Annotated in this window: 109 protein-coding genes, 1 tRNA gene and 1 riboswitch (1 of these 111 cut by a window edge); of the genes, 54 read left to right on the forward strand and 56 right to left on the reverse strand. The window is 60.2% G+C overall.

Annotation, left to right across the window (positions count from 1 at the left end):
• From SBC1_RS00520 to SBC1_RS00550, 7 genes are all read left to right on the forward strand, one after another.
• Positions 1 to 970: the 3' portion of a xanthine dehydrogenase family protein molybdopterin-binding subunit gene (locus SBC1_RS00520; RefSeq protein WP_165986896.1), read on the forward strand. 1,454 nt of this gene lie to the left of the window's left edge; 970 of the gene's 2,424 nt are visible here — the last part of the coding sequence; its start codon lies off the left edge, out of view; its stop codon occupies positions 968 to 970.
• Positions 971 to 1,233: 263 nt separating this feature from the next.
• Positions 1,234 to 2,559, forward strand: a complete 1,326-nt coding sequence (locus SBC1_RS00525) for an IS110 family transposase (RefSeq protein ID WP_165092324.1) — start codon at positions 1,234 to 1,236, stop codon at positions 2,557 to 2,559.
• 41 nt (positions 2,560 to 2,600) lie between these two features.
• Positions 2,601 to 3,401 (forward strand): xanthine dehydrogenase family protein subunit M, encoded by an 801-nt coding sequence (locus tag SBC1_RS00530; RefSeq protein WP_165986898.1) that lies wholly within the window; start codon positions 2,601 to 2,603, stop codon positions 3,399 to 3,401.
• 101 nt (positions 3,402 to 3,502) lie between these two features.
• On the forward strand, positions 3,503 to 4,390 hold the full coding sequence (locus SBC1_RS00535; protein ID WP_165986900.1) for a MoxR family ATPase: 888 nt from the start codon (positions 3,503 to 3,505) through the stop codon (positions 4,388 to 4,390).
• Between the two features lie 6 nt (positions 4,391 to 4,396).
• Positions 4,397 to 5,608: a VWA domain-containing protein gene (locus SBC1_RS00540; protein ID WP_165085488.1), complete on the forward strand. Its 1,212-nt coding sequence runs from the start codon at positions 4,397 to 4,399 to the stop codon at positions 5,606 to 5,608.
• Complete coding sequence (locus SBC1_RS00545) at positions 5,599 to 6,126, forward strand: CoxG family protein (protein ID WP_165085490.1); 528 nt, start codon at positions 5,599 to 5,601, stop codon at positions 6,124 to 6,126. The genes SBC1_RS00540 and SBC1_RS00545 overlap by 10 nt, the downstream gene beginning before the upstream one ends.
• The gene (locus SBC1_RS00550) at positions 6,099 to 7,118 is read left to right on the forward strand and encodes an XdhC family protein (protein ID WP_165085492.1); all 1,020 of its coding nucleotides are present in this window, start codon (positions 6,099 to 6,101) and stop codon (positions 7,116 to 7,118) included. The genes SBC1_RS00545 and SBC1_RS00550 overlap by 28 nt, the downstream gene beginning before the upstream one ends.
• 57 nt (positions 7,119 to 7,175) lie before the next feature.
• On the opposite strand, the gene SBC1_RS00555 is transcribed toward SBC1_RS00550, so the two are convergent.
• A complete protein-coding gene (locus tag SBC1_RS00555) occupies positions 7,176 to 7,925 on the reverse strand; it encodes a hypothetical protein (protein WP_165085495.1) in 750 nt (249 codons plus the stop codon).
• 818 nt (positions 7,926 to 8,743) lie between these two features.
• Between SBC1_RS00555 and SBC1_RS00560 the strand changes: the two genes are divergently transcribed.
• Positions 8,744 to 9,793: a PepSY domain-containing protein gene (locus tag SBC1_RS00560; protein WP_241201982.1), complete on the forward strand. Its 1,050-nt coding sequence runs from the start codon at positions 8,744 to 8,746 to the stop codon at positions 9,791 to 9,793.
• A 97-nt stretch (positions 9,794 to 9,890) separates the two neighbouring features.
• Here SBC1_RS00560 and SBC1_RS00565 read toward each other — a convergent pair whose 3' ends face one another.
• The 3 genes from SBC1_RS00565 to SBC1_RS00575 form a co-directional block, all read right to left on the reverse strand.
• Positions 9,891 to 10,616 (reverse strand): PepSY-associated TM helix domain-containing protein, encoded by a 726-nt coding sequence (locus SBC1_RS00565; protein ID WP_370469574.1) that lies wholly within the window; start codon positions 10,614 to 10,616, stop codon positions 9,891 to 9,893.
• 230 nt (positions 10,617 to 10,846) lie between these two features.
• Positions 10,847 to 11,911 (reverse strand): serine/threonine protein kinase, encoded by a 1,065-nt coding sequence (locus SBC1_RS00570; RefSeq protein ID WP_165085514.1) that lies wholly within the window; start codon positions 11,909 to 11,911, stop codon positions 10,847 to 10,849.
• 84 nt (positions 11,912 to 11,995) lie between these two features.
• Positions 11,996 to 12,208: a hypothetical protein gene (locus SBC1_RS00575; RefSeq protein WP_165085515.1), complete on the reverse strand. Its 213-nt coding sequence runs from the start codon at positions 12,206 to 12,208 to the stop codon at positions 11,996 to 11,998.
• A 305-nt stretch (positions 12,209 to 12,513) separates the two neighbouring features.
• Between SBC1_RS00575 and SBC1_RS00580 the strand changes: the two genes are divergently transcribed.
• The 4 genes from SBC1_RS00580 to SBC1_RS00595 all read left to right on the forward strand — a co-directional run bounded on the left by SBC1_RS00580 (position 12,514) and on the right by SBC1_RS00595 (position 16,452).
• Entirely contained in the window at positions 12,514 to 13,797 is a 1,284-nt protein-coding gene (locus SBC1_RS00580; protein WP_207958419.1) for an MFS transporter, read from the forward strand.
• A gap of 244 nt (positions 13,798 to 14,041) precedes the next feature.
• Positions 14,042 to 14,227 (forward strand): hypothetical protein, encoded by a 186-nt coding sequence (locus SBC1_RS00585; RefSeq protein WP_165085518.1) that lies wholly within the window; start codon positions 14,042 to 14,044, stop codon positions 14,225 to 14,227.
• Between the two features lie 305 nt (positions 14,228 to 14,532).
• Entirely contained in the window at positions 14,533 to 15,315 is a 783-nt protein-coding gene (locus SBC1_RS00590) for a DUF1295 domain-containing protein (RefSeq protein ID WP_165986904.1), read from the forward strand.
• Positions 15,316 to 15,366: 51 nt separating this feature from the next.
• The gene (locus tag SBC1_RS00595; protein WP_165986906.1) at positions 15,367 to 16,452 is read left to right on the forward strand and encodes a cyclopropane-fatty-acyl-phospholipid synthase family protein; all 1,086 of its coding nucleotides are present in this window, start codon (positions 15,367 to 15,369) and stop codon (positions 16,450 to 16,452) included.
• Between the two features lie 29 nt (positions 16,453 to 16,481).
• Here the strand turns inward: SBC1_RS00595 and SBC1_RS00600 are convergent, their stop codons facing one another.
• Together SBC1_RS00600 and SBC1_RS00605 are read right to left on the reverse strand one after the other, a co-directional pair.
• Entirely contained in the window at positions 16,482 to 17,954 is a 1,473-nt protein-coding gene (locus SBC1_RS00600) for an amidase (RefSeq protein WP_165986908.1), read from the reverse strand.
• A gap of 78 nt (positions 17,955 to 18,032) precedes the next feature.
• Positions 18,033 to 18,728, reverse strand: a complete 696-nt coding sequence (locus SBC1_RS00605; protein WP_165986910.1) for a dienelactone hydrolase family protein — start codon at positions 18,726 to 18,728, stop codon at positions 18,033 to 18,035.
• A gap of 699 nt (positions 18,729 to 19,427) precedes the next feature.
• On the opposite strand from SBC1_RS00605, the gene SBC1_RS00610 reads away from it, so the two are divergent.
• The gene (locus SBC1_RS00610; protein ID WP_165085531.1) at positions 19,428 to 20,573 is read left to right on the forward strand and encodes a branched-chain amino acid ABC transporter substrate-binding protein; all 1,146 of its coding nucleotides are present in this window, start codon (positions 19,428 to 19,430) and stop codon (positions 20,571 to 20,573) included.
• Between the two features lie 199 nt (positions 20,574 to 20,772).
• On the opposite strand, the gene SBC1_RS00615 is transcribed toward SBC1_RS00610, so the two are convergent.
• Complete coding sequence (locus tag SBC1_RS00615; RefSeq protein WP_371826744.1) at positions 20,773 to 21,999, reverse strand: MFS transporter; 1,227 nt, start codon at positions 21,997 to 21,999, stop codon at positions 20,773 to 20,775.
• 182 nt (positions 22,000 to 22,181) lie between these two features.
• On the opposite strand from SBC1_RS00615, the gene SBC1_RS00620 reads away from it, so the two are divergent.
• From SBC1_RS00620 to SBC1_RS00630, 3 genes are all read left to right on the forward strand, one after another.
• Entirely contained in the window at positions 22,182 to 22,847 is a 666-nt protein-coding gene (locus SBC1_RS00620; RefSeq protein WP_165085534.1) for a HugZ family protein, read from the forward strand.
• Between the two features lie 373 nt (positions 22,848 to 23,220).
• Positions 23,221 to 23,526: an H-NS family nucleoid-associated regulatory protein gene (locus SBC1_RS00625; RefSeq protein ID WP_165986912.1), complete on the forward strand. Its 306-nt coding sequence runs from the start codon at positions 23,221 to 23,223 to the stop codon at positions 23,524 to 23,526.
• Between the two features lie 249 nt (positions 23,527 to 23,775).
• Complete coding sequence (locus SBC1_RS00630; protein WP_165085537.1) at positions 23,776 to 24,969, forward strand: cation diffusion facilitator family transporter; 1,194 nt, start codon at positions 23,776 to 23,778, stop codon at positions 24,967 to 24,969.
• A gap of 31 nt (positions 24,970 to 25,000) precedes the next feature.
• Here the strand turns inward: SBC1_RS00630 and SBC1_RS00635 are convergent, their stop codons facing one another.
• The 3 genes from SBC1_RS00635 to SBC1_RS00645 all read right to left on the reverse strand — a co-directional run bounded on the left by SBC1_RS00635 (position 25,001) and on the right by SBC1_RS00645 (position 26,851).
• The gene (locus SBC1_RS00635) at positions 25,001 to 25,459 is read right to left on the reverse strand and encodes an Lrp/AsnC family transcriptional regulator (protein ID WP_031357026.1); all 459 of its coding nucleotides are present in this window, start codon (positions 25,457 to 25,459) and stop codon (positions 25,001 to 25,003) included.
• Positions 25,460 to 25,553: 94 nt separating this feature from the next.
• Positions 25,554 to 26,210 carry an exonuclease gene (locus SBC1_RS00640; protein ID WP_165085539.1) on the reverse strand — a complete coding sequence of 219 codons (657 nt, stop codon included), beginning with the start codon at positions 26,208 to 26,210 and terminating at the stop codon, positions 25,554 to 25,556.
• Positions 26,207 to 26,851: an MBL fold metallo-hydrolase gene (locus SBC1_RS00645; protein ID WP_165986913.1), complete on the reverse strand. Its 645-nt coding sequence runs from the start codon at positions 26,849 to 26,851 to the stop codon at positions 26,207 to 26,209. The genes SBC1_RS00640 and SBC1_RS00645 overlap by 4 nt, the downstream gene beginning before the upstream one ends.
• A 678-nt stretch (positions 26,852 to 27,529) precedes the next feature.
• On the opposite strand from SBC1_RS00645, the gene SBC1_RS00650 reads away from it, so the two are divergent.
• Entirely contained in the window at positions 27,530 to 28,168 is a 639-nt protein-coding gene (locus SBC1_RS00650; protein WP_165085545.1) for a septal ring lytic transglycosylase RlpA family protein, read from the forward strand.
• A 99-nt stretch (positions 28,169 to 28,267) separates the two neighbouring features.
• Here the strand turns inward: SBC1_RS00650 and rsmI are convergent, their stop codons facing one another.
• Complete coding sequence (rsmI, locus tag SBC1_RS00655; protein ID WP_165085547.1) at positions 28,268 to 29,170, reverse strand: 16S rRNA (cytidine(1402)-2'-O)-methyltransferase; 903 nt, start codon at positions 29,168 to 29,170, stop codon at positions 28,268 to 28,270.
• Here rsmI and SBC1_RS00660 point away from each other — a divergent pair.
• From SBC1_RS00660 to SBC1_RS00680, 5 genes are all read left to right on the forward strand, one after another.
• Positions 29,169 to 29,597: a YraN family protein gene (locus SBC1_RS00660; RefSeq protein WP_370469576.1), complete on the forward strand. Its 429-nt coding sequence runs from the start codon at positions 29,169 to 29,171 to the stop codon at positions 29,595 to 29,597. The two genes, rsmI and SBC1_RS00660, sit on opposite strands and share 2 nt — an antisense overlap.
• Before the next feature lie 287 nt (positions 29,598 to 29,884).
• Entirely contained in the window at positions 29,885 to 30,472 is a 588-nt protein-coding gene (locus SBC1_RS00665; RefSeq protein ID WP_165085553.1) for an SIS domain-containing protein, read from the forward strand.
• 20 nt (positions 30,473 to 30,492) lie between these two features.
• Positions 30,493 to 31,293, forward strand: coding sequence for a BON domain-containing protein (locus SBC1_RS00670; RefSeq protein ID WP_165085556.1), 801 nt, complete (start codon positions 30,493 to 30,495; stop codon positions 31,291 to 31,293).
• A gap of 14 nt (positions 31,294 to 31,307) precedes the next feature.
• Positions 31,308 to 31,649, forward strand: a complete 342-nt coding sequence (locus SBC1_RS00675) for a c-type cytochrome (RefSeq protein WP_241201984.1) — start codon at positions 31,308 to 31,310, stop codon at positions 31,647 to 31,649.
• A gap of 67 nt (positions 31,650 to 31,716) precedes the next feature.
• Positions 31,717 to 31,792 (forward strand) — tRNA-Ala (locus tag SBC1_RS00680).
• A gap of 523 nt (positions 31,793 to 32,315) precedes the next feature.
• On the opposite strand, the gene SBC1_RS00685 is transcribed toward SBC1_RS00680, so the two are convergent.
• Positions 32,316 to 33,995, reverse strand: coding sequence for a Na+/H+ antiporter (locus SBC1_RS00685; RefSeq protein ID WP_165986915.1), 1,680 nt, complete (start codon positions 33,993 to 33,995; stop codon positions 32,316 to 32,318).
• A gap of 459 nt (positions 33,996 to 34,454) precedes the next feature.
• Between SBC1_RS00685 and SBC1_RS00690 the strand changes: the two genes are divergently transcribed.
• On the forward strand, positions 34,455 to 35,774 hold the full coding sequence (locus SBC1_RS00690) for an EAL domain-containing protein (RefSeq protein WP_165085580.1): 1,320 nt from the start codon (positions 34,455 to 34,457) through the stop codon (positions 35,772 to 35,774).
• 114 nt (positions 35,775 to 35,888) lie between these two features.
• On the opposite strand, the gene SBC1_RS00695 is transcribed toward SBC1_RS00690, so the two are convergent.
• Positions 35,889 to 39,458, reverse strand: coding sequence for an indolepyruvate ferredoxin oxidoreductase family protein (locus SBC1_RS00695; protein WP_165986917.1), 3,570 nt, complete (start codon positions 39,456 to 39,458; stop codon positions 35,889 to 35,891).
• 245 nt (positions 39,459 to 39,703) lie between these two features.
• Between SBC1_RS00695 and SBC1_RS00700 the strand changes: the two genes are divergently transcribed.
• Positions 39,704 to 40,354 carry a glutathione S-transferase family protein gene (locus tag SBC1_RS00700; RefSeq protein ID WP_165085585.1) on the forward strand — a complete coding sequence of 217 codons (651 nt, stop codon included), beginning with the start codon at positions 39,704 to 39,706 and terminating at the stop codon, positions 40,352 to 40,354.
• Between the two features lie 12 nt (positions 40,355 to 40,366).
• Here the strand turns inward: SBC1_RS00700 and SBC1_RS00705 are convergent, their stop codons facing one another.
• The 9 genes from SBC1_RS00705 to SBC1_RS00745 form a co-directional block, all read right to left on the reverse strand.
• The gene (locus SBC1_RS00705; RefSeq protein WP_165085588.1) at positions 40,367 to 40,612 is read right to left on the reverse strand and encodes a hypothetical protein; all 246 of its coding nucleotides are present in this window, start codon (positions 40,610 to 40,612) and stop codon (positions 40,367 to 40,369) included.
• A gap of 68 nt (positions 40,613 to 40,680) precedes the next feature.
• The gene (locus tag SBC1_RS00710) at positions 40,681 to 40,911 is read right to left on the reverse strand and encodes a hypothetical protein (protein ID WP_165085590.1); all 231 of its coding nucleotides are present in this window, start codon (positions 40,909 to 40,911) and stop codon (positions 40,681 to 40,683) included.
• Positions 40,912 to 41,026: 115 nt separating this feature from the next.
• Entirely contained in the window at positions 41,027 to 41,938 is a 912-nt protein-coding gene (locus SBC1_RS00715; RefSeq protein ID WP_165986919.1) for a carbohydrate kinase, read from the reverse strand.
• 12 nt (positions 41,939 to 41,950) lie between these two features.
• Entirely contained in the window at positions 41,951 to 43,231 is a 1,281-nt protein-coding gene (locus tag SBC1_RS00720) for an AGE family epimerase/isomerase (RefSeq protein ID WP_165986921.1), read from the reverse strand.
• A 2-nt stretch (positions 43,232 to 43,233) separates the two neighbouring features.
• Positions 43,234 to 44,253 carry a LacI family DNA-binding transcriptional regulator gene (locus tag SBC1_RS00725; RefSeq protein ID WP_165085597.1) on the reverse strand — a complete coding sequence of 340 codons (1,020 nt, stop codon included), beginning with the start codon at positions 44,251 to 44,253 and terminating at the stop codon, positions 43,234 to 43,236.
• Positions 44,254 to 44,506: 253 nt separating this feature from the next.
• On the reverse strand, positions 44,507 to 45,142 hold the full coding sequence (locus SBC1_RS00730) for a class I SAM-dependent methyltransferase (RefSeq protein WP_165986922.1): 636 nt from the start codon (positions 45,140 to 45,142) through the stop codon (positions 44,507 to 44,509).
• A complete protein-coding gene (locus tag SBC1_RS00735) occupies positions 45,139 to 45,915 on the reverse strand; it encodes a PIG-L deacetylase family protein (protein WP_165986924.1) in 777 nt (258 codons plus the stop codon). The genes SBC1_RS00730 and SBC1_RS00735 overlap by 4 nt, the downstream gene beginning before the upstream one ends.
• A complete protein-coding gene (locus tag SBC1_RS00740; protein WP_243830256.1) occupies positions 45,903 to 46,946 on the reverse strand; it encodes an acyl-CoA dehydrogenase in 1,044 nt (347 codons plus the stop codon). Before SBC1_RS00740 ends, SBC1_RS00735 begins: the two co-directional genes overlap by 13 nt.
• A gap of 353 nt (positions 46,947 to 47,299) precedes the next feature.
• Positions 47,300 to 48,316 (reverse strand): bile acid:sodium symporter family protein, encoded by a 1,017-nt coding sequence (locus SBC1_RS00745; RefSeq protein ID WP_165986926.1) that lies wholly within the window; start codon positions 48,314 to 48,316, stop codon positions 47,300 to 47,302.
• 514 nt (positions 48,317 to 48,830) lie between these two features.
• On the opposite strand from SBC1_RS00745, the gene SBC1_RS00750 reads away from it, so the two are divergent.
• The gene (locus SBC1_RS00750) at positions 48,831 to 49,265 is read left to right on the forward strand and encodes a hypothetical protein (protein ID WP_165986812.1); all 435 of its coding nucleotides are present in this window, start codon (positions 48,831 to 48,833) and stop codon (positions 49,263 to 49,265) included.
• A 767-nt stretch (positions 49,266 to 50,032) separates the two neighbouring features.
• Positions 50,033 to 51,055, forward strand: a complete 1,023-nt coding sequence (locus SBC1_RS00755; RefSeq protein ID WP_241202061.1) for a porin — start codon at positions 50,033 to 50,035, stop codon at positions 51,053 to 51,055.
• Positions 51,056 to 51,202: 147 nt separating this feature from the next.
• Here the strand turns inward: SBC1_RS00755 and SBC1_RS00760 are convergent, their stop codons facing one another.
• On the reverse strand, positions 51,203 to 52,168 hold the full coding sequence (locus tag SBC1_RS00760; protein ID WP_165085609.1) for a nitronate monooxygenase family protein: 966 nt from the start codon (positions 52,166 to 52,168) through the stop codon (positions 51,203 to 51,205).
• A gap of 304 nt (positions 52,169 to 52,472) precedes the next feature.
• On the opposite strand from SBC1_RS00760, the gene SBC1_RS00765 reads away from it, so the two are divergent.
• Complete coding sequence (locus tag SBC1_RS00765) at positions 52,473 to 53,366, forward strand: alpha/beta fold hydrolase (RefSeq protein WP_165988753.1); 894 nt, start codon at positions 52,473 to 52,475, stop codon at positions 53,364 to 53,366.
• A 207-nt stretch (positions 53,367 to 53,573) separates the two neighbouring features.
• Here SBC1_RS00765 and SBC1_RS00770 read toward each other — a convergent pair whose 3' ends face one another.
• From SBC1_RS00770 to SBC1_RS00790, 5 genes are all read right to left on the reverse strand, one after another.
• On the reverse strand, positions 53,574 to 54,482 hold the full coding sequence (locus tag SBC1_RS00770) for an MBL fold metallo-hydrolase (RefSeq protein ID WP_165986929.1): 909 nt from the start codon (positions 54,480 to 54,482) through the stop codon (positions 53,574 to 53,576).
• Positions 54,479 to 55,036, reverse strand: a complete 558-nt coding sequence (locus SBC1_RS00775; protein ID WP_241202062.1) for a DUF1289 domain-containing protein — start codon at positions 55,034 to 55,036, stop codon at positions 54,479 to 54,481. Before SBC1_RS00775 ends, SBC1_RS00770 begins: the two co-directional genes overlap by 4 nt.
• A 41-nt stretch (positions 55,037 to 55,077) precedes the next feature.
• Positions 55,078 to 55,578, reverse strand: a complete 501-nt coding sequence (locus SBC1_RS00780; protein WP_165986931.1) for a YbaK/EbsC family protein — start codon at positions 55,576 to 55,578, stop codon at positions 55,078 to 55,080.
• A 31-nt stretch (positions 55,579 to 55,609) separates the two neighbouring features.
• The gene (locus SBC1_RS00785) at positions 55,610 to 56,533 is read right to left on the reverse strand and encodes a hydroxymethylglutaryl-CoA lyase (protein ID WP_165085623.1); all 924 of its coding nucleotides are present in this window, start codon (positions 56,531 to 56,533) and stop codon (positions 55,610 to 55,612) included.
• 68 nt (positions 56,534 to 56,601) lie between these two features.
• A complete protein-coding gene (locus SBC1_RS00790) occupies positions 56,602 to 57,543 on the reverse strand; it encodes a glyoxylate/hydroxypyruvate reductase A (RefSeq protein WP_165085625.1) in 942 nt (313 codons plus the stop codon).
• Positions 57,544 to 57,806: 263 nt separating this feature from the next.
• Here SBC1_RS00790 and SBC1_RS00795 point away from each other — a divergent pair, with 263 nt between their 5' ends.
• From SBC1_RS00795 to SBC1_RS00810, 4 genes are all read left to right on the forward strand, one after another.
• Complete coding sequence (locus SBC1_RS00795) at positions 57,807 to 58,427, forward strand: alpha/beta hydrolase (RefSeq protein WP_165986933.1); 621 nt, start codon at positions 57,807 to 57,809, stop codon at positions 58,425 to 58,427.
• Between the two features lie 84 nt (positions 58,428 to 58,511).
• Positions 58,512 to 59,519, forward strand: a complete 1,008-nt coding sequence (locus tag SBC1_RS00800) for a sulfate ABC transporter substrate-binding protein (protein WP_165986935.1) — start codon at positions 58,512 to 58,514, stop codon at positions 59,517 to 59,519.
• An 80-nt stretch (positions 59,520 to 59,599) separates the two neighbouring features.
• A complete protein-coding gene (locus SBC1_RS00805; protein WP_165085634.1) occupies positions 59,600 to 59,812 on the forward strand; it encodes an antitoxin MazE family protein in 213 nt (70 codons plus the stop codon).
• The gene (locus tag SBC1_RS00810; RefSeq protein WP_165986937.1) at positions 59,809 to 60,132 is read left to right on the forward strand and encodes a type II toxin-antitoxin system PemK/MazF family toxin; all 324 of its coding nucleotides are present in this window, start codon (positions 59,809 to 59,811) and stop codon (positions 60,130 to 60,132) included. The genes SBC1_RS00805 and SBC1_RS00810 overlap by 4 nt, the downstream gene beginning before the upstream one ends.
• Before the next feature lie 78 nt (positions 60,133 to 60,210).
• Here SBC1_RS00810 and bioB read toward each other — a convergent pair whose 3' ends face one another.
• From bioB to SBC1_RS00835, 5 genes are all read right to left on the reverse strand, one after another.
• On the reverse strand, positions 60,211 to 61,272 hold the full coding sequence (gene bioB, locus SBC1_RS00815; protein ID WP_165085639.1) for a biotin synthase BioB: 1,062 nt from the start codon (positions 61,270 to 61,272) through the stop codon (positions 60,211 to 60,213).
• A gap of 35 nt (positions 61,273 to 61,307) precedes the next feature.
• Entirely contained in the window at positions 61,308 to 62,033 is a 726-nt protein-coding gene (gene bioD / locus SBC1_RS00820) for a dethiobiotin synthase (protein ID WP_165085641.1), read from the reverse strand.
• Positions 62,030 to 63,250, reverse strand: a complete 1,221-nt coding sequence (bioF, locus tag SBC1_RS00825) for an 8-amino-7-oxononanoate synthase (RefSeq protein WP_165986938.1) — start codon at positions 63,248 to 63,250, stop codon at positions 62,030 to 62,032. Before bioF ends, bioD begins: the two co-directional genes overlap by 4 nt.
• Positions 63,247 to 64,608, reverse strand: a complete 1,362-nt coding sequence (bioA, locus tag SBC1_RS00830; RefSeq protein WP_243830257.1) for an adenosylmethionine--8-amino-7-oxononanoate transaminase — start codon at positions 64,606 to 64,608, stop codon at positions 63,247 to 63,249. Before bioA ends, bioF begins: the two co-directional genes overlap by 4 nt.
• A 66-nt stretch (positions 64,609 to 64,674) precedes the next feature.
• Positions 64,675 to 65,460 carry an enoyl-CoA hydratase/isomerase family protein gene (locus tag SBC1_RS00835; RefSeq protein ID WP_165988754.1) on the reverse strand — a complete coding sequence of 262 codons (786 nt, stop codon included), beginning with the start codon at positions 65,458 to 65,460 and terminating at the stop codon, positions 64,675 to 64,677.
• Between the two features lie 688 nt (positions 65,461 to 66,148).
• Between SBC1_RS00835 and SBC1_RS00840 the strand changes: the two genes are divergently transcribed.
• Complete coding sequence (locus SBC1_RS00840) at positions 66,149 to 66,970, forward strand: hypothetical protein (protein ID WP_165986942.1); 822 nt, start codon at positions 66,149 to 66,151, stop codon at positions 66,968 to 66,970.
• On the forward strand, positions 66,970 to 67,632 hold the full coding sequence (locus tag SBC1_RS00845) for a hypothetical protein (protein WP_165986944.1): 663 nt from the start codon (positions 66,970 to 66,972) through the stop codon (positions 67,630 to 67,632). Before SBC1_RS00840 ends, SBC1_RS00845 begins: the two co-directional genes overlap by 1 nt.
• Before the next feature lie 553 nt (positions 67,633 to 68,185).
• On the opposite strand, the gene SBC1_RS00850 is transcribed toward SBC1_RS00845, so the two are convergent.
• The 8 genes from SBC1_RS00850 to SBC1_RS00885 form a co-directional block, all read right to left on the reverse strand.
• A complete protein-coding gene (locus tag SBC1_RS00850) occupies positions 68,186 to 69,436 on the reverse strand; it encodes a dienelactone hydrolase family protein (RefSeq protein ID WP_165085653.1) in 1,251 nt (416 codons plus the stop codon).
• A 364-nt stretch (positions 69,437 to 69,800) separates the two neighbouring features.
• Positions 69,801 to 70,229, reverse strand: coding sequence for a YchJ family metal-binding protein (locus tag SBC1_RS00855; RefSeq protein ID WP_206366036.1), 429 nt, complete (start codon positions 70,227 to 70,229; stop codon positions 69,801 to 69,803).
• A 5-nt stretch (positions 70,230 to 70,234) separates the two neighbouring features.
• Positions 70,235 to 70,843 (reverse strand): glutathione S-transferase family protein, encoded by a 609-nt coding sequence (locus SBC1_RS00860; protein WP_165085658.1) that lies wholly within the window; start codon positions 70,841 to 70,843, stop codon positions 70,235 to 70,237.
• Between the two features lie 60 nt (positions 70,844 to 70,903).
• Positions 70,904 to 71,581, reverse strand: a complete 678-nt coding sequence (locus SBC1_RS00865; RefSeq protein WP_165085661.1) for an SDR family oxidoreductase — start codon at positions 71,579 to 71,581, stop codon at positions 70,904 to 70,906.
• Positions 71,582 to 71,602: 21 nt separating this feature from the next.
• A complete protein-coding gene (locus tag SBC1_RS00870; RefSeq protein WP_165986946.1) occupies positions 71,603 to 72,796 on the reverse strand; it encodes an acetyl-CoA C-acetyltransferase in 1,194 nt (397 codons plus the stop codon).
• The gene (can, locus tag SBC1_RS00875) at positions 72,789 to 73,574 is read right to left on the reverse strand and encodes a carbonate dehydratase (protein WP_165085665.1); all 786 of its coding nucleotides are present in this window, start codon (positions 73,572 to 73,574) and stop codon (positions 72,789 to 72,791) included. The genes SBC1_RS00870 and can overlap by 8 nt, the downstream gene beginning before the upstream one ends.
• Positions 73,575 to 73,595: 21 nt before the next feature.
• The gene (aceK, locus tag SBC1_RS00880) at positions 73,596 to 75,395 is read right to left on the reverse strand and encodes a bifunctional isocitrate dehydrogenase kinase/phosphatase (protein ID WP_165986948.1); all 1,800 of its coding nucleotides are present in this window, start codon (positions 75,393 to 75,395) and stop codon (positions 73,596 to 73,598) included.
• A gap of 168 nt (positions 75,396 to 75,563) precedes the next feature.
• Positions 75,564 to 76,013 (reverse strand): MerR family DNA-binding transcriptional regulator, encoded by a 450-nt coding sequence (locus SBC1_RS00885; protein WP_165085670.1) that lies wholly within the window; start codon positions 76,011 to 76,013, stop codon positions 75,564 to 75,566.
• A gap of 111 nt (positions 76,014 to 76,124) precedes the next feature.
• Here SBC1_RS00885 and SBC1_RS00890 point away from each other — a divergent pair, with 111 nt between their 5' ends.
• Positions 76,125 to 77,195 (forward strand): MBL fold metallo-hydrolase, encoded by a 1,071-nt coding sequence (locus SBC1_RS00890; RefSeq protein ID WP_165986950.1) that lies wholly within the window; start codon positions 76,125 to 76,127, stop codon positions 77,193 to 77,195.
• Positions 77,196 to 77,280: 85 nt separating this feature from the next.
• On the opposite strand, the gene SBC1_RS00895 is transcribed toward SBC1_RS00890, so the two are convergent.
• Positions 77,281 to 78,867, reverse strand: coding sequence for an ABC transporter substrate-binding protein (locus tag SBC1_RS00895; RefSeq protein WP_165986952.1), 1,587 nt, complete (start codon positions 78,865 to 78,867; stop codon positions 77,281 to 77,283).
• Between the two features lie 244 nt (positions 78,868 to 79,111).
• Positions 79,112 to 79,286: riboswitch (yybP-ykoY riboswitch) on the forward strand.
• 139 nt (positions 79,287 to 79,425) lie between these two features.
• On the opposite strand from SBC1_RS00895, the gene SBC1_RS00900 reads away from it, so the two are divergent.
• Entirely contained in the window at positions 79,426 to 80,436 is a 1,011-nt protein-coding gene (locus tag SBC1_RS00900; RefSeq protein WP_165085709.1) for a sodium:calcium antiporter, read from the forward strand.
• Between the two features lie 143 nt (positions 80,437 to 80,579).
• On the opposite strand, the gene fliT is transcribed toward SBC1_RS00900, so the two are convergent.
• The 3 genes from fliT to SBC1_RS00915 form a co-directional block, all read right to left on the reverse strand.
• Positions 80,580 to 80,879: a flagellar protein FliT gene (gene fliT / locus SBC1_RS00905; RefSeq protein ID WP_165085712.1), complete on the reverse strand. Its 300-nt coding sequence runs from the start codon at positions 80,877 to 80,879 to the stop codon at positions 80,580 to 80,582.
• A gap of 20 nt (positions 80,880 to 80,899) precedes the next feature.
• The gene (gene fliD, locus SBC1_RS00910) at positions 80,900 to 82,465 is read right to left on the reverse strand and encodes a flagellar filament capping protein FliD (protein ID WP_165085714.1); all 1,566 of its coding nucleotides are present in this window, start codon (positions 82,463 to 82,465) and stop codon (positions 80,900 to 80,902) included.
• 139 nt (positions 82,466 to 82,604) lie between these two features.
• A complete protein-coding gene (locus SBC1_RS00915; RefSeq protein ID WP_165085717.1) occupies positions 82,605 to 84,119 on the reverse strand; it encodes a flagellin in 1,515 nt (504 codons plus the stop codon).
• Positions 84,120 to 84,369: 250 nt separating this feature from the next.
• On the opposite strand from SBC1_RS00915, the gene SBC1_RS00920 reads away from it, so the two are divergent.
• Positions 84,370 to 85,317 (forward strand): aldo/keto reductase, encoded by a 948-nt coding sequence (locus SBC1_RS00920; protein WP_165085719.1) that lies wholly within the window; start codon positions 84,370 to 84,372, stop codon positions 85,315 to 85,317.
• Between the two features lie 352 nt (positions 85,318 to 85,669).
• On the forward strand, positions 85,670 to 85,882 hold the full coding sequence (gene rpsU / locus SBC1_RS00925) for a 30S ribosomal protein S21 (protein ID WP_031357080.1): 213 nt from the start codon (positions 85,670 to 85,672) through the stop codon (positions 85,880 to 85,882).
• Between the two features lie 287 nt (positions 85,883 to 86,169).
• Here the strand turns inward: rpsU and SBC1_RS00930 are convergent, their stop codons facing one another.
• From SBC1_RS00930 to SBC1_RS00940, 3 genes are all read right to left on the reverse strand, one after another.
• A complete protein-coding gene (locus SBC1_RS00930) occupies positions 86,170 to 86,529 on the reverse strand; it encodes a hypothetical protein (RefSeq protein ID WP_165085721.1) in 360 nt (119 codons plus the stop codon).
• Between the two features lie 158 nt (positions 86,530 to 86,687).
• Complete coding sequence (locus SBC1_RS00935; RefSeq protein WP_165085723.1) at positions 86,688 to 87,113, reverse strand: hypothetical protein; 426 nt, start codon at positions 87,111 to 87,113, stop codon at positions 86,688 to 86,690.
• Between the two features lie 479 nt (positions 87,114 to 87,592).
• On the reverse strand, positions 87,593 to 88,234 hold the full coding sequence (locus SBC1_RS00940; protein WP_165085725.1) for a DNA-3-methyladenine glycosylase I: 642 nt from the start codon (positions 88,232 to 88,234) through the stop codon (positions 87,593 to 87,595).
• 314 nt (positions 88,235 to 88,548) lie between these two features.
• Here SBC1_RS00940 and SBC1_RS00945 point away from each other — a divergent pair, with 314 nt between their 5' ends.
• Both SBC1_RS00945 and SBC1_RS00950 read left to right on the forward strand, forming a co-directional pair.
• A complete protein-coding gene (locus SBC1_RS00945) occupies positions 88,549 to 89,451 on the forward strand; it encodes a BadF/BadG/BcrA/BcrD ATPase family protein (RefSeq protein WP_165085728.1) in 903 nt (300 codons plus the stop codon).
• 39 nt (positions 89,452 to 89,490) lie between these two features.
• Positions 89,491 to 90,327, forward strand: coding sequence for a Cof-type HAD-IIB family hydrolase (locus tag SBC1_RS00950; RefSeq protein ID WP_165085730.1), 837 nt, complete (start codon positions 89,491 to 89,493; stop codon positions 90,325 to 90,327).
• A 172-nt stretch (positions 90,328 to 90,499) separates the two neighbouring features.
• Here the strand turns inward: SBC1_RS00950 and SBC1_RS00955 are convergent, their stop codons facing one another.
• Complete coding sequence (locus SBC1_RS00955) at positions 90,500 to 90,784, reverse strand: PXPV repeat protein (RefSeq protein WP_165085733.1); 285 nt, start codon at positions 90,782 to 90,784, stop codon at positions 90,500 to 90,502.
• Between the two features lie 346 nt (positions 90,785 to 91,130).
• Positions 91,131 to 91,850: an aquaporin Z gene (gene aqpZ / locus SBC1_RS00960; protein ID WP_165085736.1), complete on the reverse strand. Its 720-nt coding sequence runs from the start codon at positions 91,848 to 91,850 to the stop codon at positions 91,131 to 91,133.
• Between the two features lie 294 nt (positions 91,851 to 92,144).
• On the opposite strand from aqpZ, the gene SBC1_RS00965 reads away from it, so the two are divergent.
• The gene (locus SBC1_RS00965; RefSeq protein ID WP_165085738.1) at positions 92,145 to 92,450 is read left to right on the forward strand and encodes an H-NS family nucleoid-associated regulatory protein; all 306 of its coding nucleotides are present in this window, start codon (positions 92,145 to 92,147) and stop codon (positions 92,448 to 92,450) included.
• A 258-nt stretch (positions 92,451 to 92,708) separates the two neighbouring features.
• On the opposite strand, the gene SBC1_RS00970 is transcribed toward SBC1_RS00965, so the two are convergent.
• Positions 92,709 to 93,779 (reverse strand): glycosyltransferase family 4 protein, encoded by a 1,071-nt coding sequence (locus SBC1_RS00970; protein WP_165085740.1) that lies wholly within the window; start codon positions 93,777 to 93,779, stop codon positions 92,709 to 92,711.
• A 785-nt stretch (positions 93,780 to 94,564) separates the two neighbouring features.
• On the opposite strand from SBC1_RS00970, the gene motA reads away from it, so the two are divergent.
• The 13 genes from motA to SBC1_RS01035 all read left to right on the forward strand — a co-directional run bounded on the left by motA (position 94,565) and on the right by SBC1_RS01035 (position 107,940).
• On the forward strand, positions 94,565 to 95,425 hold the full coding sequence (gene motA, locus SBC1_RS00975; protein WP_165986954.1) for a flagellar motor stator protein MotA: 861 nt from the start codon (positions 94,565 to 94,567) through the stop codon (positions 95,423 to 95,425).
• Between the two features lie 33 nt (positions 95,426 to 95,458).
• Entirely contained in the window at positions 95,459 to 96,448 is a 990-nt protein-coding gene (motB, locus tag SBC1_RS00980; RefSeq protein ID WP_165986956.1) for a flagellar motor protein MotB, read from the forward strand.
• Positions 96,449 to 96,514: 66 nt separating this feature from the next.
• Complete coding sequence (locus tag SBC1_RS00985) at positions 96,515 to 96,895, forward strand: response regulator (RefSeq protein WP_165085748.1); 381 nt, start codon at positions 96,515 to 96,517, stop codon at positions 96,893 to 96,895.
• 99 nt (positions 96,896 to 96,994) lie between these two features.
• Complete coding sequence (gene cheA / locus SBC1_RS00990) at positions 96,995 to 99,259, forward strand: chemotaxis protein CheA (RefSeq protein ID WP_165085751.1); 2,265 nt, start codon at positions 96,995 to 96,997, stop codon at positions 99,257 to 99,259.
• Positions 99,260 to 99,307: 48 nt separating this feature from the next.
• Positions 99,308 to 99,841 carry a chemotaxis protein CheW gene (cheW, locus tag SBC1_RS00995; protein WP_241201988.1) on the forward strand — a complete coding sequence of 178 codons (534 nt, stop codon included), beginning with the start codon at positions 99,308 to 99,310 and terminating at the stop codon, positions 99,839 to 99,841.
• Positions 99,842 to 99,885: 44 nt separating this feature from the next.
• A complete protein-coding gene (locus SBC1_RS01000; protein WP_165085756.1) occupies positions 99,886 to 101,691 on the forward strand; it encodes a methyl-accepting chemotaxis protein in 1,806 nt (601 codons plus the stop codon).
• 167 nt (positions 101,692 to 101,858) lie between these two features.
• Positions 101,859 to 102,806: a CheR family methyltransferase gene (locus tag SBC1_RS01005; protein ID WP_165986958.1), complete on the forward strand. Its 948-nt coding sequence runs from the start codon at positions 101,859 to 101,861 to the stop codon at positions 102,804 to 102,806.
• Positions 102,803 to 103,522 (forward strand): chemoreceptor glutamine deamidase CheD, encoded by a 720-nt coding sequence (gene cheD, locus SBC1_RS01010; RefSeq protein WP_165085763.1) that lies wholly within the window; start codon positions 102,803 to 102,805, stop codon positions 103,520 to 103,522. Before SBC1_RS01005 ends, cheD begins: the two co-directional genes overlap by 4 nt.
• Complete coding sequence (locus tag SBC1_RS01015) at positions 103,519 to 104,634, forward strand: chemotaxis response regulator protein-glutamate methylesterase (protein WP_165085765.1); 1,116 nt, start codon at positions 103,519 to 103,521, stop codon at positions 104,632 to 104,634. The genes cheD and SBC1_RS01015 overlap by 4 nt, the downstream gene beginning before the upstream one ends.
• Before the next feature lie 80 nt (positions 104,635 to 104,714).
• The gene (gene cheY, locus SBC1_RS01020; protein ID WP_089164575.1) at positions 104,715 to 105,110 is read left to right on the forward strand and encodes a chemotaxis response regulator CheY; all 396 of its coding nucleotides are present in this window, start codon (positions 104,715 to 104,717) and stop codon (positions 105,108 to 105,110) included.
• 11 nt (positions 105,111 to 105,121) lie between these two features.
• Complete coding sequence (gene cheZ / locus SBC1_RS01025; protein WP_165093006.1) at positions 105,122 to 105,820, forward strand: protein phosphatase CheZ; 699 nt, start codon at positions 105,122 to 105,124, stop codon at positions 105,818 to 105,820.
• Positions 105,821 to 106,098: 278 nt separating this feature from the next.
• Positions 106,099 to 106,626 (forward strand): DUF2844 domain-containing protein, encoded by a 528-nt coding sequence (locus SBC1_RS01030; protein ID WP_165085768.1) that lies wholly within the window; start codon positions 106,099 to 106,101, stop codon positions 106,624 to 106,626.
• Positions 106,627 to 106,644: 18 nt separating this feature from the next.
• Entirely contained in the window at positions 106,645 to 107,940 is a 1,296-nt protein-coding gene (locus tag SBC1_RS01035; protein WP_165085770.1) for a DUF3443 domain-containing protein, read from the forward strand.
• A 137-nt stretch (positions 107,941 to 108,077) separates the two neighbouring features.
• On the opposite strand, the gene SBC1_RS01040 is transcribed toward SBC1_RS01035, so the two are convergent.
• From SBC1_RS01040 to argS, 4 genes are all read right to left on the reverse strand, one after another.
• Positions 108,078 to 108,875 carry an SDR family oxidoreductase gene (locus SBC1_RS01040; protein ID WP_165988755.1) on the reverse strand — a complete coding sequence of 266 codons (798 nt, stop codon included), beginning with the start codon at positions 108,873 to 108,875 and terminating at the stop codon, positions 108,078 to 108,080.
• A 16-nt stretch (positions 108,876 to 108,891) separates the two neighbouring features.
• Positions 108,892 to 109,545 (reverse strand): thiol:disulfide interchange protein DsbA/DsbL, encoded by a 654-nt coding sequence (locus tag SBC1_RS01045; RefSeq protein ID WP_165085773.1) that lies wholly within the window; start codon positions 109,543 to 109,545, stop codon positions 108,892 to 108,894.
• Positions 109,546 to 109,779: 234 nt separating this feature from the next.
• Positions 109,780 to 110,562, reverse strand: a complete 783-nt coding sequence (locus SBC1_RS01050; RefSeq protein ID WP_165085775.1) for an SPOR domain-containing protein — start codon at positions 110,560 to 110,562, stop codon at positions 109,780 to 109,782.
• A gap of 186 nt (positions 110,563 to 110,748) precedes the next feature.
• Entirely contained in the window at positions 110,749 to 112,533 is a 1,785-nt protein-coding gene (gene argS, locus SBC1_RS01055) for an arginine--tRNA ligase (protein ID WP_165986959.1), read from the reverse strand.
• 465 nt (positions 112,534 to 112,998) lie between these two features.
• On the opposite strand from argS, the gene SBC1_RS01060 reads away from it, so the two are divergent.
• Positions 112,999 to 113,325 (forward strand): DUF1840 domain-containing protein, encoded by a 327-nt coding sequence (locus SBC1_RS01060; protein WP_165085780.1) that lies wholly within the window; start codon positions 112,999 to 113,001, stop codon positions 113,323 to 113,325.
• Between the two features lie 149 nt (positions 113,326 to 113,474).
• Here SBC1_RS01060 and SBC1_RS01065 read toward each other — a convergent pair whose 3' ends face one another.
• The gene (locus SBC1_RS01065; protein WP_165085783.1) at positions 113,475 to 113,693 is read right to left on the reverse strand and encodes a hypothetical protein; all 219 of its coding nucleotides are present in this window, start codon (positions 113,691 to 113,693) and stop codon (positions 113,475 to 113,477) included.
• Positions 113,694 to 113,766: the final 73 nt, after the last annotated feature.

Raw genomic sequence — 113,766 nt, forward strand, 5'->3', positions numbered from 1 at the left:
GCGGGCGGGCTTGTTCGAAGCCGGCGAAATTCGCGTTCATCCCACGGGTTCGGTCACCGTATTCACCGGCGCGCATAGCCACGGGCAAGGGCACGAAACCACCTTCGCCCAAGTGGTGGCGGACCGGCTGGGGGTATCGATGGACAACATCGAGATCGTCCACGGCGATACCGGCAGGATTCCGTTCGGCATGGGCACGTATGGCTCTCGGTCCATCGCCGTTGGAGGTTCGGCGATCATGAAAGCGCTCGACAAGATCGAGGACAAGGCGAAGAAGATCGCGGCGCATTTGCTGGAGGCATCGGCGGAAGATATTGAATTCAAGGACGGCATTTTCCGCGTGGCAGGGACCGACCGGACGAAGGCGTTCGCGGAGGTATCGCTGGCGGCTTACGTGCCGCACAACTTCCCGCTCGACAAACTCGAACCCGGTCTCAACGAAAACGCGTTCTACGATCCGAGCAACTTCACGTATCCATCGGGCGCGTACTTGTGCGAAGTGGAAGTTGATCAGGACACCGGCGAAACGCGCATCCAGAAGTTCACGGCCGTGGATGATTTCGGCAACATCATCAATCCGATGATCGTCGAAGGTCAGGTTCATGGCGGGATTGGGCAGGGTATTGGTCAGGCGATGCTAGAACGCGCCGTGTATGACAACGAGAGCGGCCAGTTGATGTCCGGCTCGTTCATGGACTACGCCATGCCGCACGCCTCCGACCTGCCGAACTTCGATGTGGAAACTGCGAAGGGGACGCCCTGCGTGCATAACCCGCTTGGGGTGAAGGGCTGCGGCGAAGCGGGTGCGATCGGCTCGCCGCCGGCGGTGATCAACGCGATCATTGACGCGCTTTCGCCGCTTGGCGTGACCGATCTGCAGATGCCTGCCACGCCGCACCGCGTATGGGCTGCGATGCATGCAGCCGCCGACGCATCGGCCGCTCGTGGCGCTTCGACTCCCGCTGCTTAAGAGCATTTCAAGCCCGTGCCGGGCTCGGCGTTGGCGGAGAAACGGAGATGAGGTATACCGGTGAACGGCAGCGCTGCGATGACCGGCAGACCAATGGTGCGCGCTCGCGGCATGCACGCCGTGGAGTGAGCCCGCTTAAGAGCATGGTCCGGGATTCGTCGGCGACAGTGGTGAGCGGCGCAAGCCGCATCCCGTTCAAGAGATCGAGTCAATTTCGACGATTCCCATGGCGCTGCCGTTCACTCACGATTCTGGAGCAGGCGATGGCGATGCGCAAGCGAGAAGAAGACGAGGTGTTCCCGAACGCAGCGGGGATCGATGTGGGCGGCTCGAGCCACTGGGTAGCGGTGCCCCGACAGGCAGATGACGAGCCGGTGCGTGAATTCGGGGCGATGACCGATGACCTGAACGCGATGGCCGACTGGCTGCTCTCGTGCGGGGTCGACACCGTGGCACTAGAGTCGACCGGGGTCTACTGGATCCCGGTCTACGAGGTGCTAGAGCGGCGCGGACTGGTGGTGTGGCTGGTCGACGCGCGGCAGATGAAGTACGTACCGGGACGCAAGAGTGACGTGCAGGACTGCCAATGGCTGCAGAAGCTCATGAGCCTGGGGTTGCTGCGCGCGGCCTGGCGCCCGGGCGATGAGGTCTGCGTGGTGCGCGCGGTGGTCCGTCAGCGCGAGGTGCTGCTCACCGAACAGGCCGACTGGGTGCAGCGCATGCAGAAGGCGCTGGTGCAGATGAACCTGCAACTGACCGAGGTGCTCACCGACGTGATGGGCATGACCGGGCAGGCGATCGTGCGGGCGATTGTGGCCGGCGAGCGTGACCCCAAAGTGCTGGCCCGGCATCGCAACGGCCGCGTCAAGGCCAGCGAGCGCGACATCGAGCGGGCGCTGACAGGCAACTGGCGCGAGGAGCACCTGTTCGTGCTCGGGCAGGCCCTGGCGATGGTCGACAGCCTGGCCCAGCGGGTGCTCGAGTGCGACGCGAAGATCGAGGCGTTACTGGCGCCACTGGGCTGCCACGAGGTCGAACTCAGCGGGCCGGGCAAGCGGCGCGGCAAGAACACCCCGCAGTTTGATGCACGCACGGCCCTGGCGCGCTGGGCGGGCGTGGACCTGACGCGCATCAACGGCCTGGCGGTCACCACGGTAATGACGATACTCTCGGAGATCGGCCCGGACCTGAGTCGCTTTGCCAACGTCAAGCACTTCTGTTCGTGGCTGGGACTGTGTCCTGGCACCAAGGTCAGCGGCGGCAAGGTGCTTAGTGCGCGCACCCGGCGTTCCACCAACCGGGTGCGCCAGGCGCTCAAGCTGGCCGCGATGAGCCTGTCGCGCAACGACTCGGCGCTGGGCGCGTTTTATCGGCGGTTGTGCTCACGTATGGACAAGCCGCGTGCGAATACCGCCGTCGCCCATAAGCTCGCCCGCATGGTGTACTTCATGCTCACGCGGGGCGAAGCCTTCGTCGACCAGGGCCAGCAGCATTACGAAGAACAGCAGCGTCAACGCAGCATCGATGCCCTCAGGCGCCGCGCGACTGCTCTCGGCTTCCAGATTACCCCAGCCGCGCAAACCCCTTGAAACATGGGGTTATCCTAATTGTTTCTCAAGAGGACTTCGACATGTACTCATTCGATTACCAACGGCCGGACAAGTCCGACGCAGCGGTGGCGTTCCTCAAGCAACACGATGACGCCAAATATCTCGGGGGCGGGCAGAGCTTGCTGCCGACCATGCGCTTGCGGCTCGCGCAGCCTTCAGCGCTGGTGGATGTGACGCGTATCGGCGCGATGAAGGACATTACTGTGACGGGTGACAAGGTGACTATTGGCGGTGCGGTATGTCATGCGCAGGTTGCTGCAAACCCGGAGGTGCAGCGCGCGCTGCCGGGGTTGGCTGACCTTGCCGGTCATATTGGCGACCGGCAGGTTCGCGAGCGCGGGACGATCGGCGGATCGCTTGCCAATGACGATCCGGCGGCGTGTTATCCGGCGGCCGTGCTGGCGTTGAACGCGACTATCGTGACGGATAGACGGCGTATCACCGCCGATGACTATTTCCTTGGCATGTACGAGACGGCTTTGGAGCCCGATGAGCTGATTACGTCGGTTGAATTTCCGATTGCCGAGCGGGCCGGGTACGAGAAGTTTCGCAATCCCGCGTCGCACTTTGCTCTGGTTGGGGTGTTCGTTGCGAAGCATGCTGGCGGTGTGCGAGTAGCCATCACGGGCGCGGCAGCGTGCGTGTTTCGGGCGTCGGCACTGGAGGATGCGTTATCGAAGGATTTCTCGGTTGCGGCGGCGCGCGGCACATCGATTTCCGCCGATACCCTCAACGAGGATATGCACGCGAGCGCGGAGTATCGGGCGCATTTGATTCCGATTCTTGCGGGGAGAGCGGTCGACAGGGCCAATGCGTTTTAGCTTTTCGTCCGCCCCCGGTTTTTTGCTCGCGCCGATGAACGGGCTGGGGTTCTCCCGGCGCGAGCGAAACAAACACTGACCCATCCAGACCCAGGAACCTCATGGACCCGGCATCCATCGACGAAACCCTCGCCGCCCTGAGCGGGCAGCAATACTTCGCCAGCCGCGAACTCGCAACGGGGCTTTTCCTCGCGTTGAAAATGCAGCGCCCGCTTTTCCTCGAAGGCGAACCGGGCGTTGGCAAGACCGAGCTGGCAAAAGCGGCCGCTGGCATGCTCGGCACGCAAATGCTGCGGCTGCAATGCTACGAAGGTCTCGACACCGCCAGCGCGCTCTACGAATGGGACTACCCGCGCCAGATCATGGCGCTGCGGCTTGCCGAGGCGGCAGGCGAACAGCCATCGAACGATTCGCTCTATAAAAGCGAATTCCTGCTCAAGCGCCCGTTGCTGCAAGCGCTCATGCCCGATCCCTCGAATCCGGCCGCTCAACGTGTTCTGCTCATCGATGAAATCGATCGTGCCGATGAACCGTTCGAAGCTTTCCTGCTCGAGTTGCTGTCGGATTTCCAGGTATCGATACCCGAATATGGAACCGTGCGCGCGGAGCGGCCGCCGCTGGTCGTGATGACATCGAATCGCACGCGCGAGGTCCACGACGCGCTCAAGCGACGCTGTTTATATCAATGGATCGGCTATCCGGCTCGCGATGTGGAACTCCAGATTGTCGCGGCGCGTGCGCCCGAAGCCAGTGTGGATTTGCAGGCGCGAGCGGTAGCGTTTGTACATCGGCTGAGAACGCTCGATTTGTTCAAGGCGCCGGGCGTGGCGGAGACCATCGACTGGTGCCGGGCGCTGGCGGCGCTATCTGTCAGTGAACTCGATCCGCAATCGGTGCAGGACACGCTCGGCGTGCTGCTGAAGTACCAGGACGATCTGGCGCGCGTGGACGCCGCCGAGATCGCGCAGTGCCTCGCCGCGCCGGCCTGAACGAACATGGAAAAGATTGAAACCCCAACGCTTGCTCACAACGTTGTGCATTTCGTGCGATTGCTGCGCGGCGCGGGGTTGGCGATGTCACCAGCGCACAGCGTCGATGCGCTCGAAGCGTTGCGCTGGATCGATATAACCCGTCGCGACGATGTCCGCGCCGCGCTCGCCGCGTTGCTTGTTCATGCGCCCGACGAGCGCGAGCTCTTCCATCAGGCATTCGATCTTTTCTGGCGCGATCCCGATTGGGAAGGGAAATTGCGCGCGCTGTTGTTACCGAAGGTGACGAGCGGCGCGCCGCCGCCCAAGCGCAACAACCGTCTCGCCGATGCCCTCGCCGCACGCGCCGCTGCATTGAAGCCGGAGAACAAACAATCGGACAACGTTGAACATGTCCACGCGCGTTTTACGTTCAGCGCGCAGGAACGGCTGAGCCATCGCGATTTCGACACCCTTACGTCCGATGAATGGCGTGCGCTTCGACATCAAATTCGTTCGCATAGAATGCCGCTTGCCACGGAGCCGACCCGGCGCTTAAAAACGGCATCGCACGGCACGCATGCGGATTTGCGCGCCAGCGCCCGAAGCGCTGTGCGCTCGGGCGGCGACTGGACCACGTGGAAATACAAGAAAGTCATCGAGCGCCGGCCGCCGCTTGTCCTGCTGCTCGACATTTCCGGGTCGATGAGCGCATATTCCCGGGCTGTGCTTTACTTCTGCCATGCCTTGTTGCAATCGCGCGAACGCCTGCAGGTTTTCCTGTTCGGCACGCGCCTGACCAACGCCACGCGGGCGTTACGCGAACGCGATCCCGACGTCGCAATTGCCGCGATCTCCGACCAGGTGGTCGACTGGTCGGGCGGCACGCGGATCGGCGCGGCGCTGGCCGAATTCAACCGGCGCTGGGCGCGGCGTGTGCTCAGCGGCCGTGCGACGGTCTTGTTCGTCACCGACGGGCTCGATCACGAAGCAATCGATGTCCTCGAAACCGAGATGCAGCGTCTGCGGCGTTTCGCGCATCGGCTGGTGTGGCTCAATCCGTTGCTTCGATACACCGATTTCACCCCGCGCGCGCGGGGCGTGCGGGCGATCCTGCCGCATGTCGATGCGATGCTTGCGGCTCACAACCTCGACAGCCTGAACGCTGTCGGCCGGGAGCTGGCGGCGGTGACGCGTCGTGCGGACCGGAAATCAGCCGGAGACACGTCATGGAACTGACCGAAACGCATAATCTGCCGGTGCCGCAGGACATCGCATGGCAGGCGCTAAACGACACCGAGATACTGCGCGCGTGCATTCCGGGTTGCGAAAGCATAGAAGCCGATGGCGAAAACGCGTATGCGGTGGCCATGACGGCGTCGGTGGGGCCCGTGAAAGCGAAATTCAAAGGACGCATGAATTTGGTGGACATCGACGCGCCGCACACGTACACCATCGTGTTTGAAGGGCAAGGCGGGACGGCCGGTTTCGGCAAGGGGCAGGCGAAGGTCAATCTGGAACCGGGCGACAATGCGGATTCGACCACGTTGTCTTACACGGCGAATGCCCAAGTGGGCGGCAAGCTCGCGCAGATCGGCTCGCGGCTGGTGGATGGCGCGGCCAGAAAGATTGCCGGGGAATTTTTCAAGCGCTTCAGTGCGCAGTTGACGCAGGGCGATGAACCCGGCTCGGCGGGCGATGAAGGTGAAGAGAAGAAGGGGAAAAGATCATGGACAGCGTGGATCTCGAAGTCCTGAGAAACAGCGCGCGATGGCTCGAACGTGGGCATCGCGTGTTGCTGGTGACAGTAGTTAAGACGTGGGGTTCGTCGCCCCGGCCAGAAGGCGCGATGCTCGCCGTGCGCGATGACGGCGCGGTGATGGGATCGGTATCGGGCGGGTGTATTGAAGACGACTTGATCGAGCGCGTCAGACAGCGCGGCATTGAGCAGACGAAGCCTGAGAGCGTCAAATACGGAATCTCGGCGGAAGAAGCGCATCGGTTCGGACTGCCTTGCGGCGGGACCATTCAACTGGTGCTTGAACCGTTGTCGATGGCGAGCGGCATTGCTGAACTGTGCGATGCCGTTCTCGCCGGACGGCTGGTGACGCGCACGCTCGATATGGCCAATGGCGCGGTCAAGTTGGAGCCAGCGCAAGCAACAGATGGCGTTACGTTCGATGAAACCACGCTCTCGACTATTCACGGCCCGCGGTATCGGATGCTTGTAATTGGCGCCGGGCAGTTGTCGCGGTATTTATGCAGTATCGCGGTCGGGCTGGATTATCACGTGACGGTTTGCGATCCGCGCGAGGAGTACACGGACGAGTGGGATGTGCCGGGCACGAAGATTGTGCGGACCATGCCCGACGATACCGTGATGGACATGAAACTTGATGAGCGTTGCGCGGTGATTGCGCTGACGCACGATCCGAAGCTTGATGATCTGGCGTTGATGGAAGCGTTGAAGACGCCGGCGTTTTATGTTGGCGCGTTGGGATCGCGGAAGAACAACGCGGCGCGCAGGGAACGACTGAAGGAGTTCGATCTCTCCGATGCCGAGTTGTCGCGCCTGCATGGGCCGGTGGGGATTTATATCGGCAGCCGGACGCCGCCGGAGATTGCTGTGTCCATTCTCGCTGAAGTGACGGCGGCGAAAAACGGTGTTTCGCTGCCTACTATTCTGCAGGTTGAAGGCGCGAAGGCAGCGCGTGAGCTTGAAGGAACGGGGGAAGTTTGCGGAATTTAGTTTGATGTGAATGCCGCCGCGCTTTAAAGCATAGGCGCGGCGTACGTCATCTTCAGGTCACTTTTCCTTGCGTCGCATGGCCTGCAAATATTGCCCCGATACCTCCGACGCTCCGTAATGAACCACGGTCTGATCGATCAATCCCCAAATCGTTAGTCCCGCTTGACGCGCACGTGTGCAAAACGATACGTCTTCGCCCTGATAGAGACCGTCCTCTTCGATCGTTTCGAAGAACCCGTAGAACTTTCCGTTGGTGAGCATCGACTCGTATTGTTTCGGCGGCGCGTAGCATTCCGAAAAAGGTTTCGTCGCCTCGAACGCTTCTCGCTGCGCCAGAAAAACGCCGGTGCCAATATGCCGCGCTTGGACGAAACCATCAACGAATCTGACATCGCCGTTTGCATCGGGGATGGGCGCGATCGTGTATTCGGAGTGCTTTTCCAGCCATTCGCGCAGGGTCAAGCCGGTATCGGCGGCGGATATTGGACCGTTTAAATCAATACGTCTAAATGGATACGCCACGCCCGCTACGGCTTTGTTCGCGGCCAGAAGCTTAATGACGGCTTCGGCGGGGAACTTCATGTCGGTATCGAGGAAAAGCAAGTGTGTGAATTCAGGGCGGCTCAGGAAATAATTGGCGAAGAAGTTGCGCGCCCGAATGATGTGGGACGACGCTACATGCAACGTTTCGTAGCTTGATCCGGATTTCGTTAATGCGCGTGTCAGATCGAGCAGCGAGAAGGCAAAATTGATGTGCACTTCCTCGCTATAAGTGGGCAGGCAGATTAGTACGTGATGGTTGGACATGGGCAATTGTAAAAATTAGTTATGCGAAAGATACGGGCAGCGATTGAAGCCTTGATGGTACATGCTGTGTGGACTGAGATCGTTTCGTTTTGTTTGCTTTTGAAGATCGCAAAGAGGTTCAATGCGCGGCGGTGAAGAGAGGGGCGCTATGCTGCTCGTGACGCAGATCGCGTTGATCCCCGTTTCAATCCACGCGGCCGTGAAGGACGCGACCTCATCCCATCTAACTCTCAGTTTCTACCTCGAAAATTCGCTCCTTTCCGCAAACCTGCATCGGCGATCTTGAAAGAATGATCGGCAACGTACCTCTTCGCCGAAGACATTTAAAAAACACGACAAAAATCAAACTATCCCGACTTCCGCGAACCGCCCCGGAAAATCGCGGCCACTTCCGGTTCGCGCGCATCGCATCCATCGTCCACAGCAGAACCGTCCCGTAAACCGCCGCCCCACGAATCAGCCCGACAACACCATCCCGAACAGGCGCTCCCGATTAGCCGACGTGATGTTAACCGACGCCATCCCAACCGCTCACACGCGAAAAGTAAAGATTAAGCAAATAGAAAGCTAACCGACGCCATGCGTATACAATAATGATTCTCATTTATGACGCGAACTCGCCGCACCCGGACCGATCGGCGCTACCCACCCCGACATCCCTTCCGATCAATTCGCAAACGCCCCCACTCATCCACGCTGCCACGCCGCCCCTCGCGCCCCAACAAAAAATCACCGCATTCCGCTCCATGCTCTCTTCGCGTTCTCTCCGCATCTGGTCCTTTGTTCATCGCTGGACGAGCATCGTTTGCACGGCTTTCATGCTGTTGCTCTGCCTGACCGGTTTGCCGCTCGTGTTCGGCCATGAGCTCGATGTGCTCCTGGGCGATGCTATCGAAGCTCCCGAACTTCCCGCGCATCAATCCAACGCTCGCGCGAGTTACGACGCAATCCTGAATTCAGCGCTGGCGAAAAATCCGGGGCATGTCCCGCAATACATGATTTGGGAACCCGATGAGTCGATGCTCCCCATCGTCGTCACCGCGCCACGCCCCGATACCCCACCCGACGATACCCAAAGCACGACCATCGATGCCCGCACGGCTCGGGCGCTAGGCGCTCCGCCGGGCAAAGGATCACTGAAATTCATCCTGCTGAAACTGCATGTCGATATGTTCGCCGGCTTGCCCGGTAAGCTGTTTCTCGGCGCGATGGGCGTGAGTTTCGTTGTCGCGATCGTGTCGGGCGTGGTCGTCTATCTGCCGTTCTGGAAGAAGGTCGGCCTTGGTCGCGTGCGGATTAAAAAGTCGCGTCGAATCGCGTGGCTCGATGGTCATAACGCGCTCGGCATGTTGACGCTGGTCTGGGCGTTATTGGTGGGCGCAACGGGCTCGATCAACACGCTCGCCGATCTTCTCCTCGATGCCTGGCGCAACGATCAACTCGCGCAAATGCTCGCGCCATATCAAGGCAAGCCGCCCGTGAAGGCCACGGCGTCCGTCGATGAAGCCATCAAGATTGCTCGCGACAAAACGCCTTCGATGATTCCATCGTTCGTCGCATTTCCCGGCACGCGCTTCAGCAGTCCGCACCACTACACAGTATTTATGCGCGGCGACGGCATTCTGACGACGCGCATGCTGCGTCCGGTTCTCATCGATGCAGAAACGGGCAAGCTCACCGATTCGCGCGAATTGCCGTGGTATCTGACGCTGCTGCTCGGCTCCCAACCGCTCCATTTCGGCGATTTTGGCGGCATGCCGCTGAAGATTTTTTGGGCAGCGTTCGACGTATTGACTATCGTCGTGTTGGGCAGCGGGCTTTATATCTGGCTTTCGCGCGGAAATAAAAACAAGCGCAAACCGGCTTGACCTGACTACGCCACGACAATGCGAAGATCAAAAAGCAAAACCCCGCGTTTCGCGGGGTTCCAAGTTCAAACAGCAGTCCAAGTGAGGACCTGAATCCTCACATCAAGCCCATACAAACCATCGCGACAATCGACGCCATCACAATGACCGCGCCTACGGTCTTGCGTTTATTCAACTCGGTCCACAGCAATACGCCCGTCAACGACAGCAAAATAATGCTGCCCGCCAGGGTATCGATGAGCAGCACCCAGCCCATGCTTAACCCCACGCCTTTGTGCAGATTGGTCATGGTCGCGAGAAAGCTGTTCTCGCTCTTCTTCACCGATACAAACCCGTTCCCCACCCAATATTCCGCCGATACCGACCCGCCCGGCGATGCCACCGCGACCGTCCACAATTCCGGCTGCATTGTCTTCTGATCGCCCCAGCCCACCGGATGCGCCGCTTCACGTTTCGGCCGGCCGATATTGCCGTCGAGCTTGAGTTCCTGCTTGAGCCACTTCCCGAGTTCCATCGGTGACTTGAGGCCGTGCGCGGGCACGGCCATTTGCATCTGGGAAACCTGAGGTTCTCCGCTCGATATCTTCAGCGGACCCGCGCGATGATTCAGCAGAAAACCCGTCGTCCCGAACAGCAACCCCAGCACGGCGCCCCATAAACCCACCCAGCCATGCACCTTTCGAAGCCATTTGATGAACGTTGCGCGACGCGAGCGTTGTTTTCGCGTGAATTGTTCGGCGTCGTCGATAAGGCGACCGCCGCGCGGCGCGTACGGCATCGTGGTCACGTTGGACGCGGGTTCAAAAGTTTCAGGCGCGTTCACGCGTCTCTCCAGAAGGGCGTAGCAAATAAGGGGATGTTGCAGATGGATTTCCCACGCGATACGGCCAACAAGCGGCCCAAAGCGTATCGGCGGAATCAAGCTTTAAATGAGAATTGTTATCATTACACAGTCGTGGGAATTCTTCAATAGTTCCTCGGGGAGCCGGCGCAGGAGGGGGCGCGCCAGCCGAGGCTGAAGAAAAACCCGGCGCTAACAGGAGCGAAGACCCGTCAAACCGGCCAGAGCGGCCCTTCTTCCATCGCGCCCACCTGCTCGCGCAACTCGAGAATCCGGTCTTCCCAATAGCGCTGCGTGTTGAACCACGGAAACGCGGCGGGAAACGCGGGATCGTTCCAGCGACGCGCCAGCCAAGCCGCGTAGTGAATCAATCGCAGCGTGCGCAGCGCTTCGACCAGATGCAGCTCGCGCGGCTCGAAATCGCAGAAATCTTCGTACCCGGCCAGCAGATCACCCAGCGCACGCGACGCCTCCGGGCGGTCACCCGGAAGCAACAACCACAAATCCTGGATAGCGGGCGCCATGCGGCTATCGTCGAAATCGACGAAATGCGGACCCGCATCCGTCCACAACACGTTGCTCGGATGACAATCCCCGTGCAGCCGGATGCTTTTGACGTCGCCGGCGCGCTCGTAGCATCGCTCGACACCTTCCAGCGCCATCTTCACCACGGTTTCATACGCTTCCAGCACGTCCTTCGGCACAAATCCGTGCGTCAGCAAAAACTCGCGCGGTTCGTAGCCAAAGGTCTGGATATCGAGCGCGGGCCGTTCCACGTACGGCTTGATCTGCCCGACCGCGTGAATCCGGCCGATAAAACGCCCAAGCCATTCCAGCGTGTCCGGCCGGTCGATATCCGGCGCGCGCCCGCCGCGCCGTTCGAAGATGGAGAAGCGGAAACCGTCAAAGGTATGCAGCGACGCGCCATTCAGCACACGTGCCGGCACCGCCGGGATTTCACGTTCGTAAAGCGTCGAAACAAAAGCGTGCTCTTCGAGAATGGCGTCGTCGGACCAGCGCAACGGCCGGTAGAACTTCGCGACCATCGGCGGGCCGTCTTCCATGCCAACCTGGTACACACGATTTTCGTAGCTGTTAAGCGCGAGCATGCCGCCGTCGGTGCGTTCGCCCAGCGGCATCAGGACGCTGTCGAGCGCGTCGAGCACACGCTCGGGCGTGAGATCGGCGAAAGGCGGGGGCGGGAGATTAGCGTCGTCGCCGGAGAAAGACAGGCTGTCTGCGGACGCGCGCGATGCATCGGAATGGTTCGAGTTCATCCCTGCATTGTGACGCGCATCGCGGGGGGAAGCATCAGCGATGCGCGGTTACATCGAAACAGAGTTCTGAAACGCGCTAATTCCTCAATGCATGAGCACGTTGGTCGGGCGAACGAGCTCGCCGGTATCGATCAGATCTGCGAGGAAGAACGGTTCGGTGTTTAGCAGCTCCGACGTGCCGGGTTCATCGGCGTACCAGGCAACCATGGCCATGTCGCCGAGAATCCGCATGACGATCCCGCGTGCGCCTTGTGGCACGGCGATATGGACGGAGCGAACGATTGAACCAATTTGCATGATGACTCCCCGAGGTGTGCCGGCAAAACAGTGCGCGTGCCGGTCGGTACTGGATGAAGCACAGGAGCGTGAGGCCCTGTGCGCGAAACTGAAGTGCCGCGCGTAAATTCCTCGAATGCCTGCAAATTGCAGTCGTATTCCGATGATTTCGGCTGAAACGATGTTCTACTTTAGCGCATCAATTCTCGCCGGGCGAAAACTGCATCGCATTGAAACAACGTCTTCGCGTTCTAACCGCCTTTTGCAAGTTGATTGAAAGCGCTCGGTGCAACGTCCGGCAAAACCCTGACGATCACGGTATCGTTATGACCTTCGCCACCGGAGATATCTTTGTGACTTCATCGCCGGCGCCGTCCCGGTCAGCTTCGTCCTCCTCGCTTCCCCCCGATCCCTCGCCGTACCTCGAACGCGGATCGCGTGCTTACTGGCATGCGGCTGTTGCCTTGCTGTTTGCAGGCTACGCCACGTTCTCGCTGCTGTACTGTGTGCAGCCGCTCCTTCCCGAGTTCACCAAGACGTTCGGCGTGAGTCCGGCGGAAAGCGCGCTTTCGGTATCGGTGACAACAGCGTCACTTGCGGTCGCGATTTTTATCGCCGGCTTTGTTTCAGAGGGCTGGAGCCGGCACCGGTTGATGACGCTGTCGCTGACGGCTTCGGCGCTGCTGACGATCATCGTGGCGTTTCTGCCGAGCTGGCACGCGCTGTTGTTCGTACGCGCGCTCGAAGGGCTGGCGCTCGGCGGCGTGCCGGCGGTCGCCATGGCCTATCTCGCCGAGGAAGTGCATCCCGACGGCCTCGGCCTCGCGATGGGACTCTACGTCGGCGGCACGGCAATCGGGGGAATGGCCGGGCGCGTGATTAGCGGGATTCTCGCGGACTTTTTCTCGTGGCGCGTGGCTATCGGCGGGATCGGGGTGCTTGGGCTGCTCGCCACGCTGGCGTTTCGTGCGCTCCTGCCGCTGTCGCGACGGTTCGTGCCACGCGCCGGCATGGGATTTAGCCATCATCGAATGGCCCTGGCCGGGCATCTGAAAAACCGGGGCCTCCCGTTCCTGTTCCTGATGGGTTTCGTGCTCATGGGCAGCTTCGTGACGCTTTATAACTACGTGGGGTATCGGTTGATCGCGGCGCCGTTCAATCTCAGTCAGACGGAGATTGGCGGGATTTTCGTGGTGTATCTGACGGGCGTGGTGGCATCGCCCTGGTCCGGAAAAATGGCCGATATATTCGGCCGCGGCCGCGTCCTGATCGCTGCGCTCCTGCTGATGATCTTTGGCGTGGCGTTGACGTTGTCAAGTTTGCTGGCCGTGGTGATTGCCGGTATCGCGTGCATGACGTTCGGTTTTTTCGCCGGGCATTCGGTCGCAAGCGGCTGGATTGGCGTGTTGGCCAACGGGCCGAAAGGCCAGGCCGCGGCGCTGTATTTGCTGGCCTATTACATCGGCTCCAGCGTGCTTGGTTCATGGGGTGGGCATTTCTGGACCATCGCCGGCTGGCCGGGCGTGAGCGGCTTCGTATTCGTGCTGCTGTTCATTGGCTTGGGCGGCGCGGAATATTTGCGTCGGAGAGAACGGCGCGTAAACGCTTGATCGCTTAGATGCGCGCGCGAACGTAATGAAAGTTAGTTGTAAATACTGATGAATGAGGGTTTTTCCGTATCCGCTTAAAACATCCGACCGGAAACCTCGGCTCCATATGGGGTTTCGGTAATCGTTCGCGTACGTTTGCGGAAAGCGGCACAAATAAAGCTTAAACAACGGCCTATACTCAGATCGACAGTGCGACGTCTCACGCAGCCAGGTGGACGCTGAGCACGAAAGATGGGAGACGAGTATGAACACCTACTTCACGATCGCCGACTTCATCCTGATCATCCCGATGGCGCTTGCAGGCATTCTCTTTCTCGGCGCTGTACCGTGCGCCACGCAATTCCGGAAAAACACGCTACGCGTATTTGGCGCGTTGCTCGGCGTGCTGCTTGCATTCTTGCTGGTGGAAGGATTGCCGGCGCTGGTTTAGAAGTCCGATGGGCTGATTGGCGCGGCGAGTCGAGAGGGCTTCGGCTTCCACGCTTGGCTGTCGGGAACAGGCGCTAAAAAACGCGCAGTTCCTGCGTTCTCGCTCATCTTCGGGAATGTCCTATGCACGCATTCCTCACGTTCGTATTGAACGTCGACACCTGATTCGCTTCCAATCTCGCTTTGCCACGTTGCGCCGGCGCATCCGCCGGAGGACAACGCGCGTAATTAGTCCGTAGATGCAATCGCTCTCCTGTCGATGCCACCGATATCAAACGCATAAAAGATCGACACATCGAGGACTTAATGCCGCCGCTTACCGTTGCCGTTATCGCCTTTATTGCGCTCATCGTTGTTTTTACGGCGGTTTGGGCGTGGCAGGTTAAATCGAAGAATGCCGGGATGGTTGATCCTGTCTGGGCGATGTCGCTCGGCGTGGTCGCCGTGCTGGTCGCGGTACTCGCCAATGGCGATCTGCACACGCGGGTCGTTGTTGGCGTTGGCGGGTTCGTCTGGGGCGTTCGGCTTGGTCTGCATTTGTGGAAGCGCAATGCCGGTCACGCAGAAGATCCCCGGTATCACAAGTTCCGCGAGCAATGGGGCGCCGACGCGAACAAGAAAATGTTCTGGTTCTTCCAGATGCAAGTCGTGATTTCGATGCTGCTGTCGCTCGCGTTTTTCGTACCGGCTTATCGGGCAACACCGCCGGGCGCCGCCTGGGTCGCGCTGGCGGCTGTGATCTGGATGATTTCCATTGCGGGCGAAGCGCTCGCCGACCACCAGTTGCGCGCGTTCAAAGCGGACCCGTCGAATCACGGCAATGTATGCCGCGCGGGCTTGTGGCGTTATTCACGGCACCCGAACTACTTCTTCGAGTGCGTGCATTGGGTCGCGTACATCCCGCTTGCGATCGGCGTTGGCGCGTGGATTTTCGCCATGCTGTTGCCACCCGTGCTGATGGCGTGGCTGTTGCTGAAAGTCTCGGGCGTACCCATGGTTGAAGCGGAATCGGCTAAAAAGCGCGCGGGATACGCCGATTACATGCGTACAACCAATGCATTGATTCCATGGCCGCCGCGTCATCCTTAAATAATAATAGCGAGGGGTTTCCACATGAGCGATCTGCAATCGCGAGCAGTTATGTCACAACCACAAGAAAAAGAATTGCCGACGGAGAGCTGGCTGATCGACTGGTGCGAGCGCGGCCGGCTGCCGGACTCGCTCGTGCGCCTCGGGATGCGCCGCCTGATGAAACAGCGTCTGCGCGATGAAGGTATCGACGACGGCGAAACGCGTTCGAAGCGTTTTAATCGCCTGGTCGATGAGCTGCGCGCAAGCCCGATCGCGATCGAAACGCAAGCCGCGAACACGCAGCACTACGAGGTGCCGGCCGCGTTTTTCCATGGCCATTTGGGCGAGCACCTGAAGTACTCGTGCTGTTTGTATCGGACGGGAACGGAAACGCTCGATCAGGCTGAGCGCGCGATGCTTGAGGAATACGCCGTTCGCGCGCAACTCACCGATGGCCAGCGCATCCTTGATCTCGGTTGCGGCTGGGGTTCGCTCTCGTTGTGGCTGGCGGAAACTTATCCGCGCTCGCAGATCGTGGCTTTATCGAATTCGCGGGGGCAGCGCGAGTTTATCGAGAGCGAGGCGGCCGAGCGTGGCATCACGAATCTGGGCGTGGTGACCGGGAATATTGTCGATCATCAATTCGATCCGGCATTGCTCGGCGATGGATTCGACCGCGTGTTGTCGATCGAGATGTTCGAGCATATGAAGAACTATCGATTGTTGCTGAACAAGATTTCGGGCTGGATGCGTGAGGACGGCAAGCTTTTTGTGCATGTGTTCGCGCATCGCACGCTGGCGTATCACTTCGAGGTGAAAGACGGCAGCGACTGGATGTCGAAGTACTTTTTCACGGGCGGCACCATGCCCTCGGAGGCGCTGCTGCTTCATTTCCAGGACGATCTGACCGTTGACCGTCAATGGTGGGTGAGCGGCGCGCATTATGAAAAGACGGCGAATCACTGGCTGGCGAACCTGGACGCGGCGCGCGGCGAGTTGATGCCGCTGATGGTCCAGACGTATGGCGCGGCTGACGCCCCCGTCTGGTTTCAGCGCTGGCGCATGTTCTATATGGCAGTGGCCGAGTTGTTCGGGTACGCCGGCGGCAACGAATGGGGCGTCGCGCATTACCGTTTTTCCAAGCGCTCAGGCTAGGTTTTCGTCGCTTGGGTTGGGCAAGCTCCTCACCTCGCTGCGATCAACGCCGGGCGGCGAGTGAACCACGCCCTGGCGGCCTCTAGTTGCGCCGCCAGCCGGAACAACGTGGCATCGTCGTTCATCCGCCCCGCGAACTGCACGCCGATCGGCATGCCGCGGGCATTCCAGTAGAGCGGCACGGACATTGCCGGCTGACCGGTAAAGTTGAAAAGCTCCGTGCAACCGGCCCAGTCAAACGCCTTCTTCGCCGATACCGACAGCATTCGTTGCAACAACGGTTCAACAGGAAACGCCGAGAGCACGTGCATCTGGAAACGCTCGAATTGGCTGGGTTGCTTGGCGCCGATCTTGAACGGCGCGGCAGCAAGCGTGGGTGTCAACAAGACGTCATACCGTGTCATCAACGTGGCCATCTTCGCCTTGAACTGACGCTGAGTTTCCAGCGCCGCTGGCAGGTCGCGCTCGCCAATCTTCTGACCGACACGCGCCATGGCCCACGATGCAATTTCGAAATCAGCGCGCTTCGGCTTCTGGCCGCTGATGCGGTCGGCGTGCAGCACAATCTCTTCGGCCAGCACCGACCACATCACCAGGAACGCATGGGCGAGGACATTGAAGTCGAGCCCGAAAGACGCCGGTTCCACACGATGCCCCAGTGATTCAGCGAGCCTGGCGGCATCGTTGAGAGCAGCTTTTACATCCGCCGATAACGACTCCGCAAGCTGCGGCTCTTCCATATAACCGATGCGCAACGGCCCGCAAGGCTCGCCGACGGCACGGAAGAAAGCGCCCGGTTGCCCGGACGACGTGAGATCGAGTAGCAGGGCGCTGTCGCGGACACTGCGCGACACGGCGTGATCCACGGCCAGATCGCCGGGTGCGGGTAGTGGCTGTGGCTGGACATCGTTGGATGGCTTGTAGCCGAACAGTCCGCAACACGAAGCCGGAATGCGGATCGAGCCGCCGCCGTCTGCCGCATGCGCGAGCGGGACAACACCGCCCGCGACCGCCGCCGCAGCGCCACCACTGGAACCGCCCGGTGTGTAGTCGAGTCCCCACGGGTTGCGTGCCGGGCCGAACAACTCGGGTTCGGTGTACGGCATCTGGCCGATTTCAGGCGTGTTGGTCTTGCCGAAAATGTTGAGCCCGGCCTGCTTTGAGCGCGCAACGATCAGCGAATCTTCAGTGGGCGTGAAATGCTGGAAATGGCGGCAGCCCATGGACATCCGCAAACCTGCGACCGGCGCGCCCAGATCCTTGATGAGATAGGGAACCCCCGCGAGCGGACCTTCGCCCAGAGTGCTTGATCCATCGCGTCCGCCACGGCTCGCGCGGTTGCGAGCCGCCTGATAGTCCTTCAGGACAATGGCGTTGAGCGCTGGATTGACGGCTTCGGCGCGCGCGATTGCCGCATCGATCAGTTCCCGCGCGCTGACCTGGCCGCTGCGCACGAGCTTAGCCAGGCCGATTGCGTCGTAGTCGAGATACTCGGACTGCAAGGTTCTCCCTCCTTTGATGCGGTTGTGTCCCGTCTTCTCAGGCGGCCAACCGTGCAGTCCACAGAGCAGTGCGCCTAGTTACGAATGCTCGCCGAGGAACGTCAGCGTGCGGCCGTGCGCCAGTGCCGATGCCGCTTGATTGTACGATGCGCGGTCCGTGCAATTGAAGCCGTGATCGGCGCCCGGGTACACGTGGACCTGAGCGTCCTTGCCCGCGAAACGCTGCTTGACCGAGTCGACCGCGTCGGACGGAATGTGGGCATCGAGCGCGCCGTAGTGGAATTGCATCGGTACCGTGATTTTGTCGGCCTGGTCGAGCTCGTTCTGGATGCCGCCGCCGTAGTAGGCCACGGCGATGTCAAACGCACCTTGCGCGGCGGACAAATACGCCAGCCGGCCGCCGAGGCAATAACCGACAGCCGCGACCTTGCCCGTGACTTCCGGCAGTGCGCGCAGCGCGGCGGCGGCGGCGGTGACGTCGGCGACGGCATTTGCCACGTCGAGCTTGCCGTAGATTTCCATTGCCTTCTCGCGGTCTGCGCCGTCATAGCCGAGTTCCACGCGCGGCTGGACGCGCCAGAAGATGTCCGGTGCGAGCGCGACATAACCATCGGCTGCGTACTGGTCGGCCACGGCACGGATATGCGAGTTCACGCCGAATATTTCCTGGATGATGACAACGCCCGGGCCTTTGCCACTTTTGGGCAACGCGAGATAACCCTGGAAGGTGTCGCCGTTTGCAGGAATGTCGATCCAACGGGATGTCACGGTCATGATTGAAGCTCCTGGCTGATGCCTGAATGAGTGGGGCGAAATGATAGGGGACGATAGGGGCGAACCGCAGCCAAACAGTGTGCCACCATTCGATGCGCCTTGCTGGCAACGGCGCTGGCTGTAAAGCGCTTGTAGGCAATGCATGCGGCGGCGCGTTTTCAGACGTGTTTTTGCAACGTTTCGCGGTCGTCCTGGGGCACGGCATCAGGCTTGAAAGCGGCGACTAGTTAATAGTGCTAACCCGAGTGCTAACCCGAGTGCTTATCTAAGTCGCTAACCCAGTTCTTAACTCGCGCAATTGACTTGAAACAAGCGGGCCGCATAATTAACGGCATGGCCGGGTAAAACTAAAGCACCGCCTCTAGAATGCGGCGAACTGCCGCCGGGTTAGCAGTGCCAATCCGCTGAAGAACCGCATGAACAGGACGTTTGCGCACTGCACCAGCACACTTTCAATAGCTTCTCAACACATCTCTTATTAGTAGTCACACCAGTATCCTAAAAAACTTCCCCAAATTAATTTGACAACCCTACACTTGCGCGCAGTACGGATGCTGGTTGTCATAAACGGCCTGCGGAAGTACAAGCCAAGTGCATGACGATGCATCCGGCGTGGTCGTCCACGGGGCTGAGCAAAACGTGACGAAGACGGAGCACAGGGCGACACCGTTGTTTTTGGGACCGAAACTGGAGACTTACATGAACACCAAGCTTCACAAACTGTTGCCTATCAGCGCTGCAGCGCTAATGTTCGCCTCGATGGCAACAACCGCTACGGCCGATGAGGTTGTCAAGATCGGTCACGTTGCACCGTTGACCGGCGGTATTGCCCACCTGGGCAAGGACAACGAAAACGGCGCACGCCTCGCAATTGAAGAAATCAATGCCAAGGGTCTGACGATCGGCGGCCAGAAGATCACCCTTCAACTCGACGCGCAAGATGACGCAGCTGACCCGCGTACGGCTACGCAAGTGGCGCAGAAGCTGGTCGACGATAAGGTCGTCGCAGTGGTTGGCCACCTGAACTCGGGCACCTCGATCCCGGCTTCGAAGATCTACAGCGATGCAGGCATCGTGCAGATTTCGCCGTCGGCAACGAACCCGGTGTACACGCAGCAAGGCTTCAAGACGACGTATCGCGTTGTGGCAACCGATGCACAACAAGGTCCGGCACTGGCTAATTACGCTTCCAAGGACTTGAAGCTGAAGAGCGTCGCGATTGTCGACGACTCGACCGCTTATGGCCAAGGTCTCGCGAACGAATTCGAAAAGACTGCCAAGTCGCTCGGCATGAACGTGATGTCGCATGATGCGACCAACGACAAGGCTGTCGACTTCCGCGCAATTTTGACGAAGATCAAGGGCGAAAACCCTGACGCGATCATGTACGGCGGCATGGACGCTACCGGCGGCCCGTTCGCCAAGCAAGCCAAGCAACTTGGCCTGCGCGCACGCGTTCTGGCCGGCGACGGTGTTTGTACCGACCAGCTGTCGCAACTCGCTGGCGATGCAACCGACAATATCGTCTGCTCGGAAGCCGGTATGGCGCTCGAGAAGATGCCGGGCGGCGCGGCGTTCGAAGCCAAGTTCCAGAAGCGTTTCGGCCAGCCGATCCAGATCTACGCTCCGTTCACGTATGACGCGGTGTACATCATTGTCGATGCCATGAAGCGCGCCAACTCCACCGATCCGGCGAAGATTCTGGCAGCTATGCCGAATACGGATTACAAGGGTGTGATCGGCGAAACGACCTTCGACTCGAAGGGCGACCTGAAGCACGGCGTGATCTCACTGTACGACTACAAGGCAGGCAAGAAGACGCTGCTGGACGTGGTCAAGATGTAATTGCCGTGGGTGGTCAGGGTCGTGATGTTTCGGCCAGGACCGCCTTCGATGATTCTCATTCTTAAAAAACGCGCTGATTTCGGTCAGCGCGTTTTTTTTATGCCGTGGTTTGGGGGGCAGGGACTAACGAATGCTTGTTGGATGGTTGGCGCTTGTGGCCGGTTAGCCTGTTGCAATCCGGAGCCCCGGCGCTGTCCCTTCACAGCTTCAATTGCTTCATGATTCTCGGTCCCACGAGCGCGATCAGCGCTGCGCAAGCCGCGACCACCGATAGTCCTATTGGCAACGTGCTCAATTGGGCCACACCGCCTATCAGCACCGGCCCGAACAGCAAACCGAAGTAAGCGAGGCCCGCGACCTGCGCGAGCCCTTCCGCCGGGCTCACGCCCTCCACACGCGCCGCTGCGGCGAACAGCACCGGCATCATGTTCGCGAGCCCGAGTCCCATGAGCGTGAAACCCGTGAGCGTAACCACCGCGTTCGGAAGTAACAGCGCCGCCAGCATGCCAATAAACGCCAGCGCCGCGCTCGCGAAGACGAGTTGCGGCGCGCCGAAACGGGCGCGCACCGCGTCGCCACCGAAACGTCCGGCCGCCATGCCGCCGGTGAAGGCCGCGTAGGCCGTGCTGGACAACGCGGGCGTGGCGAGCACAACGTCACGCATGTAGACCGTCGCCCAGTCGTACATGGCCCCTTCGGCGATCAACGCGATCAACGCAAGGCTGCCGAGGGCCCACAACGCCCTGGAGCGCCAGCGATTCGACGACGACCGTCCGCCATGTGCATGGTCCGCGTGAGGGACGTGGGGCAGCACGGCAGGCATCGACACCAGCAGCACGATCAAGCTCACCACTGAAGCGAGCGCGAGATGCGCGGACGGCGGCATGCCGTGCGCGAGCAGCGCACCGCCGGCCGCCGCACCGGCCATCCCGCCGACGCTGAACATGCCGTGCAGCGACGACATGATGGGCCGCTCGAGCGCTTCTTCAACGGCGCTGGCTTCCGCGTTCATCGCGACATCGAGGGTGGCCATGCTGAAGCCGAACAGCGCCAGCACGACCAGCAGCAGCCAGTAGAACGGCGCGACCAGGATCAGCGCCCCGCAAATCGTCATGCCGATACCACCGGCCAGGCAAGCGCGGCGAGTGCCGACGCGCGCGATCCACGGAGCGTTGGTGAGCATCGCGACAATCGAGCCTAGGGCAACTGCCAGGAGCGCAATGGACAGCGACCCGGGGCTCAGGTGAAATTTGTCGCGCACCGTAGGCACGTGGACGCCCCAGGAGGCGTACAACATCCCGGCGATGAAAAACACGGCCATGGTCGCGTAGCGCGCACGCTCGCGTTTTGCCGCAGGCAGCCGCCGATGCACGGCGTTCGCGGTGTCGTGCCCGACGGCGCGGGCACTTGAGACAGATTCGGACACAGGAATTGCTCTCGTTGCTTTCTTGTTTTGACGGCCGGCCTTTTCGGCGGCCGACGAAGCTTTCAATTCTATCGGGTTGCGGACGGGCCTGGTTTTTGTGCTTTAAGATCGCAAAGGCCGCTCGCTTCTCTAATTCAGTTCGCTTGCATGGCCGCTGGTGAGTTCTTTCGTGAGGTCGCGCTTTGAATATTCCGTCGCATGCTCCATTGCATTTGTTGCATCAAGTGCCGCACGGTACGCTCGCCACGCACTCCCGTGAGCCGCGGGGCTTTCCTTACCCAACCGCATTACCGTTCGCGCCGACTTCCCGCCACGTGCCAATGGTGCTCATTAGCCATCTGGCCGAACACACGCGCAATCTGCAACTGGACGCGCGCGCGGGTTTCTTGATTACCCATTCGGCCAGCGACGCCATTCTCGAAGGCCAGCGTCTTACCATGCTCGGCTCATTTTCTCCGGCACCAGCTGAATCCGTCGATGAACTGGCGCGCCGTTATCTGCGATATCACCCCGATGCCGCGCGTTATCTCGAATTAGGTGACTTCACGTTCTGGATCATGTCGCTCGAACGCATGAGATATATAGGTGGCTTTGGTGCAATGGGCTGGCTGGATGCGAAGGCTCTTGATCCACTCGAACCGCTATCCGAGCAGAATGAGCGTCAGCTCCTGGAATTATTTGCCGATTCTCCCGCGCGGCCGGCGGAACTCGAACTAATAGGTATCGACAAATATGGCTGCGATCTGCGGACGCCCGCAGCGCGCAATCGTTTCACCTTCGATAAACCGAAACAAACTCGCGCCGAACTAAATGCCGCGTTGATCGATTGTATTGAACGGCATAGGTGATTGTCTGAAGTTCTGGTCATCCGATACGTATCTTTATGTCACTAAATTACAAGATGGTGTTACGGCGATGAAGCAATTTGGACAAACTCGCACGAGATGGAAGTTTTGGCCGATATGCATCTGACTATTTTCATTTGATGAAAGAATTTCTGGGTTAATTTAACGATGTAAGTAAAATGAATGCAGAATTTCCGCAACGTTCATCGAATCACACCAATTGTTACGGACGTCCGTTCGACTCAATTGATTTAAATCGACAGTGCAGAAGCGTGCGCAGAATCCTGGTTGTGTTAATCTGCGATTCATTGAGAGGCTTAACGTTATAACTGGAACGGGCGACGACTCGTACACTGCAAACCAAAAGGAAAAGATCATGCCGTCTTACAAGGAACTTCTCGCGCAGCGCGAAAATCTCGAGCGACAAATTGAAGAAGCGAAGTCGCGGGAATATGCCGAAGTTCTCAATGAAATCAAGCAGAAAATGGCCGACTACGGCATCACGCTTGCTGAATTGGCAGGTGGCCGCGGCGGCAAGAATTTGAAAGACGCTGGGCGTCCGCGTGCGGGCGTTGCACCGAAGTATCGCGACCCTGACAGCGGTAGCACGTGGTCGGGCCGCGGCAAGCCGCCGAAGTGGATAGCAGGTCAGGAGCGCGACAACTTCCTGATCCAGAAGTAAGCGGGTGATTGTTTGAAAAAGCCGCACCATTAAAACGGTGCGGCTTTTTTGTGTCTGCGCGTCGGCCGGCCGACAGTTGGCACGATTGAAGTCAACCGCTGCGCGGGGAGGCGAGCATATTCGAGATACGACTGAGAAGACGTCGCGTTTAAGATAAATAGATGATTTTTATAGGATTTTTAATATTTAAGCGAATGTGCTGCAGCGCGGCTTGGTAAAATTTGCCAAACGATGACTTCGAGTGATGACATGTCGCAATCAACGGCGCGCGCCGCAGAAAAGCAGGACGTAGCCCGCAAAACAACCTTCGCGAGTATCGCGGTGAATTCTGTGCTGATGGCGGCGCAGATTGTCGTCGGCGTGTTTGCGCATTCTCAGGCCTTGATTGCTGACGGTATTCATTCACTGTCTGACTTGGTGTCGGACTTCATCGTGCTCCTGGCCAATCGGCATAGCAACGCGGCTCCCGACGACGATCACAATTACGGGCACAGTCGCTATGAAACAGTTGCTTCATTATTTCTGGGTGCACTTTTAATTGCTGTCGGCGTGGGGATGTTATGGCGGGCAGGTGAACGTATTACGAATCTTCAGGACATCCCGGCGGTTCACGCAAGTGCGCTGATTGTTGCGGTGATCGTTCTGATTTCCAAGGAGTTATTGTTCCGCTATATGCTCCGCGCGGCCGAACGCGTGAGATCGGCACTACTGATCGCAAATGCGTGGCATGCCCGTTCGGATGCGGCGTCGTCGCTGGTCGTCGCTATCGGTATTATTGGGAGTATGGCCGGCTGGCGTTTACTTGACCCTATCGCGGCCGCAATCGTCGGTTTTATGGTCGCACGGATGGGTTGGACATTCGGATGGGACGCTTTGCAGGATTTGTCTGATCGCGCGCTCGATCATGCCGAAACCGAGAAGTTGCGCATGTTGTTGAGCAGTACTCCGGGTGTTCGCGACGTGCATGAATTGCGCACGCGGAAAATGGGCGATCTCGCAATTGTCGACGCGCATATTCTCGTCGATCCCCTCATTTCAGTTTCAGAGGGGCACTACATTGCAGAATTGGCGCGAGCGCGCTTGTTGACGAATACCCACGTTATGGATGCGTTGATTCACGTCGATCCGGAAAATGATGAAATCAACGCGCCGGCGGGCAGAATGCCGACGCGTTCGGCAGTCAGCGATGCCATCAGTGCTGTATTGGGGGCTCGTGGTCTCACGTACAACGCGTTGAACCTGCATTATCTGAGCAGCGGTTTCCATATCGACGTGACGCTTTCCGCAGACGCAAGCGATGATCAACTGGCCAGCCTGGAACCCGGTGAGTTTGACGCACTCATGCGAAAACTCGGCGCACGCGAGATTCGGCTTACGCGAACCGTAAGAAGTGCGCCGCACCTTGTCATTACAGAATCGACTGCTGTTTCGCGCCCTGATTAAAACGTCGGCATTCATGTAATTGAAAGCTATCTCAAAGCGGCAATTGGGTATCGAATTTGATTTCGCGCAGGACCACGCTGGTCCGGACTTGCGCGACAGCGGGAATCTTGAAAATGCGGTCGTGGAGAAAAGCGTCGTACGACTTAATGTCCGGCGCGACAATTTTCAGGATGTAATCGGCCTCGCCCGTGGTGCTGTAGCACTCGGTGACTTCCGGGCACGTGGTGATCTCACGTTCGAATTGCTCGACACCGCCTTCCGTGTGACGCGTGAGATGAATATGAGCGAGCGCGCAGACATGCAGCCCAAGCTTTTCGCGATCGAGCAACGCGGTGTACCGCTGGATCACGCCTGACTGCTCCATGTCCTTGATCCGCCGCCAGCATGGAGTGCTCGAAAGCCCGACCTGGTCGGATATCTCCTGAACCGAACGGCGGGCGTCCAGCTGCAGAAGTCGCAGGATTTTTTGTGAAAACGTGTCGAGAGTCAACTGCGCCTCCTTTCGGTCGCTACCAACTCCAATAGTAGAGGCGGCAGAAAGGAAGCGCAATGTCAAACGCCCAGAGTGAGCAATATTGCCTAACTCAACGCCCAGACTGCGCGTTTTGTCCTTCGGTGTCAGTGTCGTCCGGCATTTCACCAGCCGCTTTCAGCGACGCCAGCAACGTCCGTTGAGTCCGCAATTCGGCCAGCATATTGCAGAAAAGAGCCCCTTGCTCAACGGCGTCATCCAGCGCGACATGTGTATGCGGGAGTTCATCGAACCAGTGTTTCGGTAAACGCGGTTTGATCGCCTTCCGGTATGGCAGGTCGGTCAGTGCGAATGCGAGCGTTTTGATGTCGAGCGCCGACCATGAGAACGGGCAGCGTTCAGCGAAACGCATCATGTACCAGAACATGTAGGTGAAATCGAAACCCGCCGGATACGCGACGAACACTGGTTTGCCGGGCAATGCCTCGACCCATTCCACGTATGCGCGTAGTGCCGTCAGCGGTTGCTGCAGGTCGGTCCGGCATGCGGCCCATGCCTCGGGTTGGGTTTTCCACCACGCGGCTTGAATCGGGTGAGGCGCGGCACCTTCCAGCGTCTCAAGATTGGCCGAGAACGTGCCAATCAGTTCCTTGTGTTCCGTATAGGCCGCCGATGCAAAACTCAGCATGGAGTGCGGTCCGGGGATAGGTCCATCAGCTTCGACGTCCGTGCTGACGTAAATTTCGGGAATGGCGGTGGTAGTGCTCATGCGCTCATCCGGTCGGCGACAAACGGGTTGGTGCGACGTTCATGCCCGAACGTGGACGTGGGACCGTGGCCTGGCACGAACGTGACGTCGTCGCCTAGCGGCCAAAGCTTTTCCTGCACGGAGCGCACGAGGTCAGCATGGTTGCCGCGCGGAAAATCTGTCCGGCCGATTGAACCCGCAAACAGCACGTCGCCCACCAATGCCACGCGATTCATGCGGCTGAAGAAGATCACATGGCCCGGTGTATGTCCGGGGCAGTGGTAGACCTCCATGGTTTCGTCGCCAAACTGAACCGAGTCGCCATCTTGCAGCCACCGGTCGGGCGTGAAGGCTTGCGCGTCGCCGAAGCCGAAGCGTTTGCTTTGAGCCGGCAACTGTTCAATCCAGAAAGCATCTTCGGTGTGTGGTCCATGGATCTCTACGCCGTAGTGATCCGCGAGCGCCTTTGCTCCGCCGCAGTGATCCAGATGCCCGTGCGTGAGCAGCACCTTGTCGACGGTCACCTCGAGTTGTCCTGCTGCGCTGATGATCCGCTCGACTTCGCCGCCTGGATCGACGACGACCGCACGGCCCGTTGCTTCGCACACAACGATCGAACAATTTTGCTGGAATGGTGTCACGGGAATAAGGGCGACCTTCATGGCTGGACAACCGGGGACGTGTAAAAACGTCCATTGTAACGGGCGAAAAGCAGCGCTGCGGCCGCGCATCAGGCGTTAGCCGAACGGTCGGAATATGCCTAAAAAACAGGCACAATCTGCAATTTTTACGTCAATGGAGAAAATGAGTAACATTTTGTTCGTCTCCGGGCGGTCCCCCTGTGGGTTTGGGTATAATCGGTCCACTTGTGCATGGTTTGAACATGCCATCAATGGGCAATGAGAAACACGAGTAGCGCGTTTTTACAATTGTCATCAAGTACGCAATTCGGAGCAGAGATGCTTCGAAATCGCAATCAAGCATCGGTTTCGGCCGATGTACACGTCTTGTCCAGCCAGGTGCGATGCACCTGCGAACGGCCTTAGCTGCCGTCACGCTGGATGGGGCCTACGCCGCCGTTCCTGCGCTGTTGAACGCGCAAGAACGTGTGATCCACGTTCGATGGCGGCATGTGGGGTCTGGTCAGGCTGCCGGGGACAGGTTGCGCCAGACGTGAAAACTAACCGGGCATTTGCGGCGAGGTACGCCGCACCCGAGCACTGGCTCGCCGTTCGATTTTTCGGGCGGTGTGTGTCTGTGCGCGGAAAGCCTTGAGCTGCCTACGCACGTCCGCGTTTTGTCGGATGGTTAGGGCGGCTCTAACCGTTGATTACACGTCTATGAATGTACGACTAACCGGTCGTTTCGGGAGTCTTTTGGTCTTTGCAATCCTCACGGGTTGCGCCATGCCGCCAAGCGGCAGCGATCAGGCCAGCGCGCTGAAAACCGGCTCGCGGCTGACCACTGCAAACAACGCTGCGAACCTGGGCCGAGGCCCGGCGGGTGCCGCTGCACCGCTCGCTTACGACTCCCAGCTGAATGCATTGCCTTCGTCAGCCAGCAATTCGTCCAACACATCCTCGCTCGCCAACGCGAAGCCCATCACTGCCGGACCTGATGTCAGCGACTTCGAGCAGCAGGGCCGCGCCTCCTGGTATGGCCGCGGTTTCCATGGTCGCAAGACGGCCAGCGGCGAGCGCTATGACATGCACGCGCTCACCGCAGCGCATCGCACGTTACCGCTGGCTTCCTGGGTTCGCGTGACCAATGAGGCGAATCAGAAGACGGTGGTGGTCAAGATCAACGACCGCGGCCCGTACGCGCGTGGCCGCGTGATTGATCTTTCCTATGCCGCCGCCGCAGTACTGGGCATGCGTGGCGCGGGTGTCGGAAAGGTGAAGATCGAAGGCTTGACGCCGCAAGAAGCGCGGGCGGCGGCACGAGATCAATCGCTGGCATCGCTTAACCCGGTCGACTGATTATCGTCAATTTGTTGCGTAAGAAAAATGGGCCGTTTCGACGGCCCATTTTTTATTGCCTGGCGCGTTTGTCCCTATTTGCGATCTCGTTCCAGCGCGTCATTCCCGCTCGTTTTCGCCCTGTTCTCCGCGTGCTTTATCCATTGCCAGCGCCCTTGTGTAAAGCGCGTTGCGCGATGCGCCCGTCAGCGTTGCCGCCAGTCTTGCAGCGCTGCTCACCGACAACTCCTCCAGCAAAGTCGCGAGCAACGCGTCATGCGCGTCGTCCGCCGCCTCCTTCTGCGGCGCGCCTTCCACTACGAGAACGAACTCGCCGCGTTGCCGGTTTGCATCGCCGGATAGCCACGTTGGCCCTTCGGCCAGGGTGCATCGATGGATGCTCTCATGTAACTTGGTCAGCTCACGGGCAATCAGCAATTGCCGCTCGCCACCGAACGCGCGCTCGAGCGCCTGCACGGTTTCCACAATCCTGTGCGGCGCTTCGTAGAACACGAGTGCGGGCGTGTGGGTGAGCAGCGACTGCAATTGGGTGTCGCGTTGCCTGGGTTTGGTGGCAAGAAAGCCGATGAACGAAAACGTGTGAACCCATGCGCCGGCTACGCTGAGCGCGGTGGTGAGGGCGCTTGCGCCCGGCAAAGGAATAACGGGAAAGCCCGCTTCGCGCACGGCATCGACCAGTCTCGCGCCGGGGTCGGAAATACCCGGGGTGCCTGCGTCGGACACGCACGCAATGCGCTCGCCATTGCGCAGATGCGCGATCACGTTCTCGGCGGCGCTGCGCTCGTTGTGCTCGTGTACCGCGATGGTCGGCTTCGAAATGCCATAGCGCGACAGTAGTTGCGACGTGTTCCGCGTGTCCTCGGCGGCCACCCGGTCGACAAGTCCGAGCACATGCAGCGCGCGCACCGTAATGTCCGCGACATTGCCGATAGGCGTCGCGACTATATAGAGCGCGCCAGCCGGAAACTGCTGGCCAAGGGCCAATTCGGAGAGTGGAGTCATGAGGGCGGGTGGCATGCGGAGGACGTCATTGTGCCACGCGATGAGGGACAACTTTTTGGGGAACGGGGTGTCGAAAACAATCGGAAGCGCGTTCGAGCAACGCGCGCTTGAATATCTGCAGCGGCAGCGCCTGCGTTTTGTCACCCGCAATTTCGCTTGTCGCGGTGGCGAAATCGATCTCGTGATGCGTGAGATCGGCAGTCAGCGCGCCCTCGTGTTTGTGGAGGTACGCGCGCGGCGCAGTCGCCAGTTCGCGGCAGCGGCGGCGAGTGTTGGCGCGCATAAACAGCGGCGGCTGGTGCTCGCAGCGCAGCACTACCTGATGACGTGGCGCGGGGCGTTGCCCGTGTGCCGCTTCGACGTGATCGCGTTCGACGCGGGCCGTATCGTGTGGTTACGCGATGCTTTTCGCGCCGATACGTCGTGAAAATGGCCGTATCTTAAGTGACGCGGACAGCGAGTGCGGTAAACTGCGCGGAGCCTGCGCGCCGGATTGATCGATGTCTCAGGTTCAGTCGTAGCGCACGAGCGCGTGGCGGCGAACCATGGATCGTGAGGCGCCGGAGCTCAAGTATTGAAGTGGTGAAGCATCGGCTTGAGAGACCTTGGCAGCACGTCGCCAAAGCCGGCCGCCGAAGCCAGCCATCGAAGCAAATCATCGAAGCAGTCCGTCAATGAACTACCGCGCATGGCGCGGCCGAGAACCGAGAGTCGATGTCCGTCGAACGTATCCAGCAACATTTCCGCGAAAACGCGGCAGTCCATCGCGAAGCACTCGACACGCTTGCTTTCCCCGTCGCCGCAGCCATTGACGTGCTGTTCGGCGCGCTCGCCAACGGCTCTCGGATCCTCACGTGCGGCAACGGCGGATCAGCGGCTAACTCACAGAGGCTCGCGTCTGCGCTGGTAGGGCATTTCGAGCGTGAGCGGCCTGGCTTGCCGGCCATTGCACTGGACGCAAATGTCCTGACGCTCACGGGCATTGGCAACAACTCGGCGTTTGACGAGATTTATTCGAAGCAGATCCGCTCGCTCGGACAAGCCGGCGACGTTTTGGTAGTGATCTCCACGTCCGGCAACTCGGTCAACCTGCTCTCGGCGATCCAGGCCGCGCATGAGCGCGAGATGTTCGTGATCGCGTTGACAGGCGCGGGCGGCGGCGTGATCAGCGAAGTGCTCGCCGATACCGACATCCATATCTGCGTGCCGTCCGAACGGCCGGCACGAATCCAGGAAGTCCATCTGCTAACCATTCACTGTCTGTGCGACGGCATCGACGCGATGCTGCTGGGCGACGAATGATTTTTAAGGGGAACGAGTTGATGAAAACGACACGCGTCAGGTCGACGCTAGCCAGAGCCACGCTGCTGGCGAGCCTGTTGTCAGGCGTCGCGCTGACCCTGCAAGGTTGCCCGCTTGTAGTTATCGGTGCGATGGGCGGTGCAGTGGGCGGCGGTACGCTCGTCGCCACCGACCGGCGTACGCTCGGTGCGCAAACCGAGGACCGCGAGATCCAGGTGAAAGCCAAGACGCGCATCGGTGAAAGCCTGCCTGACGAGGCGCACGTTAGCGTGACTGTGTTCAACCGGCGCGTGCTGCTGACCGGCGAAGTACCGACTGAACAATGGAAGCAGAAGGCCGAAGAGGTGGTGCGCGGCATCAACAATGTGAACAGCATTGTGAATGAGCTCGCTGTCCAGGGAGCGAGTTCGTTGTCATCGCGGACTAACGACGCCTATCTCGAGAGCCGCGTGAAGGGTGCGATGGTCGGTGAGAAGGATATGCGGGCGAACTTCTACAAGGTGGTGTCCGAGCGCGGCACGGTGTATCTGCTGGGCCTGGTCACGCGTGATGAAGGCGCAGCCGGCGCGAATGTGGCGGCACAGGTGCCGGGTGTTACACAGGTGGTCAAGGTATTCCAGTACATCAAGCCGGAAGATGCTCAGGCGCTGTCGGCTGCGGCTGCATCGGGCGCGAGCGCGCCGGTGGTAACGCCCATCGACAGCGATCCAACCGTCGGCGCGGTACCGGATTCGTCGGTAAGCTCAAAGCCGCTCGATGGACAGGCGCCGGTCATGAACTCCAACGTGCATCCGGGCAATCCTGCGCCCGCAGCGAAATGAAGCGGTGGTTTTGTATGACCGTGTTCGCGATGGCGATCACGGCCGCGACCGGTCAGGGCGTGCTCGCGGCCGACGCACCGGCTGCTTCTTCCCCCGCCGATGCCATGAGCGTCGCGCGCAAGAATGCCTGCATGGGATGTCACGCGGTGGACCGCAAGCTGGTGGGGCCATCGTTTCAGCAGATCGCCGGGAAATACAAAGGCAACGCGCAAGCGCAAGCGCTGCTTGAAACCAAGGTTAGGGACGGTGGCAGTGGAGTGTGGGGTGTCCTGCCCATGCCGTCGCATCGATCCATGAACGGGGCAGATATCAAGACAGTGGTTGGCTGGATTCTCGCGGGTGCGCCGTCCAAATAAGTGCGTCTCAGGCGGCTTTTGGGCCTTGTCAGACGGTCTTAAGGCTGTGCTAGAATCAAGAGGCAGTGGGGGGGTAGCTCAGCTGGGAGAGCGTCGCGTTCGCAATGCGAAGGTCGGGAGTTCGATCCTCCTCCTCTCCACCACGGTTACTTTTACAGTACATGACGTGATGTTAAGAAGCCCGCACAGCGCAAGCTGTGCGGGCTTCTTTGCCTCGCGGCCCTTGAGAAGGACGGCCGAAAATGATTCTGCGCCTACGACATTTCCCGATGCGAAACATCGGCCGCGCTCCGCGCGATAGTCGGTGAACATGTTCTCCCAAAAACTTAAGCCCGCTTTCGAGACGGGCAAGGGCAGCGTCGAGTCGGTACGACATGAGTTCAAACATCAACTCGTTCGTTATCCCAAAAAAATCCCAAAAAAAAAACCGCCCAAAGCCAGAGGCCGTGAGCGGACAAGATCGGAGAGTTACAACGACATCATGCACATTCATGGACTGCGCATGAGATGAAGTATGCGATGCCCGGCGTCGGCGGCGAATACGAAAACTCTTAAAAATTCAGCAAGTTGATTCGTTCGTGCCCATTGTGTCGAAGCCCGGCACGCTGAGGTTTCGGGTGTGGCGGATCGCCATGAACCAACGAAGAGGAAACGTCGAAACGTCATTTACGCAGTGCTGCCTTTCTTCCGGTTCACAATCGCCGTCTCCGACAAATCGATTTCCCGCATCAGCTTGTTCAAGGTTTCGTCGTTGATTGCCTGCCGCGAGCGCATCTTGAGCAACTCCGAGCGCTCCGCCCTCAACGCGGCCATTTTCAGCTTCGTCTCCACCATTTCGCTTTGACGCGCGGCCCGGCGTGGTTCCTCTTCTTCGCCGAGCCCTTCAAGACGCCGCCGATACAAGTTCATCACGCGCGCCGCCGTATCCGTGCAACGCGCCGACGCCGCCTCATCCATCTGCTCGCTGAGATTTTCCTGAGCGGTATCGATAGCGCGAATCGCGGCCTGCGCCGCATGTCGGCGCGCGATGCGTTCCTCGGCCGCGTGCGGATCGCCGCGTCGTTTCAGGCCGTTCAGCAGCAGCGGCAAACCCACCACCCCAATCAGCAACGACATCAGGATCGTCCCGGATGCAATGAAGATGGCAAGATCGCGCCCGGGCAATTGCATGCCGTTCGGCAGCACTTCGGGCAAGGACAACACGCCCGCGAGCGTAACCGCGCCGCGCACGCCGCCGATGGTGGTCATCGCTACCGTGCGCACGCCCGGCACCGCGTTCGCCACGCCGTGTTTCGCGGCGCCCCGGCTCGCGACCCAGCGCAGCACCCATACCCATGCGAAACGCAGCCCGTACAACGCGATCACCACCGCAGCCACATAACCGAGCAGCAAGCCGACTTGCTGAAGACCGTCGTGATGCGCTTCGATCAACGCGCGTCCAATAATGTGCGGAAACTGCAGCCCGAGCAGGATGAACACCATGCCGTTGAACACGAATTCGATCATCGTCCACGTGCTGGTCATGCGGATTCGTGCCGCCGTGGGAATGCCTTCGCGCAGGCTCTGGAAGTTCATCATCATCCCGGCCGATACCGCCGCGAGAATGCCCGAGCAACTGAAGCGCTCGGCAATGAGATACGCCGCGAACGGAATCAGCAGGGTGAGGACGACGCCGGCGGCGGGATCGTCGTCTTCGGACAACTTCACGACCCGCCCAGGAATGGATGTCACGAGCCAACTGATTGCCGCGCCGATCACCAGGCCGCCCACCGCAATCAGCACGAAACTGATCGCCGCCGCGCGCAATGAAAACACGCCCGTGAGCGCCGCCGCGATGGCAAATTTCAGCGCGACCAGGCCGGACGCGTCGTTCATCAGCGCTTCGCCTTCGAGGATGTGCATCAGGTTCGCCGGAATGCGGCCCTTGCCGGCAATGCCGCTGAGCGCAACGGCGTCTGTCGGCGATAACACCGCGGCCAGCGCGAATGCGACCGGCAGCGGCATGACGGGGATCATCACGTGCAGGAACCAGCCGAGCGCACCGACGGTCATGAATACGAGGCCTAGCGCAAGCAGCAGGATCGCGCGGCGCTGCATGAAAAATTCGCGTTTCGGGATGCGCCAGCCGTCGGCGAACAAAAGCGGCGGGATGAAGAGCATCATGAATAGCTCGGGATCGAACGTGACATGCAGGCCGAATCCGGGCCACGCGAGACACGCGCCTATCGCGATCTGGACAAGCGGCAGCGGCAGCGTGAAGGGCAACGCGTTGGGCAACAGGCTGGTCGCGAATCCGGACAGCGCGACCGCCAGCATCAGGATCAAGACAGTGAAAACGATTTCCATAGATTTTTGCGATCCGGCAGGAGCGCGGCGAGCCGATAGCGACGCGTCCCTTTTAACGAAGAAGGGGCAAAGTTTATCGTGGACATGTTTAAAGGTTGTCGAAGCGCCCGTCCTGATGTTTTGAGGATTCACGCGGCGCTGGAACGCGCATCGTAATCTGCACCGTATTGGTGCATCTGCGCGCTCCGCTGCGAATTCGGCGTCTCGTGGCGGTGCACATCCGCGCGTGCGCTCTCGAAACACTTGGGCTTGCGTTAGCACGGAGCTTGCTTTATCGAAGGCGCGACGGGACGGGTAGATTCCGCTTGAAGATAAATGAGGGCAGTGTATGAAAGCAGAATTGAGGGCACCGGTTGCGCGATGTCGAGCGCAATCGATTGCGGTGATCGATCACGACCGCGACCATGCCCGGTCGCAAAAACCAGGATCAAATGCAGGCATCCGGACGGGGAAGGCAAGATGGCACTAGCGAATCCTGACAAGGTGAAGCCGGTCTCGCCGCGGGCATTCGAACTGAGCGTGACGTCGGGATTCGACCGGTATTCGGTCGAGCACGGCGCCTGGACGCTGTCGAGCATGTTTCAGCCGGTGTTCAGCCTGTCGCATATGCGGGCGGTCGGTTACGAAGGTTTGCTGCGTGCGCACGACGCGCTTGACCGCGTGGTGTCGCCGCTCGATGTATTCGGCCAGGCCGCGCGCGTAGGCGAGGCGATGCAGGTCGACCGGTTATCGCAGGCGCTGCATCTCGAAAATTTCAATGTGCTCGGCGCGGAAAACGAATGGTTGTTTCTCAACGTTCATCCGGCCGCGTTGACCGAGCCGTATCACATGGCCGCGTTGCTGGCGAATCTCAAGCGCTTGCAGATCGAGCCGCGCCGCGTGGTGCTGGAGGTGCTGGAGCAACGCGCCGACGATATCGAAACGCTCGCGGACGCCGTACTGCATTTTCGCGAGCACGGTTTCCTGATCGCGCTCGATGATTTCGGCGCGGGCCATTCCAACATCGAACGGATCTGGCAACTCGATCCGGATATCGTCAAGCTGGATCGCGTGATGTTGTCCCACGCCGCGCACTCGGCGCATGCCGTGCATGGGACGAGCCACTTGAAGCATCGGCGCAACATGGAAGCGATTCTGTGCGGCGTGGTGTCGCTGCTGCACGAGGCGGGCAAGCTGGTGTTGATTGAAGGCGTGGAGACCGAGCACGAGGCGCAACTGGCGCTTTCGAGCGGTGCGGATTTCGTGCAGGGCTTTTTCTTCGGCCGGCCAAATCCCGGTCTCGCCGATGCCGCGCAGGCGCACACGTTGATGAGCGAATTGACTGAGCGTTTCCGGTTGCAGACGGAAGCGAAGGAACGTCGCGTGGCGGCGCGGCTGCAGCCTTATGTCCGATCGTTCGAGCGCGCGGCGGAACGGCTGGCGGCGGGGGAAGCACTGGAGGAAGTGTGCTGGAATTTCCTCTCGCTGGATAACGCGGCTCGGTGTTTTCTCCTCGATGCCAACGGCCGGCAGGCTGGGCGCAATGTTGTGCTCAGGGCCGATCGCGCGGCGCATGAGGCGCGGTTGCTGCCGCTGATTGATGCGCAAGGGGCGAACTGGTTGCGCAGGCCGTATTTCCGGGCGGCGCTGGGTGACCCGGACAGGGTGCATGTGACGAAGCCGTATTTATCGATTAACGAAGCGCTGCCGTGTGTCACGCTGTCGGTCGAAACGCGCATGGGCGGACAACGGTGTGTCCTTTGCGGGGATATTGACTGGTTTGCGGAGGAGGAAGAGTAGGTCTTTTTCGATTTCCACGGCATTACGAAAATGCCCGCGAATCGCTCGCGGGCATTTTCATTTCTGCGGGATATGGCCTACAGAGTGGCTATCCAACTGCTCAGGGCGCGGTCTTCACTTCGCCACCACCACCGGAATTCCCTTCAACGCGCCGGCCCCTTTCACCTCATCGAGCGACGCCTTCACATACCGCCCTGTCTCGACCGCGATCCCCAATTTCACGCCCAAATCTCGCTCCCGCCGCTTCACCATCGACAGATTCGCCAGCTTCACGTGTCCATAACCGCGAATGCGTTCGTGCAGCAGCGTGAGCGTTTCGACGTCTTTCGCGTTGTCCGGCGTCATCGCTTCAAGCGCGCGCCGGATGGTGATTTCATAGTCCCCAGGAAGCTCGCGTTCCATTTTCCGCTCAAGCGATTTACCGAACGGATCGATGACCGTGCCACGCAGCCCGCGAACCTTCGACATCATCCCAAGCACCGGCCAGAGCCATTGCCCGAACGTCATCTTGCGCGGTTGGCCGCCGTTCTTCGCCTTCGATAAAACCGGCGGCGCCATATTAAATTTCACCGCGAAATCCTGTCCCGCCGTGCCTTCGAACTGCGCTTCCAGTGCGGCGCGGAATGCCGGATCGGAATGAAGCCGCGCGACTTCGTATTCGTCCTTCACCGCCAGCAGCCGATAAAACGTCGAAGCTACCGCTCGCGTCACGGCATCGTTGTGATGTGCCGCTGCAGCCGAAACCAACGTCCGATATCGCGTCACGTAATTCGAACCGCCATAAGCGAGCAACCGGGCTTCACGATCCGCGATCAATGCATCCAACGGCATGGCAGCCATCTCGACCCGCGGCGTAACGGCAGATTTGCGCAGCGCTTCCAACGCATCCATATCCGCAGCAGCCAGTCGGCCGATCGCAAACGCCAGCTTGTTCATCGGCACAGCGACATTGTTCAACTCGATCGCGCGCATCAACGCCGCATGCGACACCGGCACCAGTCCAAGCTGCCACGCATAACCCAGCATCAAAATATTCGCGCCGATGGTGTCGCCGAGAAAACGCGTCGCCAAAGCCTGCGCGTCGCACGTGTTCATGCGCTCAGCGCCCGCCGCATGCTGCATCTTTTCCAGCAGCGATCCGGCGTGAAGGTTCGCATCGGGGTTCTGCACGAAGGTCGCGTTCGGAATCGCGTGCGTGTTCACGACAATCCGCGTGCGCCCATGCCGCACCGTTTGCAATGCGTCAGCGCTCGCGCCGACGACCATGTCGCAGGCGAGCAGCACGTCGGCTTGCTGGGTATCAATGCGCACCTGGTTCAGCAACGCATCCGTCGAAGCAAAGCGCACGAACGACAGCACCGCGCCGCCTTTCTGCGCAAAGCCCATGAAGTCGAGCACGGACGCGCTCTTGCCTTCCAGATGTGCGGCCATGCTGATCAGCGCGCCCACTGTCACCACGCCCGTGCCGCCAACGCCAGTAATCAGAATGTTGTATGGCGCGTTATCGAGTTCGAGTTTGGGCTCCTGCAACGCATCGACGCGTGCCGCGAGCGCTTCAGGATCGAAGACATTGCCTGCGGCTTTCTTGAGCTTCGCGCCTTCGAGCGTGACGAAGCTCGGGCAGAAACCGTTCACGCACGAGTAGTCCTTGTTGCACGACGATTGGTCGATGCGGCGCTTGCGTCCAAGTTCGGTTTCCACCGGTTCCACCGATAAACAATTGCTCTGCACGCCGCAATCGCCGCAGCCTTCACACACGGCTTCGTTGATGAACAAGCGCTTGTCGGGATCGGGGAACTCGCCTTTCTTCCTGCGGCGCCGTTTCTCGGCCGCGCAGGTTTGATCGTAGATGAGTACGGTAACGCCCTTGATATCGCGCAACCGCCGCTGAACATCGTCGAGTTCGCGCCGATGATGGTATGTCGTCCCCTTCGGAAACTGGTCGTGATGGCCGTCGTATTTCTCGGGTTCATCGCTGACGACTACCAGCGTCGCGATTCCCTCGGCTTCGACTTGCCGCGCGATTTGCGGCACGGAAATGCTGCCATCGACGGGCTGGCCGCCGGTCATCGCGACGGCGTCGTTGTACAGGATCTTGTACGTGATGTTGGCCTGCGCCGCAACCGCCTGCCGGATAGCCAGGAGTCCTGAGTGAAAGTAGGTGCCATCGCCGAGATTCTGGAATACGTGCGGCGTTTTCGTGAACATGGAATGCGACGCCCAATCCACCCCTTCGCCGCCCATTTGAATCAAGCCGGTTGTATCGCGCTCCATCCACGACGCCATGAAGTGGCAGCCAATTCCGGCCTGAGCGATGGACCCTTCAGGCACTTTCGTCGATGTATTGTGCGGACAGCCCGAGCAAAAATACGGCGTGCGTTTGACGGTATCGGCGGCGTTCGACAAGATTTGCGGCGCGACGAGATCTACGACTTTATCGCGACGATCCAACGCTGGTTTGTGCCGCGCGAGCCAGTCCGCGAACACAGGCAACACACGCGATGGACGCAGTTCGCCGAGCGCGCTCAGCAGCATTGCTCCGTCCTGCGCGTTCTTGCCGACCACGATCGGCCGTGCGCCTTCCGTGCGATTATACAAATGGTCCTTGATCTGCTGCTCGATGACCGGCCCTTTTTCTTCGATCACAAGGACTTCAGAGAGACCTTCCACAAAGGTATCGAGACGCGTGGTTTCCAGCGGAAACGACAGACCCACTTTATAGATGCGCACGCCGGCGGCATCGAGGTCATCGACGGTGAGATCCAGGCGGCGCAACGTTTCCATCAGGTCGAGATGGGCCTTGCCGCACGTCACAATGCCGACGTTCGCGTGACGGCTCGGAGCGATCCATTTATCGATTGAATGAGTTTTGGAAAAATACCGCACGGCGTCGAGCTTCGCCGCCAGACGCGCTTCAATGGTCAAGCTCGGCAAGTCGGGCCAGCGATTGTGCAGACCGCCTTCGGGCGCGACGAAACCCTCTGGCGCGGGCCACACGGTCTGGAACGCATCGAGGTCCACGGTCGACCCGGACTCCACCGTCTCCGATATCGCCTTGTACCCCACCCACGCGCCCGAAAAACGCGACAACGCCCAGCCGTAGAGACCGAACTCGAGCATATCGGCGATATTCGATGGATTCACGACAGGCATGTGCCAAGCGATCATCGCCTGATCGGACTGATGCGGCATGGACGACGACACGCAGCCGTGATCGTCGCCTGCCACCACCAGTACGCCGCCGTGCGGCGATGAGCCGTACGCGTTGCCGTGCTTGAGCGCATCGCCGGCCCGATCCACCCCCGGGCCCTTGCCGTACCACATCGCAAAGACGCCCTCCACGGTCCGCTCGGGGTCCGACTCCACCCGCTGCGTGCCAAGCACCGCCGTGCCGCCAAGTTCCTCGTTGATCGCGGGCAGAAAACGCACGTCATGTGACGCGAGGAGTTTTTTCGCCTTCCACAATTGCTGATCGACCATGCCGAGCGGGGACCCGCGATAACCGCTGACAAACCCTGCTGTATTCAACCCGGCGGCGCGATCGAGCTGGCGTTGCATCAAGACAAGCCGAACCAATGCCTGCGTACCGGTGAGGAAGATCCGGCCGTGCGCGGCGTTGAGGTTATCGGTGAGTTGGTAGCTTGCTAGAGGAGGACTATCGGCAAAAGGCACACGCGCGTTCATGAGGTCTCCGGCGTTTTATCTTGAATTGAGAGGATGTCGCCATTCTTCCTCGACATAACCGGAAGGTTTTTGCGTTCTTCGCGATCGAACGCTCGTACCAGAAACGAAATCAATCTTTATTGAGATAGAAGAGTGGAAATCACCTGCCGAATGGCTAACGTGTGGTTAACCCGCGCCTCGAAATGCCCGGGAGCGGGTAATCTGGACGCTCTCTGACAAAACCGCGCCACAAAGAGGATCTGCCCATGAAGCTCTACTACTGGCCGAAGACGCGCGCATTTCGCGCGTTATGGATGCTCGAGGAATTGCGCGTGCCGTATGAGTTCGCTTACGTGAACATTCGGGCGGGCGAGCAGAATGCGCCGGCGTTTTGCTCGGTGAACCCAATGTCGAAGTTGCCCGCGCTGGATGACGACGGTGTGTGCGTCGCGGAATCGGGCGCGGTGCTGCTCTATCTCGCCGATAAATACCCGCAAGCGCGGCTGGGCGTTCCGCTTGACGATCCGCTGCGAGGCCGTTTCCTGCAATGGATGTTTTTCACGAGTGCTTGTCTCGAACCAGCAATGGCCGAAAAGATGACGGGCGCGCCGGGCAATAGCGTGAGTTTCGGCTGGGGCGATCTGGGCCGCGTGGAGAAGGCGATTGAATCGGCGCTGGCCGAAGGCCCGTGGCTGCTCGGCGAACGCTTTACCGCTGCCGATATCCTCGTCTCGAGCACGCTGCAGATTGCCTATATGGCGAAGCTGATCGAGCCGGGAGGCGTGTTGTCGGATTACGTCGCGCGCGCCACGTCACGGGACGCGCACGAGCGCGCGGCATCGATCGATAAACAGGAAGCGCAGAAGGTGCCGTCAGCCGCCTCGCAGCAGACGGGCACGGTTAGCGTTAAACCTTGAAGTCCGTTGGGATCAGGGGAAGGTCTTGGGCTTTGGAATGCCCGCACCGGCTTCAATGTCGGCGACGGCTTGCACGTGCGCGGCGCCAATGGCGTCGGTGGGACTCGACAAGCCGTTATCGCCGCCAACGGTTTTCCACGACTGCACGGCTTTGTCGAGATGGCGGATTTCGTATTCGGCGTCCCAGCGCGTCCCTTGTAGTTCGATAGGCCGGACGTGGATGGAGTAGACGCCGTAGAGGAAGAGTTGTTCAGACATGGTGGTTCTCCCGTTCAAGCGAAGCGACGACGATGGCGGCGGCGCGCAATCTCCGCGTCGCCGTTTTTTTATAGTTCGAGTTCGCCGAGGATCCGGTGGGCGAGCGCGCGGGCTTCTTCCAGCGCCTCTTCTTCGGACTGCGAGGTGGCCGTGACGTCGTACTGTTTCGGCTCGGAATCCTCGCCATCTTCGCCGTCGTCCCGCACCAGCGTGACAACGCCTCGAAACTGGCCGCCGGCTACGGCGTGAGCGCCGATCGTCGCGGTGTAGATGCCTTTCGTGTAGATCGTGTCTTCCATGATGCACCTCCAGCAAAGGTTGAAACGATGCTAGCACGCGTATTTATCGCGCGTGTGACCGTCTCTCATTGCCGGGCGGTTGCTATGGATCAGACCTGAATTTCAGGCCTGGACTTCAGGCCAGCAAATTCTCGACTTCTTCCAGCGATGGTGAGTGCGCACCCGACATCCGGCACGCCGCCGCGCCCGCCGCAAGCGCAAAACGCAGATGGTCAGGCCACTCGCCGGAGCGTGCCATCAAGCTGTAGAGCAAGCCGGCAATGGAGGCATCGCCAGCGCCCACCGTATCGGCGACCTCGACTTTCGGCGGACGTGCCTGCCAGCTTTCGTCGCCGACATGCAGCGTAGCTTCGGCCGATCCTCGTGTGACAAGCACGCTGGCCTGCGGGTTAATCGCACGGATTTCGGCGATGGCGTCGGCTTCATTCGAGATAGATGGGAAGAGCTTTTGCAGGTCTTCGTCGGAGACCTTGATCAGGTCGGCAAGCGCGGCCATCTTGCGCAAGGTCGGCTCGTAGCCATGCTCCATCAGGTTTCGATAATTCGGATCGAAGCTGATCTTCACGCCGTGCTCGCGCAATTGCGCGGCGAGACGGGCGAGCGTGTCGCCGAGTGGCTGGCGCACGAGGCTGATGCAGCCGAAGTGCGCCCATTTCACCGAGTCCATCCAGCCGGACGGCAGAAGGGTGGGATCGAATGCGAGATCCGCGCCGTTCTCGCCCATGAAGTAATAGGTCGGGGGCTGCGTCTTGTGGACAATTGCCAGCAGCGGCGGCCGCTCGACGCGCTGCATGAAGCGCATGTCGAGGCCGGCCGCGACGCTGGCGTCCCAGAGTTCATCGGAGAAATTGTCTGTGCCGAGCGAACCGGCACATGCGGTCGGCAAACCCAGGCGTGCGACGGCGCGCGCGACGTTCCAGCCTGCACCGCCCGGCCGTGACAGCCAGTCCGACGGGCCGGTGCGGATCAGGTCGGTGAGGATGTCGCCGGCGGAGACGAATTGGGGGAAAGTTGAATTGGAAGTCATCGTGCTCACCGTTTAGCTTGTTGCTTTCGCTGTCTCTTTGGTCGCGTCGCGGCTTTGTTGCGGCGCGTCCGCTGCGGCTATCGCGTTCAGCACTTCGTAGCACGCGCCCATCGTGTGGTAATCGGTCTTGCCGGCGGGGCTCTTTTCGTCGCCGTACTTGCGGTTGTCGCAGGTCAGGATGCGGAACCACGCGCCATACTCATGATCGACGAAATGCTTCCAGCTATAGCGCCAGAGTTCGTCGTAGCAATCCCAGAATCGCTCCAGACCGGTGCGCTTGCCGAGCAATGCTGCGGTGGCGAAGGTCTCGGCCTGCACCCAGAAGTATTTATCGTGGTCGCAGATGGAGTCGTCAGGGCCGAAGCCGTAATACAGGCCGCCGTGCTGGTCGTCCCACGCGCGGTTGAAGCCTGCGTCGAATAGTTCTATAGCGCGCGGCGCGAGCCACGGCAACGCCCGATGCCGCTCCAGGATCAGCAGCAGCTTCGCCCATTCGGTCTGATGGCCGGGCTGGAAACCCCACGGGCGAAAAATGTTGGAGCTGTCGGATTCGTTGTAATGCCAGTCGATCGACCAGTCGGCGTGGAAGTGCTCCCAGACCAGGCCGTTGCTCAAGCGGGCCTGGCGCAACGTGATGTTGCCGGCGATTTTCTCCGCTCGATCCAGATAGAGCACATGGCCGGTCGCCTCGTACGCGGCCAGCAGCGCTTCGGTCGCGTGCATGTTGGCGTTCTGCCCGCGATACGGCGACAACTGCCAGTCGGGCGTGGCTTCATCGGCGTAAAGACCGGCGCCCGCATCCCAGAAATGCTTGTCCATCAGCTGGAAGGTTTCATCGATCAAGGGTTTGGCTTCATCGATACCCGCCATTGCTGCGTGCGCGCACGCCAGCAAAACGAACGCGTGGCCGTAGCAATGCCGCGTGCCGTCGAGCGTGCGTTTCGCACCGTCGCGCCATTCGATTTCCCAGTCGTAGCCTTCATTCACGGCGTCCCAATGCGCGTTGCGCAGGAACGCGAACGCGTGACGGGCGTTGTCCTGATACTGCTGGCCGCCGAAATGACGAAAGGCCATCGCATGGTTGAAGACGAAGCGCGTGCTGCTTACAAGGTGACGCGTGGTGCGGTCGTAGACCGTGCCGTCATCCTTGAAAAAATGAAAAAAACCGCCGGAGTCGTCGCGGGCGGTTCGTGCGTAGAACGCAAGTGTGTGGCGAACGTGATCGAGGAGGAAATCGCGGCTGCGAAAGTCCGGTTCTGCCGAACCCGCCACGTGCAGAGCGGTTGAGTTCATACCTATGTCTGTGTCCGTGTTATGGCCGAGCTCGCGCGAGGAATCAGGTGCACGGGCACGAGCGTGTCGGTGGTGTTCGCGTCATCCTGGCTCTGAGCCGTTTCCAGCAGCAATTCCACGCCGCGCCGCCCGAGCGCTTCCTTGTCGACCGTGACCGTGGTGAGCGGCGGCGTGCTTTGGGCTGCAGCGGGAATATCGTCGAAACCGACAAACGCGATGTCTTCCGGCACCCGCAAACCGTGCGCAAGACAGACGCGCATGGCAGCGAGGGCCGCTGCATCGTTATAGGCGAAAACAGCGTCGGGCAGCGGTGCGGATTGCGCACGCGCTTGCGCGATCAGGCGTTCCATGGCGTCGGCGGCGGCGACATCGGCGTCAATCGCGGGCTGCGTGGTGACTTCGAGCGTCGGGTTAAAGAGTAATCCCGCTTCGAAATACGCCAGCCGATAACCCATTGCCCGCTGGGAAATGCTGTAGTGCGCCAGCGATCCGCCAATGAACGCAATCCGCTTGCGTCCAAGTGCAAACAGATGCTGCATGGCGAGCGCGGCGCCCCGAGCGTTGTCGACGTTGACAGAGCGGAAGCCCGGCGCACGCAAGTCGATCAATATGACCGGCCGGTTCATGGAGCGCAGATAAGCCAGTAGCTCTGGCTCGATAAATCCCGCGACCGCTACCGCGTCTGGTGCGTGAAGGCGCATTTGCTGGGCGAGATCATGCGTCGGGCCGGCTGTCAGGACCGACGGCACCAGCCGCCGCTCGCGGCAGGCTTCTTCGAAGCCATGCAGCACGTGCGAAAAGAACGGGCTGACCGCGAAATTATTGTGCTGGCGATGCAGCAGGAACGTGACGCGCCGGATTCGAGTGCGCAGCTGGGCGGCGTCGTAGCCAAGTTGCCGCGCCGCTTCCACCACACGTTCACGTGTGGTTTCCGACAAGCCCGGCTGGTTTTTCAGCGCCCGCGATACCGTGCCGATCGACACACTGGCTGCGCGCGCGACGTCGCGAATGGTTGTGGCCATCGGGTTTCTCGTCTCCGCATTGCGTGGATTTGTTGTTTATCGGCGCTGAGGTGTTGTATGCACGTGATGTGTTTACCAACGAAGTCAGGTTCGCATGGTTTCGGCGATTGTATAGTAAACCAGCGCGAAACCTTATCCGTCAAATCTTAGAGAAAACCCGTAAGCCGTTCACTGATAAGGCTTTCAGTTACCTTTATTGTTTAGTAAATGTGGCTGGAAAATTCAACTTAACACTTGTTGGCAAGCACCAAAACTAGCGCGCTTCCCGCTGATAGATAGATTCCGCGTTCGATGACCACACGTCGAGCACCATGTCGTCGTCCTGGTAGCACGACAGCCTCGATAGCGTGAGTTTTGCGCGCAGTTCTCGGTGTACATGATCCCCTGAATGCGGCCAACCCTCGATCGGCCGCCGCCAGTGGCAGGCTATCAGCGTCCCGCCCTCGGCGAGCGAAACAGTCAGCTTGGCTATCAGCCCGGCCAGCTGCGCTTCATTGAGGTAATACGCCACCTCGCTGATGACGATCAGGTTGAACTCGCCGTCGGGCCAATCGTCGGGCATGGCACGCTGCTCGACACGAACGTGTTGTAGATGCGCGACTCGCTGGCGCGCAAGTTCGACAGCGGCAGGATTCAAATCCGCGGCGAGCAGTGTCTCGCAGCGAGCCGCCAGTTCAGCCGTCAGTTCGCCATTCGCGCAGCCGGGTTCATACGCGCGACGGTAATGTTCGTCGGGAAGGGCGGCCAGTGTCAGCGCACGCTTACGCCGCTCGTACCATCGCTCGCGAAGCAGCCAGGGGTCGTTGCTTCCTTGATAGAGACCGGCGAAATAGTCCTGCGCGTTGGGTTCCTGCGCGCGTGGTTCCGGCGCTTTCGGTTCTATCTTCATATCAGCACGACCTCGTAGGGCCGGGTGAGACGTTCGAGCACATGGTCGGGCAGGATGGGTGCGCGACCCGTCGAGCCGTCGGCTTCGATCTGGCTCCGAAACGCCTGGACCGCGTGAACCTTGCGGGCAAGCGTGGCTGCATCCAGCACGATGCGGCGCGCACGGCTCCAGGGCACGCGCGAGTCCTCGGGTGTTGCCCAGTGCCAGGTCCACACCGGGACTTCCACGAACGGCAGGTCAAGCGCACCGGCCACGGCGGTCACGGCGCGGCCGACCGACTCGTGGTCCGGATGGCCATCGAAACGCCAGGTTCCAAACACGATGTCACCCGGTTCGAGATGCACTTTCAGCGCTTCCACCAGTTCCGATTCAAATTTTTCTCCGTCGCCGTCTGGAAGGTGTAGCCGTACCACCGCGACATGTTTCATGCGTAGACGTTGTAGCGCATTGCGCGTTTCTTGCGGACGGGTCGCAGCCAGCCTCGCCGTGGGCCATTCCGTCGAATCAGGATGGCTTGCGGTGCCGTCCGTCACGGCAATGATCAGAACCTTGCGACCCAGGTCGGACAGTTGCGCAAGCAGGCCTCCCGTGCCCAGAATCTCGTCGTCCGGATGTGGCGCAACAATGACGGCGCGCGCGCCTGGCGGCACGAGGATTGCCGGGTCGACTTCAGGCAGGCTCGAGAGCCGCCCGGAGTTTTGCCACGTTGCTTCCGGCGTGCCATTCCCCTTGATGGCGCGGTGGTTTGCCGAGTGAGTTACTACAGGTTCCATGTGCCGCCTTCCCCATTGATAAGTCGTTCAGCAAGCGCGGCTTCATCGCGTTCGGCATGACTCTGCCGGATAAAGACGGGTAGATCGGCCATCAGGCTGGCGAAATGGCGGTTGCGGCAGAGGGGTCCGGCGCCTAGGGCGCGGCCGGCGCGCTCGATGACATCAACCGCCGCCCGTTCCGCGGCCAGGCGGACACGAAAGGCATCGGGCATTGCGTCGGCCTGTGGCTCGCGGTCGATCCGCGCGGCCGCTTCGCGCAGCAGGCTGGCCGTGCCCCAGAGCGCTGTGTCAATTGCACCCAAATGGGCGAGTTTGTACGGGTCGGCGCGGCGCGCGGCATCCTGTTTGACGAATTCCCCGATTGCCGCTGCCGCTCCGAACCAGCATGCAGCAATCCCGCCGCCGCCGTGCCAGAAGCCTGCTCTCTCCAGATACGCCCGCGGCGCGCCGACGCAGGTGGCCTTGGCGTGATCGAAATGGACGTCCACGCTAGCGCTCGCCGACATGCCGACAGCCATCCAGCCATCACACGTGATGCGCACGCCCGGCTGATGGAGATCGACTGCGACAAGAATGGGCTCGTCCCGCTCGTTCCAGGCTGTGACGAGGGCATGGGTTATGGACGCCGCTCCGGAACACCAGGCTTTCGTACCGTGCAACGTGGCGCTGGTTGTGTTGGATGCAGCTTTCGCGGTGAGGCGTGCCGAAGGCGGCTCTGCTGCCCAAACGCCCCACGCCTGACCGCTTTCCGAGACATGTCCTGCACCCAGTTCAGCCATGATTGCGAGCGCGTCCGTATGGCCTTCGAACAGCTTGACCAGTGCGAGATCGCACGCAGCGACCGCCGCGAGCATTCGCCAGCGTTCGAGCGTTGCGCCATGGCCAGGGAGTGGCAGGCGATCAAGACCGGCATTGATCAGGATGTGGAGCGCACGGGCGGTATCAGTGTCCGAGCCGCGCTCGAAGCGGAGTTCACGCAAAAACGGACCGAGAATGGATTCGCTGGCGGCCCCGCCGGTCATTGCTTGCATGGTGGTCATTCCCAACCGCTTGTGTGGATGAAGGCAGGCATGTTGTTGCCCGTTGCCTGGTGCCAGTAACAGCTTGCAAACACAAGTGTGGCAAGGCACATGCCCGATCACCAGTCCGCCAAACGGCATAGGGGTTATGAAGAAACGAAACGCGTTTGCCGGCGCTCACGTCAAGTCATAGGCCTTCAGGCCGAATCGACGGAACACCCAAATGAGCTTCAAATAGCAAAAAAGCCGCACAGGGCGGCTTCATGCTTGGGTAAGTTGGGTCGGGAGAATCAGTCATGCAACGTGCTTTCGCACTATTGCCAGCGGCGGCATGGGCGCCGCGCCTACTAGCGGTCCCAATGGACCTAACGGACTTGCGCGCGGGTGCCTTCTGGCTGCGGCGCCTGCTCGCCGGACATGTCGCGAGCACCCCAGCGTTGCGCGAGTACAGCGCACGTCATCAACTGGATCTGGTGGAAAAGCATCAACGGCAGAACGACCGCACCTACCGCGTGCGAGGCAAAAATCACCTTTGCCATTGGAATGCCCGAGGCGAGGCTTTTCTTCGATCCGCAAAAAATGATCGTGATCTGATCTGCCCGGTTGAAGCCCAGCCGCTTGCTGGCGAACGCCGTCACTCCCAGCGCGAGCGCCAGCAGGACCACATTCACTACGACCAGCCCACCGAGCGTTTGCAGGGAAATGGTGTGCCAGATGCCCTCATTCACCGCTTCGCTGAACGCCACGTACACGACCAGCAGGATCGAGCCTTGATCGACGAAACGCAGAATGCCTCGATTTTTCTCGAGCCATTTGCTGATCACCGGCCGCAGCAATTGGCCTGCAATAAACGGCACGAGCAGTTGCATCACAATATTGCCGACCGTGTGCCATGCGGAACCGGCGTGGCCGCTGCCATCAGTCACCACGAGACCGACCAGCGCGGGCGTGATGAAGATGCCGAGTAGGCTCGACGCCGAGGCGGCGCAAACCGCCGCCGGCACGTTGCCCTTGGCAATGGATGTGAACGCAATGGACGACTGCACGGTGGACGGCAGCGTGCACAGGAAAAGGATCCCCATATACAGCGCGGGCGTGACGAGCGGCGTGAGGACGGGTTTCAGCGCCAGGCCGAGCAAGGGAAATAGCGCGAAGGTGCTGAGCAGTACAACGATGTGCAGACGCCAGTGCGTCATGCCCGAGACGACCGCTTCACGGGAGAGCTTTGCACCGTGCAGGAAAAACAGCAGCCCGACAGCAATGTTGGTCAGCCAGTTGAAGCCGACCGCCGCCGCGCCGCGGCAGGGCAGCAGGCTGGCAAGGATCACCGTGCCTACGAGTGCAAGAGTGAAGTTGTCGGGGAGAAACTTGGGGCGGGTCATCGGGGATTCGCATGTTCATGAAAGTGCATGACGACTTCGGGCGATCACGTTTTTTGCCTTCAAGAGGCGAACGGACACGCGCGAAACCGTCGCGATCGCTATTTTGAGCGCATACCGATTCAAGATGCAAATTCATTTAAGTGATCTATTAATTCCCTAAGTGCATGAATTGTCAGTTTGGGGCACCCGACAGGAGGATGTACAGCGCTGTTTCGGACCATCTGCGGGACTCGTGGTTTGGAATCGAAATCAAGTCGATTTGATAAGACAGAAGCGCCGGGAGTCATCCCGAAAAGCGGCAAAAAACACTGAAGTAACATGGTGTTACAACCCTCAGGAAGACCTAACACTTTTTGGCTCGACTCCAGTCGCGCGGCACAATAAATTGAATGGCAGACTGGTCGACAGGCGCGTTAAGTAGCGTGCCTGATGCTCCGACAATTGACCGGTCGGCGATGCTTGGCGGTATCCACTCTCCGCTGACACGCTCGAACAGAGTCGGACAACTCGCAGTATGGATATGTTGCCCAGCCGATTTCGCTCTATTGCTCGCTTGATCCTCGCCGCTGCGGCCGGTCTGGTTGCGGCGTCGACGCTGTGTGCGTCGTTGGCTTTTGCCGGCGGCAACAACGGCGAGATGTACAACCGCAACACCGGTCAGGCCCAAGGGCAATGGAGGGCCGCGAACCGGCATGCAATGCGAGTGGACGACGTCGCGCGTGGTGCTCAGCCGTTCGGTTATCAACGCGTGGCGGCCGGTTCCGGATTGACGCCGATCAGCGCGGAAGTACGCGGTGGATCGCGCGCCGAGCAGGCGGCGCAATTGCCCACTGGAGGATCGATCCGCGCCGACATTGCACGTTATAACGAAGAGCGCGGCAGCACGCGCCCGTCAGGTCGGCAAGCCGATGACCCGCGCTCGCGCGCGAACTCTCCGTATCGGAATTGATGGCGGAACTTGACGGTTGCACTTGGCGCGTACAGCCGAACGCGTAATCACGCGCGATACCGCGAGAATCAAATCTGCGCGGGGCGCTGGGTGTTAGCTTGCGAAACGCAGCTCGCGAAACGCGCATCAAAAATTCCCGCAGCACCCTCATATATCCCTCGTAGTACCCGCGATGTTCCTCACCCACAAGTTCGAACTGCTGGCTCGACTGGCCCTCGGCTGACCGCAACTTGCTTGCGAGTGCAAAACAAAAAACAATTGTCCCGTCTATGGCAAGCGTCGCAATGACGTAATCCCGCCACAGTTTTATCGCCAGAAGCTCGTAACCATTCCTCTCAAATTTAGCCGCATTAACAATGCTTCGGGCTGGTGTTTCTCATCGCATTTTTATTGTTGCCGGAATGCAGATTGCCCCGGTGCACCGTGGCATATAGCATCGCGGGCTATCGACTTGCAGGTCGGCTCTTCCTGTGAGCATCCTTTTCGCATCGCGTTACATCGGGGGATAAAAGTTCGTCACGCGCAATGTATTCAAACCGCTATAGACAGCATAAGGAAAGTTATTTTTGTCCAGAAAAATGATCCGTAAAGATGGTCTCGCCCTAAGCCATCTGCATGCATAGCGGACATTTATAAGAACAGTCCGATAAAGCGAGGCAAAGTCCTTCGCCGAATCCCGTTTTAACGTTAATACGACAGGAGAGTCCATGAAGCGACCCGTGAACCGCGTGCTTAAGGCCGCGGCCAAGGCTACCGTTACTGCCGGCATGTTCGGCTTGCTTGCCGCCAGTTCCGCCCATGCGCAATCGAGCGTCCAGTTGTACGGACAGGTTGACGAATGGGTGGGAGCCACTAAATTCCCGGGCAGCGCCAACGCCTGGAACGTGGGCGGCGGCGGTATGTCGACGTCGTATTGGGGCTTCAAAGGCAGCGAAGATCTTGGTGGCGGTTATAAGGCGGTCTTCGCGTTGGAAAGCTTCTTTCGCGCGCAGAACGGCAACTACGGCCGCTTCCAGGGCGATACGTTTTTTGCGCGCAACTCGTATGTTGGTGTTGAGTCGCCGTACGGTACGGTCACCGCTGGCCGGCTGACCACGCAGCTTTTTGTATCGACCATTTTGTTTAACCCGTTTGGTGATTCGTACACGTTCTCACCAATGGTGTATCACGTGTTCCTTGGCCAGAGCACGTATCCGACGTACACGACGGACCAGGGTGTTGTCGGCGATTCGGGTTGGAACAATTCCGTTCAGTACACCACACCTGATTTCAGCGGTTTGTCGGGTAGCGCGATGTATGGCGTCGGCAATGAGGCCGGACAAAACGGCGCGAAGAAATACAGCGCGCAATTCCTGTATTTCCACGGCCCGTTTGCGGCGACCGGCGTATATCAATACGTGAATTTCAGCGCAACACCGGGTGACCTGTCGTCGTTCGTGCCCGGTTACAAGAGCCAGAGCGTCGGCCAGTTGGGCGCTTCGTACGACATGAAATTCGTCAAGTTCTTCGCGCAGTACATGTACACGCATAACGATATCGATCCGGGTTCGTTCCACGTGAACACGGGCCAGGGCGGCGTGACCGTTCCGGTTGGCGTGGGTACGGTGATGGCCTCGTATGCGTATTCGCGCAGCAATGGCGGCCTCGACCAGACGCACAAGAGCTGGGCGGTCGGTTACGACTATCCTCTCTCGAAGCGCACCGACGTTTATGCCGCATACCTGAACGACAAGTACACGAGCATGTCGAGCGGCGATACGTACGGCGTCGGTATTCGCACGAAGTTCTGAGCGAGGGGGCAAGGAGGGCGAGCGTTGCGCGCTGGCTCCCGGCAACGCAAAACGCCGCCCTTACGAACGCCAAGGGCGGCGTTTTAGCTGACAAGCGAGCAAGTGATCTGAAAAGATTCACGAACCCGCCGCTCTCACCGGACTGCTTTATCGCGAAATACCTAGCCGCGTTTTAGCATCGTCGTATTCGTGCTTGAGCCGCGACACGAGTTCCGCCACTGTCGGCACGTCGTCCATCAGGCCGACGCCTTGTCCCGCGCCCCAGATTTCTTTCCACGCTTTGGCTTTGATCGCCGAGTCGCCGAAATTCATTGCTGCTTTATCCGACGCTGGCAGCGCGTCTGGATCGAGTCCGGCATTGAGAATGCTCTGACGAATGTAGTTGCCGTGTACGCCGGTAAATAGGTTCGTATAGATGATGTCGGCCGCCTTCGACCCCACGATCGCAGTCTTGTAGTCTTCCAGCGCATGCGCCTCGCGCGTGGCAATAAAACGTGTGCCGATATACGCGAAATCTGCGCCCATGGCCTGCGCGGCGAGAATCGAACCACCGTTGGCAATGGCCCCGGACAATGCGATCGGACCATCGAAAATACGCCGTACTTCGCCTACCAGCGCGAACGGCGAGGTCATGCCCGCATGTCCGCCGGCGCCGGCCGCGACGAGGATCAAGCCATCGACGCCCGCTTCCAGCGCCTTCTCGGCGTGCCGCAGGTTGATAACGTCATGCAACACGATGCCGCCGTAGCTGTGCACGGCGTCGATCATCTCCTTGACCGGCGCGCGCAGGCTCGTGATGAAGATTGGCACGCGATGTTCCACGCACACCCGCACGTCCGCCTCAAGCCGCGCGTTCGAGTGATGGACGATCTGGTTGACCGCGACCGGACCGACCGGCGCGCCCGGATTCGCCGCCTTGTGCGCCTGGATTCCTTCGCCGATCTGCGTGAGCCATTCGTCGAGCAATTCGGCCGGCCGCGCATTCAGCGCAGGAAACGAGCCGACAATACCCGCCTTGCATTGCGCGAGCACGAGCTCGGGATAGCTGACGATGAACATCGGCGAGGCGATGACGGGTAGCGCAAGGTGTTGCAGAGCGGCGGGAAGTGCCATGACACGAGTCTCCTGATTGAATGTGAAAGCCGGCGATGCGCGCGCGTCCATCTGACGTGGGGCCACAACAACTGCACAGTAACCGCGCATGGCGATTGCCGCCGGACTTTGGCGTTGCTCAAGCGCATGCCTTCAAATCAAAGTCATGCGAACGGTCGTTCTATTATAGGCGAATCTTCCGATGCACGATCACCAAAGACATTGGAAGAAGTCTTCAGCTTCTACGAAAGCGCCTGCCAGCAAGCAGTTTAGTATCGCCGTGGACGCCTACAATGCTTTTCCCGCCACGCCGATTATTCACGCCATGCCGTTCGAAGACTACGAGCCGTTCACCTTCAATGCCGCGGGCGTCGAACTCTTCGGTATGAAGGGCGGTAACGGGCCGCCGCTTCTGCTGCTTCACGGCCACCCGCAGACACATGAGATCTGGCATCGGCTGGCTGCCGTCCTGGCGCAGCATTTCACCGTGATCGCGACCGATCTGCGCGGTTACGGCGCATCAGCGAAACCGCCCAGCGACGCGCAGCACACACCCTATTCGAAACGCGCGATGGCTGCCGATCAGGTCGCGGTCATGCGGAATTTCGGTTTCGAGCGCTTCATGGTCTGCGCGCATGATCGCGGCGCGCGGGTGGCGCACCGGATGGCGCTGGATTTTCCGCAGGCTGTCGACCGCCTGATGCTGCTCGACATAGCGCCAACGCTCGCCATGTACGAAGCCACCGATCGCGCCTTCGCCACCGCCTATTTTCACTGGTTCTTCCTGATCCAGCCTGAGCCGTTGCCGGAATTGCTGATCGGCGCGCATCCGGACGCGTATGTCGAGCGCGTGATGGGTAGTCGCCACGCGGGTCTCGCGCCGTTTGCCCCGCACGCTTTGCAGGCTTACCGCGACGCGCTGCGTCAGCCGGGCGCGGTACATGCGATGTGCGAGGACTATCGGGCGTCGGCGAGCATCGATCTCGAGCACGATCGAGCGGATATTGAGTGCGGCAACAGGGTCGCGTGTCCACTGCGGGTCTTGTGGGGGCAGGAAGGTGTGATCGAACAATGCTTCGAGCCGTTGGCCGAATGGCGTCGTGTCGCACGCGATGTCAGTGGCCGAGCGTTGCCTTCCGGCCACTATATTCCGGAAGAAGTACCCGATGAATTGCTCGCGGAAATGCTGGCGTTTTTCGAGGCAAGCGAGGAGGCATAAGGGCGCAGCGTGTGCGCGTCACGGTGCGTTCAAGCGGCTGTTATTTTTCTGTAGGGAAAGCACCGATGCGTCTCAAAAACAGGCGCGCTACGATGCATTCGGCGCTGATCACGTCTACAAAATTCCGCCGCTTGGGCTTGGCCGTTCGACGACAAATCGATAGCTGACAAGCGGCTTTCTTTTTGTCTGTTTGTTATGCCCGTGCGTTCAGGCAACGCTCACCGTATCGCCTTCCATCTTCAGCACGCCGCTCGCTGCCAGTTCGGAGAGATACTTGCGCACTAACCGCTGCCGATCATCGGAGAGAAGGTTAGCGGCGGCGCGCATGGCGCCGGCTTTATCTATGAGCAGCAACAAGTCGCTGAGCGGCATAGAGCGCAACTCCATCAGCTTGAACACGATCAATACCTTCAGCGCATTCTTCGCGTTGCGCACAGGATCGGCGCGCAGGTAATCGATTCGCGAGAAAGCGATATCCAATGCCTTCAGTACATTCGTGAACGGCGCGCCATGGCCAGGAATCACCGCCCGCACGTCCAGTGTTGCGATCAATTCGAGCACCGCGCGTTGTTCCGCGAAGCCGCTCTCGCCTTCCAGTTCCGGAAAGATCACGCCGAAGCCGTTTTCCCACAGCGCGTCGGCGCTGACCAGCAGCCGTTCTTCAGCGCAATACAACATCAGCGAATGCGGATCGTGACCGGGCGCGCCGAGCACCGACCAGTCGAGGCCACCCAGTTGGAGCGTCGCTCCCGGCGCAATTGTTCCGGTGAAACCGAAACGCTCGCAGGTTTGCCCGGTCGCGCGGAACGTGAGTTTCTCTTCGTCCCATTCACGCACGGCGTCGGCCTCTGTTTGCGGAATCAGCGTCTCGCAGACGAAGTTCGCTTGCAGCAGCGCATTGCCGCCGCAATGGTCCGAATGCAGATGCGTGTTCACAATCAGATCGAGCGTGCGTTCACTGCCAAGCGCTTGCCGAACGAGCGCCAGCGTCTGTGGCGCGTGTGTCGCGTAGCCGGAATCGACCAGCGCGGTGCGGGCGTTATCGATGAAGAACACGTTATTCGACGACAGCCAGCCGCGCTCAAACACCCGCATGGACGCCGGTAACGCGATCATGCGTTTGACCCCTTCGGCATCACAACAATGGTCGCGCTCGCCTTGACCATGATCTCGCCGTCCTGGTTCAGCGCCTGGCCTTCCAGCTTCACGAGATCGCCGTTCAAGCTCGGCTTCCAGTGCGCTTCAGTAACTTGCCAGCTCATCGCGAGCACGTCGTTCGCCTTGACTGCGCGCACGAGCTTGATGCCGAATTCAAGGCCGAGCGCCTGGGCGTAGGCGGAAAAATGCGTGGCGAGCATCGCCATCAAATGCGCCGTGGGTTGCGTGCCCGATGCGATCAGCGACCCGAAGCGGCTGGCTTCGGCATAGGCATCGTCGTGATGCAGCGGGTTTTGATCGTTCACCAGTGTGGCGAACGACTTGATGGAGTCGGGCGGCAACGCCAGCGTGGCGGTGACACGCTCACCGATGCGCACCACACGCGGCCCTTTTTTCCGCGCTTCCGCTTGCGTCAGAACTATCGCCCGTTGCGTGTCATTGAAGGAAGACCAGCCCGCTATTTCATCGATCGTACGAAAACAGCCGTCGCAAAGCCCCGTCGATGGATTCATCCGGCATACATCGATACACGGCGATGTGACGGCCTCAGTCATCACGCAGTCTCGCGCAATGCGACATCGGCGATGGGTGCGCCCGTCAGCGCGACCAGCTCCTCCGGCGTCAGGTTGAACACCGCGTGCGGATGACCGGCGGCAGCCCAGAGGCTGTCGAGCGCGAGCAGGTCTTCATCGATCAGCGTCAGCGGCGTGGTGGCATGGCCGATCGGGCACACGCCGCCGATTGCGTAGCCGGTTTTCTCGCGGACGAACTTGGCGTCCGCGCGGGCGAGTTCGCCTACGCGCTCGGCCACTTTTTTCTCGTCCACACGATTCACGCCGCTGGCAATCACGAGCACCGGCGCATCGTCTTTCTTGCGGCGAAACAGGATCGATTTGGCGATTTGCGCGACTGAGCAACCAAGGCCAGCGGCTGCTTCAGCGGATGTTTTCCCGGTTTCGGCGAGCATTACAACGGGGCTGGCGTGTCCGCGTTCCTGCAGCAGCATCGCCACGCGGCGAGCAGATTCGGGCAAGGCGTCGAGTGTTTCATTCATCGTGTTTTTATCCAAAGTAACAAGCCGATCATCAAACGCAGGGCGCCACACCGTCGCGTTTTTTCGCGAGCAATGCACGTCCCACTCGCGACGCGCTCGGCTTGCCGATTGCACGCGAAATGAAGTCGCCGATTTCCACGAGTTGATCGAGATCAACGCCGGTTTGAATACCAAGGCCATTCAGCAGAAAGATCACGTCCTCGGTCGCGACGTTGCCGGTCGCGCCTTTCGCGTACGGACAACCGCCGAGTCCCGCCACGGAGGCGTGGAAAATCTCGATGCCTTCCTGCAGCGACGCGTAGATATTCGCCACCGCCTGACCGTAGGTATCGTGGAAATGGCCGGAAAGGCGTTCGCGCGGGAACACCTTCGATACCGCCGCCATCACGTCGCGCGTGCGGCCCGCAGTGCCCACGCCGATGGTGTCGGCAATATCGATTTCATCGCAGCCGAGCGCCTTCATGCGCTGCACGACATCGACCACGGCTTCGACCGGCACATCGCCTTGGTATGGACAACCCAGCGCACACGAAATGCTGCCGCGCACGCGCAAGCCCGCTTCTTTCGCCGCCTTCGCGACGGGTTCGAAGCGCGCGATGCTTTCCGCAATGCTGCAGTTGATGTTCTTCTGCGAGAACGCTTCGCTGGCCGCACCGAAGATGACGATTTCATCGACTTTCGCGTCCAGCGCTGCTTCGAAGCCGCGCAGGTTCGGCGTGAGCGCCGAGTAAATCGTGCCCGGACGCCGCTCGATGCCGGCCATCACAGCCGCACAGTCGGCCATTTGCGGCACCCATTTCGGCGAGACGAACGATGCCGATTCCACGTTCTGCAAACCCGCGTTTGCCAGCCGGTTCACCAGTTCGATCTTGACCTCAGTTGCAACGAATTCCTTCTCGTTTTGCAGGCCGTCGCGCGGTCCCACTTCGACGATTTTTACTTTGGCCGGTAGCATGCCTGTCTCCTTTGAATACGTGTCTGTCTTCGCGGCTCGATAACATTTCGATAAGCCTTCGATAACCCTTAATACCCGCGTTTCACATCGACTATGCCGGATATCGGCTCGCCGCGCGTGAGCGCCAAGATCTTGCCCGCGACCTGCTCCGTGCTTTCCTCGCGCAGCGTTTCGGCGGAGATATGCGGCGTGATCGTGAGGCGCGGCGTGTTCCAGAACGGATGATTGTCCGGCAACGGTTCGGTGTGAAAGACATCGAGTGTTGCGGCGGCGATCTGGCCGGTTTGCATGGCGTGGAGCAAATCATCGTCCACCAGATGCCCGCCGCGCGCCAGGTTGACGAGATACGCGCCCGGTGCGAGCCGTTCGAACGTGCGCCGGTTCAGAATGCCTTCGGTGTCCGGTGTATGTGGCAGCAGGTTGATGAGCACCCTTGTGCCGTCGAGGAAGGTGTCGAACTGTTCGTCGCCGGCGAAAGTCTTGACGCCTTCCACATCCCGCTTGGTACGGCTGAAACCGCGCACCGGCATGCCGAATGCCGTCAGCGCCTGCGCGACTCGCGCGCCGAGAACGCCCATGCCCAGCACGCCGACCGTGAAGTCCTTCAGCGCGTAGGGCGGTAGTTTTTGCCAGCGATGTTCGCGCTGGAGCGCATCGTATTCGTCCAGACGGCGCAGGTAGCGCAGCACCGTGTGGGTTGCGTACTCGACCATCTGGTGGCCCATGCCGCTGTCTTCCAGGCGCACGAGCAGCGCGTTTGGCGGCAGTGTGCCGGGCTGCTTGCGTTCGATTTCAAGGATCGCATCAACACCCGCGCCCAGATTGAACACCGCCTTCAGATCCGGCCGGTTCGCGAACAACTCCGGCGGCGCGCGCCAGACGACCGCGTAGTCGGCAGGGGCGGTGTCGCCGGGTTGCCACAGGCGGACATCGGCGCCGGGAAGCGCGCGGGTTAGATCGGCAAGCCAGAGCGAGGCTTCGGTGTGGTGTTCGTACAGAATGATCTTCATCGGTGGCTCGTGTTCACAGAGATAGGGCGCGCAGATTGAGCGTTGAATTGTGTCCGAAATTAAGCCTATTTTACGGTTTCGCCGTGGTTTCGCCGGTTTCGTCGATTAACACGCGCAGCGCCGGGGACTACGCCACCTCCACGCCACGGATTCCGCCCGATTGCCGCCGATAACCAAATGACGAAAACTTGGTTCGCGCCGACGCGCTTACGCAGCAGAATTGTTCCTCACCATGCCGGCTACGAGCTGGCAGCGAGGTTCACATGAGTTCATGCAGCACGTCCGCGTGGCCGCCCCGGCTCGTCACCGTGCCGGGTTTGCACGGCAGCGAGGGCGCGCATTGGCAAACGTGGCTGGAACGTCAGTTGCCGAAATCACGACGCGTCGAGCAGGACGACTGGGACGCGCCTCGACTGGACGCGTGGGCGCACTCCGTCGCGGATACGGTGGCGAGCGTTCGTGGTCCCGTCATTCTTGCCGCGCATAGTTTCGGTTGCCTTGCCGCTGCGCACGCGATCGCACAAGGGCTGACCGGCAACGCGGTGGCCGGCGTGCTGTTTGTCGCGCCCGCCAGCCCGGACAAGTTCCGGTTCGCCGGTGCGTTCGAGCCGCGCCGACTTGCGGTGCCGTCGGTGCTGATCGCGAGCATGACTGATCCGTGGATGCCCTTCGACCAGGCGATGCGCCTCGCGAGTCAACTTGGCAGCGCGTTCGTGAACCTTGGCGATTCCGGGCACATCAACACGGCGGCGGGGTTCGGCCCGTGGCCGCGCGCAAAATATTTCGTCGATACCTTGATTCATTGCGCAGCCCCGGCGCATTTCGCGGAGCAACCCGACGTGTTCGACCGCTTCGGGCACTTCGAACAGGCGGCTTATGGATGAGTTGTCCGATGCATTCCAGTGCCGGCTTTTCGATAGAATCGCCGCTTCGCAGCGGTTTGCACTATTCGAAGAATCGGGGGATGTATGGCGGGTTTGAAGCATTGGGCAGCGATCGCGGCGCTGAGTTTCGCTACGTTCAGCACGTTCGCTCACGCGGATACGGCGTTGCTCAACGTCTCGTATGACGTCACGCGCGAGTTGTACAAGGACATCGATACCGCGTTTATCGCCGACTATAAGCAGAAGACCGGCCAGACACTTTCCGTGCGCCAGTCGCATGGGGCGTCGAGCGCGCAGGCTTTGTCGGTGATGCAGGGTCTTCAGGCTGACGTGGTGACCATGAACCAGCCGAACGACATCGACTTGCTGGTCGAGCGCGGCGGCCTCGTACCCGCCAACTGGCGCACGCTTCTGCCGAATAACGCGGTGCCGTATACGACCACCATGGTGTTTCTGGTGCGCCATGGCAACCCTAAGAACATCAAGGACTGGAGCGACCTGGCGCGTCCCGGCGTGCAGGTCGTGATCGCGAATCCGAAGACATCGGGTAACGGGCGTTATGCGTATCTGGCGGCGTGGGGCTACAAGAAGCAGCAAGGCGCAACGGACAGCCAAGCGCAAGCGTTCGAGAAAGCCATCTTCAAGAACGTGCCGGTGCTGGATACGGGCGGTCGCGGCGCGACGACGACCTTCACGCAACGCGGTATTGGCGATGTGCTGGTGACGTTCGAAAACGAGGTCGCGTTGATGAATGCGGGCGCGAGCGGAAAGGATTTCGACGCTGTGTATCCGTCGGTGAGTTTGTTAGCCGAGCCGCCGGTCGCGGTGGTTGCCAAGGTCGTGGACAAGCGCGGGACGCGCAAGGAAGCGCAGGCGTACCTGACGTATTTGTGGACACCGGCAGCGCAGGAAATCATCGCGCAGCATCATCTGCGCCCGCGTAACGCCGAGGTGCTGGCGAAGCACGCAAGCGAATTCAAGCCGATCAAGACGTTCACGGTGGAGCAGGTTTTTGGCAACTGGCAGAAGGCGCAGCAAACCCATTTCTCCGATGGCGGCACGTTTGATCAGGTGATTGTGGATAAGAATTGAGGGGAGATAAGTTCGCCCTACCGCGACCTTGGAGATTTTCCCGAAATGAGCTAAACTCGTTACATGTAACGGAGGATGTAATGAGGCAAAATGTTGCTGAACGAGTAGGAAAGCGCCGCGCGGCGTTGCGCGCAGCGGGGCTTCGCCCAGTCCAAATTTGGGTGCCTGACACGCGGCGCGAAGGTTTTGCAGAGGAGTGCCGCCGTCAGTCTTTGCTGTTACGCGAGGACTCACAGGAAACTGAGATTCTCGATTTTATTGAAGCCAGTATGGACACGAAGGGCTGGGAGTGAGGCGCGGCGACCTGGTTACCGTTTCAGTTCAAGGTAACTACGGCAAACCGCGCCCCGCTCTCATCGTGCAATCGGATCTGTTTTCAGAGCATGGTTCAGTAACGGTTCTGTTGCTGACGAGCGAGTTGCGCGACACGCCGCTATTTCGTGTGGCTATCGAGCCTGACGAAATCAATCAACTGTCTAAACGGTCACAAGTAATGGTTGACAAAGCAGTCACCATGCCGCGGGAAAAGCTCGGTGAAGTGTTCGGGCGGCTCGAAGGAGAGCTCATGATAAGTGTGAATCGTGCAATGGCCGTGTTTCTGGGAATTGCATAACAGCAATCCACAGTTGGACTGATGAAAATGCAAAAGCCCCGAAGTATCGGGGCTTTTTGCTGCCACTTCACCAACTCGTCACTGTACCTGCGCATGCCCGCACTTAACCTCGCAAGCCTCGGCCGCTTGCATCTGCTGCGACGCTTCCGCGCGCATCCCCAACCGCTCCAGCAATTTCCGGTCGGCTTCAGCTTGCGGGTTGCTCGTTGTCAGCAACTGGTCGCCGTAGAAAATCGAGTTCGCGCCGGCGAGGAAACACAGCGCCTGCAACGCTTCATCCATCTGCTCGCGTCCCGCCGATAACCGCACCATCGCCTTGGGCATCGTGATGCGCGCAACCGCGATCGTGCGCACGAATTCGAACGGATCGAGCGGAGCCGTACCCGTCAGCGGTGTGCCTTCCACCTGCACCAGATTGTTGATAGGCACCGATTCCGGATACGGCTCCATGTTCGCCAGCTGCGTGATCAGCCCAGCCCGTTCACGCCGCGTTTCGCCCATGCCAACAATGCCGCCGCAACATACGTTGATGCCTGCATCGCGGACGTGTTCGAGCGTATCCAGACGATCCTGGTACGTACGCGTCGAGATGATCTGCCCGTAGAACTCTGGCGATGTATCGAGGTTGTGGTTGTAGTAATCCAGCCCGGCATCGCGCAGACGTGTCGCCTGATGCGCTTCCAGCATGCCGAGCGTCACGCAGGTTTCCAGGCCCATGGCCTTCACGCCGCGAATCATGTCGGCGATCGGTTCCAGATGCTGGTCCTTCGGATTGCGCCACGCCGCGCCCATGCAGAAACGCGTCGCGCCGTTCGCCTTGGCGATTTCGGCGGCCTTCAAAACTTCATCGACGGCCATCAGCTTGTCGGCCTTCAACCCCGTGTCGTGATGCGACGACTGCGGGCAATACGCGCAATCTTCCGGGCAACCGCCGGTCTTGATCGACAGCAGCGTGGAGAGCTGGACCGTGTTGGCATCGAAGTGTTCGCGATGCACGGCCTGCGCACGAAACATCAAGTCGTTGAACGGCAGGTCGTACAGCGCGACGATATCCGCCACGCGCCAGCGCGCCAGCGTTTGCGGTGCAGCGGGTTGAGCGGCGGGTTGAGTCGCGTTGTCAGTAGATTGCACTTGCGTCATGTGAGGATCCTTTTCGTTTTGCAGATAACGATAATTTACTGGCCCGCGCCGGCTGAACGAAGCGTGTCCAGCAGCAGGGAGGTATCTAGATAAGCCATAGCCGCGCGAGCGTCCGGCGGCGTAAGGCGGGGAATTGTGCCGAGGAGGGGCGCGTTGAATTGACTGTCCAGCCGCAACCGGATTGCTTCGATGTTCTCAGCAGGAAACAGCATGGCGGGATCGATCTGGTTAGCCACCCAGCCCACCAGATGCAGTCCCCGTGCTGCTATAGCCTCAGCGCTCAGCAACGCGTGGCTGATGCAGCCAAGCCGCATGCCGACCACGAGCACGACCGGCAGGTTCAACGCGAAGGCGAGGTCGGCGGTATCGTGGACATCGGTGAGCGGCACGCGGAATCCGCCCACGCCTTCCACCACGACCACGTCCGCTTGTTGCACGGCGAACTTGTGCGCTTCCACGATCCGCGCAATATCTAGCGACACGTTCTCGCGGGCTGCCGCAATGTGCGGCGCGGCGGCTTCCTTCAGCAGGAACGGCGTGCGTATCAATGGCGGCAGCGCAACGTTCGCGGCGGCATCGAGTTGATCGGCGTCTTCGTTGTGCCACTCGCCATCGCGTTCGAACGCTCCTGCCGCGATGGGTTTCATCGCGGCGGCACGCAAGCCGAGGGCGGCAAAGCCGTGCAGTAACGCAGCGGATACCAGTGTCTTGCCGATCTCGGTATCGGTGCCGGTGACGAAGAGTGAGAGTGGCGCGGTCATGATCGATTGCTCAAGGTTTGCAGTGCATCGTCGAGCTTCGCGAGGTCGTCGTGACTATGCGCCGCCGAAAGCGAAATGCGCAGGCGCGACGTCCCCGCCGGAACCGTCGGCGGCCGGATTGCTGGCACCCACATGTGGTATTCATCGAGGGCTGCAGCGAGCTTCAGCGTCTCTTCATTGCCGCCGATAATCAACGGTTGAACTGCCGTATGCGAATCCACGGGCGACCATCGCGTGCGCTTCAAAATGGCGCGCGTACTGTCGATCAGCGTAGCCAGATGCGCGCGCCGTTCATCGCCTTCCTGTCCACCGATAATCTCTAAACTGGCCGATACCGCATGCGCCACGGCCGGCCCCGATGCCGTCGTAAAGATATACGGCCGCGCGCGCTGCACGAACCATTCGATCACCGTCTCATGCGCGATCACGAACGCGCCGGACACGCCTGCTGCCTTGCCCAACGTGCCAACGTACACGAGATGCGGCGAGCGCAACGCAGCCTCAGCCAACGCACCGCGGCCTTGCGGACCGAGCACGCCGAAGCCGTGCGCATCGTCTACCACCAGCCATGCGCCATGCCGCTCCGCCAACTCGAGCAACCGTGCGAGCGGGGCGATATCGCCGTCCATGCTGAAGACGGAATCCGTAACGATGATCTTCGTGCCGCCCTCATTCGCCGATGCCTCGAGCATGGCGTCGAGCGCTTGCGCGTCGGCATGAGGATAGATGCGAATTTGCGCACGCGACAAACGAGCGCCATCGATTAGCGATGCATGGTTCAACGCATCGCAGAACATCAGCGTGTCGCGGCCACCTGACGCGCCCAACGCGCCGAGCGTAGTCAGCGTCGCGAGATTCGCCATGTAGCCGGTGCTGAAATACAGCGCTCGCGCCTGGTCGACGAAACCGCCGGAAAACGCTGCGAGATCGTCTTCAAGCTTCGCATGCGCGCGCGAATGGCCGCCGAGCAAATGCGATCCGCCGCTCCCCGCGCCATATTTTCGTGCGCCTTCCGCGAGTGCTTCGCGCAAGCTTTCGTGCGCTGCGAGCCCGAGATAATCGTTGCTCGCAAAGCCGATGATCTCGCGTCCGTCCACCGTCATGTGAGCGGCGCAGGCGCTGTCGGCAATGCGTCGGCGACGACGCAAACCGTTGCGCTCGATATCGGCGAGACCTTGTTTCAGGGACTCGAAAAGAGCGGGCGATGTATTGCTCATACGGCCTCCGATAACGTGGCGTCGAAGACGGTGCGGGTGCGTTCGGCGAGCAGCGCGAGTTCGTCGTCGCTGAGAATGTACGGCGGCATCAGATAGACGGTCTTGCCTATGGGTCGCAACAATAGCTCGTGTTTCAAGGCGTTTTCGAAGAAACGCCGGGAGAATGAGCGAGCCTGGGTGGGATCTTCAATGACGGCGTCGAAGGCGAAGATGGTGCCGCGTTCGCGCAGGTTCCTCACATGAAGATGATCTTGAAGCGGGCTCAACGCAGCGCGCAACACCGACGATTTACGGCGGTTTTCTTCAAGCACGTTGGCGCTTTCGAACAGGTCGAGCGTCGCCAAAGCGGCGCGGCATGCAAGCGGGTTGCCCGTGTACGAATGCGAGTGCAAGAAGCCGCGCGTCATGTCGTCATCGTAGAACGCGGCGTAGATTTCATCGCGTGTCAGCACGATGGATAGCGGCAAATACCCGCCGCTGATTCCCTTCGATAAACACAGGAAATCCGGCCAGATCTCAGCCTGTTCGCACGCGAAGAACGTGCCGCTGCGACCACAGCCGACAGCAATTTCATCGGCGATGAGATGCACGCCGTAGTCATCGCACAATGCACGCAGGCCCTTCAAATACGAGGGATCGTGCATCGCCATGCCGGCCGCGCATTGTACGAGCGGCTCCACGATCACGGCTGCAAGTTGCGGGGCTTTGGCATCGAACAGCGTTTTCATGTCTGCGAGCGCGCGTTCGGCCACATCACGCGCCGTCTCGCCTTCGCGGGCTTGACGAGCATCTGGCGATGTCACCACGTGCGCGTGGCGAATCAACGGATCGTAGGCGTCCTTGAACAATGCGACGTCGGTTACGCCAAGCGCGCCGATGGTCTCGCCGTGATAGCTGTTCGCGAGGCACACGAATTCGCGCTTCTCCGCGCGGCCGCTGTTGCGCCAGAAGTGGAAGCTCATTTTCAACGCGATTTCGACTGCCGACGCGCCGTCAGAAGCGAAGAACGCATGGCCCAGCGTGTGCTGCGTCAGGGCGTGCAGACGCTCGGCGAGCAGGACGGCGGGTTCGTGCGTGCAACCGGCGAGCATTGCGTGTTCAAGCGTGTCGAGCTGATCTTTCAGCGCGGCATTGATATGAGGATTCGCGTGGCCGAAGAGGTTGACCCACCACGAGCTGATGGCATCGAGATATCGATGCCCGTCGTGATCGTAGAGCCACGCGCCCTTGCCGCGAGCGATGGGCACGAGCGGTGTGCGCTCGTGATGTTTCATTTGCGTACACGGGTGCCATACGGCGCGTAGCGAGCGTGCGACCCAGTCATCGGGTGCAGACTTTGGCTGGTTGTTCAGGTTCAAAACGACTCCAGGGGAGCGGCCAATCATGCGCTCAGGCAAGCACTCATGCGACGCTTCCGATCACATTCAGGCAAGCCACGACGGCTTGCTCTTTTCCAGAAAACTGCGCACGCCTTCGCGGCCTTCGTCCGAGGCGCGAATTCGTGCGATACGGTCGGCGGTGTCCGAGATCAGCGTTTCATCGATTGGTTTGTCTGCCAGATCGACCACGAGTTGTTTGCACTCGCGCACGGCATTCGGGCTATTGGCGACGATCGCGGCCGCGATTGCATTGACGGTGGCATCCAGCGCGTCTGCCGCAACGACCTGATGCACGAGGCCGATACGCAGTGCTTCGGCGGCATCGAAACGTTCGGCGGTGACGAAGTATCGGTGCGATGCGCGCGCGCCTATTGCCCGGATCACGTAGGGCGCGATGGTTGCGGGCATCAGCCCGAGCTTGGCTTCCGATAAGCAGAAGTGCGCCGATTCCGCGCTGATTGCTATATCCGCGACGGCTACAAGGCCCATGCCGCCTGCGTACGCGTCCCCCTGGACCTTTGCGATCACGGGTTTCTTGCAGGCGTAGAGGGTGTTGAGCATGGTGGCGAGGCCGAGCGCATCGGCGCGATTTTCCGCGTCCGAGTAGGCGGCCATGCGTTTCATCCAGTTGAGGTCGGCGCCGGCACAGAATGCCGGGCCGTTTGCGCTGAGGATGATGACGCGGATGGACGCATCGTCGGCGAGCGCGCGGAAAGCGGCGGTCAATTCGACGATAGTGGCTTCGTCGAAGGCATTGCGGACGTCGGGGCGATCGAGCGTGACGTGAGCTACGTAGCCGTCGACGGTGACTTTCAGGCGCTGCAGGTTCATTGCATCGGTCATGGGGGTTTCTCGATGTGTGCGACTGGGTGTTTCGCTTAGCGCCAATTATCCCTAAATTCGTCGAGGGATTCGATTTTGGGAGGGCGGGGGCGCCGGGCGGCGCGTGAGGCGCGAGAGGGGGCCGCGCGGTGATGTGGCTAACTTCGCTTATCGTGGAGGGTCTTGGTGGGGTTCGGGGGCTATTTCCCGCTGGCGCGGGGCCAAAGGTTTTTCGTTTACATGCAGGGGGGCTCATAGGGCGTGGTTGCGCCGCGGGTACTTATTTGGAGGTTGGTTGTCCGCGGATAGTGCGGGGTGATCCTTGGGTAGGTTCAGTCACTGGTGGCGAAGCGTGTCGGTATCTTTGACCCACAATCCAAAGTTTTACATGTCGAAGAACGACGTTTTAGATTTTCATAAAACACATACGATTGAGTGCCCGGCTTTACAACAGCAAATAGGCTTGGTGACAGCGTTGGACGCATGGTACAGCGAGATCTCTTCGATAATTCACGGTCAACTGCCAGGGGTGTGGAGTGGACAAGGCGACCTATCGAAGACTGCGCATAACTCTGAAGTTCAAGATGCCGCGACGAAGGGCGCCCGGTACGGCGGAAAGCGACCGTGACTCTGTTTTTGAGATGCGCTCCATCAGGAATGCGTTACCGTTGTGTCGTTACGATAAAAAATAATCAGGATGACGACAAAATTAGTTGCTATTCAGGGCACCTCTTATGCCTTGTATTCCGCCGACGACATCCACGGTAACGCTCCAGACTCTGGGACAGCCTTGTTCGAAAATGCGACCTTATACGAGTGGGAGCATGACTTCGAACTCGTCCAAAACATCGAAACTTGGCTTCGATCGAAGTTTTCGGATTTTAGCTGCATCGGTCGCCTGAGCATCCTTGAATATTTGCGCGATAAGGTTATGCAAGGCGAGGTCCGGGTGGTCCGGGCAGAACCCATGAGCGCAGACAATGGTTTCGTCCAACCACCCCGGCTCGCTGCGCCAAGATCGTGGGAGACGAAGCCCTTTGACCCTCCATACACGTACTACAGTTTGTTACCGGTCGCGCCCTTTGACTTCGACGGCTGGCACAGCCAGCTTGAGAGTTGGACAAACGACTTCGGCGACGCCGTAGCGACAGCGTTGCCGACGCTTCGGGGGAGTAACCTGACGCGTACGCGATTGAACGTCGCCGCTGCAATTGTCGGCGTGTTTAACCAAGGCTCGCGTTTGACCGACGCCGTAGATTTAGGCGATGTGACGGCAATCGGCGAGGCATCGACTCCGTTGAGCGGAGCAGCGCCATTCGAGTATTTTTCTAGCGCACCATCCGACGGCGTGCTTTCGATGGCAATGCGCTCGGGCCGCGATGCACAGTGCTTCGCAGACTATGAGCAGGACATGGAAATGTGCAACGTCGCCAAAGCGATGTATGGCGGCGACCCCCGAACCTACACGCTGTGCAGTTCACGCGCGTCCGAAAACTACCGTACTTGCTTGGGATATTAATGGCTGCCAACGACAAAGTATTCATCACGTTCTATGACGACGAGAGCGACGCTTTCAAATACTCATGGCTACGGCGTTCGACCGTTGAGCCATTTCTCGATCGTGCGCCCATTGACGCACTGCCGTCCCCCGCGCCGGGAGCGCCGATTACCAACGAGGACGCACGCTTGCTCGGCGGCATGGCGTTCATGAGTCTGGTTGGAGGCCGTCAGAGCCTTCGCGACCGCTTGGAGATTGTGACGGCCACGCCGATGGATTGGACGCCACCGGTCCCGCCAACCATGCCCGCGACACCGCCGCGGCCAGCAACCAACCCCACGGACGGACTGAAGGCACACGGTAATTTTCGGCACTGGCACATCGACATCATGGCGGCGCAAGGCCGCGACCTGACGCTTGGCTTGTCACTGGATAGCGTTCGAACAACCATCACTTTCCAGACCGCAACTCGATGTTCCATTGAAAACTTCGGCATCACTAACATCGTGGGCGACATTGCGATCCTTGAGGATGGCACACAGGCTTATGACGATGCGCTTGTGAAGCTTAGTAGCTGCAAGCGCCTGCATCGTGCAATGCAACCCAACTGGATCGTCAGCGTATCGTCGGCGGTCGGTGTTAACGCGTTGGTGGAGTGCGTCGCTATCAGCGTTCAGCCGTAGACGCGGCATTTCGTACAAGTGGCGGTCATCACTTATCCGAGGTGAACCGTCAGATTTCTGCTTCAGGATTTTGATGCATTTCGCGACCGTACGCGCGAACATCCGGCGACCGCTGCCAATTTTCGGTTATGGATGGACGGCTCGTGTCGGTCATTTTCTTCGACCTACTCGGCGAAAAATTCGCGCGCCACTTCTTCGCGCCGCATTCGCGGATTTCAGGAAACTACTGACCGACATACGGACGGCTTTACGACCGTTCTCGCCGATGCCGTTTTTTGCTTTCGCGATACACGTGGAACGCATCGACCGTTGGCATATCGCCAGTCTTGGCGGCGGCTTCCCGCTTGCACGACGGCCGGCACGGACGGCAGCGAGTCACCTTTTCTGATCCGGCGTAGCAATTGTAAGCTTCGCGGAACTGTAAGGCATACAGGGGACACTGGGGAACAGCACGAATTCCAGGCGTAGTGGCTAATAGCGAAAAAAGAATAGCTGACTCAGGCGGACTGCTAACTCAGAAAGCAGCAACCCGGCATAGACCGGGCAAAGGCACCTATCTTGACGCTGTCTGCGTCTGCGCGACATTCCGATCATTCCAGACCACGGCGTTATCAACGGCATACAACCGGCACGGATCGCTGCTTTGCTTCTGGCACCCGTTCAACGCCACCGCCATGGGGTCGTCACCCCCTTCCGCCCACGACCACGCACCCGAGTCTGACACCGCGAACGCGCGGCTCGAATACTGATGCAGAAAATTCTCGTAACCCTCGCGGCCGCGTTCATCGAGGAACGGCACTGCAGTCACTGCGTCCACGGTTGCATAACCCGTCGGCGTGGGTGCTTGCGGATCCGAAACCTGATATTGCCGATCCGTCGGCATGCCAACATTTTCGAGGAACGTCTTCACGCGCGGCCACCAGATCGCCACACCGTCACGGTCCCCAACCAGCCGATGCGCGTCGTTCTTATACGCGCCGAAATTGACCATGTCGGCCTGCGCGCCGTGCGCGCTATACGACGCAAACATTTCCTCAGGCAAGTTGCCCGGCCACACGGAATCGTTGGTCCCGTACATCCACAACGACGGCAGCTTCACATGCTCACCGTATTCGCCAAACGCGCTCGTCAGGTTTTTCTGCCAGCCAGGACACTCATCCTGACGCAGGCCACCGGAGAAATTGATCAGGCCACGCACGCCCTTCGCCTCACCCGCATCGTGGGCGCCATATGCCATGGTCACCAGCCCGCCGTGCGAAGCGCCTGCCACCACCACGTGCTGGCTATCGACAAACGGTTGTTTTTCCATGTAAGCCACCGTAGCTGCCACGTCGCGCGCCTGCGTGAAGCCATTGGCTTCGACGTCGCAACCGTTGCCGGTGTATTCCCCGCCCGATTCCGCAAAGCCACGGCGATTCGGCACGACAACCACATAACCATGACGCACGAACTCGCGCGCAAACGCGATCGGACGCGCGCGCGGCTGGTCATGCGCATTGCCGGGGAGCTTGCCGTGATTGAAGACGACCATCGGGAACGGACCCGGGCCATCAGGTTTGAAGATGGTGGTTTCAAGCGAGACATCGCCTGAAGGCACTTGAATGACGGACTCGTTGAGGTTTGCCTCAACAACGGGAAGCGAGGGGTCGAACGACTGCGGCACCGTGCCGAAGGCGGGTGCCTCGAGCTTCGCATACTGCTGCTCACCCAGGAACGGCTCTGCAAGCACCGAGGCGGACACCGCCGCGAGCGCAAACACGGCGCACACCTTTACACAACCTGACAACACTTGCCTAAATGCCATCCCCGAAACTCCACCCGCTTCTCGACCCGGCTACTTTCCGAAAGCACGAGTCAGCTTATTGTCACAATCCATCGATCCGGACGTTCGTACTGTCTCTCTCAGTATTGTTGGTCGGATCGTCAAGTCATGTCCCGAATAGACAAGACAATGGGCTTCAATATGCAACACCGGCGTGCTGACAGATATTTAGCTTATGAAACAGTAACTTAATATCATTCGCCAGCGACTGGCTAAAAGCGAGAGTACCCGGACAAAATGATTAGGCGCAATTAGAAAGTACCCGTGCGGCACACTAATTTTGGGGCGAAAGCAGACGTTAAGGAAATTATTGCCGCGATGCAGCGAGAATGGTCGCTACGACGTTTCAATCGCGAACATCACCGTCAACATAACGCCACAGGCCGGCGGCATCGCGTTCGAAGCGGCTCGTCTCATGCAGCCGGAATGCGCGGCCACCAAGCTTGTAGCGCGCGACAAATTCGACCTCGGCGTGATCGGTGTCAACCGGCGTGTGGCGTTTTATCTGCAAGCCAAGCCAGCGGGTGGCGGCATCCGCAGAGGTTTCCAGGTCGCGAGGGCAGGTGACATCGGCCCAGGTCGCGCGCAGATACGCCGTGTTGCCGAGCACGTAGGCGGTGTAGCGTGAGCGCATCAGTTCCATTGCGTTGCCCGCCGGTGCACGGCCTTCTATGAAGCGTCCGCAACATTCGGCATATTGAGGCGGGCGTTTTTTAACAGCGCTGTTCCCTTCCGGTAATGCGCCGCCGCAAGGGCATTCCACGGCTTCCTTCATACCCTTCATACCTCGACGCCTGGCATCTCGATGTGCCGCGGCTGCGCCTTCACACGCGCAAGCCAGGCGCGAATGGCCGGATACCGGCCGAGATCGAGGTTGGCTTCATCGGCGACATGGGTGTACGCGTAGAGCGCAATATCCGCGATGGTGTATTGCTCATCGACGAAATACGTCCGCGTCGCGAGGTGCGTCTCCATCACGTCCAGCGCGCGATATGAACCAGCGGTTTTCTCGGGCAGACGAGGATCGTCAGGGTGTTTGACGAACTGAAGAATGAAGCGCGCAACCGCGACATTGGGCTCGTGACTGTATTGCTCGAAAAACATCCATTGCAGCACGCGCGCCCGCGAAAGACGGTCCGTGGGCAGCAGCGGCGTGCCTTCGGCGAGGTAAAACAGGATCGCGTCCGACTCGAACAGGCACGTGTGCTCGTCGATCTGCAGCACCGGCACCTTGCCGTTTGGATTCAACTGACGAAACGCCTCGGTGCGCGTGGCGCCGTTCATCATGTCTACTTCATGCCAGACATACGGCCGGTTCAGTTGCTCGAGTGCAAGCCGGACCTTGTAGCAATTCCCCGACGACGCCACGCCATGTACTTGATACGCCACTTCGTGTCCTTTTCGTTTGATTGAAGCACTCACTTCGGAAACCGTACTAATCTACGGCACTCACCACGTGAGCGGCGTACCGTCGTACTGCACGAATGAGCCGTTGAATTTTTTGGGATTCGCGGCGGCCGCTGCGATCACCGCGCGCATTCCGGAAATGCTGTGCGCCGGTTCGATAGCCGCCGACGAGCCGCCCATCTCGGTGCGCACCCAGCCAGGATGCAACGCGATGCACGTCGAGCCGCGCGCTTCCAGCGACGCCGCCTTCAACGCCGCATTCACCGCGGCTTTGCTCGCACGATACAGCCAGCCCGCAGTCCCGTTCATCTCCGCGATACCGCCCATCTTGCTCGACAGCACAGCGAGCACGCCATGCGCGGCGTCGGTGAGCGGCAGGAGGAGGGGCAGCAGTTGCATCGGGCCACGGACGTTGGTGTGCATGACGTGATCGAAATCTTCCGACAGCACGGTTTCCACATGTTCGGTGCGTGGACCATATACACCCGACACGATGATCGCTACATCCAGTTTCTCGCCATCGAGTTGCCAGCCGAGTGCCGCGATCTGTTCGGCTTGCGTCGTGTCGACCGGGAAGGTTTTTGCGCCCATGGCTTCGAGTGCTTTCAACGACGCTTCGCCGCGAGCGGTGGCGAGCACGCGCCAGCCGTCGCGACAATATCCTCGCGCGAATTCGTGGCCGAGCCCGCGCGATGCACCCACGATCAATACAGTTTTCATAGTGTTCCCCTGCACGATGCTCTAAACCAGCTCAATCCCCATCGCCGTCGCTTCCCCTCCGCCGATACACAAGCTCGCCACGCCGCGTTTCAATCCGCGCTGACGCAACGCGCCGATCAAGGTCACGAGAATCCGCGCGCCCGATGCACCAATCGGATGTCCCAGCGCGCAAGCGCCGCCGTTGACGTTGACCTTGTCGTGCGGCAAATCGTGTTCCCGCATGGCGGCCATCGCGACGACGGCAAACGCTTCGTTGATCTCGAACAAATCGACTTCGTTTGCACGCCAGCCGTTCTTATCGAGCAGCTTGCGGATCGCACCGACAGGCGCGGTCGTGAACAACGCTGGTTCCTGCGCGAAGGTACTGTGCCCGACGACCCGCGCGAGCGGCGTGACACCGAGCCGCTTTGCTGTGGATGCCCGCATCATGACGAGTGCGGCGGCGCCATCGGAGATAGACGATGCATTGGCAGCCGTCACCGTGCCGTCTTTCGCGAACGCGGGTTTGAGCGTAGAAATCTTGTCGATATTCGCCTTGAACGGCTGTTCGTCGTGGTCAATAACGGTATCGCCCTTGCGACCCGCCACGGTGACCGGTGCAATTTCCCAATCGAACGAACCGTCCTCATTCGCCCGCTTCGCACGGCGCAGCGACTCCACCGCAAACGCGTCCTGCGCTTCCCGCGAAAACTTGTACGACCCGGCGCATTGCTCCGCGAACGCACCCATCAGCCGGCCTTTTTCATACGCGTCTTCAAGGCCATCGAGGAACATATGATCGAGCACCTGACCGTGGCCCATGCGCATGCCGCCACGCGCCTTCGGCAGCAAATACGGCGCGTTGGTCATGCTCTCCATCCCGCCCGCGACAATCACGTCCGCCGATCCGGCCAGCAGCATGTCGTGCGCGAACATGGCGGCGCGCATACCCGAGCCGCACATCTTGTTGACCGTGGTGCTGCCAACGGATAGCGGCAGGCCTGCGCCAAGCGCGGCTTGCCGCGCGGGCGCCTGGCCGAGTCCGGCGGGCAGCACGCAGCCCATCACGGCTTCTTCGATCTGCTCGGGCTTCAGCCCGGCGCGTTCAACCGCGGCGCGGATTGCCACCGAGCCGAGTTGCGGCGCTGTCACCGTGGCGAAGTCGCCTTGAAAAGCGGCCATCGGCGTGCGTACTGCCGACACGATCACCACCGGATCAGTTACGAAATCAGTCATGTTTCAGCTCCTTGATCACACCTTTCACAATAGCGGGGATATCGCCGAGACGAGCGGCATCGGAGGCGAGCACATCGTTGTCCGATGAATGCGCGCCACCGCGCGCCAGCGAAGCGATGCATTGCCGATAGGTCGGTTCAACTTCTTCCGACCCGCTGATCATCATGCCCATGTTGCGCACGCGGCCGTCATGCACGCCGTAGGTCCAGCCGTGCACCGTGATCTCCTGACCACGTGCCCACGCATCGCGCAGGATGGTCGTATGGCACACGTTCATTGTCTGTTCGATCGTGTTCAGCTCCACCAGCCGACGATTGCGCGCGACGCCCATCGGCCATTCTTCGAGCAGCGCGGCGTGTTTGTCGCGCACGTCTTCCACGTGCCGCAGCCAGTTATCGGCCAGGCCCACGCGCCGGCCCAGGAGCGCCGCGCCCACGCCGGAACAGCCGTAGTGCCCGACCACCATGATGTGCTTGACCTTCAGCAGGTCGACGGCGAACTGGATCACGGACAAGCAGTTGAGGTCCGAGTGAACGACCACGTTCGCGATGTTCCTGTGCACGAACACCTCACCCGGCGGCAAGCCAATAATCTGGTTGGCCGGCACGCGCGAGTCCGAGCATCCGATCCACAGATACTCCGGCGCTTGCTGATCCGCGAGGCGGGAGAAATATTCAGCGTCTTCCGAGAGCTTGCGATCGACCCACTTCAGGTTGTTATCGAATAGGTGCGAGAGCGGGTTGTTGTCGTGGCTTTCAGGGTTGTCGATGTTGGACATGGCATTCAGTTCGGATAGGTTTTATGCGGCGCGTGCTGCAGGTGCGCCGTCCAGAAAACGCTCAGGATAACGAACGCAAAAACGGATACTGCGTTCGTACGGGAAGAAGTCGGCGAGCTCGCCGTTAAGGATCTGTTCCTTGTGCTTTTGCCAGAGAGCGGGGTCGAAGAAATCGGGGTGATGTTTCATGAACACGTTGCGCACGCGCGGGTCGCCGAGCAGGAATGTGTCATAGGTTTCGGGGAAGATGTCATGCGGCCCGACGGTGTACCACGGCTCGCCCGACATCTCGTCTTCCTCGTTGCGCGCTTGCGGCAGTTTGCGCACGTTGCAGTCGGTCAGATACTCGATCTCGTCATAGTCATAGAACACCACGCGGCCGTGGCGCGTGACGCCGAAATTCTTATAGAGCATGTCGCCGGGGAAGATGTTGGCCTGGATCAATTCCTTGATCGCGTTGCCATATTCCTTGATGCCGTGCTCGATTTCCGAAGGCGTGCCGTTCTGCAAATACAGGTTCAGCGGCGTCATGCGGCGCTCGATGTACAAGTGCCTGATCACCAGGTTATCGCCTTCGTATTCGATCATTGAAGGGACTTCTTTGGCGAGCTCTTTCAGCAGCGCATCGTCGAGGCGCGACAGCGGTAACGCGACGCTGGAATACTCGAGCGTATCGGCCATGCGTCCCAGCCGGTCGTGGCGTTTGACGAGCTGATACTTGTCCTGAACCTTCTTGCGCGTGGTTTCCTTCGGCGGCGGGAAGGTGTCCTTGATCAGCTTGAACACGTACGGAAACGACGGCAGCGTGAACACCAGCATCACAAGTCCCTTGATGCCCGGCGCGATGACGAATTTATCGCTGGAATGCGACAGGTGATGCAGCAAGTCGCGATAAAACAGGTTCTTGCCCTGCTTCTGCAAGCCCACCGACGTATAGATTTCCGCCTTCGGTTTGCCCGGCATGATCGAGCGCAGGAACTGCACATACGCCGATGGCACTTCCATATCCACGAGGAAATAGGAGTGCGCGAAGCTGAAGATGATCAGCAGTTGCTCTCGCTGCAACAGGACTGTATCGAGTGCAAGCAGCCCAGGTAACGCGTGACGCACGGGCACGGCGAACGGCACTACCAGATCCGCGTTGATGATCCGCCCCACTATGTACGCCGCCTTGTTGCGAAAGAACAGCGACGACAGCACGTGAATCTGGAAATTAGGCGCAGCCTTGAACTCGCCGAAGGCTTCGGTAATGGCTTGCATCAGGCACTGAACGTCGCGATGCAGATCCTCGAACGGCGGTTCGAGCTGAAAGTTCGTCACGATCCGTTCGAGTGTTGCGGCAAGCCCGTCCTTACTCGGGTAATACGCGCGATAAGTCGGCTTGGCCGCGGGTTCGTCGTTCTCGATGTACTCCGTCGAAATAGCCGGTCGCACGAAAATGAAGTCATTATTGAAGTACGAGCGATGCAGGATCTTGCAGCACACGGAGTTGAAAAACGTCTCCGCGCACTCGGGCTGCCGGTGCGACGTCAGCAAGCCGATGTAATGCAGCTTGATCTGCTGCCAGATTTCATCGTCTATGTTCTCCGCGTCGTACTCGTCTTCCAGGCGCATCACGCACTCTTCCACCCGATCGTCGTACGACGTGATGCGCTCGCGCGCGAGCCGCTGCAGCGCATGCCAGTCGCCGGCCTCGAATAGCCCCTTCGCGGCGATGGCCGCATCGCGAAACACGCGATAGTGACGGTCGAAGCCTTCGAGCAGCGTTTCCGCGACATCGAAGCCAATCTGCGACGACAGTAACTTGGGAAAGTGATTCATATCGACCCTGCACTTTGTGTGGTGTCGTCCGACGTGCGTTTAAGTGCGCTAAGTGATTACGTCTTTACGTTATTTATAAGTGTTCAAACCCGGCTTTGAATCCGGCCGATATTGTATCGCCAGATGTTTTGGTTCCTTAGGCCGCCGCCGTTCCTGCGCGTTGGTAGCTCAAGGCACCTTCGCGCCTTTCTCCTTGGCGGCCGGTGCTCCAGCCCTACGCATGCGCTTTTCAGCGTTCGCTGAAAGCAGCGCACGCCCTTGCGCTTCATACGCGGCGAGCTCGGCGAGCGTTGCGTTCAGGTCGTCCAGTTGCCGCTCCAGCACCGAGCGATGCGCCGCGATGGTGTCCAGGAACGCGTGTAACTGGGCGACCGTCCCGGTCGGCGAATCGTAGAGATCGAGCAGCCTGCTCACCTCCAGCAACGTGAACCCGAGCCGCTTGCCGCGCAGCGTCAGCTTGAGCCGCGTGCGGTCGCGCGCCGAATATACGCGACGCACGCCGTTCGTGCCTTCGCGCGCCGGCGCGAGCAAACCCTGATTCTCATAGAAGCGAATCGCGCGCGGCGTGATCTCGAATTCGCGGGCCAGGTCGGTGATTGTGTAACGCGTGTCTGTCATTGAAATTACGAGGTTCCCAGCGCTTTTCTGAAGCCGACGTTAAAATGCAGGTTAACGTTAGCGTCAACTTGGCGGCAATGCAACAACTGACAACCCGGAGATCCGACCCGCATGAACCCGCTCGAACAGCAACTCGATTACGTTTTCGCAGACCGTCTTCCTGAAAGCGGCTACTCGATGGAAGTCACGCCCGGCGTGTTCTGGGTGCGCATGCCGTTGCCGTTCGCGCTCGACCACATCAACCTGTGGGTCATGCGCGACGAGATTGACGGCGTGGCGGGGTGGACCATTATCGATTGCGGTATTTCAGACGAAACGATCCGGGCGAACTGGGAGCGCACGTTCGACACGCTACTCGACGGCCTGCCTGTGTTGCGCGTGCTCGTCACGCATTGCCACCCGGACCACCTCGGCCTTGCGGACTGGATCTGCAATGGCGGCGAGAAGAAACGATGGGATCCGGTCAGGCTCTGGATGTCGCTTGGCGAGTACGCCATGGGCCGCGTAATGTCCGCGGGCGACGGCTCCGACGCGGGCGGCGAACGTGCGGCGCGGCACTTTGCGCGGCACGGGATGACGGACCCGGCGTCGCTTGAAGCGCTGCGCAAGCGCGATACGTATTACCCGAAGCTCGTGCCGTCCATTCCGTCGGTTTATCGTCGTCTGCGCGATGGCGATAAGGTCAAGATAGGTGGCCGTGATTGGGAAGTGGTGACAGGGTTTGGTCATTCCCCTGAACATTGCGCGTTCTTCTGCGCTCAGACAAAGGTGCTGATTTCCGGCGATATGGTGCTGCCGCGCATCTCGACCAACGTCTCGGTGTTCGCTATTGAACCGGAGGGGAATCCGCTCGCGCTGTTCCTGGGTTCGCTGGGCCGCTACGAGTCCCTTCCCGCCGATACCCTCGTGCTCCCTTCGCATGGCAAGCCGTTTCGCGGCATGCATACGCGCATCGGGCAGCTTCGGGATCATCACGCGGCGCGTTTGCAGGAAGTGCGCGAGGCCTGCGCGCTCAAGCCGCAAAGTGCCGCTGACATTGTGCCGCTCATGTTCAAGCGCCCACTCGATGTACACCAGATGACGTTCGCGCTCGGCGAAGCGCTGGCGCATTTGCACTTGCTCTGGCTGGAAGGCGAACTCGTGCGTACCCATGACGAAGACGGCGTGATCCGTTTTCACTGAAGTCGCGCCGAAGTAAAAAAGAAGCCGGGCGTTTGCGCGCCCGGCTTCCTTTGAACTTGAACTACCGCATGAACCAAAGCCGCGACTATTGAACCTCGACGTTCGAGAAGTTCTGTCGTCCGAACGGACTCACTCGATACCCGCTGACATTGCTGCGCGTAAGCGCCGCTGCCGTCGGATAACCGAGCGGAATCCACAGCGCCTGGTCGTGAATAATCTGCTGCGCTTCGGTATAAGCCTTGGTCCGCTGGCTTGTATCGGCGGTTGCCTTGCCTTCATCGATCAACCGGTCGAGCGTCGGGTCGCAGAAGCGCGCGAAGTTGATGCCCGAACGCACCGCGGCGCAACTGAAGAGCGGCGACAGATAATTATCCGGGTCACCGTTGTCACCGGCCCAGCCCATGAACAACATGTCGTGCTGACCCTGCTTCGCTTCCTTGATCAGCTCGCCCCATTCAATCACCTTCACCTGCGCCTTCACGCCGATCTTCGCCAGATCCGCTTGCAGCAACTCGGCGCCTACCTTCGGATTCGGATTCAGCACGCTGCCATTCGGACGCACCCAGATGGTAGTGTCGAAGCCATTCGGAAAGCCCGCATCGGCGAGCAGCTTCTTCGCGCGATTGACTGAATACGGATACGCCGTGATCTGCTTGTCATAGCTCCATGTGTTCGGCGGATACGGATTCACAGCGGGCGTGGCCGTGTTTTCGAAGACGGTCTTCAGGTAGGTCGTACGATCAAACGCAACGTTCAACGCCTGGCGCACCTTGGGGTTATCGAGCGGCTTCTTCTGCGTGTTCAACGCGACGAACGCCGTCATGAAGGCCGGTGTTTCGACCACTTTCATTGAACTGTCCTTCTTCGCGTCGAGCACGTCCTGCGGCTTCGGCGACAACGCGATCTGGCATTCACCCGCCTTGATCTTCTGCGCGCGCACCGAGGCATCGGGCGTGATGGCGTAGATCAGCCGGTCCACCTTGGGCTTCGGTCCCCAGTATGTCGGGTTGACGTCGTAACGGATCACGGCGTCTTTCGTATAGCTCTTCAGCACGAACGGACCGGTGCCGATCGGTTTCGCGTTCAGGTCGGTTTCCTTGCCCGCCTTGAGCAACTGGTCGGCGTATTCGGCCGAATAGATCGATGCAAATCCCATGGTCAGGATGGGCACGAAGGTCGCGTTCGGCGTGTTGAGCTCGAACTTGACGGTGTTGTCATCGACTTTGGATACGGACTTGATCAGCTTGACTAAGCCCATGGACTGCGCGTGCGGGAAGCCACTCGCGCCCGCCACCTTGTGCCACGGATTGCTGTCGGAGAGCATGCGGTCGAAGGAGAACACCACGTCGTCGGCGTTCAGTTTTCTCGATGGCGTGAAGTAGTCCGTGGTCTGGAACGCCACGTTCGGCCGCAGATGAAACGTGTAGGTGAGGCCGTCGGGGCTCACGTCCCATTTCTCGGCGAGCGCGGGCGTGACCTTTTTCGCGACTTCATCGTAGGAGACGAGCGTGTTGAAGATCACATCCGCCGATGCGTTGGTCGTCACCAGCGAATTGAATTGCACGACGTCGAAGCCATCCGGGCTCGACTCGGTGCACACAGTGAGCGGTTTCGCGATCGCGAGCACCGGCGTGATGGCCAGTACAGCAGCTGCGAGCATTCTGAAGCGCATGGGATCTCCCGTTACGAACGTGGTCGTCAGTGTTAGTCAGTCAGACGTTTCTTGTTTAGCCGTTGCAGCTTATTGTACGGTGCGCTTCGTCGGATGCGTCAGCGCAACGAACGTGCCTCCGTGGCCGTAGCTTACTGAACCGTTATTTCCGCTACAACGACCGATTCGGGATATCCATATGGGCACGCGACAGTTTTTTTCGCCGTCGGTTGCCTTGGTTGCCTAATCCGCGGACCCACGCTAAACTCGTGGCCGTCTTTGGGGAGTAGCCTTCCTTCCGCAACGGGAGGAGGACGCGTCAACATACTCGGCTGGTTAGCCGTGGCGCGTTCGACCGGTCAGGTTTGGCGAGACCATGGGTGCATCTTGTCGTTCACGGTCGGACGGCGCGGGATTGCATCCTGGTTCGCTGACGTCCGACCGTGAAATCATCGTGTCTCCAAAACAAAAACACCCCAGGCCTGCCCCAGGTCAACCCCTGCGCTCGTCGGTTTCTCTACCGCTGCTCTGCCATTTCGATTGCGTCGCCTGCTCGCCGGCTTCATCGCGAGGTGCCGCATGACGATGCTTTTCCTGCAACTCGCGGTCATGCTCGTGGTGATCCTGGCGGCGTCGGAACTCTTCACCAACGCGCTCGAACATCTCGGCGAAAAGCTCGGCATCTCCGAAGGGGTTACCGGTTCGCTGTTCGCGGCTATCGGCACGGCGCTGCCGGAAACCACGGTGCCGATCATCGCGTTGATGGGCGGCACGGCGAGCCGCGCGGTGAACGAGGAAATCGGCGTGGGCGCGATCCTCGGCGCGCCGTTGATGCTTGCCACGTTGTCGACGTGCCTGATGGCCGTCGCCGTGCTCAAGACGCGCGGCCTCAAGGGGGTCGTCGCGCCCGAACATAGCGGTTTCACCCGCGATCTCAACTTCTTCCTGTGTGCTTTCCTGATTGCCGCCGGCGCCATGTTCGTGCCGCATCACGCATGGGAAGTCCGCGCGTTATTTGCTGTGGGATTGGTCGGTGTGTATGTCGCGTATGTGATCACGACGTTCCGCGCGTCCGCCAATCTTGTTGAGAAGGGCCATGGCACTGAAGCGCCCGAACGGCTGCTGATCTCGCGCTTCGGGTTGCCTACTTCGCTCGCGACCATCGTGCTGCAGATGGTTCTGGGCACGGCGCTGCTGGTTGGTGGTGCGAAGGGGTTTATCGCCGGCGTGGAAGGCGTCTCGCATGTGCTGGGGATATCGGCGCTGCTGCTTTCGCTGATCATCATTCCGATCGCGACTGAGCTGCCCGAGAAGGTCAATAGCATCATCTGGGCGCGACGCGGCAAGGACACGCTGGCGTTCGGCAACATCACCGGCGCGATGGTTTTCCAGGGCACGCTGCTGCCGGGTATCGGCATCATGCTGACGCCTTGGGAGCCGCGCGTGGAGGTGATGACGGGCGTTTTCATCACGCTCGCGGCAGCGGCGTGGCTGCGCTTGAACGCGAAGAAGGGTGGGATCGTGCTGTGGGCGCTCCTGGTGAACGGCGGGCTTTATGCTCTGTATCTGCTGCTGACGCTGGGACGCTAAGCCCATAAGAAAACACCCCGGAAGCACGCAAGTGCCCGGGGTGTTGAAGCAGCCATCCGCGCTAAGCGCGCGGTTTTTGTTGTTGTCTTTGCAGAGTCAGCGTTACAGTCAGGCGGTGTTCCGGCCTTGTCTCACTCTCGCGGTCAGAACTTGGCGGCCTGGTGATACTTGCTGGCCGCCTGGACCTTCTTCATCGCCGAGCTGTATTCAATCTGCAATTCCGATTGCGTTGTCTTCGCGTCGGCGGCAATGGCGGCATCGATTGCCTGGATCCTGTTGATCACCTCTATTGCCGTAGCGTCTTGTTCCGGCGTCAACTCCATGAAAAGCGGGGTCCGCTCTTCAGTCAGACGGGCGGCTTCCTGCCAGTCCGCCATGGCCGCCGCATGCTGGATCGCGAGCGTCAACCCCAGCAAGCGGTCGATCAAACTGTTCTGTTCCATGTCGATTTATCCTCGCGCGATCAGCTGTTGTTGGCCGATGCCAGCGCGCCCGCGCTATTTGCGCCGCCGAACAATTGCGTGAGGTATTGCGCGTTGTTGTTCATCGTCGCCATCAGTGTGTTGAGCGCCGTGAACTCCGCCTGGTACTGGCTCGTGAGCTGCGCCGTGTAGGCGGTCAAGGCGGTTTGCTGCGTCGTGATGCTCGTCAAGTCGGTGTTCACCGCACTCTGGCTGTTCGCAACCAAGCCGCCCGTGGCCAGGAACGAGTTAAGGCTGGTCGTCATCTGCGCAGCCACGCCAGTGGTCGAATTGAACAGAGCCGCCACCCCCGACGGGTTGCTTTGGAGCGCAGCGGCGAGCTGAGTGGCGTTGACCACCAGTGAGCCTGCTGGCTGCGTCGAGGTGGCTTGTCCCTGCAGCGTGATCCCGATCGATCCCAGGGAGATTGTCGAATTTCCGTTCTTCACGCCGCTGTCAATAATGCCTGCCAGCGTGTTCTGGATAGTCGTGAGCATCGGGTTCGTGGCCAGGACGCCGCCTTGCGTACTCGCTGCCGCCGAGTTGTCGTTGCCCACCTGGCCGTAGGTGGTGACCAGCGTGTTGTAGAGGCTGACGAAGTTGTTGATCGCGGTGGATGCGGACGAAGTGTCCTGTGCCACGGTCAGCGTCTGCGCGGTGCCGGCCGGCGTGCCGATTGCGGCAGCCGTGAGGTTCAGCGTGACACCCTGAAGCGCGGAGGTCACCGTGTTGGTGGAACTTGTCGCTGCTGTCCCGTCGATCGTGAACGCGGCGTCTTGTGCGGCCGCGGTTTGCGTCCACGCGCCCGTGCTCACTGCTGACGTGATGGTCGATGCAGCCCCACCGGTGCCGGCGGTGGACGTAACGCCGAGGCTGGACAGCCCGGCATCGTTCGCCACGCCGGTAACCCCCACGCTAATCGTATTCGATGCACCCGTGGTCGACGAGCGCAAGACCAGATGCGCCCCGTCCGTGCCGGTAACGACCGTGGCCGAGACGCCCGGATTGTTCGACGCCGAGTTGATCGCGCTGGCAATGCCGCTGATCGTATTGTTCGACGACGTGATGGCGATGCTCATCGACTGGCTGCCGACCGAGATGTTCATCGTGCCGGTACCGAGCGCCGTCGTGCTGCCGAACGCCGCCGATGAGAGTGTTTGCGAGCTGGCGACTTGCGTGACCGCAACAGAATAGGAGCCCGCCGACGCAGTGCTGGCAGCCGTTGCCGTCAGTCCGGTACCGCTCGCGGTCGCGGTGAACTGGCCGAGAGCGGTACCGTTCGATAGTGAAGCAATGCCGGCCTGCAACGCGGACAGTGCCGCTTGCAACGCGCCGATCGCTGAAAGTTGAGTGTTGTCGTTCGTCTGTTGTGCGGAGAGCGTGGCCGTCTGGCCCGCCACCTTCGCGTTGACGAGGCTCGTGACCAGCGACGAGACATCCAGCGACGAATTGCCCGTGGAACCGCTGATGATGGATTGCGCGGCCGCTTGTTCGGCTGCCTGGGTAGCGGCTATGGTGGCGGCTGCTGAGGCCGCGGCCGAACTGGAAGCGCTGGAAATCGTCGACATTGAGATGCTCCGTACGTCGGTTTTGCTTTCGAGCCTGAATGATAAACGTTTGTAAAACGTGTAGGGGAGGCAAGCCTCCCCGGAAAACGCATCTGGCAGACGCGTCTTGCGATGCGCCTGCCATTACTGCTTGAGGCTATTACTGGAGAAGCTTCAGAACTTGCTGCGGCAACGAGTTAGCTTGTGCCAGAACCGAGATACCGGCTTGTTGCAGCACTTGAGCCTTGCTCAGGTTAGCCGTTTCCTGTGCGAAGTCGGCGTCCGTGATTTGCGACTGTGCGCCGGCCAAGTCGGTCGATTGCGCTTGCTGTGCCGAGGACAGCGACGTGAACCGGTTTTGAGCCGCACCCAGGGTTGCCTGGATGTTATTCACCGTGGCGAGTGCGTTGTCGATCGATTCCATTGCAGCGTTCGCGCCAGACGTCGTGCTGACGTTGATGTTGGCAACATCCGACGGCACGTTGGCGGCATTGGTCGACGTGATTGCGGCGACAGATGCCAGACCCTGGGTCGTGGCGGCAGTCGTTGCCGTGCCGATGGTTCCAGCCAGGGTGAAGGAGGCAGCCGTGGTGGCCGTGGCGGCGGTAACCGTACCGATTGCCGAAAGTGCTCCTGCGCTCAGTGCATTGCCGTTTTGATCGGCGAAAGTGAAGCCGCCTGAGCCGTTCGAGGTCACGTTGACCGACGTGATGGTCGCGCCTGATTCACCCGCGGCGACGAAGCCACCCGTGCTCGTAAGGCTGAGCCCGGTGATCGTACCCAGCGACGTGCCTGAGGCGACGGACGTGGTCGTGTTGTTGGCCGAGTTCGCGGCATTGAGGGCGGTAACCGACGACGACGTAGCTGCCGTGGCTGCTGCCGGCACGCTGGTCATGGTGCCCAGTGCGCCAGTCGCTGCGACGTTCAGGGCCAAAGCCGTGCCCGTGCCGGTGGTAGACGTGGCCGCGCCGAACAGTGCCGTCGATGCAGCGGAGGACAATGCCTGGTTGTTCTGGTCGGTGAACGTGAAGCCGCCGTTACCATCAGAAAGAACGTTGATCGTCGTGATAGCCGGTGTGGCTGTGCCGGTCGTCGCTGCACCGGCGGAGGTGAGGCTCAGGCCCGTCAACGTTCCGACCGTCGCGCCCTTGGTCACAAGACCCGTACCCATGCTCGCGGCCGAAAGGCTTTGCGACAGGTTCAGGTTGATGGTCTGGCCCACGTTCGCGCCGATCTGGAAGCTCACGTTACCTGCCGAGCCGTCCAGAACGTTCTTGCCGTTGTACGTCGTTTGCGACGCCACGCGGTTCACTTCAGCGATTTGCTGGGCAACTTCTTGTTGCAGTGCTGCCTGGTCGCTCGACGAGAGCGAGCCGCTCGACGCCTGAACAGCCAGCGTACGAATGGTTTGCAGGCTCGACGTGATCTGCGCCAGACCGCTCGATGCCGTCTGGATCATCGAAACGCCGTCGTTCGCGTTCGAAACGCCTTGGTTCAAGCCGTTGATCTGCGTTTGCATACGGTTCGAGATCGCGAGACCGGCTGCATCGTCCGCTGCACTGTTGATCCGCTTACCGGACGACAGGCGCGTGATGGCCTGCGACAGCGCGCTTTGCGACGTGTTCAGGTTTTGCTGAGCGACCAGCGAGTTGATATTGCTATTGATACCAAGCATTTGGATTTCTCCTGAAAGAACTAAAAGGGCTGTTTTGGCTACTACTGCACGGTCCTGTTGCCTGGCGGTTCCGAGCGAGGTAGCCGGCCGCCTACTTGGGTTAGCGGCTCATGAAAAAAAAACTTGAGGACTTAGGTAAGGATTTGTAGGGGGAATAACGGTCGGCGCGCTGCCTGCGGGTAAAAGGATTCGCAGGTATTCTTTTTCGAACGGTTATTAGGTGTTTGTCCACAACAGCCCGGGAGCAACCATGCAGCACCGCACTATCGGTACGTCGGACCTCAAAGTCGCGCCGCTCGTTTTCGGCGGAAATGTATTCGGCTGGACCGCCGACGAACGTACGTCGTTCTCCATCCTCGACGCCTTCGTCGACCACGGACTTAATTTCATCGATACCGCCGACGTCTATTCAGCCTGGGTCGAGGGCCACCAGGGCGGCGAGTCGGAGACGATCATTGGCAAGTGGCTCAAGGAAAGCGGCAAGCGCGACAAGATCGTGCTGGCAACCAAGGTCGGCATGCTGAGCACGCGGACGGGGCTCTCGGCGGCGAATATTGAGGCGGCCGTTAACGACTCGCTGAAACGCCTGAAGACGGATTACATCGACGTCTACTTTTCGCATCTGGACGACGACAAAACGCCGCTCCTGGACACGCTCGGCGCGTACCAAAAACTGATTACGGCGGGAAAAGTGCGCGTGATTGGTGCGTCGAATTACACCGGCGAACGGGTGGAAGAGGCGCTGAAGATATCGGCGAAAGAGGGTATTGCCGGTTATCAGGTGCTTCAGCCTGAATACAATCTCTATGATCGCGCAGGTTATGAAAATGATCTGGAACCGGTTATTAAGGCGCACAAGTTGTCAGTTGTGACGTATTACAGCCTGGCGAGCGGTTTTTTGAGTGGAAAATACCGATCCAAAGCCGATACCGAGAACAGTGCCCGCGGCGCGAAAGTGTCGGGTTATCTGAACGAGCGGGGCTTGAGAATTGTTGATGCGCTGGTTAAAGTGTCAGATCGTCATGACACGGAGCCGGCGGCAGTCGCTCTTGCATGGCTGATCGCACGGCCGGGTGTAACGGCGCCGATTGCGAGCGCGACATCGGTCAAGCAGCTCGAAACGCTTGCCCACGCGACCCGGATTACTTTGTCGCCTGAAGACGTCGCACTCCTCGACGAAGCCAGCAATCCGCACTGAAATCGCCAAAAAACGCGCGCGTTCATGGGGTTGCAACCCCGCAAATAGGCGCTGCGGGGTTGGCGACTGGGCGACGATCTGATAACATCTCGCCCGAATCGAGATTTTTGCCCGATGGCGCAGCTATTTTTAAGCGACGCCGGGCGGCCCGAAGTGCGCTGTTCGTTTTCAACAGACTGCGCATGCCGTGATCGGCGGTGAAATCCCACCTCTCTCTTTTCCGGCCTCCGTGGCCGCTTTGCTCGTGTCCGCTGTTGTTGGGTGGACGATCGGAGTGCCGGCGCGCGGCGTTGCCTTGAAGGTTACGCTTCGCCGCGCAGTCAGAAAAACGTATCAGCGATTTAGGACATCCATGACCACTATTGTTTTGAAAGAAAACGAGCCGTTCGACGTCGCGATCCGTCGCTTTCGCCGGACCATCGAAAAGAACGGCCTGATCGCCGAACTTCGCGAACGTCAGTCGTACGAAAAGCCGACAACGGCACGCAAGCGCAAGAAGGCGGCAGCAGTCAGCCGTCTGCGTAAGCGTCTGCGCAGCCAGATGCTGCCCAAGAAGCTTCACTAAGTCTTGGCAGGTCGCAGCCTGATTGATAGGCTGCACCAAGTAAAACGGCGATGCCGCCCGCAAGGGTTGCATCGCCGTTTTACTTGTCTGGTCTGATTTGCTGGTTTTGTTACGGCGGGGCTTTATTTCCTGGTTTTTACTTCGGTTCGCGGCTCAGCTTGTTTGGTGGTCTCGGCTGGACTTCTGTCTTCTACGCCCGGCTGAGCGGACCTTCCTCGTTCTTTTTCGTCGTTATTCCGGCCTCGCAGGCCTTCGCCTGAGCGCGGGTTATTCCCGTTTATTCGCGCCTAGATAAACGCGTGCCGTTCGCCCACGCGGGCCAGGAGCTGCGGCCATTCGTCCACACTGAAATCGTCGTGGACTTCTTCCAGTTCGATCAGCAACTCGACGATGTCCGGATCGTAGGCATTAACCTCCGACGCATACAGCGCGCGCAACAATGAGCCGTCCTTCGCGTGCTGGTAGTACGAGATCCCAACGCCTTCGATCTCCGGCTGATACAACTCGTCAGCGATCAGCGAGCCGATAGCGCACTTGCGGCCATTGCCGCTGCGTAGCCGGCACGAGCCGTTCTCATCTTCTGACACAGCCCGCTGCGTAAGCAGATGGTTGCTCACGCGTTCGTAGATGTCTCTCGCCGTTAACATTGCATTGCTCGTTGCTTTAACTATTGCGTTGCTCACGCGCGTATTTATTCGTTCGATATAGGCGTGGACGCGCTTCATTCGTGGGTCACCGCGAGGGGAATCGTTTCAGCACCGTGATCGACTCGCGGAGTTCCGCAAAACCCTGCCCAATTCCCCGCTCAGGCTGCCGACTTAAGTCGATCCGCCGACAAGTTGAACTGCCGGGCTATGGACGCAAAGCGTTCACGCCATTCCCACTTGCCAAACACGTCGTGCACGTTTTGCAGGCAACTGAGCAGCTCGACGGTCGTCGGATCGTAGACGTTGATGTTCGAGCGCAAGAGCGCGCGCTTCAGCGCAGCCACACCGACGTCCATGTAAGCCGGCACGGTTTCCGGCCCTTTGCCGACGTAGCGAATGGGCACGCCTTCCATGGCGGTCATGTAGTCGCGCGCTTTGATGAAGCTGCCGACGGGGCAGCCGCCGCAATAACCGCGATATGCACCGCCACCGTGGGGTAACAACGCTGCACGGCCTTGGCCAAACAGATGAAGCACGGCACGGTCGAAGATTTCCTGGTGCGTTAAGAAATTGAGGTTTTTCATTCTGGTTCTCCCCTGCGCCGACAACTGCGGTGCTTCGTGGGTGTTCATCAACAGCGTTATCAGTATCGGACGCGGACACGGTCGCTATAGCGCGGTTAACCACATAAAACCGCGTCATTTCACCGGTCTGCCTACTTTGCCGCGACCGTTGGGACCGTCTGAATACGCTTGGTAAGGGGTAGGGAGCGACAGCCGTTTCAGAGCCAGCCGGCTCCCCGAAAAAAGCCACTTACAACGTATTTATAGCGGTTATTTCCGGTAAAAAAGTGGCGCTATGTACGGTTGGCCGCAATTTTGACATGACGTCTGACTTCTTGCACAGAGGCAGAACCCTCGTACAGGCTTTGTAGTAAGGGCTTCAGAGCGTGATTCACCACGCGAATAGGGCTATCGTCAGGATTTTCCCTGACGAGGGCATAAACCGCGAAAGATGTTGCGAAAACGCAATGTGCGTATCGGAAATCGATGGAGCAAATTGCCTAATTTGTTCTGCGCTTAGCCGACTCCCGCTTGGGAACGGCTTCGCTTTTGCGGAACCGGCAGAAACAGGCGGCCTCGTGGTCGTTGACCATGCCTGTTGCCTGCATGAACGCGTAACAGATGGTCGTTCCGACGAACTTGCAGCCGTATTTCTTGAGAGCGCGGCTCATTGCGTCGGAGACTTCGTTGGAGGCGGGCGCCTGTGCATAGGTTGCGCGCGGAGTGTCGATGGGCGTATTGCCTACGAACGACCACACGAAATTCGCGAGCGAGCCGTGTTCCGCCTGGATGCGCTGCACCGCGCGAGCGTTAGCGACGGCCGCCGAGATCTTCGCGCGATTGCGGATGATGCGGGCGTCGAGCATCAACCGGGCTGCGTCGTCTTCGCTGAAGGCGGCTACCCGATCGATGTCGAAGTTGTGGAACAAATCCCGGTAACCCTCGCGCTTGTTCAAGATCGTCAACCATGACAGTCCAGCCTGCGCGCCTTCGAGTACGAGCATTTCGAACAGATGGCGATCGTCATGGGACGCAACGCCCCATTCCTCGTCGTGATAGCGGGCGAGTGATTCGGTTGTTACCCAGCCGCAGCGGTGCGGCTCGGTGTTGTCGTCTGGGCGGCTTTTCTTCGCGTTTGTCATGTTGGATTCGGGGAGTGCGGGGTTGGCGTTAGATCAGCATAGGCGGAAGGACAGGGGGAGAACAGTCGGCCGATTGGCCTGGTTCCCGGGTGACTCGGCGCGCATGCACGCTTGCAGCGCCGCGAGACCGGTGTGCAGAAATGCAGAAGGCTCCCCGGACGAGTAGGTATAACGAACAGGCGTCAGGTCCGATCCCCCATGGCAGAAGATTGTCCAACGGTTACCGGATGCGCTGGTTGTCCTGCGGCGTTTCGGGCCGCATAGCCCGTTCGGCTGAGTGGCGGCTTGCCGGTCGTGCCGTTAAGCTTGCGGACATGACTACTTCAACTTACACACACAGGTATCTGATCGGCGTTGACGGCGGCGGCAGCGGTACGCGCGTCGTCCTGGCTGACACGGAAGGCATCGAACTGGCACGTGCGACGGGCGGCCCGTCAGGCCTGGCGCTTGGCGTCGAGCACGCGTGGGACGCTATCGAAGTGGCGTGTTCGCGTGCGTTTGAAACAGCCGGCCTGCCGTTCGAGTGGAGCGCATGTGCGCTTGGTTGTGGCCTCGCTGGCGTGAATCACGCGGGTTGGCTGGCGCAGTTCCATGCAATCGCGCCGGATGGGTGTGCGCTTGCCGTCGAAAGCGACGCCTTCACCACGTTGCTCGGCGCGCACGGAGGCGAGCCGGGCGTGATCGTGGCGCTGGGAACGGGCAGTATCGCCGCGTCGCTGGATGCAGGCGGTCAGTTCTCGATCGCGGGCGGTTATGGTTTTCCGAGCGGCGACGAGGCGAGCGGAGCCTGGTTGGGCTTGCGGGCGGTCGTGCATCTGCAGCACGTGCTGGACGGCCGGGCACCCGCCGACGACTGGTCCGCGGCGTTGCTCGCGTGTACGGACGCGACTGACCGAGACAGCCTCGTCGTATGGCTGTGCGCGGCGAATCAAACGGGTTATGCAACGCTGGCGCCCACGGTTTTCGAACACAGGAAACATCCGTTCGCGGCTCGCCTCCTTGAGGAAGCGGGGCGTGAGATCGCCAAAATGGTGTCGGCGCTGGACCCGAATCAGTCGCTGCCGGTCGCGCTGTGTGGCGGGTTGGCCGTACCACTAGCTCCGTTCGTTCCGGACGAACTGCGTAGCCGCTTGCGATTGCCACTCGCGGACTCTGCTGCAGGCGCTCTGCAACTGGCCCGCCACGCCGCGAGCCGAAAATCGCCCCATGAGGGCTAAAATGCAAGGTTCCTAACGGCTTAAAGGAAAGCGCTTCCCATGTATTCCATCATTGCTACCGATCTCGACGGCACCTTGCTCAACAACGACCATCAGGTCGATCCGTTCACCGTCGAAACGGTCCGCAAACTGGAATCGCGCGGTGTGCGTTTCATCATCGCGACGGGGCGGCATTATCGCGATGTGGTCGGGATTCGGAAAGTGCTCGGTATTGACGCTTATCTGATCACATCGAATGGCGCGCGCATTCACGCGCCGGACAACGAACGTATCTACGCTCGCGACATCGCTCCGGCGGCCGTGCGCCGTCTTGTCCAGCCTGATCTGGCTGGAAGCGAGCGCGTGATCGTGAATCTTTTCGCCGATAACGCCTGGTTGATCGACCGTCACGCGCCCGAATTGCTGGCGTTCCATCAGGATTCGGGCTTTGACTACGACGTGATGGACCTGCGTGAGCACGACGGCGAGAACATTGCGAAGGTGCTGTATATCGGCGAGCCGGAAGATCTCAAGCTGACTGCGGCGAATCTCGAACGTGAATTCGGTGATTCCATTTATGTCACTTATTCGATGCCTGATTGTCTCGAGGTGATGACGTCTGACGTCTCAAAGGGGCGCGCGTTGCAGTTCGTGCTGGACAGGCTTGATATTGACACAGCGCATTGTGTTGCTTTTGGCGACAACATGAACGACATCGATCTGCTCGAAACCGCAGGCCGGCCATTCATGATGAACAACGCAAATCCGGCGCTGATAAAACGCCTCCCGAATGTCCCGCGGACCGGCAACAACTTCGAGGCTGGCGTTGCGCATCAATTGCGTGCGTTGTTCGGCATGACGGATGAACTCGCCGCGCCGGTTCGCGCTGACGAGTAATGCGGCGAAGGCTACAAGCGGGGGTGCAACTGGAGCGGAAACTAAATGCAGCGTTGGCCAGCATCGGAGCTGTAGTCCAAGCCGTAACAAAAAAGGGAGCGTCTCGACTAGACGCTCCCTTCGCTTGAACAGCCCTTGGCTAGCCGCTACAAGCCGCTACAGCCCGCGCTGCTTAGCCGCGACGATTCCAGCCGTCATGACCGTAACCACCGTTATCCCAGCCGGTGCGGTTCCAACGTCCTCGGTCCGGTGCGCCCCAACGACCGTCGCGATGTCCCCAGGCGGGTGGCGGAGCGCGATAGAACGGCGCGGGCTGGACATAAACCGGTGCAGGTTGCGCATAAACCGGCACGCCTAGCGACAGCCCAATAGAGAGATCAGTATGAGCCTGCGCGGCGCCGACGGCACCCATCGCAAGACCGGCGGCAACGAGCAAATGAGTGACGATGCGTTTCATGGCGTTCTCCTTTTGGGGCGACGTGTGTCGCATGACTCAAATCTACGCAATGCCTGTTTTACGAGTATCGACGAGTTGTTAGCAAATGAAAGTATCGTGAAAGTTAAAACCACGATTGGTCTGCGGGGTAAATGCCCCCAAAGCCCTGCCAGCTATCGCTTGTTGGACAATTCCCCGTCTCGCGTATGTAAATTGACGTTTAAAACGCTCGCAGGCCGTAAGCCGCCATTACATTTGTCGCGGATTATTCATATTGATCTGCCATGCCGACGCGATAGAAACGAATTGCACAATAAAAAACGGGCGCTGAGCGCCCGTTTTTTATTGGCTTTCACCGTTTTTTAATTCACGCCGAAGCAAGCGCCCGGTTCTTCGCACCGGTCAGCAACGGATAAACCACGCCAGCGATGATGGCGCCAATGATCGGAGCCACCCAGAACAGCCACAGCTGTTCCATTGCTGCTCCGCCCACGAACAATGCCGGACCCGTGGAACGCGCCGGGTTCACCGACGTATTCGTAACCGGAATCGAGATCAGGTGGATCAGCGTCAGGCACAGGCCAATGGCGATTGGCGCAAACCCGGCAGGCGCACGGCTGTCGGTCGCACCCAGGATGACGAACAGGAAGAAGAACGTCATCACGACTTCACACACGAGCGCGGCAATCATTGTGTAATGACCGGGCGAGTGATCGCCGTAACCGTTGGTGGCAAAGCCGCTCGCGACCAGGTCAAAGCCCGGCGCGCCGCTGGCGATTACCGACAACACATATGCACCGATCACGCCACCCACAACTTGGGCCGCAATGTACGGAACCAGATCGCGAACCGGGAAGCGTCCTGCGACCGTCAAACCGACGCTCACCGCCGGGTTCAAGTGGCAACCTGAAATGTGGCCGATGGCGTAGGCCATGGTGAGCACGGTAAGGCCGAACGCGAGCGCTACGCCCGCAAAGCCAATACCAAGTTGAGGGTAACCCGCCGCTAGCACTGCGCTGCCGCAGCCGCCCAGCACGAGCCAGAACGTACCAAACATTTCTGCGCCGAGGCGCTGTCCTAATCGCATGATTCGAAGTCCTAAAAATATATAAAAAACTGAAACGATTCCGACGCTTGTGATCATAAGAATTTGTACCGACCACGGCGGCGGGTAAGCAGTGTAATCCGAGTCCGGGGACTAGTTGTCAACAATTGTTAAATCATCAGGAACTAAGGGAACTCTGATTAGGAATGCCCTATAGTTTCAAGACTCTTCTCATTCGCATTAGGACTTTTTGCAATTGCATGTTCAAACGTTGCATCTTTTAATCGATGCCGTTACGCTTCTCAATAATCGCGGGCTATCAGAAAGGATTTGGAAATGTCGCAATACACCGAGCTCAAGGCGCAGATCGCCAAGCTTCAGGAACAGGCGGAGGAGGCGCGCCGCGCAGAACTGGAAGCAGTACTGGTAGATATCAGGCGCAAGATTGTGGAATATGGACTCACAGCCCAGGATTTGGGGCTCTCGGTTGTCCGGCGAGGCCGGCCACCCAAGAAGGAGCCGCTGCCGCCGATCTATCAGGACCCCAAGTCGGGCAGCACCTGGAGCGGCCGCGGCAAGCCGCCGAAATGGATTGCGGGAAAGAATCGCGAGCGCTTCCTGATTAGTCAGGCGCATTCTTAAAAATGCCTGACGACTGCATCGAAAAGTGCAGACAAACATACATGCAAAATGTCAGCATGAATGACAACGAAAACGCCAATGAAAAAATCCGCCCGAAAGGGCGGATTTTTTTGTGCTTCGCAATAAAACCTTGGATAACGACACGACCATCGTTTCCAATAGACTAGGCGCCGCGTTTTCAGAGCGGCGCCTAGTCACCAGACGACTGAATAAATTAGCTGATACTTAGCCAGTTCTCAGCCAGTTATTAGTCGGAACTTAGCCGATTGCCACCCGGCGCAATATCGGACGCTTGGCGGCTTGCAACAACGCGGTATAGCTTTCAACGTAATTCAGCGCCATGGTCTTTGCACTGAAGCGACGTTCGAACTGCGCGCGAATTTCGGTACGCGAGAGTTCGCCCAGGCGCTGGAGTGCGCCGACCGCGCCCTGCACGTCTTCGCAAATGAAGCCGGTCACGCCGTGGTCGATCACTTCCGGTACTGAACCTCGATTGAACGCGATCACCGGCGTACCGCACGCCATGGCCTCGATCATTACCAGACCGAACGGCTCTGACCAGTCAATCGGGAACAGCAACGCCTTCGCGCCAGACAGGAACTCCGGCTTTTGCTGCTCGTTGATCTCGCCGACAAATTCAACACTGGCTTTCGACTCAGCGAGCAGCGGCTCGATCACGGTCTTGAAGTATTCCTGGTCGACCTTGTCCACCTTGGCGGCAATTTTCAGCGGAAGACCGCTTTGAGCAGCGATCTTGATGGCGAGATCGGCGCGCTTCTCCGGACAGATACGACCCAAGAACGCCAGGTATTCCGGCTTCTTGTGCGTTTGCGGCGTCAACAACTTTTCCGGCAGTCCGTGATAGATCGTGTTGAGCCAGCCAGCCTGCGGAAGCGGCGCGCGCTGCGAATCCGAGATCGATATGACCGATGCATCAGGAAACGCGCTGAACACTGGCTGCAACTCGGGCAGATCCAGCCGGCCATGGAGCGTGGTCAGAAACGGCGTGTCCATTTGCGAGAACACCGAGAACGGCATGTAGTCGAGGTGGAAGTGCAGCACGTCGAATTCATGAGCCCGACGGCGTACGTTCTCAAGCAGCAGCGCGTGCGGCGCATTCCAGTCGCGGATGGACGGATCGAGACGCAACGCGCGCGGCCAGGCGGCTTCCAGCTTCGCCTTCGTCTGCGAGTCGCCGCTTGCGAACAGCGTCACGTCATGGCCGAGATCAACCAGTGCATCGGTCAGATACGAGACGACGCGCTCGGTGCCGCCGTAAAACTTCGGGGGGACTGCTTCGTGCAACGGTGCAATTTGTGCGATACGCATAACGTGACTCTCCTGTTCGTGAAGGCTTCGACGCACAGTTTCCGAAACGGAAACCGGTAAAGCCTTGGCAGACGGGCCAGCGTCAATGCTGCCGCCCCCTGAAAAAAATAGGACCCGGATGAATCGGGTTATCCCTTACGACCCATTATCGAGATGACTCGCCGCATCAACGAGTCATTTTTCAAACGCTTAACCTTGTTACAGGCCGAAACACCGGCCGTTACGCGGCTCGGCGGATTGCCGACCCCCTTATGCGGCAAGCGATTGCGCGTCCGTCATTAAATTGCGCGGTGCAGGATGCATTGCCCAGGACGGCATAGACAGCAAAGCGTGTGCCACGGCGCAGGCACGCTGGTCATGGCCTCGCCAGCGTTCGCCCTAGCCTTTGGCTGTGCAAATAAATGCCCGCCGCGTAAAGATTTACCCAGGTCCGCCGTTAGTCAGACGTTAGTCAGGCGGTGCGGCAGCCGGCGCGGAAAACGTTTCGTCCGATCTCAACCGGCTAGTGCCTGCTTACAACTTATTGCCGATCCGTAAGCTGAGAATCGGCATCTTTGCCCGGTTTTTTTGTGGCGCGAAGCTCGGCCGCCGGCTAGGTGACCGAATCAGCCTAGCCAGCTTACTGCCCAGCTCGCTGCGTAACAGGCTGGAATGCACCGCCACTCAAGACGGTGCCCGGTGCTCGACCTGTCGTTCCCCTCCGCGATTTCCCTTCAAAGTTTTCCAGCCACTTGCCGTAAACCACTTAACGGCGGTTTCGCCGATGCAACCATGAGGGCTCGATTGTGCTGATTTTCATCGGAACACTAGTGACGCTGTTGTCCGTTTTCGGCGGTTATGCGCTGGAAGGCGGTCACCTTGGCGCACTGGTCCAGCCCGTTGAAATCCTGATGATCGCGGGCGCCGGCCTGGGCGCATTCATCCTCGGCAACGGCATGAAGACGATCAAGTCCACGCTGCGCGTGATCCCGACGCTCTTCAAGGGCTCGAAGTACAACAAGGACGTGTACATGGAGCTGATGGCGCTGCTCTATGTGCTGCTCGCGAAAGCGCGCAAGGAAGGGACGCTGACCCTTGAGTCCGATATTGACGATCCGTCCAAAAGCCCGATCTTCGGCCAGTACCCGAAGATCCTGGCGGATCGGCATATCGTCGAATTCCTTACTGATTATTTGCGCCTGATGGTCGGCGGCAACATGAACGCGTTCGAGATCGAAAGCCTCATGGACGAGGAGATCGAGACGCATCACGCGGAAGGCGAAGGCCCGGCGCAGGCGCTGCACAAGGTAGGCGACGCGATGCCGGCATTCGGTATTGTCGCGGCCGTGATGGGCGTGGTTCACACCATGGCATCCGCCGATCAGCCGCCGGCGGTTCTTGGCGAGATGATCGCGCAGGCGCTGGTCGGGACGTTCCTCGGCATCTTGCTGTCCTATGGGCTGATCGGCCCGCTCGCGAGCGTCGCGGAACAGCGCGTGGCCGAGTCGACGAAAATGTTCCAGTGCATCAAGGTGACAATCCTGGCGAGCCTGAACGGCTACGCGCCGGCTATCGCGGTGGAATTCGGCCGCAAAGTGCTCTTCTCCACCGAGCGTCCGTCGTTCTCCGAACTGGAAGAACACGTACGCCGCGTGAAGGCGAAGTAACCGCCTTCAGCGACCGAGCGCACCGAGCCCGCCATGCCGACCAACAAAGATCGTCCGATTTTCATCAAGCGCGTCATATCGAACAAGAAGGCGCACCACGGCGGCGCCTGGAAGCTGGCTTACGCCGACTTCATGACGGCGATGATGGCCTTTTTCCTGTTGATGTGGCTGCTGAGCGCAGTGTCGCCGGTGCAGCGCCAGGGGATTGCCGAGTATTTCAACATGCCGCTCAAGAACGCAATTATGGGCGGGCAGAAGACCGGCATGGACTCCAGCATTATCGACGGCGGCGGGCGCGATATTTCGAGCCCCGAGCCGGGCACGACCCGCATGAGCGACGGCACGCGGCGCGTGGACCGGCTTGATGAGCAGACGCTGAGAGCCGCGCAGGGCGAACTCGAACGGCGTGATCAGGCCCGTCTGCACGAGCTGCAGGTCAAGCTGATGTCCGCGATTGAAGCGAACCCGGTGTTGCGCCAGTTCAGGCAGCAGATCCGGATTGATTCGACACAGCAGGGGCTGCGCATCGAGATCGTCGATACCCAGAAGCGTCCGATGTTCGCGCTCGCAAGCAACAACGTGGAGCCCTACATGCGCGACATCCTGCGCGAGATCGGCAAGGCGCTGAATGACGTGCCGAACCGGATCGTGGTGCAAGGACACACCGACGCCACGCAATACGCGGGCGGTGAAAAGGGTTACAGCAACTGGGAGTTGTCGGCGGACCGCGCGAATGCGTCGCGGCGCGAGCTGATCTCGGGCGGCATGGATGAATCGAAGGTCTTGCGCGTGCTTGGACTGGCATCGACGCAGAACCTGAACAAGCAGGATGCTTTCGATCCCGAGAACCGGCGCATCAGCATCCTGGTGTTGAACCACAGGTCGGAAGAGGCGATGACGCGCGAAGACCAGCCGGCGACCACGATTACAAGCAACGCGGGTGGCCCCGGCGGCCCGGGCGAGCTCCAGCCCAACTTCGGCTCGCTGGCGCCGGCATTGCCGGCCAAGCCGGCTGCACCATGACGGCGGCACCATGAAATTCGCTCACGAGAGCACGACAAGAACATCGGACAGAGGGCGGCACACATCATGATCAAGAACATTCTGGCTGTCGACGACTCGGCTGCCATGCGGCAAATCCTCTCGGCGACGTTTGTCGCGGCGGGGTATCGCGTGGTGATTGCCATGGATGGCGCACAAGCCTACGAAGAGGCGCTCGCCGAACAGTTCGATCTCGTGATCACCGACCAGAACATGCCGGCAATGAGCGGCCTGGAGCTGATCGGGAAATTGCGCGGACATCGTGCCTATGCGAATACGCCGATCCTGGTGCTCACGACCGAGTCGGGCGAGCCGTTCAAAGCATCGGCGCGCGCAGTGGGCGCGACGGGCTGGATCGAAAAACCGTTCGACCCCGACATGCTGACCGAACTGGTCGCCACGTTGTCGGGAGCGGAACACCCGAACTGAAGCAAACCGTTTTTGCATGAAGCATCAGGCACGAAGAACACATTAGCTTTTACGACGCGCATAGCGACGACAGACAAGGCATCCGGTGGTGACCCAGGCATGACACTCGACATTACGCAGTTCTATCAAACATTCTTCGACGAAGCCGACGAGCTGCTCGCGGATATGGAGCAGTTGCTGCTCGCGCTGGATCTGGCGAATCCCGATCCCGAGGATCTTGGCGCGATCTTTCGCGCGGCGCATTCGATCAAAGGCGGCGCGGCCACGTTTGGATTTTCGGCGCTGACCGAAACCACGCACATCCTCGAGTCGTTGCTCGATCGGGCGCGCAATAACGAACTGGTCCTGCGTCGCGACATGATCGATACGTTCCTTGAAACCAAGGACGTGCTGTCGGATCAGCTCAGCGCATATCGCGCCAGTGCTGAGCCGGACGCGGCCGCCGCGAAGGCGATTTGCGCGAAGCTTGAATACTTGCGCGACAACGATCCGGCTGACGGCGGTATCGCTGCCGCTGAAGTAGCGGAGCCGGAGCCGTCGTTCGCCGAAGCCGCCGCAATCGCGCAGGATCTCGCGCAAGTCGCGCTGGCGCTCGGGCCGAACGAGCCGCCGCCGCATGTGGTCGAGCAAGCGAATGAGGCGGTCGAGGAAGACGGGGAGTGGGCCGAATTTCCAGCGACGCCGGACGCAAGCCAGGACGCCAATGGCGCCGGGCAAGACGGTCCTCACCTGAAAATTACGTTGCGGGGGGTAGGGGAGAAGGACCAGGCTCTGCTGACTGAGGAGCTTGGAAACCTGGGTAGCGTTGTCGGTGAAATGAAGTCGGGCGGCGATTTGACGTTGTGGCTCGACTCGGATGTATCCGCCGACGATATCGTCGCCGTGTGCTGTTTCGTGATCGATGAAGCGCAGATCGCGGTCAGCCGCGGCAATGCAGCGGATGCGGCGCCTGCTAGCGGGTCGCAAGCTGCTGCAGAGCAGGAAGATTTGGAAGCGTTGAACGAGGTGGCGGCAAAAGCACCCGCATCTGAGAAGACGGAACCGGCGGCAGTCTCTGCTGCTGCCGCCGAGTCCCGCACCAAGACATCCGCAAGCGTCGCGGTGACAGAAGCGCTCGAAGCGCCGAAGGCACCCGAAGGCGACAAGAAAACGAAAGCGGCAGCCGCGCCCGCTGCCGCGGAAGGCAGCTCCATCCGCGTGGGCGTGGAGAAGGTCGATCAGCTGATCAACCTCGTCGGCGAACTGGTGATCACGCAAGCAATGCTCGCCGAAACCACGAGTACCTTCGACCCCGCGTTACACGACCGCCTGTTCAATGGCATGGCGCAGCTCGAACGCAATGCGCGCGACCTGCAAGAAGCGGTGATGTCGATCCGCATGATGCCAATGGACTACGTGTTCAGCCGTTTCCCCCGGCTTGTGCGCGATCTCGCCGGGAAGCTCGGCAAGGAAGTGGAACTCGTCACGTTCGGACAGGCGACGGAGCTGGACAAGAGCCTGATCGAACGCATCATCGATCCGTTGACGCACCTTGTGCGCAACTCGCTCGACCATGGCATCGAAACCGTGGAAGCGCGACGTGCGGCGGGTAAAGCGGCGGCGGGACAACTGGTGCTGTCGGCGGCGCATCACGGCGGCAACATCGTGATCGAAGTCAGCGACGACGGCGCGGGCCTGCGTCGCGACAAGATTCTCGCGAAGGCGCTGAAGCAAGGCATGCAGGTGAACGAACAAATGTCCGACGACGAAGTCTGGCAACTGATCTTCATGCCGGGCTTTTCCACCGCCGAAAAGGTCACGGACATCTCCGGCCGCGGCGTGGGCATGGACGTAGTGAAACGCAACATCCAGGCGATGGGCGGCCATGTCGAGATTCAGTCGCGCGAAGGCCGTGGCACCACCACGAAGATCGTGTTGCCGCTGACGCTGGCGATTCTGGACGGCATGTCGGTGAAGGTGGGCGCCGAGATTTTCATCCTGCCGCTGAACTTCGTCATGGAGTCGCTGCAACCCGTTGCCGAGGATATATACACCGTTGCCGGCGGCGAGCGCGTGGTACGCGTTCGTGGCGAATATCTGCCGCTGGTTGCGCTGCATCAGGTCTTCGAAGTGACCGATGCGCGCACGGAACCCACGCAGGGAATTATCACGATCATCCAGTCGGAAGGACGCCGCTTTGCCATGCTGATCGATGAACTGGTCGGCCAGCAGCAAGTGGTGGTGAAGAACCTGGAAACGAATTACCGCAAGGTGCACGGCATTTCCGCTGCGACCATCCTGGGCGACGGCCGCGTTGCGCTGATCGTCGACGTAGCGGCGCTGAACCGTGAAAACCGCTCGGCGCACGGCGCGTTGAGTCACTAAAGCATTAAATAGATAGTCGGAATACCTAACCAATTTTTGGAGGCTAACGTGGCAGCAGACATCCAATCCATTACTTCGGCGGTACAACGCCGTGACGTTCAACGCGCCAGCCAGGCAGAAGCGGCAGGACAGGAGTTCCTCGTCTTCACGCTGGGCGCGGAAGAGTACGGCATAGACATCCTGAAGGTGCAGGAAATTCGCGGCTACGACAACGTCACGCGCATCGCGAATGCGCCGGCGTTCATCAAGGGCGTGATCAACTTGCGCGGCATTATCGTGCCGATCGTCGATATGCGCATCAAGTTCAATCTCGGCCGCGTGGAATATGACAACCAGACGGTCGTGATCATCCTGAACGTTGCGCATCGCGTGGTCGGCATGGTCGTGGACGGCGTGTCCGACGTGCTCACGCTGCAAGCAGACCAGGTCATGCCGGCGCCGGAATTCGGCGCCACGCTCACCACCGAATACCTGACGGGCCTCGGCACGGTGGATGGCCGGATGCTGATCCTGATGGACATCGAAAAGTTGATGACGAGCAAGGAGATGGAGTTGATCGACTCCGTCGCCGTGACCGCCTGAGTCTTCATATAGTTGGTTACCAACACGCTGGTCGGGAAGAAGACATGCTTAAGAACTGGTCGATTCGTACCACGCTGACGCTCGTGGGCCTGCTGTTCGTCGGATTTGCGGCAGTGGTGAGTGCGTTGTCGCTGAACGGCTTGCGCTCGGCGGGCAATTCGCTTTCCTTGCTGGCGGACAGCGACATGGTGTCCATGCGCGCACTCAGCGACGCGTCGTCGAACCTGCTGCGCTCGCGCGTGGCGCTTGACCGCGTGCGCGGGCTGACGGAAGCGAACAACGCAGACGAAGCGAAGAAGGTGCTCGAGCGCGGGCAGTTCCTGCTCGACAAGTCGAACGAGAGCTGGAAGCTTTTCTTGTCGACGCCGAAGCCAATGCTGCCGCAAGCCACGCTGGACGACATCGTGGCAAAACGCGACGCGCTGATGCATGACGGTGTCGAACCCGAGTTCGCGGCGATGCGCGCCGGCGACATGGCCGCGTATCACGCCATTGCGGACACCAAGATCAGCCCGATGTTCATCGCCCTCGACACAGCAACGGCTGTCACGGCCGATCTGACGCAGAAGCACGCCGAGCAGTTGCGAGCGGACGCGGCGGCGAGCATCACGTTGCTGATCGAGGTGATCGTGGGCGTGATGGTGCTGGCTGTGCTCACGCTGATCGCCACGCGCGTTGCGCTGGTCGGCATGATCGTGCAGCCGATCAACGACGCAGTCGATCACTTCGAACGCATCGCTCAAGGCGACCTGACCAAGTCCGCGCACACCGATAAAACCAACGAGATCGGCCGCTTGTTTGCGGGCATCGAACGGATGCGCACGAACCTGACCACGATGGTTGGATCGGTGCATCACGGTGCGGAATCCATCGATGTCGGCGCGCGGGAAATTGCGAGCGGCAACACGGATCTCTCGCAGCGTACGGAAGAACAGGCGGCGTCGCTGCAGGAAACGGCGTCGAGCATGGAGCAGCTCACCAGCACGGTTAAGCAGAACGCCGAGAACGCGCGTCAGGCGTCGCAACTGGCCGTCAACGCGTCGGATATCGCGTCGCGCGGCGGTCAGGTGGTGGAGCAGGTCGTGGACACCATGAGCGCGATTTCATCGAGTTCGAGCAAGGTGGTAGACATCATCGGCGTGATTGAAGGCATTGCGTTCCAGACCAATATTCTCGCGCTGAACGCGGCCGTGGAAGCGGCACGGGCGGGAGAGGAAGGGCGTGGTTTTGCCGTCGTTGCGGGCGAAGTGCGCAGTCTCGCGCAACGCAGCGCGGCAGCGGCGAAAGAGATCAAGTCGCTAATCGGCGATTCCACCGCGAAGGTCGAAAGCGGCTCCGTTCTGGTCGCGCGCGCCGGGGAGACGATGGACGAAATCGTGCAAGCGGTGCGCCGCGTCACCGACATCATGGGCGAGATCAGCGCCGCGTCGGACGAGCAGTCGAAAGGCATTGAGCAGGTGAGCCAGGCCGTTGGGCAGATGGACGAGGTCACGCAGCAGAACGCAGCGCTGGTTGAACAAGCGGCTGCTGCGGCGGCGTCGCTTGAAGAGCAGACACGCAAGCTGAAGGACGTGGTCAGTCACTGGCAAGTCAGCAGCGACGCGCCGGCCAGCGACTTGCGCACGCGGCTCGAACCGAGGGTTGTCGCCCGGGCACACGCAAGCCCGGCGATTAAAGTTGCCGCACGGCCTAACGTAGCGGCTAATCGCGCCGTTAATAAGCTTATTAGCTCACCGGCTCCGGCCGCTTCGGCCAACGCTTCGGCACCGGCAGTCGCGGCAACACCGGTCGCGAAAGCCCCCGCTACAAAGCTCGCAGTTGCCGCGTCCGGCGACTGGGAGACTTTTTAAGGCAGTGTCCGACGACCATGCAGGCCCATCGCATCGCGCTCCTTGATGAGCATTTCAATGAAGCGCGAGAACCAGGCGCTACGGCGGGCCGTGTGGTTGTCGAAGAAATGCGGTGCAACGCCCGTACGGGATGCAGCCGATGCACGTTCCAGCAGAACAAAGGCTAGATGATGGCAACGCGCCCGAGCGTCGATACCCCCCGCGACCGGACCCGAAACGGTTCGGAAGTGGAACGCGACTTTGAATTCACGAGTTCCGATTTCGGCCGCATTCGCGAGCTGATTCACCGGCGCGCCGGGATTTCGCTGTCCGAGCATAAACGCGACATGGCGTACAGCCGCCTCGCACGACGTCTGCGCGCCTGCAATATCGATACGTTCCGCATGTATCTCGATCGTCTCGAAGCGCAACCGGATAGCGACGAGTGGGAAGCGTTCACCAACGCGCTGACCACGAACCTGACCGCATTCTTCCGCGAATCGCATCATTTCCCGATCCTTGCCACGTTCGCGAAAAACCGTCCGCAGCCGTTCTCGGTGTGGTGCTCGGCAGCATCGACGGGAGAGGAGCCGTATTCCATCGCCATGACGCTGATGGAAACACTCGGCGACGCCGCCGCGCGCCATTGCACGGTGATTGCGACGGACATCGACAGCCAGGTTTTGCAGAAAGCCGACGCAGGCGTCTATTCGCTCGATTCGGTGAAAACACTGGGGGCCGATCGCCTGAAGCGGTTTTTCCTGAAGGGCACGGGCGCGCACGCCGGCATGGTGAAGATCCGCCCGGAAGTACGCGCGCTGGTGAAGTTCGAGCAACTGAACCTGACGGACGCAAAGTACGCGCTGCCCGGTCAGTTCGACGCGATCTTCTGCCGCAACGTGATGATCTACTTCGATAAACCCACGCAGGCCCAAGTGCTCGCGCGCTTCGAGCCCCTGATGAAGTCGGGCGGTTTGCTGTTCGCCGGGCACTCGGAGAATTTCACCTACGTGACGCAGGCGTTCAAGCTGCGCGGCCAGACGGTGTACGGGTTGTCGCGTGACGCTGCGGCGGCGGCAGCGGCGCTGGCAGCGACGAAGACAGCGGGCAAGACGTTCGCCGGGGAGCTGGCATGAGCGGCTTGCCGATCGCATCGAATCTTTACTTCGACAACCATTTCAAGCTTCCGGGCGTGAAGCTGTTGCCGAACGAGTTCTACATGACGAGCGAGGACATGGTGCTCGTCACGGTGCTCGGTTCATGCGTGGCGGCATGCATTCACGATCGCTCGGCGGGCATTGGCGGGATGAATCATTTCATGCTTCCCGACGACGGTTCCGACGCATCGCAATCCAGTTCGGACTCCATGCGTTACGGTGCCTACGCAATGGAAGTGCTGATCAACGAGATGATCAAGCGCGGTGGCCGACGCGAGCGCTTCGAAGCGAAAGTGTTCGGTGGCGGCGCGGTGCTGGCGGGTATGACGACGATTAATATCGGCGATCGTAATTCGGAATTCGTCCGCCGTTATCTCGCGCTGGAAAAGATTCGGATCGTGGCCGAAGACCTGCAAGGCATGTATCCGCGCAAGGTCGCGTTCATGCCGCGCACCGGTCAGGCAATGGTCAAGAAACTCATCACGCAACAAGACCCGAGCGTGGTCGAACGCGAGCAGGCGCTCGCGCGGCAAACGCCCGAAGCACGCAGCGAGCGGCTTGCAAAAGCGCGGGCGCGTGTTGAGCTGTTCAGTCAGCCGAAAGTTAAGACTACCGATAAACCCCGCATCGAATTATTCGGTGCCGCAGCCGGCCTGCAGCGAACCGTCCGCATGAAGACGGCGGAGGAAGCATGACAACGGCCCGGAGCACGGAACCGAAAATCAGCGTGCTGTGCGTCGACGACTCGGCGCTGGTGCGCAGCCTGATGACCGAGATCATCAACTCGCAACCCGACATGCACGTATGCGCAACCGCGCCCGATCCACTCGTGGCGCGTGAGCTCATCAAGCAGCACAACCCGGACGTGCTGACACTCGATGTCGAAATGCCGCGCATGGACGGCCTCGATTTCCTGGAAAAGCTGATGCGGCTTCGGCCGATGCCGGTGGTGATGGTGTCGTCGCTGACGGAGCGCGGCTCGGAAATCACGCTGCGCGCGCTCGAACTGGGGGCGGTGGATTTCGTGACGAAACCGCGCGTGGGCATTCGCGACGGCATGCTCGAATACTCGGAAAAGCTCGCCGATAAAATCCGCGCGGCCGCCCGTGCGCGGGTGCGCCAGACGCCTCATGTGGTGCATGCGGCGCCGGGTGCAAACGGCGCGGTTGCCGCTGCCAAGCCCACGCCGAACCTGAACAATCCGCTGGTGAGTACGGAGAAGCTGATCATTGTCGGGGCATCGACGGGTGGCACCGAAGCGATCCGCGAACTGTTGGTGCCGCTGCCGCCCGACGCGCCCGGCGTGATGATCGCGCAGCACATGCCGCCTGGTTTCACGAAGTCTTTTGCACAGCGCCTGAACGGCTTGTGCCGGATCGCCGTGAAAGAAGCAGAGCACGGCGAGCGTGTGCTGCCGGGCCATGCGTACATCGCGCCTGGTGACGCCCATCTGGTGCTCGTGCGCAGCGGTGCGAACTACGTGGCGCATCTCTCCGATGCCCCGCCGGTCAACCGTCACCGTCCTTCGGTCGATGTGCTGTTCCGGTCCGCCGCGCAGAACGCCGGCAAGAACGCGCTCGGCGTGATCCTGACCGGGATGGGCCGCGACGGCGCGCAGGGCATGCTGGAGATGCAGCAAGCCGGCGCGTACACGTTCGCGCAGGACGAAGCGAGCTGCGTGGTGTTCGGCATGCCGCGCGAGGCGATTGCAACGGGCGGCGTGAGCGAGATCGCGCCGTTATCGGAAATGACCCGGCGCGTGATGGCGCGGCTCAATTCAATGGGTGAACGAACGCAGCGCGTTTAATCCTCGCCAAAAGAATTCGAATAGAAACGCGGTGCGATGCGCCGCTTGAAGAAAACACAGGAACACAAGGAGCAGTGAAGATGGACAAGAACATGAAGATTTTGGTCGTCGACGACTTTCCGACGATGCGGCGCATTGTGCGAAATCTGCTGAAGGAGCTGGGTTTCTCCAACGTCGATGAAGCCGAAGACGGCGCGGCCGGTCTTGCACGCCTGCGCGGAGGCGGTTTCGAGTTCGTCATTTCCGACTGGAACATGCCGAACCTCGATGGCCTCGAAATGCTCAAGCAAATTCGCGGCGACGCCGCGCTCGCCCATCTGCCTGTGTTGATGGTGACGGCGGAATCGAAGAAGGAAAACATCATCGCCGCGGCCCAGGCTGGCGCGAGCGGTTACGTGGTCAAGCCATTCACGGCTGCGACCCTCGACGAGAAGCTGTCGAAGATTCTCGAAAAGATGGCTAAGGCAGGGAGCTGACCGTGAACGAAATGACGAACCACGAGACGCTCATTGACGTCGATCAGGAAGGCGATGCATCGAGCGACCGCATCCTGGCGCGCATTGGCCAGTTGACGCGGACCTTGCGCGATTCCATGCGCGAACTTGGCCTCGACAAACAAGTGGAAGCCGCCGCCGAGATGGTGCCGGACGCGCGCGACCGCCTGAAGTACGTCGCCACGATGACAGAGCAGGCCGCCGAGCGCGCGCTGAATGCCATCGAACTGGCCAAGCCGCTGCAGGAGACCATGCAGCGCGACGCACAGGCCCTCGATGCCCGCTGGGAGCAGTGGTATGGCGCGCCGCTCGAGAACGCGGACGTGAAGACCTTGCTGGCTGACACCCGGGGCTTTTTGCAGCAGGTGCCGGTGCACACGGTCGCGACCAATACGCAGTTACTCGAAATCATGCTCGCGCAGGATTTCCAGGATCTGACTGGCCAGGTGATCAAGAAGATTACCGACGTCGTTCATTTGATCGAGCAGCAATTGCTCGGCGTGTTGCTCGAGAACATTGCGCCCGAGCGGCGTGAACAGTTTGCGGCACAGGCTGCGGCGTTGGCGGCAGCTAGCACGTCGGGTTCATCGGACACCTTGCTGAACGGGCCGCAGATCAATCCGGAAGGCCGCACCGACGTGGTCCAGGACCAGACTCAAGTCGACGATCTGCTCGCCAGTCTCGGCTTCTGACCATACGAACGGCTCGACGCGCGCAGCCTTGGCGCTGCGCAGGCGCTGGCACTTGTCCGCGTCGAGCCCTGCATCGAGCTTCTTCCCGCGGCCTCAATCCCCTGAAAAGTCTTCTTCTATCGGCGCTCGAACGTACGCGTTTTGTGCGAGGCGTCGTTTTCCCGGTTTCGACTCAATCGACTGGCATACTGGCAGTGCTTTTTTTATGGCTTTTGTGGCGCGGACGTTGCAGAAGGCAAAATAGCGCATATTGAGATAATCGAACTGGGGGAGGCGAAGTGAACACTTCGATCATTTCATTGAGCTCGCGACGCGTAACTGCGTTCGCCAGCCTGGCTGCAGGGCTGACATTAAGCTTGCTAGCTGTATCGCCGGCTTATGCCGTGCTTGGTGGTGCGCCGATGACACCGCCCGCTGGCGCCACCGTCAACAACGCCGTGTCGCATGCGGCGGTCTCGGCGGTTGCTTCATCCGCGGGTGCAACGGCCAGTTCTTACACCGTGCGCACCACGACGCTCGCCGTCGGGACGGTGGTGAACGAGTACGTGGGCACGGACGGCGTGGTATTTGGCATTGCGTGGAAAGGACCGAGATTTCCCGATCTTCCGAGCTTGCTCGGCAGCTATTTCCCGCAATACGTGCAGGGCATCCAGAACCAGCGTGCCAACGGCGGCGGGCGAGGACCCGTCAGCGTGGCTGGTAGCGCGCTGGTGGTCCGCTCCGGCGGTCACATGGGCGCATTCGCAGGGCATGCCTACCTGCCGCAATCCTTGCCAGCGGGCGTCAGCCCCAGCGACATTCAATAACGGACGGAGACTTTTACTATGCGTCCGACGAATTCCTCGTCTAGTCCGGCCTTGCGTTCGGGCCTTTTCCGCTGGCTCGCCGTGCTGAGCGTGTCGGTATTACTTGCTGCCTGCGGTGGCGGAGGCAGCGATTCCAGCAGCAGTTCTGCCAGCAGCCCCGGCAGCAGTAGTGGAGGCAGCGGCAGTGGAAGCAGCGGCAGCGGCAGCAGTACACCGATCGCGTCCACGGCATCCAACACGGTGCCTATCACCGTGGGTCCCGGTGCACAGAACTTCGTCAATATCCCGAACGTATCGGTGACGGTGTGCGCGCCTGGCACAAGCAACTGCCAGACCATCAACAATATCCAGCTCGATACCGGCTCGTACGGCTTGCGCTTGGCAAGCGACGCGGCCGCGCAGATTGTCGGCAGCTTGCCGGTGGCGACATCGACGAGCGGTGGTCAACTGGCGGAATGCACGCAATTCGCCGATGGCTTCACATGGGGCACCGTGCGTACCGCCGACGTGAAGATTGGCGGCGAAATCGCGAGCGGCATTCCAATCCAGGTCGTAGGCGATCTGGCGGATTCCACGGTGCCGACCAATGGCTGTATCAACGGCAGCAACGAGAGCACCTCGCGGCAACTGGGCGCGAACGGGATTCTTGGCGTGGGTGTTTCGGCGACCGATTGCGGCGTGGACTGTACGAACGCCGCGACCAGCAACTACTTTTCGTGCCCGGGCGGAAACAATTGCTCGGCCATTGCTGTGCCGCTTGCCCAGCAAGTGGTGAATCCGGTCACGAAGTTCGCGGTGGACAACAATGGCGTGATTGTCCAATTGCCGGCGGTGGCAACGTCGGCGGCGTCGGTGACGGGTACGCTGGTGTTTGGTATCGGCACACAGAGCAACAATGCGCTGACCGGTACCGGTGCGACGCAGTATCGCTCGACGAGTTTTGGCAATCTGCTCGGCACCTACAAGGGATCGAGCGTGACGACCATTGTAGATTCGGGTTCGAACGGCCTGTTCTTCACCGACAGTTCGCTCCCCGCCTGCACCTCGACGTTCACCGACTTCTACTGTCCGACCAGTGCGCAGGCACTTTCCGCGACTGTAACGGGGCTGAATGGCGTGACGGGCACGGTGAATTTCACGGTCCTGAATGCGCAGAGTCTGGCTGGCAGCGGCACGAGCTATGCCCTTAACGGACTGGCCGGCAGCATTGGTTCATACCCGACGCTGTTCGACTTTGGCCTGCCGTTTTTCTTCGGACGATCTGTTTATTTCGGCATCGGGACCAACACAACTGCGCCGTACGTCGCGTTTTAAATGCGGGTAATTCAGGTTCTTGGATCGAGAGCCTGAACGCGACGATGAAAAGCAACAAAGCCCGGCGAGTTTTTTGCGCCGGGCTTTGTTTTTGGTGGAAGCGATTGCCGCTTCGGCAGGGACGTCGTTCTACACGATCAATCCTCAGCGCGCGGTTTCCTCGGCGCTTTTTCCATCGCCCGGTCGTACAGCCAGCGCGGCACGACATGCAGCAGCGCACCCGCGACGCGCATCTGCCACGGGAACGTCGCAAATCGGACTTTCCGCGCGATTGCATCGGCGGTTTTGGTGGCGAATACATCGGCGTCCATCAGGAAGGGCATCGGATACGGATTGTGCTCGGTCATCGCGGTGCGGATATAACCCGGCGCGATAGTCACCACCGATACCCCCTTCGGCCGCATCTCCACCCGCAGCGCTTCGAGATACTTCAACGCCGCCGATTTCGACGCGCTGTACGCGCCCGAACCCGGCAAGCCGCGAATGCCCGCCACGCTTGCTATGCCAACCAGCGTTCCACGCCGCTCCTCAACCACGCGGGCAACGAACGGCTCAAACGTCGCGATCATCCCGAAGTAGTTGATATCCATCACGTCGCGAAAGGTATCGAGGTCGCCGTGACCGGTCAGCGCACCGCGGCTGACACCGGCGTTGGCAATCACCACGTCGGCGCCGCCATGCTGCGCGCAGAACTGCGCCGCGGCGGCGCTGAGCGCGGCGGCGTCGCGGACATCGGCGGGATAGATCGAGATGGAATGGGCGGGGAAGCGCGCGGCGAATGCCGCGAGGGTGTCACCACGACGGGCAACGAGGCCAAGCACCGCACCGCGCCGGAGATATTCCTCGGCGAGCGCGAGGCCAATGCCGCTGGATGCGCCGGTGATGAAAACTCTCAGCCGGGCTGGCGTGACGTCATTGCCCGGCGTGTCCTTCATAGCGGCGCTCACGCCTTTACATCTTCTTCGCGCGAATCTGGGCGACCAGGAAATCGAGGACCTGGATCGTGCCCGGCAGGCTGTTCGTGGTGGCCGGACCCGTTTCGTACTTGCCCTGCACGGCGAGCGTTGGCACGCCGTCGATCTTGTAGTCCTGCATCAGCTTGGTGTCGCGTTGGAGGTCGCTTTGCGTCGAGAAGGAGTTGTACGCGTCCAGGTACTTCTTCTTGTCGACACCTTGCGTGGCGAGGAACGTAGCCTGCGCTTCCGGCGTCAGCAGATAGTTCTTCTTGACGTGGATCTCGTTGAACACGGCGGGCGTGAGCTTGTCGGCGAGGCCGAGTGCGTCGAGTGCGTGATACATCTTCGAGTGCGGGATGAAGTCATCGCGGAACGCAACTGGCACGCGCTTGAAGACGACATCAGGACCTTGCTTCTTCACCCAGGCTTCCAGATACGGGTCGAATTCGTTGCAGTGAGGGCAGCCGTACCACATGAATTCGATCACTTCGATCTTGCCCTGCGCGTCCACCGGCTGCGCGGCTTGCAGCACCGTGTAGTCGGTGCCCGCAACGGGCGCTGCCGGCGATGCGTGCGCCGCATTCATGGCACCCAGGGTGCCGGCCGCAAGGCCGAGGGAGAGAGCGAGGGCACGGAAGAGTTTTTTCATAATGACCGAGAAAGGGCGTGGAGACGCGAAAGGGGAACACACGACGCTTAAAGGAGGCTTAAGCCGCAAACCTGAGCAGCAGTGCCGCACCAGTCCGGGCCGCTACAACCCGTGCCTTCGATAGTCCGGGCTACTACTGTTGGCCGCTGCTCAGCGGCGCTGGCCGCCCACATGCTATCAACCCGCGCCAGCCTTATACGAAAGGCCGCGCGGGTTGCGGGGTCTACTATGCGTTCACTGCTTGGAGAACCGGATGACCGCCGTGTCCACGCCTGCATCCGAGAGTCGCTGGCGCACGCTGTTCATGTCCTCGAACTTCGTGAACGGTCCAATCCGCACGCGGAAATACGTGACGTTGCCGGCATCGCGTTGCGTGACCTTCGACTCGAAACCCTGGAAGCCGAGCCGCGCGCGCTGCTGTTCTGCATCGGCCTGGGTCTTGTACGCGCCAACCTGCAGGAAATAGCCGGTGTTGGCGTCGCCGGGCGCGGGCGGCGTGACCTTGGCCGGCGATGATGCCTGTGCTTCCACAGCCGGCTTCTTCGCCGGTGTTGCGTTCGACGAGCCGCTCGGCGCGTTCGCGACCGGCGGGACAGCGGCTGGCGCGGCTGGTTTCGGCGCAACGGCCGTACCGTTCGCGGCCGATGGCGGCACTTCCAGGATCTCCGGTTCTTCCTGCATGCCAGACGACTGCGTCTGGTTGTTCGTCTGCCCAGGCGCGGTGTTCGGCGGCGCGGGCTGCGCGGCTTGCGGCACGGCCTGGCCGGGCGTCTTGCCCTGGAGAGGCCGGTTGGGATCGTACGGCTGTCCCGTGGCGGGCGCGGAACCCACGTCGGTGGGAGGCGGGGCGACCTTTGCGACGAACGGCGTGGGCGCGCGCGTGATGTACAGCGCCACGATCACTGCAATTGCGAGGCCGACAATCAAGCCCAGCACGATACCGAGAAAAGTGCCCCCGGTTTGCTTCGACTGCTTTGACGTGCTGCGTGGTTTTGCCATCGTATGAATAACCTGCAAAAAGTCTTCTGAATGGCCGTCGATTATAACGGCGGCCTTATGCGCGGTTTGGCATTGCGCGGTGTTGTGTTGCACGGTGTTGCGTTAGGTCATGCACCCGTCGTATGGGCCGCGCCGCGCCGTCCCCCGTCTTTACGCGCCGGACTTATGACACGCCCGACGCGCCGGAAGTGCCCGACGTGGAAATCACATCTTGACGGGGGCGGACACGCCAATCAACGCGAGGCCGTTTTCGAGCACTTGCCGCGTAGCGGCAAGCAACGCAATGCGCGCGTTGCGCACGCCATCTTCTTCCACCAGCACGCGCTCCGCATTGTAGAACGAGTGGAATTCACTCGCGAGGTCACGCAGGTAGAACGCGACCGCGTGCGGAGCGAGTTCGTCGGCTGCGTGCGAGAGCATGTCCGGATACTCGGCGAGCTTGTTCAGCAACGCCATCGCGCGTTCGCTCGAGAGCGGCGAGAGATCGACGTTCGGCAGGGTGTCGGCATTGCCGGCGTATTTCGTCTTCCAGTCGCCGAGGATCGTGCAGATCCGTGCGTGCGCGTACTGCACGTAATACACCGGGTTTTCGTCGCTTTGCTTGAGCGCCAGGTCGATATCGAAGACGAATTCCGTGTCGGCCTTGCGCGAAATCAGGAAGAAACGCACGGCGTCGCGGCCGCGGCGAATGGTGTCTTCATCGATCTGGTCAGGCGCTACTTCCTCGCCCGGCGTCATGCCGCCCGACCATTCGATCAGGTCGCGCACCGTCACATAGCTGCCCGCGCGCTTCGAGATCTTCACTTCCACGCCGTTGCGCATGACCGTGACCATCTTGTGCAGCACGTAGTCCGGGTAGCCCTTCGGAATGCCGATACCAAGCCCCTGCAGCCCCGCCCGCACGCGCGCGATGGTGCCGTGGTGATCCGAACCCTGCACGTTGATGACCTTGGTGAAGCCGCGTTGCCACTTCGCGACGTGGTACGCGACGTCCGGAACGAAATACGTGTACGTGCCGTCGGACTTGCGCATCACGCGGTCTTTATCGTCGCCGTCGTCGGTCGTGCGCAGCCATAGTGCGCCGTCCTGCTCGTAGGTCTTGCCGGCGGCGATCAGCGCGTCGACCGTGGTTTGTACGCGGCCTTCGTTATACAGCGACGACTCCAGGTAGAACTGGTCGAAGTCCACGCCAAACGCGGTCAGGTCCAGATCCTGTTCGTGGCGCAGATACGCGACGGAAAAGACGCGGATAGCGTCGATATCGTCCACATCGCCCTTCGCCGTCACCGGAGCGCCATCCTTGGCCGCGACCGTCGCGCCGGCCAGATAGTCGCGAGCGATGTCCGCGATGTACTCGCCGTTGTACGCGTTGTCCGGCCATTCCTTGTCGCCTGGCGCAAAACCGCGGGCGCGCAATTGCGTGGACATGGCGAGATTGCCGATCTGCACGCCGGCGTCGTTGTAGTAGAACTCGCGATGCACCGCGTTGCCTTGCGTGCCGAGCAGGTTCGCCAATGCGTCGCCGAGCGTGGCCTGGCGGCCGTGGCCGACATGCAGCGGCCCGGTCGGATTCGCCGAAACGAACTCGATCAGCACGCGTTTGCCTTCGTCGCGGGCGTCGTAGCCGTAGCGGGCGCCTTCCACGATCACCGCCGGCACCACGGCCTGTTTCGCCGCTGCCGCCAGCCGCAAATTGATGAAACCGGGACCGGCGACTTCGGCGGCGTCGACCAGGCCAAGAGCTGCCGGCAGCGCGAGCACCGCATCGACAATCTGCTGCGCCAGTTGGCGAGGATTCGCGCGCAGCGGCTTCGCGAGCTGCATGGCCACATTCGATGCCACGTCACCGTGCGCCGCGACTTTCGGGCGCTCCAGGACGATGACCGGCGTGACAAAGTTCGCTTCCGATGCGCCTTGCGACGCCTGTACGACCTGCTTGACCGCGTCGGCGAGCAGCGTTTCGAGTGTATGTTTTTGTGCGGGCAGCATGCTGATTCTTAAATCCGGTGATTGTGTGTTTGTTTCGATCCACGCGCTCGCTGGGAACGCGGCAAAAACGTGCGATCGAGCGGCAAACGCCGACGTGACGCGTGCTCGAAAGTTTCAGACCTGTTTCAGTCTCTGTTTCAGTCTATTACGCTCGTTCGGGAGCGGAAGAGGCTTCGGACACTCGGTCGGGACGCAACGCACGTCTGCGTAAGCGCGTCCGGAGGCATAGCCGGAGCCGGTTGCAGCCATACTGCCAGAACCGGGGTTTTGTAACCGGTGCAACATTTGCTCGGGTAAATCGGGATTTTAGCAGGTGCTAATATGTCGAATCAGGGTCGAGTCGGGAAAACGAGTCAGGAAATAAAACAATGCGCCAGCATGTGATGGGGTGGCCTGGGTTGTAGCCACGCTTGACGCATCTCGCTCATTAGCCACAAAAGGCCAACATAAGGGAAGGACCTTGCCATGCTGATCACATTTAAAACCAGAGCTGCACCAGACGTTCAGATGCTCGACAACCTTGCTGACTACCTGCTTGGCATCATCGGTAAGCGGCTTGGCGAGCGCGGTGTCATTACGCATGAAGAACTGCCTGAATGCATCCAGAAGCTGGAGTCGGCGGTTGCGACGGACAAACAGGAACGCGCCGAACACGACGGCCACTTCCACGAAGGCGAACCCGGCCATGAACCGCACGAGATTCCCGTCGGGCTGGCGCAGCGCGCGTACCCGTTCCTCGACATGATGCGCGTCGCTCATCAGGCCGAGGGTGACATTCTGTGGGGCGTTTGAGCCTCGGGTGACGTGGCGGGATTTGCTCGCTGGGTGAGCCTGAAGCGCACCAGTGAGTCAGTATTAAAAAACCCGCCTCGTTGCCGATGCGGGTTTTTTTGTTCCGATGAATACGGAACACCGGGTATCGCGCCCTTGAACGCAGCGCTTTATTGCGAGGCTCCGGACGCCGGCATGCTTGTGCCTTTTTTCGCACGCGGCTTGCGGGGTTTCTTCTTGTGCTCGACGACGGGCGGCGAGTAGCTTGACGCGGTGGTCGAGCTTGCGCCCGTGCCCGGCTTGACGTCGCCTTGCGCGAAGGCAGCCGGACTTCCCGACGTGAATAGCACAGCAACAGCAACGGCGAGGACAGGCGTCAGCTTGATCATGTTCGACTTTCTCCGTGACGATTGAAGGAATGCGTGACCGCCGCCATGACGGCCTTTGCACTACTTCGAGTGT

Origin of the sequence: Caballeronia sp. SBC1, assembly GCF_011493005.1 — a bacterium.
Lineage (GTDB): Bacteria > Pseudomonadota > Gammaproteobacteria > Burkholderiales > Burkholderiaceae > Caballeronia.

Coding starts and splice junctions, on each gene's coding strand:
- SBC1_RS00895 (WP_165986952.1), bottom strand. CDS start 78,867: ATGCGCTTCAGAATGCTCGCAGCTGCTGTACTGGCCATCACGCCGGTG.
- SBC1_RS01005 (WP_165986958.1), top strand. CDS start 101,859: ATGATGGCAACGCGCCCGAGCGTCGATACCCCCCGCGACCGGACCCGA.
- rpsU (WP_031357080.1), top strand. CDS start 85,670: ATGACCACTATTGTTTTGAAAGAAAACGAGCCGTTCGACGTCGCGATC.
- SBC1_RS00660 (WP_370469576.1), top strand. CDS start 29,169: ATGAGGGCGGGTGGCATGCGGAGGACGTCATTGTGCCACGCGATGAGG.
- SBC1_RS00770 (WP_165986929.1), bottom strand. CDS start 54,482: ATGATCGCGTTACCGGCGTCCATGCGGGTGTTTGAGCGCGGCTGGCTG.
- SBC1_RS01065 (WP_165085783.1), bottom strand. CDS start 113,693: ATGATCAAGCTGACGCCTGTCCTCGCCGTTGCTGTTGCTGTGCTATTC.
- cheD (WP_165085763.1), top strand. CDS start 102,803: ATGAGCGGCTTGCCGATCGCATCGAATCTTTACTTCGACAACCATTTC.
- SBC1_RS00745 (WP_165986926.1), bottom strand. CDS start 48,316: ATGACCCGCCCCAAGTTTCTCCCCGACAACTTCACTCTTGCACTCGTA.
- SBC1_RS00855 (WP_206366036.1), bottom strand. CDS start 70,229: ATGAAGGAAGCCGTGGAATGCCCTTGCGGCGGCGCATTACCGGAAGGG.
- SBC1_RS00840 (WP_165986942.1), top strand. CDS start 66,149: ATGACGACAAAATTAGTTGCTATTCAGGGCACCTCTTATGCCTTGTAT.
- SBC1_RS00850 (WP_165085653.1), bottom strand. CDS start 69,436: ATGGCATTTAGGCAAGTGTTGTCAGGTTGTGTAAAGGTGTGCGCCGTG.
- fliT (WP_165085712.1), bottom strand. CDS start 80,879: ATGGAACAGAACAGTTTGATCGACCGCTTGCTGGGGTTGACGCTCGCG.
- SBC1_RS00800 (WP_165986935.1), top strand. CDS start 58,512: ATGGCGGGTTTGAAGCATTGGGCAGCGATCGCGGCGCTGAGTTTCGCT.
- SBC1_RS00575 (WP_165085515.1), bottom strand. CDS start 12,208: ATGCAAATTGGTTCAATCGTTCGCTCCGTCCATATCGCCGTGCCACAA.
- SBC1_RS00930 (WP_165085721.1), bottom strand. CDS start 86,529: ATGTTAACGGCGAGAGACATCTACGAACGCGTGAGCAACCATCTGCTT.
- SBC1_RS00935 (WP_165085723.1), bottom strand. CDS start 87,113: ATGAAAAACCTCAATTTCTTAACGCACCAGGAAATCTTCGACCGTGCC.
- SBC1_RS01035 (WP_165085770.1), top strand. CDS start 106,645: ATGCGTCCGACGAATTCCTCGTCTAGTCCGGCCTTGCGTTCGGGCCTT.
- SBC1_RS01045 (WP_165085773.1), bottom strand. CDS start 109,545: ATGAAAAAACTCTTCCGTGCCCTCGCTCTCTCCCTCGGCCTTGCGGCC.
- SBC1_RS00950 (WP_165085730.1), top strand. CDS start 89,491: ATGTATTCCATCATTGCTACCGATCTCGACGGCACCTTGCTCAACAAC.
- SBC1_RS00750 (WP_165986812.1), top strand. CDS start 48,831: ATGGATATGTTGCCCAGCCGATTTCGCTCTATTGCTCGCTTGATCCTC.
- SBC1_RS00870 (WP_165986946.1), bottom strand. CDS start 72,796: ATGACTGATTTCGTAACTGATCCGGTGGTGATCGTGTCGGCAGTACGC.
- aceK (WP_165986948.1), bottom strand. CDS start 75,395: ATGAATCACTTTCCCAAGTTACTGTCGTCGCAGATTGGCTTCGATGTC.
- can (WP_165085665.1), bottom strand. CDS start 73,574: ATGTCCAACATCGACAACCCTGAAAGCCACGACAACAACCCGCTCTCG.
- cheZ (WP_165093006.1), top strand. CDS start 105,122: ATGACGAACCACGAGACGCTCATTGACGTCGATCAGGAAGGCGATGCA.
- SBC1_RS00765 (WP_165988753.1), top strand. CDS start 52,473: ATGCCGTTCGAAGACTACGAGCCGTTCACCTTCAATGCCGCGGGCGTC.
- argS (WP_165986959.1), bottom strand. CDS start 112,533: ATGCTGCCCGCACAAAAACATACACTCGAAACGCTGCTCGCCGACGCG.
- SBC1_RS00540 (WP_165085488.1), top strand. CDS start 4,397: ATGGAAAAGATTGAAACCCCAACGCTTGCTCACAACGTTGTGCATTTC.
- motB (WP_165986956.1), top strand. CDS start 95,459: ATGCCGACCAACAAAGATCGTCCGATTTTCATCAAGCGCGTCATATCG.
- cheA (WP_165085751.1), top strand. CDS start 96,995: ATGACACTCGACATTACGCAGTTCTATCAAACATTCTTCGACGAAGCC.
- SBC1_RS00630 (WP_165085537.1), top strand. CDS start 23,776: ATGTCGCAATCAACGGCGCGCGCCGCAGAAAAGCAGGACGTAGCCCGC.
- aqpZ (WP_165085736.1), bottom strand. CDS start 91,850: ATGCGATTAGGACAGCGCCTCGGCGCAGAAATGTTTGGTACGTTCTGG.
- SBC1_RS01060 (WP_165085780.1), top strand. CDS start 112,999: ATGCTGATCACATTTAAAACCAGAGCTGCACCAGACGTTCAGATGCTC.
- SBC1_RS00570 (WP_165085514.1), bottom strand. CDS start 11,911: ATGAACTCGAACCATTCCGATGCATCGCGCGCGTCCGCAGACAGCCTG.
- SBC1_RS00665 (WP_165085553.1), top strand. CDS start 29,885: ATGTCCGTCGAACGTATCCAGCAACATTTCCGCGAAAACGCGGCAGTC.
- SBC1_RS00695 (WP_165986917.1), bottom strand. CDS start 39,458: ATGAACGCGCGTGTGCCTTTTGCCGATAGTCCTCCTCTAGCAAGCTAC.
- SBC1_RS00730 (WP_165986922.1), bottom strand. CDS start 45,142: ATGAAGATAGAACCGAAAGCGCCGGAACCACGCGCGCAGGAACCCAAC.
- SBC1_RS00755 (WP_241202061.1), top strand. CDS start 50,033: ATGTTCGGCTTGCTTGCCGCCAGTTCCGCCCATGCGCAATCGAGCGTC.
- SBC1_RS00835 (WP_165988754.1), bottom strand. CDS start 65,460: ATGAACCTGCAGCGCCTGAAAGTCACCGTCGACGGCTACGTAGCTCAC.
- bioF (WP_165986938.1), bottom strand. CDS start 63,250: ATGAGCAATACATCGCCCGCTCTTTTCGAGTCCCTGAAACAAGGTCTC.
- SBC1_RS00525 (WP_165092324.1), top strand. CDS start 1,234: ATGGCGATGCGCAAGCGAGAAGAAGACGAGGTGTTCCCGAACGCAGCG.
- SBC1_RS00965 (WP_165085738.1), top strand. CDS start 92,145: ATGTCGCAATACACCGAGCTCAAGGCGCAGATCGCCAAGCTTCAGGAA.
- SBC1_RS00955 (WP_165085733.1), bottom strand. CDS start 90,784: ATGAAACGCATCGTCACTCATTTGCTCGTTGCCGCCGGTCTTGCGATG.
- SBC1_RS00970 (WP_165085740.1), bottom strand. CDS start 93,779: ATGCGTATCGCACAAATTGCACCGTTGCACGAAGCAGTCCCCCCGAAG.
- SBC1_RS00670 (WP_165085556.1), top strand. CDS start 30,493: ATGAAAACGACACGCGTCAGGTCGACGCTAGCCAGAGCCACGCTGCTG.
- SBC1_RS00545 (WP_165085490.1), top strand. CDS start 5,599: ATGGAACTGACCGAAACGCATAATCTGCCGGTGCCGCAGGACATCGCA.
- SBC1_RS00700 (WP_165085585.1), top strand. CDS start 39,704: ATGAAGCTCTACTACTGGCCGAAGACGCGCGCATTTCGCGCGTTATGG.
- SBC1_RS00885 (WP_165085670.1), bottom strand. CDS start 76,013: ATGACAGACACGCGTTACACAATCACCGACCTGGCCCGCGAATTCGAG.
- SBC1_RS00790 (WP_165085625.1), bottom strand. CDS start 57,543: ATGAAGATCATTCTGTACGAACACCACACCGAAGCCTCGCTCTGGCTT.
- SBC1_RS00705 (WP_165085588.1), bottom strand. CDS start 40,612: ATGTCTGAACAACTCTTCCTCTACGGCGTCTACTCCATCCACGTCCGG.
- SBC1_RS00535 (WP_165986900.1), top strand. CDS start 3,503: ATGGACCCGGCATCCATCGACGAAACCCTCGCCGCCCTGAGCGGGCAG.
- SBC1_RS01015 (WP_165085765.1), top strand. CDS start 103,519: ATGACAACGGCCCGGAGCACGGAACCGAAAATCAGCGTGCTGTGCGTC.
- SBC1_RS00715 (WP_165986919.1), bottom strand. CDS start 41,938: ATGACTTCCAATTCAACTTTCCCCCAATTCGTCTCCGCCGGCGACATC.
- rsmI (WP_165085547.1), bottom strand. CDS start 29,170: ATGACTCCACTCTCCGAATTGGCCCTTGGCCAGCAGTTTCCGGCTGGC.
- SBC1_RS00735 (WP_165986924.1), bottom strand. CDS start 45,915: ATGGAACCTGTAGTAACTCACTCGGCAAACCACCGCGCCATCAAGGGG.
- SBC1_RS00640 (WP_165085539.1), bottom strand. CDS start 26,210: ATGAGCACTACCACCGCCATTCCCGAAATTTACGTCAGCACGGACGTC.
- fliD (WP_165085714.1), bottom strand. CDS start 82,465: ATGTCGACGATTTCCAGCGCTTCCAGTTCGGCCGCGGCCTCAGCAGCC.
- SBC1_RS00555 (WP_165085495.1), bottom strand. CDS start 7,925: ATGTCCAACCATCACGTACTAATCTGCCTGCCCACTTATAGCGAGGAA.
- SBC1_RS00940 (WP_165085725.1), bottom strand. CDS start 88,234: ATGACAAACGCGAAGAAAAGCCGCCCAGACGACAACACCGAGCCGCAC.
- SBC1_RS00685 (WP_165986915.1), bottom strand. CDS start 33,995: ATGGAAATCGTTTTCACTGTCTTGATCCTGATGCTGGCGGTCGCGCTG.
- SBC1_RS00795 (WP_165986933.1), top strand. CDS start 57,807: ATGAGTTCATGCAGCACGTCCGCGTGGCCGCCCCGGCTCGTCACCGTG.
- SBC1_RS00560 (WP_241201982.1), top strand. CDS start 8,744: ATGCTGTTGCTCTGCCTGACCGGTTTGCCGCTCGTGTTCGGCCATGAG.
- SBC1_RS00585 (WP_165085518.1), top strand. CDS start 14,042: ATGAACACCTACTTCACGATCGCCGACTTCATCCTGATCATCCCGATG.
- SBC1_RS00710 (WP_165085590.1), bottom strand. CDS start 40,911: ATGGAAGACACGATCTACACGAAAGGCATCTACACCGCGACGATCGGC.
- bioB (WP_165085639.1), bottom strand. CDS start 61,272: ATGACGCAAGTGCAATCTACTGACAACGCGACTCAACCCGCCGCTCAA.
- SBC1_RS00775 (WP_241202062.1), bottom strand. CDS start 55,036: ATGAATCCATCGACGGGGCTTTGCGACGGCTGTTTTCGTACGATCGAT.
- SBC1_RS00610 (WP_165085531.1), top strand. CDS start 19,428: ATGAACACCAAGCTTCACAAACTGTTGCCTATCAGCGCTGCAGCGCTA.
- SBC1_RS00915 (WP_165085717.1), bottom strand. CDS start 84,119: ATGCTTGGTATCAATAGCAATATCAACTCGCTGGTCGCTCAGCAAAAC.
- SBC1_RS00740 (WP_243830256.1), bottom strand. CDS start 46,946: ATGCAAGCAATGACCGGCGGGGCCGCCAGCGAATCCATTCTCGGTCCG.
- SBC1_RS00595 (WP_165986906.1), top strand. CDS start 15,367: ATGTCACAACCACAAGAAAAAGAATTGCCGACGGAGAGCTGGCTGATC.
- SBC1_RS00845 (WP_165986944.1), top strand. CDS start 66,970: ATGGCTGCCAACGACAAAGTATTCATCACGTTCTATGACGACGAGAGC.
- SBC1_RS00920 (WP_165085719.1), top strand. CDS start 84,370: ATGCAGCACCGCACTATCGGTACGTCGGACCTCAAAGTCGCGCCGCTC.
- SBC1_RS00530 (WP_165986898.1), top strand. CDS start 2,601: ATGTACTCATTCGATTACCAACGGCCGGACAAGTCCGACGCAGCGGTG.
- SBC1_RS00605 (WP_165986910.1), bottom strand. CDS start 18,728: ATGACCGTGACATCCCGTTGGATCGACATTCCTGCAAACGGCGACACC.
- SBC1_RS00675 (WP_241201984.1), top strand. CDS start 31,308: ATGACCGTGTTCGCGATGGCGATCACGGCCGCGACCGGTCAGGGCGTG.
- SBC1_RS00785 (WP_165085623.1), bottom strand. CDS start 56,533: ATGCTACCGGCCAAAGTAAAAATCGTCGAAGTGGGACCGCGCGACGGC.
- SBC1_RS00945 (WP_165085728.1), top strand. CDS start 88,549: ATGACTACTTCAACTTACACACACAGGTATCTGATCGGCGTTGACGGC.
- SBC1_RS00625 (WP_165986912.1), top strand. CDS start 23,221: ATGCCGTCTTACAAGGAACTTCTCGCGCAGCGCGAAAATCTCGAGCGA.
- SBC1_RS00580 (WP_207958419.1), top strand. CDS start 12,514: ATGACCTTCGCCACCGGAGATATCTTTGTGACTTCATCGCCGGCGCCG.
- SBC1_RS00590 (WP_165986904.1), top strand. CDS start 14,533: ATGCCGCCGCTTACCGTTGCCGTTATCGCCTTTATTGCGCTCATCGTT.
- SBC1_RS00890 (WP_165986950.1), top strand. CDS start 76,125: ATGAACCCGCTCGAACAGCAACTCGATTACGTTTTCGCAGACCGTCTT.
- SBC1_RS00760 (WP_165085609.1), bottom strand. CDS start 52,168: ATGGCACTTCCCGCCGCTCTGCAACACCTTGCGCTACCCGTCATCGCC.
- SBC1_RS00900 (WP_165085709.1), top strand. CDS start 79,426: ATGACGATGCTTTTCCTGCAACTCGCGGTCATGCTCGTGGTGATCCTG.
- SBC1_RS00550 (WP_165085492.1), top strand. CDS start 6,099: ATGGACAGCGTGGATCTCGAAGTCCTGAGAAACAGCGCGCGATGGCTC.
- SBC1_RS01000 (WP_165085756.1), top strand. CDS start 99,886: ATGCTTAAGAACTGGTCGATTCGTACCACGCTGACGCTCGTGGGCCTG.
- bioD (WP_165085641.1), bottom strand. CDS start 62,033: ATGACCGCGCCACTCTCACTCTTCGTCACCGGCACCGATACCGAGATC.
- SBC1_RS00720 (WP_165986921.1), bottom strand. CDS start 43,231: ATGAACTCAACCGCTCTGCACGTGGCGGGTTCGGCAGAACCGGACTTT.
- SBC1_RS00650 (WP_165085545.1), top strand. CDS start 27,530: ATGAATGTACGACTAACCGGTCGTTTCGGGAGTCTTTTGGTCTTTGCA.
- SBC1_RS00805 (WP_165085634.1), top strand. CDS start 59,600: ATGAGGCAAAATGTTGCTGAACGAGTAGGAAAGCGCCGCGCGGCGTTG.
- SBC1_RS00690 (WP_165085580.1), top strand. CDS start 34,455: ATGGCACTAGCGAATCCTGACAAGGTGAAGCCGGTCTCGCCGCGGGCA.
- SBC1_RS00985 (WP_165085748.1), top strand. CDS start 96,515: ATGATCAAGAACATTCTGGCTGTCGACGACTCGGCTGCCATGCGGCAA.
- SBC1_RS00865 (WP_165085661.1), bottom strand. CDS start 71,581: ATGAAAACTGTATTGATCGTGGGTGCATCGCGCGGGCTCGGCCACGAA.
- SBC1_RS00725 (WP_165085597.1), bottom strand. CDS start 44,253: ATGGCCACAACCATTCGCGACGTCGCGCGCGCAGCCAGTGTGTCGATC.
- cheY (WP_089164575.1), top strand. CDS start 104,715: ATGGACAAGAACATGAAGATTTTGGTCGTCGACGACTTTCCGACGATG.
- SBC1_RS01040 (WP_165988755.1), bottom strand. CDS start 108,875: ATGAAGGACACGCCGGGCAATGACGTCACGCCAGCCCGGCTGAGAGTT.
- SBC1_RS00645 (WP_165986913.1), bottom strand. CDS start 26,851: ATGAAGGTCGCCCTTATTCCCGTGACACCATTCCAGCAAAATTGTTCG.
- SBC1_RS00780 (WP_165986931.1), bottom strand. CDS start 55,578: ATGAATGAAACACTCGACGCCTTGCCCGAATCTGCTCGCCGCGTGGCG.